Origin of the sequence: Hyphomicrobium nitrativorans NL23 (assembly GCF_000503895.1) — a bacterium.
Lineage (GTDB): Bacteria > Pseudomonadota > Alphaproteobacteria > Rhizobiales > Hyphomicrobiaceae > Hyphomicrobium_C > Hyphomicrobium_C nitrativorans.
Genome location: NC_022997.1, coordinates 3,087,807 through 3,203,149, shown reverse-complemented (window position 1 = coordinate 3,203,149; position 115,343 = coordinate 3,087,807). Strand labels below are relative to the sequence as shown.

The following is a 115,343-nucleotide window of genomic DNA, read 5'->3' as shown; positions in this document are numbered from 1 at the left end:
TCCGCGATCGGTCTCTTAGATCTGCGCTTGCACGTCGTTCGCCGCTGTCCGCGCCTTGGCGAGTTCCGCGAGCGCGCGCGCATACTCCGTCGGCATCACCTTGCGGAACTTCGGCACATAGGCGGCCCAGTCGGCCAGGATCGCCTGCGCCTTGACCGAGTTGGTGTAGTGCGCGTGCCGCACGATCAGCGCATGAAGCCGTTCGAGATCCTGCTCGCGCATGTCGCCCATGACATCCGCGAGCGCGCGGCTGGCGCTCGCACCGTTGCCCTTCGCGAGCTCGGCGATCAGCGCCGCGTCCTCCGCGATGGCTTCGAGCTGCACCATTTCCTTGTTGAGGCGCGTGTCGAAATCGCCCGCTTCGTCGAGCACATACGCGACGCCGCCCGACATGCCCGCCGCGAAGTTGCGCCCTGTCGGTCCAAGCACGACGACAACGCCGCCGGTCATGTATTCGCAGCCGTGGTCGCCCGTGCCCTCGACGACGGCATAGGCCCCCGAGTTGCGCACCGCGAACCGTTCTCCCGCCACGCCGCGGAAATAGCACTCGCCCGTGATCGCGCCGTACATCACGGTGTTGCCGACGATGATGCTCTCCTCGGGCACGATCCCCGACTTAGGATCGGGCCGCACGATGATCTTGGCGCCCGACAGCCCCTTGCCGACATAGTCGTTGCCTTCGCCCACGAGATCGAGCGTGAGCCCATGCGCAGCCCACGCGCCGAAGCTCTGCCCGGCGGTTCCCTTGAAGGTGAGCCAGATCGTGTCTTCGGGCAGTCCCGCGTGGCCGTAGAGCTTTGCGATCCGGCCCGAGAGCATCGTGCCCGCCGTGCGGTCCGTGTTCTTGATTCCGAACTCGGCCTTGACGGGCTTCTTCGCGTCGAGCGCCGGCTTCGCCACTTCGATCAGTGCGTTGTCGAGAACCTTTTCGAGACCGTGATCCTGCGTTTCGCAATGATGGATCGCGACGCCCTTCGGCGGGCGCGGCTTATGAAACATCTTGGAGAAGTCGAGCCCGCGCGCCTTCCAGTGGCTGATGGCGCGTTCCTTGTCGAGCCAATCGCTCTGTCCGACCATGTCTTGGAACGAGCGATAGCCCATGGCGGCCATGTACTCGCGTACTTCCTCAGCGATGAAGAAGAAGTAGTTGATGACGTGCTCGGGCTGGCCGGTGAAGCGCGCGCGCAAAACCGGGTCCTGCGTCGCGACGCCGACGGGGCAGGTGTTGAGGTGGCACTTGCGCATCATGATGCAGCCGGCCGCGATCAACGGTGCCGTCGAGAAGCCGAACTCGTCCGCGCCGAGCAGCGCGCCGATGATCACGTCGCGACCCGTCCTGAGCCCGCCGTCGACCTGCACCGCGATGCGCCCGCGCAGCCGGTTTCCGACCAGCGTCTGGTGCGTTTCCGCAAGCCCCATCTCCCACGGTGCGCCCGCGTGCTTGAGCGAGGTGAGGGGAGACGCGCCCGTGCCGCCCTCGTAGCCCGAGATCGTCACGTGGTCGGCGCGCGCCTTGGCGACGCCCGCCGCAACCGTGCCGACGCCCACTTCCGAGACCAGCTTCACCGACACCTGACCCTCGGGGTTGGTGTTCTTGAGGTCGAAGATGAGCTGCGCCAGGTCTTCGATGGAATAGATGTCGTGATGCGGCGGCGGCGAGATCAGGCCGACGCCGGGCGTCGAATGGCGCACTTTGGCAATCGTCGCGTCCACCTTGTGGCCCGGCAACTGTCCGCCCTCGCCGGGCTTCGCGCCCTGCGCCATCTTGATCTGCATCATGTCCGAGTTGACGAGATACTCGGTGGTGACGCCGAACCGGCCCGACGCGATCTGCTTGATCGCCGAGCGCATGGTGTCGCCGTTCGCCATCGGCTTGAAGCGGTCGACTTCCTCGCCGCCCTCGCCGGTGTTCGACTTGCCGCCGATCCGGTTCATGGCGATGGCGAGCGTCGTGTGCGCTTCGCGGCTGATGGAGCCGAAGCTCATCGCGCCGGTCGCGAAACGCTTCACGATTGCGGACGCAGGCTCAACCTCGTCGATGGGCACGGGCGCGCGGCCCATGCTGTCGGCCGAGCGGATGCGGAACAGCCCCCGGATCGTGAGAAGTTGCTCGGATTGCGCGTCGATGGCCTTCGCGAACGCGCGATACTTTTCGGGGATGCGCCCGGCCTGCGCGTCGGCAGGATCGGTTGAGCGCACGGCATGCTGCAGATCTGCAACGACGTTCGGCCGCCAGACATGCGCTTCGCCCCGCACGCGGAACGCATAGTCGCCGCCGACGTCGAGTGCGTTGGCCAGCACCGGCGCGTTGCCGAAGGCGGCCGCGTGGCGGTCGAATGTCTCCCGCGCGATCTCGCGCAAACCGACGCCCTCGATCTGCGTGTGCGTGCCCGTGAAATACTTGCGCACGAACGTGGTCCGAAGCCCCACCGCGTCGAAGATCTGCGCGCCGCAGTAGGACTGATAGGTCGAGATGCCCATCTTGGCCATGACCTTGAGCAGCGCCTTGCCCACGGCCTTGATATACTTCTTCGTGACGTCGTCGGCCTTGAGGTCCGAGCCGAGGCTCGGTGCCATTCCGGCCAGCGTGTCGAACGCGAGATAGGGGTTGATCGCCTCCGCGCCGTAGCCCGCAAGCGTGCAGAACTGGTGCACCTCGTGCGCTTCCCCCGTCTCGACGACGAGGCCCACGGACGTGCGCAATCCCTGCCGGATCAGGTGATGATGCACGGCCGATGTCGCGAGCAGAGATGGGATCGGCACGCGGTCCGGTCCCGTCAGGCGGTCGGAGAGAATGATGATGTTGTAGCGGTTGGAGCGCACGGCCTCCTCGGCTTCGGCGCAGATCACGTCGACCGCCGGTCCCATGCCGTCCGGACCGCCGTCCACCGAGTAGGTGATGTCGATGGTGATAGACGCGAAGTGGTTGTCGCGCACTTCACCGATCTGGCGAATGCGTTCGAGGTCCTCGTTCGTGAGGATCGGCTGCGCGACTTCGAGCCGCTTCGTCTTCGACGTCCCTTCGAGATCGAGAATGTTCGGCCTCGGCCCGATGAACGAAACCAGGCTCATCACCAGCTCCTCGCGGATGCTGTCGATGGGCGGGTTCGTCACCTGCGCGAAGTTCTGCTTGAAGTAGGTGTGGAGCAGCTTCGACTTCGAACTCATCGCCGAGATCGGCGAATCGTTGCCCATCGAGCCGATGGCCTCCTGCCCCGTCGCGCCCATCGGCGTCATCAGGAACTTGAGGCTCTCCTGCGTGTACCCGAACGTCTGCTGCAGATCGAGCAGCGCAACGTTGCGCGACTTCGGCGCCGCCGTGCCCTTCGCGAGCGGAAGGTCGGAGACCAGGATCTGGTTCTGCTTCACCCAGGCTTCGTAGGGATGGTTCGAGGCAAGCTCGGCCTTGAGTTCCTCGTCCGAGACGATGGCGCCCTTTTCGAGATCGATGAGCAGCATCTTTCCGGGCTGGAGCCGCCACTTCCTGACGATCTTCTCCTCCGGCACGACGATCACGCCCGCTTCCGACGCCATGATCACCATGTCGTCGTCGGTCACGATGTAGCGCGCCGGACGAAGCCCGTTACGGTCGAGCGTCGCGCCGATCTGCCGGCCGTCGGTGAAGGCCATCGCGGCGGGGCCGTCCCACGGCTCCATCAGCGCGGCGTGGTACTCGTAGAAGGCGCGCCGATTGCCATCCATCATCGGGTTGCCGGCCCACGCTTCGGGGATCAGCACCATGGCGGCGTGCGCGAGGCTGTAGCCGCCCATCACCAGGAATTCGAGCGCGTTGTCGAAGCAGGCCGTGTCGGACTGGCCTTCGTACGAGATCGGCCACAGCTTCGCGATGTCGTCCCCGTAGAGCGGCGAGGAGACGGACGCCTGCCGCGCCGCCATCCAGTTTACGTTGCCGCGCAGCGTGTTGATCTCGCCGTTGTGCGCGACCATCCGGTAGGGATGCGAAAGCTTCCACGAGGGGAACGTGTTGGTCGAGAAGCGCTGATGCACGAGCGCCATCGCCGAGACGACGCGCGGGTCCGAAAGGTCCGTGTAGTACGCACCCACCTGATAGGAGAGGAACATCCCCTTGTAGACCACGGTGCGCGACGAGAGGCTCACCGGGTAATGTCCGATGTCGCGCCCGCGATAGGAGTTATGCAGCGCGTTCGAAACGACCTTGCGCGTGAGGTAGAGACGCCGCTCGAACTCGTTCTCGCTGAGGCCGATCGGGCGGGCGATGAAGACCTGCCGGTGGACGGGTTCGGTGGCCTTGACGAGGTCGGAGAGGCAGGAGTTATCGACGGGCACATCGCGCCAGCCGAGCACGTTGAGACCTTGCTCGCCGCAGATCCGCTCCCACGCGACTTGGCAATGGGCCACAAGGCGCGCATCGCGCGGCATGAAGATCTGCCCCACGGCATATTGCAGCGCCTCGGGCAGGGAGAAGCCGAGCTTCGCGCACTCGTCCTTGAAGAAGGCGTGCGGGATCTGGATCAGCATCCCCGCGCCGTCGCCCGCGAGCGGGTCGGCGCCGACTGCGCCGCGGTGTTCGAGGTTGCACAGCATGGCCAGCGCGTCTGCAATCACGCGGTGCGATTTGGCGCCCTTGAGGTTCGCAATGAACCCCACGCCGCAGGCGTCGCGCTCCATCGCGGGATCGAACAGACCCTCGGCTTGGGGACGCTCGGTGAGGCCGGGAGAAGGCGTGGCGCGAGTCATGACTGTAGTCCTCGGGTGGTCAAGGCAGACCGGCGGTAGCGTCGGGTCTGCGGGCATCCCATCGATCCGTCGGTCGGAGTGGGTGCGCTCGTGGTCGTGAAATTGGTGCTGTCTTTCGTCACGGCCGAATGGGCGGCACGGGACAAAAGCCTGATTTGATCAGGCTTTGGCGCCGTCCGGGGGGCAACCGCTCACGAGTCGTGACAGCTTTCCAACCACCGAAGTCCATCTCCGAAAACACAGGCGAAGCGGCAATTCGTGCAACGCTTCGTTCGCATCAAGAGCCGCCCACACAGTGACCGTCTGGGGCGGGTCTGCACATAAAGGACAGCAATGCTGACCTTTCATTTCGAATGTTGCAGATTTTATCCTGCAACACAAGCATGTTTCGAACGCTTAAAAACAGCGGCTCAGTTGTGATCAAAAAATAGGCGGCGCCCAAAAGAGCCAGCGCGGACTTATCCGAAGCCTCCCGCCACTTGCGTCCGCACACAAAAACAGCGCGGCAGCGCTCGGGGCGCGACCGCGCCCCCGGCGCAAGTGCGCCGGCTCTCAACGGCCACAACGTTTATTGAGCGAAGCCTCCCGCCACTTGCGTCCGCAAACAAAAAAGAGGCGGCGACATTGCTGTCGCCGCCAGGAGAGGAGAAGGAAAACGCTAGGCTTGGGAAAGGTTAGGATTGAGCTTCGAGCTGTTTGGCCGCGTCCGCGTGACCGATGGCAATCGACCGGGGGCGCATCCGCTCGGGGAGGTTCCGCACCAGATCCACATGCAGCAGGCCGTCCTTAAGGTCGGCCGCTTTCACCTCCACGTGGTCGGCAAGCTGAAACCGGCGCTCGAAAGAGCGCGCCGCAATCCCGCGATGCAGGTAACGGCGCTGTGTCTCGGCGTCGGCCGCTTCGGCCTTCTTCTCGCCGCGCACGAGAAGCGTGCTCTCCTTCACGTCCACCTTCAGTTCATCGGGCGTGAAGCCGGCCACCGCCATCGTAATGCGGTAGTCGTTCTCGCCGAGACGCTCGATGTTGTAGGGCGGGTAGGGCGCGTCGAAATCGCCGCCGCCCACGCTGTCGAGAAGTTGGGCGAGCCGGTCGAAGCCGACGGTGGATCGATAAAGCGGAGAGAGATCGAAATGTCGCATGACAATAGTCCTCCAATGTGAAGCGACTGATCGGGGCCCGCCTCGAAGAGGCCGGGCCGCGGGATGGATACGCACCCGTCGTGTGGCGTGCGTACCAAGGGATTTAGGAGCCCTCCGCCGGGCTTCAAGAGGGTGGGCGATCGCGAGTTGGATGAGGTGTTGCAATCCTGCCAGCTTTAACCGGACGGGAGCAAAACCTGCGCCCTTCATGTGCCGTTCATGTTGCTGGAACGACGTTCGAAAACGGCACTGCGCGCTGAACCGAACGCTGCGGGCCCAACCAGAGTTAAGCGCTCAGCAACGGGTAAGACACGGGAGTAAGCCATGAGAGCGTCCACCGTTACGGCCGGCGTCGTCGCCGCGCTTGTTCTTGCAGCGAACCCACTCGTTACGGGGAGCGCCGTCGCGGGCGACCCCTTCTTCGCCGACGAAGGCGCGCCCTACAACGATCGGCCCTACGCCGAGGAATACGTTTACGAGAGCGAGACCTACGAGCGGACGTCTCCGCCGCAATACCAGTCCTACAAAGACGACCCCGCCGACGTGAAGGGCGCGATCAAGGATGGCTATCCCGTTCCCATGCCGCCGCCCGTATACGGAGAGGCCGCGCCTCCGCCGCTCCCGCCGAAGCGCGTCGATCGCTTTGCATGTCTCGAAAGCTGGCAGCTTGAGGAGCGCTTGAGGGACGACGGCTGGACCGACATCGACGCCCGGAGCACGCGCCGCGGCGTCACCCGCATCAAGGCGCGGCGCGACGACACGGGGCGTCCGTTTACGCTTCGGGTGGACCGTTGCTCCGGCGAGCTGATTTCCGCGCGCCCGAGCTACAAGGTGTTCGGTGAGCATCGCCCGCGTTATCGCGATCACCGCTGGGTCCGCGATTATTGAGGGACGCGCTCGGCGGTCTACGTTCTCTAGGTCACGACGTGGTAGTCTTTCGCGCCGGGTGATTTGCACGTTGCACCCGGCGCGAGGAAACACGGGGTGAGACCGGCCATGAAGCTCGTTGCGTTGGCCAAGAATCCGGTGCCGGGCGGCGCCGTTCCGGGCGAGTTGAAAACGCCGGACGGCGCGCGTTTGCGGTTCGTGCGCTGGGAAGCCACGCGCGGCCCCCGCCGCGGCACGGTGTGCCTCCTCGGCGGTCGCGGCGAGTTTGCCGAGAAATATTTCGAGGTCGTGGCAGATTTGCGCCGGCGCGGTTTTGCCGTGGCCACGATGGATTGGCGCGGCCAGGGCGGCTCGTCGCGCCCACTCGCCAATCCTCGCAAAGGTCATATCCGCTCGTTCGCCGAGTACGACGCCGACCTCACGCTGTTCATGCGCGAGATCGTGTTGCCCGATTGCCCGCCGCCGTTCATCGCGCTCGGGCATTCCATGGGGGGCAACATCCTCTTGCACAACGCGGCTCGGCCCGGCTCGTGGTTCGACCGCATGATCCTCACCGCGCCCATGATCGCGCTCGCGGATGAGAAGGTGGGCTATCCGCAGTCCGTCGCGCGCGCCTATGCCGAAGTGGGCTGCCTTCTCGGACTTTCGCGCAACTACGTGCGGGGCGGCTCGGATGTGGCCATCGAGCAGGGGCCCTTCGAAGGCAACATCCTCACCTCGGATCGCGAACGTTGGTACCGCAACAAGGCCGTGCTCGACACCGAGCCGGCCCTCGCCCTCGGCTCTCCCACGGTGGGCTGGCTTCGCGCGGCATACCGTTCCATGGGGATTGTTTCGGCGGAGGGCTTCGCGGCCTCTGTCCGCGTGCCGATGATGGTGTTCGTCGCGGGCAAGGACGAAGTGGTCTCGTCCGGTGCCGCCGAGGATTTCGCCGTGGGGCTCAAGGTCGGGACCCACGTCCTGCTGCCGTCGGCGCGCCACGAGATCCTGCAGGAGGCCGACCCCATCCGCCTGCGCTTCTGGGCGGCCTTCGACGCCTACATGGGTCTCAGCGAAGCGGCTGCCTGACCAGAGCGCGCCTCGCTCACGCCCCCTTATCGATTGAGCAGCTTCATCACCTTTTCATGTAACGCCGGGTCGCCGACGGCGACGATCCGGCCGCCTTCGGTGGCGGGCCGCCCGTCCCACGTCGTCATGCGCCCGCCCGCGCGCTCCACGATGGGAATGAGCGCGGCGATATCGTAGCTCTTGAGCCCAGCCTCGACCACGACGTCGACGAAACCCGCAGCCAACATGCAATAGGCGTAGCAGTCGCCGCCGAAGCGGGTCATACGCGCATCCTTTTTCACGCGGAGGAACGCCTCTGTCTCGGCGCCCGGCTCCAGCAGGTCGGGGCTCGTGGTCATCAGCACGGCATCCTTGACGCGCGGGCAAGCGCGGGTGCGGATCCGCCTCGCCCGCCCGCCGGCCTCCTGGAGATGAGAGCCCCGCTTGCCCGACCAGAACCGCTCTCCGGTAAAGGGCTGGTCCATCACGCCGAGCACCGGCTCGCCCTCGTGCAGGAGACCGATCAGCGTGCCCCACATCGGAACGCCGGTGATGAACGAGCGCGTCCCGTCGATGGGATCGACCACCCATTGGTAGGCCGCGTCCGGACGCTGCGCCCCGTACTCCTCGCCGATGACGCCATGGTCGGGCGCCCGCTCGCGGATCAGCCGGGTAATGGCCCGTTCCGCCGCCTGATCCGCCTTGGTGACGGGATCGAAGCCCTTGGGCCCGCCTTTGTCGGCCACATCCAGCCGTTTGCGGAAGTAAGGGCGGATCACGGCCCGCGAACGGTCCGCCAGATCGTGGGCGAGGACGAGGAGATCTTCGAAGCGGGCGTTGGTGCGCGAACTCACGATTGTTATCCGGGACTTAAGTTGAACGGGGACGAGAGCAAAAGTAGGACGAAGTACACTTCACCAAAACACATATGCTCAGAGTAGAACAAGAAAGGTCTGAGCATTGTGTTGCGGGCGCGCACCATATTCACCATAAACACGGCCTGTAACTATGCCGTAAGTTGCCGCTTGTCGCGAACAGAGGCATACAAATTCTGCGGTTTCGGGAGCGACTGCTTCTCCACCGCAGCCCATTACGGGCGTTTCCTCCCTGGACTTGGGCCGTTCGCTCGCACGAACGGCCTCTTTTTGACAGGGATCGCGTTCCACGCGCCGGCCGCACAGCGGCACCCGACCTCACGCCTTCTGCCCCTCGCCGCCGTAATGGCAGCTCTGCATTTTTTGCACTTCCATTTCGGGTCGCAGGTCGCGATATTTTTGCAGTGCGACATGGTTGAGCTTCGCTCGCCGTGTCGTTGCCCTCCTTGGGCGTTTCCTCCCTAGACTTGGGCCGTCCATACCCTGGACGGCCCTTTTTTTGTCGGGTTCCCGTTGCGGCGCTGTAGCGCACGGAAACATCAGCAAAAATAGGGTATAACGGCCGCACTCGATGCTGCCGCGGCGGGCAGTGTTGCGCGACAACCTCGGTTGGCGCATCGCAGCACGGATCGTCGCCCCTGGGGCTTGTAGATTGCCGCGCTGCAGCATAGATTGATGATGTGAGAACGCGGCTTGCCGCGTGATCACTGCCCTCCTTGGGCGTTTCCTCCCTAGACTTGGGCCGTCCATACCCTGGACGGCCCTTTTTTCTTGCTCGGCCGCAGGTGAATTTGTCCGCGCCGTCTACTCGGCCGCCGCTCGCTGTTCGAGGGCGGCGGGAAGCGTCGAAAACAGCGTCCCGGCAATCCGCGTCAGGTCTGCCTTGAGGCGTTGGAAGCCCCGCCCAGGCGTGAAACGCGCTTCGTTGAGATACAGCGCCCGGTTAATCTCGATTTGCACGGCGTGCACGCCCTCCAACGGGCGTCCGTAGTGTTCGGTGATGTAGCCGCCGGCGTAAGGCCGGTTGAGATGCACGTCGTAGCCGCTGCCTGTGAGCGCCTCCTTGAGCGTGCGCGTGAGTTTTGGATCGCACGCAACGCCAAACCTGTCGCCGATCACGAAGTCCGGGCGCGGCCCACTGCTTTGGGCCATCTGCGCCGACGGCATTGAATGGCAGTCGATGAGGACGGCATAACCGAACAGGGCTTTCGTTTCGGCGATGAGTTCTGCGAGTGCGCCGTGGAATGGAAAGTAGAGGTGATCGATCCGCGCCAGTGCCTGCTCCACGCTGAGGCGCGACGCGTAGATTTCCTCGCCGTCGGCCACGATGCGCGCGATCGTGCCGAGCCCGCCGATCACCCGCACCGATTGTGAGTTGGCATAATCCGGCAGCGGATCCGCAAACAGCTCCGGATCGAGTTCATAGGGTTCCCGGTTCACGTCGAGATAGGCGCGCGGAAACTGTGCCGAAATCAACGGCACGCCGAGCGCGGCCGCGCCTTCGAAAAGCTCGTCGACGAAACAATCCTCGGACTTCCTGAGCGTCATCGGATCGAGCCGTGACTGTTCGAGGAACGCGCGCGGGTAAATTCGACCGGAATGCGGCGAGCAGAGGACGAACGGTGCGCTCTGAACCTTGGGCTTGAGCACCGAGAACGGCGGCTCGAAATCGGTAATGAAGGAGGAATACGCGGTCATAGGGTCCTGATAACGAAGAGGGTCCGCTTGACGCGTCGCAACCGGCGAGGGCACCCGCTTATGGCCGGAGGCGAGGATTGCGTGTCCAGCATCGGCGCAAAGCGCCAGCGTCTGGACTGTAGGTTTGGGACAGTGTGCCAACGTCGCAGCACTCTGTCCACGCTGCAAAGGCCGTGAAAGGCGCGCCAGCCGCAGAAAAATTTAAGCGTTTCGCGCATCTCCGCAAGCACGGCCCGCCGCTTGCTGTACATAATCGGTGCAACTGCCACGAGGGGGGCTCCGTGCCAATTCGGTTCACGCTCCGTTTACCAAACTCGCGTCAGATTCGCGTCAGATTCATGTGTCTCTTGAGACCGATCCCGATAAATCGACCCACGGTAGCCACTCCCCATGACCGTCAATCCCTCGCGTGTTCCGATGTGTAGAATTCTTCTGGCGGAGGACGACGATTCGATGCGCGGCTTCCTGGAGCGCGCGCTCGGCAAGGCGGGCTACGAGGTCACCTCGTTCGCCAACGGCGAGGAAGCCTACGAGCGCCTCCGCGAGGAGCCCTTCACGCTGCTGCTGACCGATATCGTCATGCCGCGCATGGACGGCATCGAGCTGGCCCGCCGCGCGGCAGAGATCGATCCTGATCTCAAGATCATGTTCATCACCGGCTTCGCGGCCGTGATCCTCAACAGCGAGAACGCCACGCCCAAGGAGGCCCGCGTCCTCTCGAAGCCCTTCCATCTCAAGGATCTGGTGCGCGAGGTGGAGCGCCTTTTAGCGGCGTGAAAGAATGCGGCGGTCGGACCTGCGCTTCGTCCTTGCCACCCCGCTTCAATGCCAGTATACGAGGCGCTTCCGCATGACAATCCGGGCTCGGATGGGCACTTAGCTCAGCGGTAGAGCACTACCTTGACATGGTAGGGGTCACAGGTTCGATCCCTGTAGTGCCCACCATCCGCCGGCCTCGACTCTATGGATTTGGTACGATGAAGGTCAGAAATTCGCTGAAGTCCCTGCGCGCGCGCCATCGCGACAATCGCCTCGTTCGGCGCAAGGGGCGTCTCTACATCATCAACAAGACGCAGCGCCGCTTCAAGGCCCGTCAGGGTTGATCGGTGGGCGCGCCGATGTGCGCAGCCCCCTTTGTTCAGTAATGCTTCCGCCCGGCACCCCTGGTGTGCGGGCGGTTTCGCTTGGGCGCCTGCCCCTTCGAGGATGAGAGCGCCCCTTTGACGGCAGGCACCGTCCTCCCTATCTTGACGGGATGAAGCAGATCAAGCCCGGCCGCAAGGTCCTCAGCGCCGCAATCCTGGCCCTCGCATTCGCGCCTGCCGCCGCTCAGGTCGAACTTCCTTTGCCGGGATCGCCGGGTCCTAAATCCGGTCCTGCGTTTCCGGGCGCGCCAGAGCCGCGCATAGCGCCGGTTCCTCCCAGAGTGCCACCTGCACCCGATCCCCAGTCTAAGGCGCCCCAAGCCGGGACGGAGAAGGAGGCCGCAGCTTCCCCCGCGACAGGGCCCGAGCAGCGCGCGCAACTCCTCGAAGAACTCTACGGACGGCTCGCCACCGCTCCCGACGAGGAAACGGGTACGCAGATCTCAACCGCTATCGAGCAGCTCTGGCAGCATTCCGGCAGCCCGACAGCGGATTTGTTGATGGCCCGCGCCGCCGCCGCGACCGAAGCCGAGCGGCGCGATCTGGCGATGAAACTGCTCAACGCGGCCGTGGAGCTGCAACCGGATTACGCCGAGGCCTGGAACCGCCGCGCGTACCTCTTCTATCTCGAAAACGACTACACCCGCGCGCTCGGTGACATCCGCCGCGTGCTCGCGCTTGAGCCGCAGCACTTCAAGGCCATCGAAGGCCTCGCCAACATTCTCCATCATCTCGACGAGAAGAAAGCAGCCCTCGAAGCCTACGAGAGCCTGCTCAAGGTGCACCCCATGGCGCCCGGCGCGAAAAAGATCGCCGACGATCTGCGCGTGGAAGTCGAGGGGCGCGGTATTTAGCGTCCGTCCTTTTTATGGAAACGGGGCATCCGCCTCACCGGCGCCCGTTATCCGAAGCTTCTCTCAGCTTGTGTCCGAAAACAAAAATGGCGCGTGAGCGCCCGGGAGCAAGGCGACCCGGCGGTCATGGCGGAGCCATGCTTCGCATGGACTGCGCCGGCCATCCACCGGCGCCATGCCCCTTATCCGAAGCTTCTCGCAACTTGCGTACGAAACAAAAAAACCGGAGAGCGTTACGGCGCGAGCTTCGGCGGCGGACGCTTGTCCACCGGCACCTTGCCACCGACGGGCACATATTCGGGAACGTGGCCGTCCGGCAAACCGTGCTCGTCCACGAAGGCGAGGCGGATCATGTTCGTGGCACCCGGAGAGCCGAGCGGCACGCCGCACGTGATCACCACACCCTGGCCGGGCTTCACGAAGTTGCCTTCGTAAGCGATGCGGGTTGCCTTGCGCACCATGTCGGCAAGGTCTTCCGGATCGCCCGTCAGCACGGTTTCGATGCCCCACACGAGGGTCAGCCGCTGCGCCGTTCGCGCAATCGGCGTGAGCCCGATGACAGGCAGGTTCGGCCGTTCGCGTGCAACGCGCAGCGCCGTGGACCCGGTCGCCGTGTAGCAAAGGATCGCCGCCACTTTCACGGTGTCGGAGATGGCGTGCGCGGCCACCGCGATTGCGTCTGCGCCCGTCGGCACAGGCGGAAGATCGATGGCGTGAACCAGAGTGTCGTAGCTCGGATCGTGTTCGACCTCGCGCGCGATGCGGTTCATCATCTGAATGGTCTCGACCGGGTATTGCCCGACCGCGGATTCGCCCGAAAGCATGATGGCGTCCGCGCCGTCGAACACGGCGGTCGCCACGTCCGAGACTTCCGCGCGCGTCGGCATCGGCGACGTGGTCATGCTTTCCAGCATCTGCGTCGCGACGACGATCGGCTTGCCGGCGCTGCGCGCCTTGCGCGTGATCTTCTTCTGCAGACCGGGCACGCGCTCGACCGGCATCTCGACGCCAAGATCGCCGCGCGCCACCATGAAGCCGTCGCCGGCTGCGATGATGTCGTCGATTTCATCGATCGCGGAGGGCTTTTCGATCTTGGCGAGCACGGCGGCCCGCCCGTCGATGATGCGCTTCGCCTCGATGACGTCCTCGGCACGCTGCACGAACGAAAGCGCGATCCAGTCGGCCCCGACCTTGAGCGCGAGGTCGAGGTCTTCACGGTCTTTTTCGGTGAGCGGGCTCACGGCGAGAACGGTGTCGGGGAGCGAGAGACCCTTTCGGTTCGACATGATGCCGCCGGTCACCACCTCGGCCACGATGTCGCCCTTGCCGCTTTCGATCACGCGCATCCGGAGCTTGCCGTCGTCGATGAGCAGCGCATCGCCCGGTTTCACCGCATCGAAAATCGGCGCGTGAGGCAGGCTGACACGCTGAGACGTGCCGGGCTCTCCGCTCTGGTCGAAACGGAAAAGCTCGCCCGCCTTGACGAGCGTGCGTCCGTCGACGAACTCGCCGAGCCGGAACTTGGGCCCCTGGAGGTCGCAGAGGACGCCGATCGAGCAGCGGTGCTTGTCGGAGACATCGCGAATGGTCCGCACCAGGCCGCGGGCCGCGTCGTGTCCCGTGTGGCTCATGTTGACGCGGAAAACGTCCACGCCCGCAACGAACAGGCGCTCGATCACGTCCGGAGCGGACGACGCGGGCCCGAGCGTCGCTACGATTTTGACCCGCCTATCACGCCTCATTGCCCGCTTTGTCCTTTATCTTCAGGATCGGTGAGGCGAACCGTCCATTCGGTCGCCTCGCCCGTATCGACTTCGTAAAAACCCGTGCGCTTATAGCCGCGTTTGGGGCAATCCAGAACACCGCGGATGGCAAACGATTTGTCGTCGGTGCACATGAAGTTGGTGCCGGCCCATTCGCCGCCGCGATCGTAGTCGACCGCGTGGACGTAGATAAACCGGCTCGGCACGGCACCTTTCAAGAGCGTTTCGCATGTCTGCGACGCGATGTTCCACCACCCTTCCGTCGCCCATCCGTCCGCGTCCTGATAGCCGATCGAAACGCCGATGCGGCTTTGGGTGGCGTTGCAGAACTTGAGATCTGCGAGCGCGGCATCGGGGACGAGGGCGATAAGGAGGGTCGCCCCGAGCGGAAAGAATCGGAATTTCGGGCTCATGGTTGCACGGGAAGTGTAACGGCCTGACGTAACGGAAACCTGAACGCGGCCGGGTTTTTGCGGGAAGCATGGCGAGGCTGGCAGGCAAAGCGGGCAGCTTTGAGGTGCGACGAGAGCGGAGCACCGCAGGGGATGAGGTGCATTGAAAGCCTTGGGATTGGAATGCGCAAGGCCGCGGCGCGTCGCAACCGCGACAAACTGGGCGGATGTCGCGTCCTAAGCCGATGATCCACAGGGAAATTACCTCTGGATAGACGCAGCCCCTCCTTGCGGGGGGCTAAGTCGAAGCCTAGCGTCCGGGCAAGGTCGGGGCCGGATAAGGGGTCCGGCGCGCGAACATCGCAGTAAACGAACGGATGCAGGGGGTGCCATGACGACGCTTCAAGCCTCGGCGCAGAAGCAGCTTCGCCAGATGATCGAAAGCATCGAGCGGCTGGAAGAAGAGAAGAAGGCCCTCGCGGATGACATCCGCGACAAATACAACGAAGCCAAGGGGCTGGGCTTCGATGTGAAGACCCTTCGGCAGATCGTCCGTCTGCGCAAAAAGAGCCAGACGGAGCGCCAGGAGGAAGAGAGCCTCCTCGAAGTCTACATGCACGCCTTGGGTATGCTGGACGGCCCCCTGTCCGCGGACGCCGAGGCGGCCGTCGATCACATGATCGCCGCCGAATAGGCCGCACGCCGCCGGTTGTGGCGCGAGCCGCACGGCCGACGGCGAAAAACAATAATGACGCGGCAGGCACGCGAGCGTCTTGGCGGAGTCAAGCTCCGCTTGGACGCGACCCGGCGGTCATGGCGGAGCCATGCAAGTAAAAGAGTGGCGGAGCCATGCTACGCATGGACTGCGCCGGCCATCCCTCCCCCGCCGCGCGTTGAGCGAAGTTTCTCTCAGCTTGTGTTCGAAAACGAAAAACGTCCCGGGCCGCTTCGGCGTACGGCCCGGGACGTTAACGACAGGCTAGACCGAAGCCCCACCAGCCGTGTTCGGGAAATCGTCCCATCAGGTTGACCAGATGATCACGATGGTTTGTTCACTGTGACCATAGACCGCGCCAAAGATCAGGGCTAATCGTTATTTGTTTCGCCTCTGATCAGGCTGCCTTATGACGCACGTCACGCTCAAGCAGCTCCGCTACTTCGACGCCTTGGCACGCGAGCTCCATTTCGGGCGCGCGGCGGAGGCGTGCTCTGTGACGCAGCCCGCACTCTCCATGCAGATCCACGAACTCGAACAGAGCCTGGGGCTCGTGCTTGTGGAGCGGACCCGCGCAGGCGTTCGGCTCACCGGCAAAGGGGCCGAGATTGCCGCTCGCTGCGCGCGTGTCCTGGGCGACGTGCGCGACCTCGTCGCTTACGCGCAGCACTCCAACCGGCTGCTGGCGGGCACGTTGCGGCTCGGCGTCATCCCGTCCGTTGCGCCCTATCTGCTGCCGCCTCTCTTGCCGCTGTTGCGCGATGCGTACCCCGATCTCGAACTGCATGTACGCGAAACCCAGACCCAGCCGCTCACCGACGAGCTTCTGGAGGGCAAGCTCGACGTCTTGCTGCTCGCGCTGCCGCTCAAGAATCCGGACCTGACGAACCTCCCGCTGTTTGAGGACAGGTTTCTTCTCGCCCTGCCCAAGGAGCGCAAACTCTCGGGCCGCGTGCGCGCAACGAAGGAATTGATCGAGCACGAGCGGCTCTTGCTGCTCGAAGAGGGGCACTGCCTGCGCGACCAGGCGCTGACGTATTGCAGTCTCAAGCAGGTCGACGCGGTGAACACGTTCGGCGCGTCGAGCCTCGCGACCATCGTCGAGATGGTGTCCGCCGGCTTCGGCATCACGCTTTTGCCGGAGATGTCGATCGGTATCGAAGAACGCGGCCGCGACATCACGCTCGTCCGCTTCGTGGAGCCCGAGCCGTTTCGCACCATCGGTCTCGTGTGGCGGTCGACGTCGCCGCGTACGAACGACTTCGAAGAACTCGGCCGTCTCGTGACGAAGGCGTGGAACGACGGTCCGCTGGCGACCGCGCGTGCGGGTGGCCGCGCGGGTGTGAGGAAGGCGGCTACCTCGGCTGAGTCTTGACGGCGCGTGCGAGAAGCTGAGGACCGGACGGCGCGCTGGGCTCGGACGCCGTCGCAAATGCATCGAAATTGACTGCGTCCCCGCTGAACGCCTGCGCCCAGGCCATCGCCGTGTGCGACGTCTCCGGCCCGAACCGCATCGGCAGCGCGGAGCCTTCGTCGTCGAGCATCGCGAGGGCTTCGTTCGCGTCGGGGTGCACGAGGGTCACGAGCGCGGGATCGTCGAAGGAAGGCGTTTCCGTCAACAGCGGTCCGAGCGCGAAGGGCCGATAGGCAAGCTCATCTGGATGATCGTCGTCATAAGCGGGCGCGACATGCCAGCCGCTGCGCCAATCGGAACTGCCCGCGCTGAGCGGATTGTGAGCAAGATCCGCGCCGGATGCGAGATCTTCGGTGACGGGGGCCGCCTTACGCAGCGACGGCCAGGACGGCGTCAACGATGCAGTGCGCAGCGGAGCCGTTCCCGTAATCAGAGAAGACGTCCCAGTTTCGGCAGGCAGGCTCGACGGCTCTTCGAGGGAGGCCAGCTTGACCAGCATGTCGAGGCGCGAGCGCTCGGCGTCGGGAAGCCGGTTGACGAACTCAGAGGGCCGATCGATGGGACGCGGCGCAGCGACGAGTTTCGGCTTCGGCGCGGATGGGCGCGAAGACGGCGTGTCTACGGAAAGCGAGGCGAGGGAGGTCATCGCCTCGGGCCGGGTCGCGTCGCGCGGCGGCACTGGCGCGCCGGCGGCCATGCGGCGATCCGGAGCCGGCGTTGGGCGGACGGCACGCGCCGGCATCGGAACCGGGGCGGACGCGACGGAAGCCTGCCATGCCTCGGCCACCTGCACCGGCGCCGGCTGTACCTTTCCGTCCCGGATGGCGAAGTACTGCGCCACTTCCTGCGCGAGATCCTTGCGCTTTGCGCGAGCAGCCGTTGCATCCCCGCGTGTGATGGGTTTGCCGTCGGCCGGCCTATGCTGCGTGCGGCCGGATGGGAACAACAGCGCAAGCTCGTCGCGCACCATGCGCGGCCAATGGCGCACGCGCGCGGAATCGACATGCACGAACGGGATGCCCGATGTCGGATAGTAGCCGACGCCGCCGCGTTCTCGGATCATCGCCGAATAGCGCATGCGCCGTATGGGGACGTCGGGGAAGGAGATGTCGATAGCCTTGCCCGTCATGTGATGGCTGCGCTGCGCCTGTCCGCCGCGTGTCTTGCGCAGCATGGTGTTGGTGGCGGGCGAGCGGTATCCGGAAATGATGCTGACGGGCTTCTGCGAACCGAGCTCGCGGTGCATTTCCCAGATAATGTCGATGGTCTTGGGGTCCATCTTGATGGACTCGTCCCGCCGCCAGTCGCGCATGATCCAGTCGATCTTTTTCATCGCATCGGGGATGTAGCTGCCGTTCCTCTTGTAGAGGACGGTGATCGTTTCCTTGGTGTGGATGTGGAAGAAGGAAATCGTGCGGTCTTCGCGCGCATGCGCGAGCCCGGCTTGCAGCACGACGGCAATGAGTGCCGTCACGCCCAGACCGAGGACCTGAAGACCGGGCATCCGGGCTTTGGCTCGGTGCCGGCAGGCAGACTGTCCCGCCTCTACGCTCAAACGCTTTCCCCCGTCGAGACTGCTAAGGTTAAGGCTTACGCACTCGTGCTTAACGGTCGGTAACCCTGGAATGCGCGACAAAAGGGGCTTGCCTGCGGCAACAACGGGGCAAGCGGCGCCTTGATGCGAAACGCGGTTAAGTTTTGGCTAACGGCGCGTCCGGCCTGAGACAGAACAATGCCGCCGCTGCTTTTGCCGAGCTGTGACAAAAGTAAAGATGCCCCCGCTCGCAGGGGCGAACGGAGGCATCGGGATCGCCCATTGGGACGCGGACGATCGGAGGGTCGAGGACGGCTGGAATTCAGTTGACGCGCGTTTCGAGGCCGTACTCCTGCATCTTCCGATACAGCGTGGAACGGCCGATCTTGAGCCGGCGAGCGACTTCCGTCATGTGCCCGCGATAGCGCCCGAGCGCGAGGCGGATCATGTCGGCTTCGATATCTTCCAGCGCGCGGATCTCGCCGTGTTCCGTCACCGCTGGGATGCCGAGCGCGGAAGTGCCCGATCCGGGCCGCACTTCGACGGTCTGCGGGACGGTGTCTTCCGCGCCGATGAGAGCCGGTCCGGTATAGGCGGCAGGCTTCTCCACGCCCGCCGGGGCCGGTGGAATTTCGGCAGAGAACCCCTCGACGTGGCTCGCAATCTGCGGGAATTCCGCAACCGACAGCGTGGTCCCGTCTGCAAGCACTACGGCGCGGAAGATGGCGTTTTCGAGCTGGCGCACGTTGCCGGGCCAGTCGTAGGTCATGAGAAGTTTCATGGCGTCTTCGCTGAAGCCCGAGAGACGCTTGCCTTCCTCGGCGGCAAAGCGGGCAAGGAAATGCCGTGCGAGGTCGGCGATATCTTCCGAGCGGTTGCGCAGCGGCGGCACCCAGATTGGGAACACGTTGAGGCGGTAGTAAAGATCCTCACGGAAACGGCCGTCCTTCACGAGCTGGATCATGTCGCGGTTGGTCGCCGAGACGAGCCGGAAGTTGACCTTCACGGGTTTCTTCGCGCCGACAGGATCGATCTCGCCTTCCTGAAGCGCGCGCAGGAGCTTCACCTGCGCTTCGAGCGGAAGCTCGCCCACCTCGTCGAGGAAGAGCGTGCCGCCGTCGGCCTCCTGGAACTTGCCGACGCGCCTTTCGACGGCACCCGTGAACGCACCCTTCTCATGGCCGAACAGGATGCTTTCGACGAGGTTTTCCGGGATCGCGCCGCAGTTGACGGTGACGAACGGCCGACCCGCCCGCTCGCTTTCGCCCTGGATGGCGCGCGCGATCAACTCTTTGCCGACACCGCTCTCGCCTTCGATCAAGACCGGGATAGTGGACGAAGCCGCCCGCTTTCCAAGTCCGATCACGCGCTGCATCCCTTCGCCGCGAATGATCAGGTCGTCGAAGGTCAGTGTGCCTTCGCTCTTCTTCTTGATGCGGGTGATTTCGTCCGAAAGCGCTTCGATCTTGAGCGCGCTCTGGATCGTGACTTCGAGACGCTCGGGCGAAGCCGGCTTGATCACGAAATCGACGGCGCCGAGCCGGATCGCAGCGATGGCTGCATCGACCGAGCCGTTGGCCGTGAGCACGATGATGGGTGCGCCTGCCTGGCCCTTCATGCGTTCGAGCACACCCATGCCGCCCATGCCGGGCATCACGAGGTCGAGAAGCACGAGAGAGATGGAGCCGCGGTCGGGACCCTCAAGGATTTCGACGGCCTGCTCGCCGGAATGGGTGGAGCGGGTGTCGAACCCGAAACGTTTGACCGTCTCTTCGAGAATGCGACGCTGGGCGGGATCGTCGTCGACGATAAGGATACGCTTGGCCATGGTCACTCGTACTCAACACGAACTGAAACGCGGCCGGTCTTTCGGAGAGCTTACGCTCGGGACATTGCGAAGGACCGGCAACTCACATGACCAGAGATTGCCCCACAACGGTAAACAACCTCTTTCGCAGAGACTCACCTTGAAACTTTTTTGAGACGGCGGCTTCCGCGAAGGAAAGAGGGCCTGATCCGCTGCGGCTTCCCTCCGCGGGGGCAAAAGCACGCATTGATGGCCGTCGCGATCGGTCATATCTGAAGGTGCGAGGCCACGTCCTCCCCCAAAAAATCTGGGATCAAGCCCGGGACGGCCCGGCGGCTCGCTTTAAAGGGAGGCTGTCGTGGCGTGGTTAATGTTGATCGTCGCTGGGGTTTTTGAGGTTGGCTGGGCGTTCTCGATGAAGCAGTCGGACGGCTTCACGCGTCTTTGGCCCTCCGTGATCACTGTTGTTCTGATGGCGATAAGTATCGTCCTGCTGGCCGCGGCGATGCGCTCGCTGCCGCTAGGCACCGCCTACACCGTATGGACGGGAATTGGCGCCATCGGCGCTTTTCTTGTCGGGATCGTGGTGTTGAGTGAACCGGCGACCGCGTTGCGCATGCTGGCCGCCGTTTTGATCGTGAGCGGCATCGTGCTCATGAAAGTGTCGAGCACGAACTAGCGAAGCCTGCGGCCGTTTGGCTCGTTTCGAGGACGCCGCCATTTGCCGAAACGCAGATGGCGGCTTTCTTATGGGCCGTGGTGCTTGAACTCCGGTGGGCGAGCCCGCAGATTAGGCAGTGCATTCCCATTCAAAACCGGAGTTTCCGATGTCGCCGATCTCGCGCGCCCCCGCTTTTGCCGCCTCTGCCGTGTTTCAGGCTTGTCACGCTGCGTCGGGTGTGGGCGGGACAGCGCCGGCCGGAGGGGCGAGCCTGGGGATCGTGCCGGAATGGGATCTGTCGGATCTCTATACCGGCATGGACGATCCGGCCGTCGCACAGGATCTCGACCGTGCCGCGGCGGAAGCGCGGCGCATCAAGGAAAGCTATCAGGGCAAGCTAGCCGCTATGGCCAGCGACGGCGCGGGCCTTGCGGACGCCATCGCCGCCTATGAGCAACTCTCCGACCTCATGGGCAAGCTGGGGTCGTTTGCAGGGTTGCTCTATGCGGCCAACCAGGCGGACCCCACGCGCGCCAAGTTCTACGGCGATATTTCCGAGCGCCTGACGCGGATTGCGACAGACCTCATCTTCGCCGAACTCGAACTCAACCAGATCGACGAAGCGGCCCTCGAAGGCGCGATGACCGTACCCGCCCTTCAGCGCTTCAAACCGTGGCTTGAGGATTTGCGGAAGGAAAAGCCGTACCAGCTCGACGAGAAGCTGGAACAGCTCTTCACCGAAAAGGGCCAGACGGGGCGCGGCGCCTTCACGCGCCTTTTCAGCGAAACCATGACAGGCTTGCGCTTCGACGTGGAGGGCGAGCCCGGCCCGATGGCGCTCGAAGCGACACTGAACCTCCTGTCCGATCCGGCCGAGCCGCGCCGCCGTGCGGCGGCCGAGGCGTTGTCGAAGGTTTTTGGCGCCAACATTCGGCTCTTCACGCTGATCACGAACACGCTTGCGAAGGATAAGGAGATTTCCGATCGCTGGCGCGGCTTCAAGGACGTCGCCGACAGCCGTCATCTGGCGAACCGCGTGGAAGCGCCCGTCGTCGAAGCGCTCGTCGAAAGCGTGCGCGCCGCCTATCCGCGGCTTTCGCACCGCTATTACGCGATGAAGGCCCGCTGGCTCGGCATGGAAAAGCTCTCGCACTGGGACCGCAACGCGCCGCTGCCCGATAAGCCTGAGCAGATCTTCACGTGGCCCGAGGCTGAGCGGATCGTGCTCGAAGCCTACGGCGCCTTCGCGCCGGACATGGCGAGCGTCGCCAAGGAATTCTTCGATAAACGCTGGATTGATGCGCCACTGCGCGAGGGCAAGACGCAGGGCGCGTTCTCGGCCGCGACCGTGCCGTCCGTGCACCCCTACGTTCTGATGAACTTCCAGGGCAAACCCCGCGATGTGATGACGCTCGCCCACGAGTTGGGCCACGGCGTGCATCAGATGCTCGCCCGCGCCCAGGGCCCGTTGCTCGCGCCCACGCCGCTGACGCTCGCCGAGACGGCCTCCGTCTTCGGCGAGATGCTGACCTTCCGCGCACTTCTCGACCGGACCAAGAGCCCGCGCGAGAGGAAGGCGATGATGGCCGGCAAGGTCGAGGACATGCTGAACACGGTGGTCCGCCAGATCGCGTTCTACCAGTTCGAGCGCAAGGTGCACGAGGCGCGCCGCGAGGGCGAATTGACGAGCGAGCAGCTCAATGGGTTCTGGCTCGACGTACAGCGCGAGAGCCTCGGCCCGGCCATCGACCTGAAGCCGGGCTACGAGGTCTATTGGACCTACATCCCCCACTTCATCAACTCGCCGTTCTACGTTTACGCCTACGCGTTCGGCGATTGCCTCGTGAATTCGCTCTACGGCCTCTACCAGGAGGCCCACCCCGGCTTTGTTACGAAGTACTTCGATCTCTTGAAGGCCGGCGGCTCCAAGCACCACTCGGAGCTGCTCGCGCCATTCGGCCTCGACGCCACCGACCCCTCGTTCTGGTCCAAGGGCCTCAAGGTCATCGAGGGCATGATCGACGAGTTGGAAGAGATGGATAAGGCCGTGGCCTGATCGGCGCGCTGGTGCGTTATACATTCTGTACAACATCGCTCGCCGATGTTATACAATCTGTACAACGCGCCACGGAGCCACGGTTATGAAGCTTGAGATCAAGAAGATCGGCAACTCGACGGGCCTGATCCTGCCGAAGGAGCTGCTCGCCCGCATGGGCCTCTCCCAGGGCGACGAAGTTCTCGTCACCGAAGGGCCGGACAAAACGATTTCGATCGCCCCTCACGTCGACGATGACGAAGAGACGATGCGGATAGCGCGTGATGTGATGAAAGAATATCGGAGCACGCTTAAAGCGCTCGCCAAATGACCGAGCCCCGCTGGATCACTAAGGCACAGGTCGTCCGCATTCACGCGGAGCAATTGGCGACCTTCGGAGGTCCCGATGGCCTCCGCGACGAAGGCATGTTGGAATCGGCGCTAGGCCGGCCACGAAACAAATGGGCTTTTGGAGAGCGTGATCTAGCGGTTCTTGCGGCCGCTTATGCGTTCGGGCTGGCTCGCAATCATCCATTTGTGGACGGAAACAAGCGCGCGGCCTTCATGGCGATGATGACGTTTCTGAGGAAGAATGCCATCGCGTTTGTGCCGGACCCGGCCGAGGCCACAGTCGCGATTGTCGACCTCGCCGCAGGCGAGATCGACGAGGACGGGCTCGCCCGCTGGATCCGCGACAACTGGCCGGCGGACTGATCAGCGCTACGCATTAACGCACCTTGTCCCCGAAATTGATCGGTAGCGGCCCTCACGGAACGGGCGTATAAGCGGCCGCGTTTTGCTGCGCGAGCGGCAGCAGCGGCAGGAATAACATCGTGGCGCACCCCAGGGCCGCCGAGGCCGGAAAGGACCCCGAAGACGCGAGGCTGGACAAGCGGTTCTGGCTTCTCGTCGTTGGCGCAATCGGCGTCGTCTACGGCGACATCGGAACAAGTCCTCTTTACGCGTTTCGCGAAGCCGTGCGCGCCGCAAGCGGCGGCAGCCCGGCCAACACCGAAGCCGTATTCGGCGTTCTCTCGCTCATCTTCTGGGCGCTCGTGCTCATCGTCACGCTGAAATACGTGATCGTGCTGCTGCGCGCCGACAACAAAGGCGAGGGCGGCACGTTCGCGCTCATGGCGTTGGGGCTTACAGTCTCGAAACGCAGTTCCCCCCTCTTGCTCGCGCTCGGCGTTGCGGGCGCGTCGTTCTTCTACGGCGACGCCGTCCTCACGCCGGCAATCTCGGTTCTGTCCGCCGTCGAGGGGCTTGCGCTCGTGTCGCCGGTGTTCGAGCGCTGGATCGTTCCGCTGGCGCTTGTCGTCATCGTTGCGCTGTTCGCCGTGCAAAGCCGCGGCACCGCGCGCGTGGCCCAGTTCTTCGGCCCGCTCACCGTCTTTTGGTTTCTCATGCTCGGTGGCGGCGGCCTTTGGCATGTCGTGGACAATCCGTCTGTCCTCGCCGCGCTCAATCCCTGGTACGGGCTGCAATTCCTGGTCAGTCATGGCTTACTCGGGCTCACCGTTTTCGGCTTCGTGTTCCTGGCCGTCACGGGTGCGGAGGCGCTTTACGCCGATCTCGGTCACTTCGGACGCAAGCCGATCCAGGTCGCCTGGGTTGGCTTCGTGTTTCCCGCGCTGATGTTGAACTACATGGGGCAGGGCGCGCTGGTCCTCGCAGACGCGAGCACGATCCAAAACCCATTTTACCGCCTCTATCCGGAATGGGCCTTGGTGCCGATGGTCGTTCTCGCGACCGCTGCAACTGTGGTCGCGAGCCAGGCCGTAATAACCGGCGCGTTCTCTCTTGCACGTCAGGCGATCCAGCTCGGTCTGCTGCCGCGCTTTGCGGTCCGGCACACATCGGAGGAGATGGCGGGCCAGATCTACCTGCCGCGCGTCAACTGGCTGCTGCTGATCGGTGTCGTGTTCACGGTCGTGACGTTCAAGTCTTCGTCGAACCTCGCAAGCGCCTACGGTGTCTCGGTGACGGCAACCCTCGTCATCAACTCGCTCGTCGCCTTCTTCGTGCTGTGGAAGTACTGGCGCTGGCCGCTGTGGAAGGTTGCGGCTCTCATGTTGCCGTTGCTCGTCGTCGAGCTGACGTTCTTCGCCGCCAACGCCATGAAGTTCTTCGAAGGCGCGTGGTTCCCCGTCCTCGTGGCCGCCGTCTTGAGCTTGATCATGTTCACCTGGATGCGCGGCTACCGCATTCTCTCGCGCATCACGCGCCGCGACGAGACGGAGCTCGATTGGCTCGTGCGCAGGCTCGAAGCCAAGCCCCCGGCGCGCGTGCCCGGCACCGCCGTGTTCCTTTCCGCGGATGTCAACGCCGCGCCGACGGCTCTGATGCACAACCTGAAACACAACCGGGTACTGCATGAGCGCAACGTCGTGCTCTCGATTTCCACGGACACGTCGAAGCCGCGCGTCCCCCGTCACGAGCGCGTGCACATCGACCGCTCGAACGAGATGTTCACGCGCGTGGTCGCGACCTACGGCTTCATGGAATCGCCGAACATCCCGAAGATCCTGGAAGGCTGTCGCCGCAAGGATCTCAACATCGATATCGGAGCGACATCGTTCTTCCTGTCGCGCCGGTCGTTGCGGCCCAGTTCGAAGTCTGAAATGCCGCGTTGGCAGACGCGTCTCTTCATCTGGCTTGCGCGCACATCGGAAGACGCGACGACGTATTTCCGGATACCGACCGACCGCGTGGTGGAAGTCGGTACGCAGGTCGCGATCTGACGAGCAGGTGTAATGGGGAGGGGTGCTACTCGGCCGCTTCGCCCGCGTCCTCGTGGGCCGGCACGAGGTTCACGCTCTCGCCGCAGCCGCACGCGCTCTGCTGGTTCGGATTGTTGAACACGAACGTCGAGGATAGCTTGTCCGTCTTGTAGTCCATCTCGGTGCCGAGCAGATAAAGCACGGCCTGCGGATCGACGATCACGCGCGCGCCGTCCTGCTCCACCACCTCGTCGAATTTGTCGACGCTCTCCGCCCACGTCATGGTGTACTCCATGCCCGCGCACCCGCCCTTCTTGACGCCGATCTTGAGGCCCGCGATGTCGGGCCCCTTCGACGCCATGATCGAACGCACGCGCGCCGCCGCCGCGGGCGTCAGCGTCATGACCTTGGGCCGGGGGCGGCGGGTCGGCGTTGCGATGGTCGTCTTTTCGGTCATCAGTGTTGCTGTCCTGGTCTCAAGGCCGGAAACACCGGAGCTTGAGGAAAATATAGCGCGAGCGGCCCCTCATTGCGAGATGCGCGGCGGCAACGCTTTGGCCGTTCGCAGGCTTCCGCGATCGACCCCTGCGGACGCAAGCCCTCAGAACATGTTGAGCGCAAGCCGCGCCTCGTCCGACATACGGCTCTGCTCCCACGGTGGATCAAACGTGAGTGTGACCGTCACGCCCGAAACGCCCGGAACGGCGCTGACGGCGTTCTCCACCCAAACCGGCATCTCGCCGGCCACAGGACATCCCGGCGCGGTCAGCGTCATCTCGACCGCGATCTCCCGGTTGTCGTTGATGTCGATCTTGTAGATCAGGCCAAGCTCGTAGATGTCGGCCGGGATCTCGGGATCGTAGACGGTTTTGAGCGCGGCGACGATGTCGGCCGTGAGTTGGTCGAGTTCGTCCTGCGACAGGCCCGACGCCCCGCCGGACGGCGCGTCCGCGGCGGCAGGCTGCGGCTCGGCTGCCTTCGCTTCAAGAGCGCGTTCGCTCTCGGTGAGTTCTTTTTCCGTCTCGACGTGTTCGGTCATGGCTAGCCTCTAGGGCTCCTCAAGCAAAGAAGTCTCGGGCGCGAATGAGCGCGGCGACGAGCGCGTCCGCTTCCGCCTTGGTGTTGTACATTGCGAACGACGCCCGGCAGGTGGCCGACACGCCAAGCCGCTCCATCAAGGGCTGCGCGCAATGGTGGCCTGCGCGGATCGCAACGCCGCCCCGGTCGATGATGGTCGCAACGTCGTGCGGATGCAGCCCGTCGATCGAGAACGCGTGGATCGCGCCCTTGCCCGGCGCGGTGCCGTGGATCGTGAGCCCCGGCACCTCCTGGAGACGCTCGAAGGCATAGGCGCCGATCTCGGCCTCATGCTCCGCGATCCGGTCGCGCCCCACCTGCATCATGTAGGAAAGGGCTGCTCCCAAACCAACGGCCTCCACGATGGCCGGCGTTCCGGCCTCGAAGCGGTGCGGAGCTTTTCCGTAGGTGATGCGGTCCACTTCCACCAGCTCGATCATCTCGCCGCCGCCCTGGTAGGGCGGCATGATGTCGAGATATTTCTGCTTGGCGTAAAGCACGCCGATGCCCGAGGGCCCGTACGTCTTGTGGCCGGTGAAGACGTAGAAGTCGGCGTCGAGATCCTGCACGTCCACGGGAAGATGCACGGCCGCCTGGCTGCCGTCCACGAGCACCGGCACGCCCTTCGCGTGCGCGATCTCGATCACCTCCTTGATGGGGACGACCGTGCCGAGCACGTTCGACATGTGCGTGATGGCGACGATCTTCGTGCGCGGCGTGATGAGCTGATCCAGTTCGTCGAGCAGCAGCTCGCCCTCGTTGGAGATCGGTGCCCACTTGAGCACGGCACCTTTGCGCTCGCGATGGAAATGCCACGGCACGATGTTCGAATGGTGCTCCATGATGGAGAGCACGATCTCGTCGCCTTCGCCGATTTCGAGCGCGCCGAACGAGGACGCCACGAGATTGATCGCCTCCGTCGCGTTGCGCGTGAAGATGATCTGATCGGTCTTCGGCGCGTTGAGGAAGCGGCGCGTGACCTCGCGGGCTTCCTCGAAGCGCTGCGTGGCCGTGTTCGAGAGGTAATGCAGCCCGCGGTGCACGTTCGCGTACTCGAAGCGGTAGGCGTGGTCCATCGCCTCGATCACGGACAGCGGCTTCTGCGCCGAGGCCCCGTTGTCGAGATAGACGAGCGGCTTGCCGTAGATCTCCCGGTAGAGGATCGGGAAATCGGTGCGGATGCGCTCCACATCGAAGGGGCCGGGCGCCACCGGGGCCGGTGCCTTCTTCTTCGACGTCTTCTGTGTCGCCGCCGTCATGGGGTCGTCCTTGTTCGAGCGAGCAGAGGTCTCAGCGCTGAGGACAAATCGGGGCGCCTCTCAGCGCCCCGCATTTTTTCAAGCTTGGCTCTGAAGCCACCCGCGCGCAAGCGCGCGAAGCGCGTCTTGCACCGCTTCCGGCTCCGCCTTGTCGATGGCTTCGCCGACGAAGCTTTCGACCAGCATGGCCTGAGCTTCCTCTAGCGGAATGCCGCGCGACTGAAGATAGAACACGAGGTCCGGATCGATCTCTGCCGACGTGCTGCCGTGTCCGCAGACCACGTCGTCGGCGTAGATTTCGAGTTCCGGCTTGCTGTTGAACTCCGTGTCCGGCGAGAGCATCAGCGCCTGCGCCATCTGTTTGCCGTCGGTCTTTTGCGCGTCGGGGCGCACGATCACCTTGCCCTGGAACACCGCCCGCGAGCGATCCCGCAGCACGGTCTTCACGAGTTCGCGGCTCGTGCAGTTCGGCACGGCGTGATCGACCACCATCGTGATGTCGTGGTGCGAGCCGGCGTTCCCAAGCAGCGCGCAACCGAGGTCGAACGTGGTGTGTTCGCCGCGGAACGCGATGGCGAGATCGTTGCGCACGACGCCGTCGCCCAGCACCATCTGGAACGGCCGGTAGTTCGCGTCCGCCCCAAGGCGCGCAATCGTGCGGCCGAGATGGATCGAACCCTCGCGCGAGGCGACGAGCTTCACGTGCACCACCTCGGCGCCGTCGCCGACGATGAGCTGGGTCAGCGTGTTGACCTGCCGCGGCGCGTCCGGTGCGGCATGCACTTCGACAATCGTCACCTTTGCGTTCTTGCCGACGCGGATGACGTTGCGCGTCGCGACCGAGCCTGCGGCGTCGCTGCCGGACGCGAAGATGAGCGCAATCGGCGTCGCGATCTCGCGGTCTTCCGCGATGTCGAGCACCGCGCCATCGGTGAACAGCGCCGTGTTGAGCGCCCGCGTCGCCTCGTTCACATGCCCGCTGACCTCGGCAACGTCTTCCTGCAGCCAGGCAGGCGGATGATCGATGATGCGGGCAAGGAACGCGCTCTCGATCTCGGACACGGCGGAGATCCCGGCTTCCGACACGGCCGAGCCGTCGAAGAACAGCGCGTGCGTGCCGGAAAGATCGGCGCCCGGGAGCGCGGCTTCGATGAGCGCCTTGGCCGACTGGGCATCCGGCACCACGTCGGGCGTCAGCGGAAAGGCCTCGCGCATGAACGCGCGCACGTCCGTGTATTTCCACTCCTCGACGCGCCGATGCGGCAGGCCGCGGCCTGTAAAGGCGCCGATAGCGTCCTTCCGCAGCGCGCGCAGCCAAGTCCCGCCCGGGAGAGAGGGTTCTGCGTTCGTGAATGCTTCGACGAGGGCCGTTTCGGCCTTCGTCTTGAGGGCTTGCACGGAGGCGCCGCCGCGCCCCGTGGCTCCCGTTTCGATTTTCTGGGCGATGCTCATATTATGCCGCCTTGCCTTGGTAAGCCGCATAGCCGGACTTTTCGAGTTCGAGCGCGAGTTCCTTGCCGCCCGTCGCCTGGATCTGTCCGTTCGACAGCACGTGAACCTTGTCCGGCACGATGTAGTTCAGAAGCCGCTGATAGTGCGTGATGACAAGCATCGCGCGATCCGGGCTGCGGAGCGCATTGACGCCGTCCGCCACGATCTTGAGCGCGTCGATGTCGAGGCCGCTGTCGGTTTCGTCGAGCACGCAGAGCGTGGGTTCCAGCACCGCCATCTGCAGGATCTCGGCGCGCTTCTTCTCGCCGCCCGAGAAGCCGACGTTCACCGGCCGCTTCAACATCTCCATGTCGATGTTGAGATCGGCGGCTTTGCCGCGCACGAGCTTCATGAAGTCGGGCGTGGAAAGCTCGGCCTCGCCCCTCTTCTTGCGCACGGAGTTGAGCGCCGTGCGCAGGAACGTGAGGCCCGCGACGCCCGGGATCTCCATAGGATACTGGAAGGCGAGGAACACGCCCTTGGCGGCGCGCTCGTCGGGTTCGAGTTCCGCAAGGTCTTCGCCGTTCCACAGGATCTCGCCGCCCGTCACCTCATAGCCGTCGCGGCCTGCGAGTACGTGCGCGAGCGTGGACTTGCCCGAGCCGTTCGGGCCCATGATGGCGTGCACTTCGCCCTTCGGCACGGTGAGCGAGAGCCCCTTGAGGATTTCCTTGTCCTCGTCTTCGAGCTTCACCTGAAGGTTCTTGATCTCAAGCATGTCGTCTTACCTCAGTCGTCTTCGGTTCGGCCTGCCGTCGGCCGTGATTCTGGATCTCGATCCGTCTCCGCCGTGTGGGCCGGAGGTTGCGTGCGAGTGAAAGGCCCGGTTTATCCGACAGAGCCTTCCAGGCTCACGCCGATCAGCTTCTGCGTCTCGGCCATGAACTCCATCGGGAGCTGCTGCAGCACGTCGCGCACAAAGCCGTTGACGACAAGCGCCACCGCCTCTTCCTCGGAAAGCCCGCGCTGGCGGCAATAGAACAGCGTGTCGTCCGAGATCTTCGACGTCGTCGCCTCGTGCTCGAAGTGCGCCGACGAGGTCTTCGCCTCGATGTAGGGCACCGTGTGCGCGCCGCACTTGTCGCCGATAAGAAGCGAGTCGCAGCAGGTGAAGTTGCGCGCGCCCGTCGCCTTGCGATGCGCCGAGACGAGCCCGCGGTAGGTGTTCTCCGAGAACCCGGCCGCGATGCCCTTCGAGATGATGCGGCTCGACGAGTTCTTGCCGAGGTGGATCATCTTGGTGCCGCTGTCGACCTGCTGATACCCGTTCGAGATCGCGATCGAGTAGAACTCGCCGCGGCTGTTGTCGCCGCGCAGGATGCAGGACGGATACTTCCACGTGATCGCAGAACCCGTCTCGACCTGCGTCCACGAGATCTTCGAGCTGTGCCCGCGGCAGTCGCCGCGCTTGGTCACGAAGTTATAGACGCCGCCTTTGCCGTCCTTGTCGCCGGGATACCAGTTCTGCACCGTCGAATACTTGATCTCGGCGTCGTCGAGCGCGATCAGTTCCACCACCGCAGCGTGCAGCTGGTTCTCGTCGCGCGAGGGCGCCGTGCAGCCTTCGAGGTACGAGACGTAAGACCCCTTGTCCGCGATGATGAGCGTGCGCTCGAACTGGCCGGTGTTCTTCTCGTTGATGCGGAAGTACGTCGAAAGCTCCATCGGGCAGCGCACGCCTTCGGGCACGTAGACGAACGAGCCGTCGGAGAACACCGCCGAGTTGAGGGCCGCATAGAAGTTGTCGCCCTGCGGCACGACAGAGCCGAGGTACTTCTTCACGAGTTCCGGGTGCTCGCGCACCGCTTCAGACATCGAGCAGAAGATGACGCCGGCCTTCGCCAGCTCTTCCTTGAAGGTCGTGACGACGGAGACGCTGTCGAACACCGCGTCCACCGCGACGCGCGCGCCCTGCACGCCCGCGAGCACCGCCTGCTCCTTGAGCGGAATGCCGAGCTTTTCGTACGTGGCGAGCAACTCCGGATCGACCTCGTCGAGGCTCTTCGGCCCCTCCGCACCTTTCGGCGCCGCGTAATAGTAGAGGTTCTCGAAATCGATCTTGGGATAGCTGACCTTCGCCCAGGTCGGCTCCGTCATGTTGCGCCAGCGCGCATAGGCTTCGAGACGCCAGTCGAGCATCCACTGCGGCTCGCCCTTCTTCTCCGAGATGAAGCGGACGATGTCCTCGTTGAGGCCTTTGGGCGCCTTCACGGTCTCGATGTTGGTCTCGAAACCGTATTTGTATTGATCGACGTCGATCTTCTTGACCGTGTCGATCGTCTCCTGAACTGCTGCCATTCAACCCACCTCTTGTGTGCGGCCCGCCGAGGCCGCGTCGTTCGTTTCGTTGCCTAGGCGGCGAGCGATGCGCCGCCGTGAATATCCCGCCATGCGGCGACGAACGCCGCGATGTCCTGTTCCGTCGTGTCCGCCCCGAGGCTCACGCGGATTGCGGATCGCGCGACCTCGGAAGAAAGCCCCATCGCGCTGAGCACATGGCTCTCGCCCACCTTGCCTGACGAGCAGGCCGATCCCGCGCTGACCGCAATGCCCTTGAGATCGAGCTTGATCACGGCCGTCTCCGCCGGCGAGCCCGGAAGCGCGATCATCGACGTATTGCAGAGCCGCGGCGCGTCGCGCCCGATCACGAGCGCTTGCGGAGTGACCGCAATCACAGCGGCTTCGAGCGAATCTCGCAGTGCCGCCACGCGCGGCGCATTCTTGAGATCGTCGAGGGCGGCGCCGGCCGCAGCGCCGAAGCCTGCAATCGCCGCGACGTTTTCGGTCCCCGCCCGCCGGCGCTGTTCCTGCCCGCCGCCCGCAAAAATCGGGTCGAGCGCGACGCCCGCGCCGATCACAAGCGCGCCGACGCCCTTCGGCCCGCCGATTTTGTGCGCCGAAAGGCTCATCGTGTGTGCGCCGAGTTGGGCGAAATCGATTGCGATCCGGCCCGGCGCCTGTACGGCGTCCGTATGCACCCGCGCGCCGTTCTCGGTTGCCCAGCGTCCGGCCGCGGCCACGTCCTGCAGCGCGCCGGTCTCGTTGTTGGCCATCTGCAGCACGAGAAGCGTGTTGGGCGCAGGTGCAACGCTTCCGATATCCGCCGCTCCGTCTGGCGAAACCGGCAAGCGGATGATCTCCGCGCCACGCTTCGCGGCGAGCTGAGCGAGAGGCGCGCGGATCGAATCGTGTTCGACATCCGCGAACGCGATCCGCTCCCACGGCGCCGAGAGCGCCCACGTGTTGGACTCGGTCGCCCCGCTCGTAAATATCACTTCGGACGCGCGCGCATTGACGAGCGCGGCAACCGCATCGCGGGCGTCATCCACGATTGCCCGCGCCCGCCGCCCCTCGGCATGAACCGACGACGCGTTGCCGGCGGCATCGAGCGCCGCAAGCATAGCCTCGCGCGCCTCGGGCCGAAGCGGCGCCGAAGCGTTATAGTCAAGGTATGTGCGCGGCTGCGTCACTGCGGCGACCTCTCCAGGGCGACGACGGCTGGATCGTGATCGTGTTCGTGCGGGTGTTCGCGAACGGCGCACTCCGAAGACGCAGCGGCCGGAATGCCTTCCAGCACGTCTTTCAGACTGACGCGCGAGAGAAAGTTCTCGATCTGCGCGCCGAGCGCGGTCCAGAGATCGTGGGTCAGGCAACGCGTATCGCCGAGGCACGGCCCCGTGTCGTCGCCGAAGCAGCGCGTCATCCGCGTGCCCTCGTCGACGGCCGACATGATCTCCGCAACGAAGATCTCGCGGGCGGGACGGATGAGCTTGTAACCGCCGTGGCGTCCGCGCTGGCTTTCCACCAGCCCCGCGCGTCGAAGCTTCAAAAACAGCTGTTCGAGATAGTCGAGCGAGATCCGCTGACGCTGTGCGACCGCGGAAAGCGCGACCGCCCCCCCGTCGCTGTGCTTCGCGAGGTCGGCCATTGCCATGACCGCATAACGGCCGCGTGTGTTGAGCTCCATGCTCCACCACTCCTGACGCGCACGCTGTTCTAGCGGCGCATAGCGCTTGCGCTTCACCACCCCTCGTGTGCTAAGAGACGCCACACACGTCGGGTGCAGCCCAAAAAAGAGACCCAACAGGCCCTCTCTTTCGAACCGTTCTAAACTTGCACCGAATATGAAAATTCCGAGCGGGGAAATCAAGCATTCTTTGAGGCACGTTTTTGTGAATTGCGGAACTTCGGCTGCGACAGCCTGTCGCCCGTTGTGAGCCCAGGCAATTTCCCCGGCCGACCCGAACCCCAAACCGAGCAGAGACCGATGCCTGAGCTGATTATCAATGGGCCTGCGGGCCGCATCGAAGCCCGCTACCATCACGAGCCGGCGAACGACAGCCCCATCGCCCTCATCCTCCACCCCCATCCGCAGTTCGGGGGGACGATGAACAATCAGGTCGTCTACAGCCTCTATTACACGTTCGCGCAGCGGGGCTTTTCGGTGCTCCGCTTCAACTTCCGCGGCGTCGGGCGTTCCCAGGGCTTCTGGGATGGTGGCCCGGGCGAACTGGCGGACGCGGCGTCGGCCCTCGACTGGCTGCAGATGGTGAAGCCCGATGCCAAGTATTGCTGGATCGCGGGCGTCTCGTTCGGCACCTGGATCGCGATGCAGCTTCTGATGCGTCGCCCCGAGATCGACGGTTTCATCTGCGTGGCGCCGCCGTCGAACCTCTATGACTTCTCGTTCCTCGCCCCGTGTCCTTCGTCGGGCCTGATGGTCAACGGCGACAAGGATCGCGTCGTGCCGTCGGCTTCCGTCGCGGAGCTGACCGCAAAGCTCAAGACGCAGCGCGGCATCAAGATCGACCACGAGGTCATCCCCGGCGCCAACCACTTCTTCGAGGACAAGACGGAGGATCTGGAAAAGGTCGTCGGCGGCTACCTCGACATGCGCCTCGCCAAGGCCATTCAGGACCGCGAGAACCAGAAAGAGCGCGAGAAGGAGCGCGAGGCGGCGCGTGAGCGCGAGCGGCAGCGCGAGCGCGAGGAGGCCGCGAGCGGCCCCGCCGCCGATGCGGATGATGGCGACGACGAGTAAAGGCCAAGCTAGAGCTTAAGAATTGAAACGGCCCGGCAAAGCGCCCGGGCCGTTTCCTTTTCGAGATCGACTGGCTGCGCGATCAAACCTTGGGCGTCTGTCCGGTGGTGAAACGCGCTCCGACAATGTGAATGACGGCAAGCACGGCAGCGCCGGCCGCAAGTCCCACAAGCGCCGCGCCGAAGGCTCCGGCGATCCACGCCAATACGCCGCCGGCAAATGGAACCGCCGCGCCCACGGCCTCCGACACCGCGCGGATCGTTTCGTCCGGCCAGTGAATGCCGAATTCGTGCAGGCCATGGATCAGAATGCCGCCGCCGACCCACAGCATCGCGATGGTTCCAACCAGACTGAGCGCTTTAAGAAAGGGCGGCATCCCGTAGACGAGCGCGCGGCCCACGGGGCCCGAAATCGCACCGTTTCTCTGCGCAAGCGCGAGGCCCACATCGTCCGCCTTCACGATGATCGCAACCGCGCCGTAGACCGCAACCGTCACCGCGATGCCGACGAACGCAAGCACGAGCGCCTTGGTCAGGAGATCGGGCGTCGTCGTATTGGCGAGCGCGATGGCCATGATCTCCGCCGACAGAATGAAGTCGGTGCGGATGGCGCCCGAAACCCGCTGATCTTCGAGAGCTTGCGGATCGATCCCTGCGGCGGCCGCGGCCGCGAACATATCCTTTTCGCCTTCGCCGCTCAGAAGGTGATGCACCTTCTCGGTGCCCTCGAAAGCGAGGTAGAGACCGCCGAGCATCAGGATCGGAATGATCGCGGCGGGCAGAAAGACCGTCAGCAACATCGCCGCCGGCAGGAGATAGAGCAATTTGTTCTTGAGCGATCCCCAAGCGATGCGCCCGACGATGGGCAACTCGCGTTTGGCTGCAAGGCCCGTCACGTAGCGTGGTGTCACGGCCGCATCGTCGATCACGACACCTGCCGTCTTGGCCCCCACCTTCGCGGCCTGCGCCGCCGTATCGTCGAGTGTCGCGGCCGCGACTTTCGTCAGCGCCACCACGTCGTCAAGCAGTGCCAGAAGCCCGCTCATCAAGTCCCCCAAAAGTGCCTATTCCTGAACGCGGGCAGATTGGGGCAAGCCGTGCCAGTCGCGCAAGTGGGGGAAAGAGATAGAGCCGCGTTGCAAGGCGCCAGAGCGTGAGACGACCGCGCGCTAAGCCACGCGTGGGCCGGCGACCCTAGGCGCCTCGGGCGGATGCGTTGCGGGCTGCCATCGGCGGAAGCCGATCGAGAAGTTCTCGATCAAGCTGAGCGCGGAGACCGGCGGCGAGAACAGGTAGCCCTGGAGCGTGTCGCAATCGACGCTGACGAGGAAATCCCGTTGCTCGGGCTTTTCCACGCCCTCCGCCGTGATCGAGACGCCCACCGCGTGCGCCATCGCGATGACGGAGCGGACGATGGACGAGGAACGCGGGCACGTGCCCAGCTCCTGCACGAACGAGCGATCGAGCTTGATGCGATCCACTTCGAGCTTGATGAGATAGCTGAGCGAAGAGTAGCCCGTCCCGAAGTCGTCGAGCGCAATGCGGACGCCTCGCGCGCGCAGCAAGCGAAGCGCCTTGGCAGAGGTCCCCGAGCTATCGAGCAGCGCGCTTTCCGTGATTTCGAGTTCGAGCCGCTCCGGGGCCATGCCCGCACGCGCGAGGATGGCAAAAAGACGCGAGGCGAAGTCTGCGCTCCGGAACTGGATCGGCGAGACATTGACCGCGATCGTCCCGAGATTTAAGGGGCCGGCCGTCCGGCACGCTTCGCGCAGGACGTATTCGCCGAGGCGTCCGATCAACCCGCATTCCTCGGCAATGGGAACGAACACGGGCGGCGGGATGGAGCCGAGCCGCGGGTGGTTCCACCGCACCAGAGCCTCGACTCCGCTGACGGTGAGATCTTTGGCGGAAATGAGTGGCTGGTAGGCGACGTCGAGTTCGCCTTCGGTATCGAGCGCGCGCCTGAGATCGGCTTCGAGCGCTTCTCGCTCCTTGAGCGTCTTCCCCATTTCCTCGGTGTAGAATGCGAAGCCGAGCCGGCGGTTCTTCGCCTGATAGAGCGCGATGTCGGCTTTCCGCGAAAGCTCGCTGCGATCCGTGCCGCATTCCGGCGCTATGGCGACGCCGATGCTGATGCCGACCGCGGCGCGCTGTCCGAGCACGTCGAAGGGCTCGGACACGATGGCGACGACGTCGCGGCAGAAGGCTTCGACGTCCTCTCGCGCAACGTCGTCGCACTTGATGATGGCGAATTCGTCGCCGCCCATCCGGGCAACGACGTCGCGTGGTTTGGCGAGCGTCTTTATGCGCCGCGCGACCTCCTGGATCAGAGCATCGCCGACCGGATGACCGAGTGTATCGTTGACCTGCTTGAAGCGGTCGAGATCGAGAAACATCAGCGCGAGGGCCTGCCCGCTGACGCGGCGTTCGCTCAGCAGGACGCCGACGCGTTCGTTGAAAAAGGCGCGGTTGGCGAGCCCCGTCAGAGAATCGTGCACCGCCCGATGTTTGGATACGGCTTCGCTACGAACGAGGTCGCGATAGGTCCTGCGCAATCCGGCGATCAGGAGAACGATGGCGACGCTGATTGCAGCGAGACCGGCGGTCAGCACGGGAAGCACGTCGGTGAGAATGGCCCAGCCGGGCATCTCCGGCACCCATACGATATGCCCGACGGTATCCCCCTTTCGATTCGTCAGAGGATGCGAGGCCTCGTTCGGCGCAATGCCGTCGGTGCGCGAAAAGCGAATGCCCTTGAGGAAGTGGGCCGATGCGAGATCGGAAAGGAAGCTTGCATCGAGAAAGCGCTGGCTGACGAGGACGAATTCGCTACCCCGTTCCTGTGCGGCGGTCTTGGATTCGAGCACGATCGGAACGGCGCTGATGAGCACCGGACGGTCGCCCTGGAATGAAAAATCCACGACGTGAGGCAGACGCCGCTTGGTGAGTTCGTAGTCGTCGAGGGCGCCGGCAGAGATCTTTTTACGCAGCGCCGTGACGACCTCGAAGACGGATTCGTCAGGACGGAATTTCGGGTTGGTGACTGTCGTCCCGTCGACCATGCTGTAGACGAGCGCTCCGTCGGGACCGACGATGTAGGTGCGGTCGTGCTTGAAGTAGTCGTGCATCCAGACGCCGAGATTCGTTTCCACCCACTTGAGGTCGAAGCTGTCTTTGGCATAGCGGACGGCGTCGTCCCAGATTGCGACGCTTTCCTGATCGTAGGGAATCTTTTCCACGCTGTTGACGAGCGCGGATGAGATCGTGCGGAACTGGCGCTCTTGCGAGAGCTGGTCGATGCGCGAGGCCGACCAGAGCACGACACCGAAGACGAGCAGCGCGGTCGCCACCACCGTGTAAACGCTCGCGACGGCAAGTCTCCGCAATGGCCGATCGGTGCGCGCGTCCTTCGTGCCAGGGTGCGACGGCCTCATGGGAAGATCAGGGTCGAGGCGAGTTTCCACAGTTCGGGCCAGCCAAAAAACCTAATACATCGCTTAGATTTACTGGCAATTCGTAACCGAACGGTGGGGGGATGTGGTTAGGAACGCATTAATTCGACGTTCGCTCAACGACCGGCGTAGCCCTGCAAATCTCCGGCTTCCGCCGGGAAAATGCGGGGCGCCTTCATGTCTCCGCGTCTATGCGTTGGGTTCCGCCGTGACGCCCCCCGAGAGCGGTTCGGCAATACCCGTCGTTCCTGGAAATGTGATCGGCAAACCGAGCCGCGAGCGCACGGCGAGAAACGCCCACGCCTCCGCTTCGAGCCCGTCGCCGTCGAAATCGAACGCTTCGGCCACCTGCACCGGCGCGCCGACGCGCTCGCGGATCTGCGCGACGAGCGTATCGTTGCGCCGGCCGCCGCCCGACACGATCCAAAGCCGAGGCGGGACGGGGAGGTGCGCGATCGCGGCCGCGACGGCTGCGGCCGTAAACGCCGTCAGCGTGGCGGCGCCATCCAGGCCCGGGAGATCGGCCACCGGCGCAAGACTGAAGGCGTTGCGGTCGAGCGATTTCGGCGGCGCCTCGGCGAAGTAGGGGAGCGCGAGCCAGTCCGCGACGATGGTCTCGTGCACGCGGCCCGCCGCTGCCAGCCGTCCGCCCGCATCGAACGGCTGCCCAAGCTTGGCCGAGACCCAGTCGTCGATCATCGCGGACGCAGGGCCGGTGTCGAATGCGATCAACTCGCCGCTCTCCCCGATCCAAGTGACGTTGGCGACGCCGCCGAGGTTGAGGACTGCGAGGGGGCGCTCGGAGATGTCGGCTGCGAGCGCCCTGTGATAGGCCGGAGCCAGCGGCGCGCCTTGCCCGCCCGCTGCCATGTCGGCGGCCCTGAGGTCGTAGACCACCGGGACGCCAAGCCGCCGCGCGAGCAGGCCGCCGTCGCCCAGTTGGACGGTGAGCCCGGCTTCGGGCCGATGCAACACGGTCTGGCCGTGATAGCCCACCACGTCGAGGCTTGCGGCGTCGATTTCGTGATCCGCAAGATAGTGCGCGGCGGCTTCGGCGTTGAGTTCGGTGAGATACTGTTCGAGCAGCCCGAGCCGGCCCGGCCGCGCGCTGCGCTCGCCGATTTCCGAGGCCTCGCTGAGGCTCGCGCGGAGTTTGTCGCGCACGGCGTCGGAATAGGGGTAGGTTGCGGAGAAGCCCCGCCTCAGCACCCGCTCCCCGTCGGTTTCGATGACTGCGACATCGATGCCGTCGAGCGAAGTGCCGCTCATCAGCCCCAAAGCGCGCCAGACGCCGTCCTCTCGCTTGCTCATAGGGGGCTCCTCATGCATGGTCCTGCCGAATTCGCCGATCCGGCGCCTCCCGGCTCTTCGGCCAAGAACCGCAATCCTCCGAGCACATCATGACTGAATTCCGATCCGATTTTCTTTCCGTCCTGACCGAGCGCGGCTTTATCCACCAATGCTCCGATGCGCAAGGCGTCGATGCGCTGGCAGCCGAAGGCAAGCTCGTGGCCTACGTGGGCTACGACTGCACGGCCCCCTCGCTGCACATCGGCCATCTGCTCTCCATCATGATGCTGCACTGGCTGCAGAAGACGGGCGCCGGCCGGCCGATCGCGCTCATGGGTGGCGGCACGACGCGCGTCGGCGATCCGTCCGGCCGCGACGAGACCCGCAAGATCCTCACCCTTGAGCAGATCGAGGACAACAAGAACCAGATCAAAACGGTCTTCTCGAAGTTTCTCTCGTTCGGCGATGGCAAGGGCGAGGCGCTCATGCTCGACAACGCCGAATGGCTGACCACCATCAACTACATCGCCTTCCTGCGCGATGTCGGGCGGCACATGTCGGTGAACCGCATGCTGTCGATGGATTCGGTGCGCATGCGCCTCGAACGCGAGCAGGAGCTCTCGTTCATCGAGTTCAACTACATGCTGTTGCAGGCCTACGATTACGCGGAACTCGCAAACCGCTACGACTGCAATCTGCAGATGGGCGGCTCCGACCAGTGGGGCAACATCGTCACCGGGATTGATCTCGGCCGGCGCATGGGCGTTGGCCATCAGCTCTACGCGCTCACGTGTCCGCTGCTGACGACAGCATCCGGCGCAAAGATGGGCAAGACGGCGTCGGGCGCGGTGTGGCTCAACGAAGCGCAGTTGTCCGCGTACGACTACTGGCAGTACTGGCGCAACACGGAGGATGCGGATGTCGCCCGTTTCCTCAAGCTCTTCACGACGCTTCCGCTCGACGAGGTCGCGAAGCTTGCCGCACTCGAAGGCGCTGAGATCAACGAGGCGAAGAAGGTGCTCGCGACCGAAGCCACCGCACTGGTGCATGGACGCGAGAAAGCGGAAGCCGCCGCAGAAACCGCGCGCACGACCTTCGAGGAAGGCCGCCTCGCGCAATCGCTGCCGACCGTCGAGATCGCCCGTGCCGCGCTCGATGCCGGTCTCGGCGTGCTGGCCGCATACGTGCAGGCCGGCCTCGTGGCTTCGACCAGCGAGGCCCGCCGTCAGATCAAGGGTGGCGGCCTGCGCGTCAACGATGTCGTGGTGACGGACGACAAAATGGCTCTGACGCCGGGGGATCTCACGGGTGAAGGGGTCATCAAGCTGTCGTTCGGCAAGAAGAAGCACGTGCTACTGAAGCCGGTGTAAGCCGCGTCACGGCCTACATGCGTGGTTCGTCCACCACACTTCGCCGCCCGTAGCGCTTCCCGTCGTTCCAACCCTTGGCGCGCTCCCCGATCGTCGGGCAATATCCCGAGCGACACAGGACGCGCGGGGGCAGGGGCTTTGAGCGAAAGGCGTGATAACGGTTCGGTCGTGAGGATCGGCCTGGCGCAATCCGATGCGCCCAACCCTGATGCCCCGCGCGCTGCGCCGTCCCGCACGGCGCGGCAGGCGGTCGTCATCGTGCACGGAATGGGCGAGCAGCGCCCGATGGACACCGTGCGCGACTTCGCGCGCGCTGTTCTCAAATCGCAAACGGGTGCGGGAAACGGCAACGGTCAGGAACCCGAATTCTGGAGCCGCCCCGACGGCCGCACCGGCTCGCTTGAGCTGCGCCGTCTTACGACGCGAAAAAGCCAGCGGAGCGAAGCGTTCCCCAACGGCACGCGCACCGATTTCTACGAGCTCTATTGGGCGGACCTGACCGGCGGCTCCACGTGGACGCAGTTCGGCGGATGGATCCGCACTCTTCTGTTTCGGCCGTGGAGCCAGGTGCCGCGCGACGTTCGCGGGGCGTGGCTCGCGCTGTGGATCGCGACGGCACTTGTGTGCGCCGTCGGTCTCGCGAGCCTTCTCCCCGACGACGTGTTCCCGACCTGGGCCCGTATCGCGCTTGCTCTCTCGGCCGCCGGCCTCGGCGCGCTCGTCCACAAGATGGCGACCGCGAGCTTCGGCCGCGTTGTGCGCTATACGCGCGCCGATCCAGCCAACATTTCCGCCCGCGCCGCGGTGCGCGAGCGCGGGCTGAGATTGCTCAACGAGCTGCACGCGGGCGGCGAGTACGATCGTGTCGTCCTTGTCGGCCACAGCCTCGGATCGATCCTCGCTTACGATCTCATCAACTACCTTTGGACGCAGCGGGAAGATGCGCGAACGTTGAAAGGCGGTGGCGAGGAACTCGCAGCCGTGCGCGACGTGCACGACGCGGCCGCCAGATTGGCCGATGGCGACGGGCTATCCATCGAGCGCTTTCGCCAATGCCAGGCGAGATTACGCCGATTGCTGGCCGCGCGGGAGGATCGCGACGATGGCGCGAACCGCTGGCTGATCAGCGATTTCGTGACCATCGGCAGTCCCTTGACCCACGCCGAGTTCCTGTTGGCCACGAATGCTTCCGATCTCGGCCAGCGCATCGAGACGCGCGAGTATCCCGCTTCACCGCCCGTGCGCGAGCCGCTGAACCGCCTCGGCGTGTGGCTCGCCAAAAAGCACGGGTTTCTCGACAGAGAGACGAAGGAGGGAGAGCTGTTCGTTTTCCCGAAGCAGGGCGGCGGCTGGTGCCTTCATCACGCGAGCCCGTTCGCGGCCGTGCGCTGGACCAACATCCACGATCCGGCGCGGTGGATCTATCGAGGCGATCTTGTTTCTGGCGCACTCAGCGGAAAATTCGGTCTCGGTGTGAAGGATGTGGACCTGAGCGTACTGCGCGGCAGATCCCGTTCCTTCAGCCATACCCGCTATTGGGCGTTGGACGCGCCGCCAGAGCAGCTCGACGCGCTTCGCGACGCGATCAATTTGCTCGACAACGATTGAGATCGCGCCCGCCTGTCTTTCGGCTGTCCGTCATCTCTTCTTGCGGTCGCTCGGCAACGTCGTCTCCGACGACCATCCGTCGACAGTGCTCGCAGGCGCGCTGGACGAAGCGCGGACGCGCGAAGACGCGGGCCCTTTCGTCTTCTGCTCGCGCAGCGGCTGCACCTGCGGGTTCGGGCTCGTCATTTCCATGATGCCGCGGAAGATGCCGGGCGTGAGCATCGAAAGCGGGTTCACGAGCACCTGGGGCCGCGCCATCGGCCCTTGGATGGCGTAGGTGATGCCGAACACGCCCTGGCAATCGAGGCCCGACACGATCGGCCCGAACAGCGGAATATCGCAGAACGCCGAGTTGATGCCCTGCAGCGGAACATATGTGCCGCCGAGGTTCAGCCGTTGCGTATTGTAATCCACCCTGCCGCGGATCGAGGCGCCGAGCAGCGGCCCGCGAATTTGCGAATCGCCGAGCACGAACTGCCCGTGCCCGACCGAGAACGGCACCCGCAGCAACTGGAACTCGAACACCTCGCGTTCGCCTTTGCGCTGCCGCCCCTCGGATCGGCCCCCCGAGCTGCCGTCGATGCTCGAATAAACTTCCGAGACGATGGGATCGCCCAGCACGCGGAAATCCTCGACCCAGAGCGTTCCGCTCTTCTCGGCGTCTCCGCGCGCTTCGAGGTCCACTTCGAGCCGCATCCGCCCGCCCTGGATGTTGGGATAGAAGCCGACCAGCTTGAAGGTCTGCCCTGCGTCCGTCGATTCGGCGTAGAAACGGCGAGGCCCGTCGGACGTCATCACGACCGCGAACGGTTCGCCGCCGTCGAGCGTGCCGCGGCCGTCGAGTGATACGATCTGGCCGTTGCGCTGGGAAAGCTTGACCGAATAGTTCCGAAGCGAAACGTCGGAGTGTCCGAGCACGGTGTCGACCTGGGCGGTCAGGTCTACGCCGACCGCGGGCTCGGCGGGCGCGATAGTGTGATCGACCGTTTTTCCGAGCGCGAGAAGCGACCGGAACAGGTCCTTCGCATCGAAGGTCGAGCCTTTCGCCGTGACCTTCCAGATCTTGTTCTTGTCGACTTTGCCGCGCACGTCGAGGCGCGAGACCACGTTGAGCGAAAAATTCGGAAACGCGTATTCGACGAGATCGCGTTTCTCGTTCGCAACGATCCACCCGTCGAGCGCGATCATGTCGCCGACCACTTTGAAGTTGTTGAGCTCGGTGCGGTTCGGGCCCGCGACATCGAGATCGAACTGAGCGTTGGCTTGCCGGCCGGGCAGCTTGCGCCACGCCAGCTCCTCGATGATAAGTTCGGCATTCGTCAGGTCCACCTGCACATGGACGGCATTTTCGCCAGCTTCCGTGTGCGAGACGGTTACTTCGGCTGCGATCTCGCCCTGCACCAGGTGGTTCACGTCGAGCCCGAGCTGACGCCGGTCTGCATTGTCGAGGGTGCTGGAAATACGGATCGGCGGTTGCAGGTGGGATGGCGCATCCAGGATGCGATGCATGTGAAGCCGTGCCATCACGCCGTTCACGCTGAGATCGCCCTTGGCGATGACGCCGATGTCGGAGACTTCGATGTCGACTGTGCCGCCCTGGATCGTGAGCTGATAGTCCTCGTTTCTGCCCCGGATGTCGGAAATCCGCGCATTGCCTTCGATCTTTGAGACCTTGGCATCCGCGATGAGCGGCATCGCGATTTTGATCTCGCCCTCGACCTTTCCGTCCACGCCCGCGATCGGCAACGGCCCCTGGCCGGTGAGATTGAGCTCGCTGCGGTTGAGGGTCTCGATCAGGTCTTCGAGCGAGGTTTCGGATGTGAGGGCGAGTTCCGCGAGAGGCGCATCGTGCGTCACGTCCACCGCCGTCAACCGCACGTCGCTAAGTGGCATTCGGCGCGTCTCGTCCACGATGATGCGCGCTTCCGGCACGCTGACTTCGAGCGCGCTGTTCTCAAGACGGATCGCTGCGTTCTCCGCTTCGATGGGCAGGCTGTTCGGCAGCGGCACCATGCGAATGTCGCCCAGTTCGAGATGGGCCGAAAGCCGCTCGGGTTCGCGAGCGCCGGCATCGTTCGATGTCGAGCCTTCGGATTCGATGAACCGGCCGGAGAGGAGCTTGAACGACGCCGATTTCAGGTTCGCCCTTTCGACTTGCGCACCCATCCAGTCGCGGGCTGCGGGTGCGACGGCGCGGGGCCACATCGCTTTGAGGGTTTCGATCGGCATCGGCGAGACGGTGGCCTCGACGCGCGTGCTGGGAGCATCCGGGCCGCCGATGATGTCGCCGTTCACGTTGACGACGCCGCCGCCGACGGAGAGCGCCAGACCGGACAGTTGGACGAGATCCTCGCCCGGGATGATGCGCCCCATGGCTTCCAGGCTTTCCACGGGAATGGGCGCCACGCCGAAGTCTTTCGCCGAGATCGATCCGTCGATCGAGCGCAGCGCAAAATGCCATTGCGGCTGGCCTGTCTCTTCCGGATCGTTCTGCATTGCGCCGTGCAGCGTGATGTGGCTGCCGTCCCAATCGAGCGTGGAGGGCATCAGATCCAGCCGGCGCGTCTCGGCGTTGTACTTGAGCGCGATCTTGCCCTTGTCGAGCATGAACGGCGTGCTCGACACTGCGGGCAGACGGATGAAACCGTCCGCCACGTCGATGGACAGATCGGCCGATCGGAGGTCGCCGGCATTGGACAGATCGAGATTGAGAACGCCGTTGACGGGCGTGTCGAACATGCTGAGCAGCGCGAGGTCGGCGGAGATGGGGGCCAGCGTGCTCGGCACCAGATTTTCGACGGTTGCCGCAACTTTTACGAGGTCGTGCTGCTCGGAATCTTCGGTTCTGAACTTGAGCGACCACGGACCCTTCGCCGACTCGACCGTGGCCGCGCCCGAGATCACGCTGTCGCGCTTCGTATGATCGACATCGAACGACGCTTCGGGCACGAACACTTCGCTCGTGACGTCGTCGCACGTGACGGACACACGCGCGTTGCGGATGCCGAAGGCCTTGAGGCGCGATGTTGCCGCCTCGCCTCGCCGCGCACGCGCGGAACTCTCCGCCAGCAGCCGGGCGAGATCGACGCGGTGGAAGGCGGGAGACGAGCCATCCTGTGCGAACGAGGGGAGAGGACGCTCCGCGGCAACCGGCGCTGGCGGTACGATGGCGCTCTCTTCTTCGCCGCTGTTCGCGGTCTCTATGGCGATAGGCGGTGCGTTGTTGATGGACAGCGAAATGCCGTGTTCGGAACTATAGGTGACCGCAAGCCTCGGCTCGATAAGATCGACCCGCTTGGGCGAAACCTCGAAGCGCCAGAACGCGGTGCGGTTGAGTTCGAGCGCGGCGCTCGGCGCCGAGGCGACGAGATCGCCGTCGTCTTCTTTGATGCGAAGATTGGTGAGACGCAATTCCACCCGGAAGTCGTCGGCGAGCGTGATCAGCGCATCGTCGATATGCACGGTGAACCCGTTGAGGTCCGCGTTGATGCGCTCCTCGATTTGCTCGCTGAACGCCTTGAGCGAAATCGGCCCATGCAAAAGCCGGACGTAACCGATGCCGACCGCAAGCAGCACCAGCAGGAGCACGGGAAGGATCGTAAAGCCGGCGACCTTGAAAACACGCCCGAACCGGCGTGGCGCAGGCTGTGGGGAGGGCGCCCTTCTCCCTCCGGTGGGAGGTCCCGCCGGCCCGCCGGGGGATGAAAACACTCTGGGGGCGTGCCTGCCGGAGGTCTGTGTCGTCATTCCGAACGGTCTCCGGCCGGCGTGTGCGTGGTGTGCCGCCGCGCGCCGTCGTTAAAGAGCCGGACAGAGCCGCGATCCAGGGATCGTCTCGGCACTCTCGACCCGACACTCGGCAGGCGCTGCGGCGCAGGGCTTGGCCTTGTCAGGATCTCTGCACGCACCGGCCAACAATGGCGGAGTGCGGCTGCACCAAGTGACAAAACCATGCCATTAAGAACGGCGCGTGATGCGCACGGAACGCCCGATCCCCAAACCCGACGAATCCTGAGGCCCCACCGCCGTTAAGCGTGCGATGTGCCTCATTAAAAGCGACAAAAGAAAGGCACGAGAAGGATGCTCCAAGAGGGTGATGTTGCACCGGCTTTTGCGCTGCCGACGGATGGTGGAGAGACGTTCGATCTCCAAGACGTCCGAGGACGGTCGGTGGTCGTTTATTTCTACCCGCGCGACGATACGCCGGGATGCACCCTGGAAGCACAGGAGTTCACGGCCCTGGCCAAGGATTTCGCCCGCGCGCGTGCCGTCGTCGTCGGCGTTTCGCCGGACAACCCGGCGTGCCATGCCCGGTTCAAGACGAAACACGGTCTCGATCTTTACCTTGCCTCCGACGAGGAGAAGACGGTCGTGACGGCCTACGGCGTCTGGGTCGAGAAATCGATGTACGGCCGCAAGTATATGGGTGTCGAGCGCGCGACGTTTCTCATTTCGCCCGAGGGGCGCATTGCGCACATTTGGAGAAAGGTTAAGCCGAGGGGGCACGCGGCTGAGGTGCTCGCCCTGATAAAGTGTGGAAAACCTGGGACAAGCGCCCGCTGATTCGCCAGTTTGCGCAGGATGCGGTCAAGCGAAAATGATGACCACCCTGTGAAAACATGCTAGTCGAGACGCTACGGGAGGAAGCTGATCGGCGGTTGCTCCGGCACGCGCCGATCGGGGGTTTACCACCAGCAAACCACAAAAAAATAGCCGAACGGCGATCAGGAATACTCGCGCAAGTTGACGCGTAACCGCGGAGGTTCAACGGATGCTGCCCCAATTCCGGAAGCAGGAGACTGACAGCTTGAGGTCCCAGCCGCTCACGCCGAACTTCTCCGCCTCGATGGGCCCTTCACCTTCTTCGCTCGGAGCGCGGCCCACCCCGGCATTCCGGCCCGGCGGACCGTCGACGGCATCCGTGATCGGCCCCGACCTCGTCATCCAGGGCAACCTCTCGTCGAAGGGCGAGGTCCAGATCGACGGCGAGGTGCAGGGCGACATTCACGGCACCCATATCATCATCGGCGAGAACGCCCGCGTGACGGGCGGCATTGTGGCTGAGGAATGCGTCATTCGCGGCCACCTGCTCGGCACGGTGCGCGGACGTCGCGTGTTGCTCCAAAGCACGAGCCACGTCGAGGGCGACATTTACCATCAGACCATGGCGATTGAGCAGGGCGCCTTCTTCGAGGGCAAGTCTCGCCGCACCGATGACCCGCTCGCGGGCATCGCGCTGCCCGAGGCGACACGCGAGACCGCCCCGCCTGCTGCTGCGGCTCAAGCGCCGGAAGAGCCGGTCCAGGCGCCCGCAGCGACCGTCTCGTCGCTGCCGACCTCTCCGCCGCCGATTGCACCCGTCGCCTGAGCGCCCGAGCGGCGTCCGGACAGCACGTTACGAACGCACGGCGCCTGTTTGCGGGAGAGATCCCCGCGCAGGCGCCGTTTTCATGTGCTTTCTCGGTCGCCTTGCCTCGCAGGGATCGATGTTTCCGTCTTGTTCTCCAGCAGGTCGAGGCGAATCGCAAGCCTGTGGATAACTTGTGGGAAGATACTCAGCAAAGCTCTGAGAAATAAGGATGTTCTCCGAAATATTCGGCCATGAGAACATTGTGGATAACCCGGTGAAGAGGCCCAGATGGCACCGGACATTGAGACCGTCGTTATCGGCGCGGGCGTTGTCGGCCTCGCCGTCGCCCGCGCGCTCGTGGCGAGGGGGCATGAGGTGCTCGTCCTCGAACGCCACGGCGGCATCGGGCAGGAGACGTCGAGCCGTTCGAGCGAAGTGATCCATGCCGGGCTCTATTATGCGCCCGGCAGCCTCAAAGCACGCTTCTGCGTCGAGGGACGCGACCTTCTCTATGCGTTCGCGCGCGAGAACGGCGTCCCCCACATGCGCTATGGAAAGCTGCTCGTCGCCACGCGCGAGAGCGAGATCCCGCGCCTCGACGCGCTGGCGGGGATTGCGCGCGCCAACGGCGTGACCGACATCGCCCGCCTGAGCGCGGAAGACGTCAAGGCGCGCGAGCCTGATGTATCCGCCGTGGCCGCTCTCTACTCGCCCTCGACCGGCGTCATCGACAGCCACGCACTGATGGTTGCGCTCGAAGGCCATGTCCGCGCGGGCTCGGGCAGCGTCGTGCTCGAAACGCGCGTGACGGCGCTGGGCGTGAGAAGCGATGGCGCCTACGAGATCGTGACTGACAGCGGCGAGGCGAGCGAACGCGCAGTGCTGACGTCCCGCAACCTCGTCATCGCCGCCGGGCTCGGTGCAACAATGTTGGGCGAAAGCCTCGGGGGGCAGCCGGGCTATGCTGTGCCGCGAACCTACCCCGCGCGCGGGCACTACTACGCGCTTGAAGGCCCCGCGCCGTTCCGCCATCTCGTTTATCCGATGCCCAGCGAGGGTTGGCTCGGCATTCACCTGACGCTCGATGTCACGGGCCGTGCGAAATTCGGCCCCGACCTCGAATGGCAGGCCGAGTCCAGCTATGTCTTCGACGATGCGGAAGGCGTGCGCCGCGCGCGTTTCGTGGAGGAAATTCGGCGCTATTGGCCGGGCCTGGCGGGAGAACGCCTCGTGCCCGCCTACGTCGGCGTGCGCCCAAAAATCTACGCTGAAGGAGAGGCGGCGCCGGACTTCACGATCCACACCGAGCGCGAGCATGGGCGCGAACGCCTCGTTGCGCTCTACGGTATCGAAAGCCCGGGATTGACGTCCGCGCTCGCGATCGGCGCGTTCGTCGCAGAGCTATTTGGTCGTTAAACCGCACAGCCGGGGGAGGAAGCTCCTCCCCCGGCAGACGTGCCGGTGGCACGCAAATAGAAGCAGAACCGCGCCGGCGTTATGGGGTCGCCGGCGAAGGCGCAGCAGGCTGCTCGGGTGCTGCCGAAGGTGTCGTAAGCTCCGGTGCGATCTCCTGCACGGTCGGGATCTCCACGCCTTCGCGGTCGGCCACATACGTCAGGCCGCCGAAGATCGCAGCGAAGACGATTGCCGTGACCAGCGCGTTGATGAAGCGGCTGGAGAACGACAGCGCATTACCGATGAGATCGACGACGAAGACAATCGCCGCGCCGAACAGCACGTATTCGAGCCAGGCGTGCTCAGCGGGCAGGAACTGCGGCTGCGGAGCGCGGACGTCTGCCTGCGTGGTGTAGAAAAGCGCGCCGAAAATGATGGCGAACAGGATCGCCGTAATGAGCGCGTTTCCGAACCGGCTGGAGAACGACAGGATGTTGCCGATGAGTCCGATGACGAACACAACGGCGGCCGCAAGCAGGACGGGTTCGTAAATGGCGTATTCAGTAGGCAAAAACATCGGATAACCCCCAGATTTTGCGCCACCGGATTCTGTTCTGTGATGGCGGCTAAATCCTTATACGAGCGGGGTGTCGTTGTCATGGCATTCCAAGTCTATCCCCGGGCTCGGGCATCCAGCCTGTCCTCGACGGCGGCGGAATATCGCGACATTCCAAAGCAGAAGATCCAGAACACGGCGCCTGCGAAAAAGTAACCGGTGGCGGCCGTCTGCGGGGAAAACCACTGGGCGTCGGCCTGGGCCGACTGTTGAACGATTCCAACAAGATCGAAGAGGCCGATGATCAGGACGAGGCTCGTGTCCTTGAAGAGCGCGATGGCCGAATTGACGAGGCCGGGTATGACGAGCCGGATGGCCTGGGGCAGCACCACGAGCCCCATTTTCCGCCAGTAGCCGAGGCCGAGCGCGTCGGCGGCTTCGTATTGGCCGCGCGGAATGGCCTGAAGCCCTCCGCGCACGACCTCCGCCAGGTACGCGGCCGAGAACAGCGCGACGCCGACAAGGGCGCGGACGAGCTTGTCGATGGTGACTTCGGGCGGCAGAAAGAGCGGTAACATGACGGACGACATGAAGAGCACCGTGACGAGCGGCACACCGCGCACCAGTTCGATGTAGGCGATGGAGGCCCAGCGGACGAACGGCATCTCCGAGCGCCGCCCGAGCGCCAGCAGGATGCCGAGCGGGAACGAGGCTGCGATCCCCACGCTCGCGATCACGAGCGTGAGCAGGAGCCCGCCCCATAGCTCTGTCCCGACGACGGGAAGCCCGAACGCGCCGCCGTACAGCAGGAAGAACGCGATCACCGGAAACACGGCGAGCAGATAGAGCGCGAGCGGCAGCTTGTAGGGCACGCGCGGCATCATGAGCGGCACGAGCCCGGCGAGTGCCAGCGCATACGTGAGCTTCACGCGCCAAAGCTCGGCTTCGGGATAACGGCCGTAGAGAAAGAGATCGATCTTGTGGGTGACGAACGGCCAGCATGCGCCCGCATTCGGCACCCGGCACGCTGAACCGTCGGAGCCGGTAAAGACGGCGCGCAGGATCGCCCAGTCGATGAATGCGTAGGCGACGAAGCCGATGAGCGCGAGCGCCGCAACGCTGGCGACCGATTGGCCGACGGTCGGAAACAGCGCCTCCTGCGTGCGTTCGAGCGCGCTCCGTCGTCCCGCTGTGCGGCCGCTCTCCATGCCGCGCCTCACCGCTCCGCCCAAGAGGTTCGCTTATTGAACCAGTTCATGAAGGCGGCTGTCGCGAGGCTGATCGCGAGATAGACGGCCATGGTGATAAGAATGACTTCGACCGCCTGCCCGGTCTGGTTCAGCACGGTCCCGGAGAAGACGGAGACGAGATCGGGATAGCCGATGGCGACGGCGAGCGACGAGTTCTTGGTCAGGTTGAGATATTGGTTGGTGAGCGGCGGGATGATGATCCGGAGCGACTGCGGCAGGATCACGAGACGCAGTGCTTGCCGCCGGCTGAGGCCGAGAGCCGCCGCCGCTTCCCGCTGGCCGCGCGGAACACCTTGCAGTCCCGCGCGCACGATCTCGGCGATGAACGCCGCGGTGTAGGTCGAGAGTCCGATCACGAGTGCCAGAAATTCGGGCTCGATGGATAATCCGCCCTCGTGATTGAAGCGCCCGAGCACGGGGTAGCTCACGCTGGACGCGGCGAAGGCGATCGCGACGGCGATGGTAGGCACGGCGATAACGAGCCCCCAGCCCACGCGTTGCGCGCGTGTCGGAACGGTCTGGCCCGCCTCACGGTCGATCCCCGCCTGCCTTTTGAGCCACCACGCGCCGGCGAGCGCGAGCGCCAGCACGGCGAGGAGAATGCCTCCGCCGGAGTCGAGCGAGAAGCGCGGCAAATGCAACCCGCGCACATCGAGAAAGCCGCCACCCGGCAGCGCCAACGCGTCCTGCGGAAACGGCAGAGTGCGCAACACCGCAACGTACCAAACGAGAAGCTGCAACAGGAGCGGCATGTTGCGGATCAGCTCGACGTAGGAAAGCGCGAGCTTCGCCACGAGCCAGTTGGGCGAGAGCCGCGCAATGCCGATGGTGAAGCCAAGCACCGTCGCGATTGCGATCCCGATGAACGCGACGATCAGCGTGTTCGCGAGCCCCACAAGAAACGCCGCGCCGTAGGTGCTCTTGCTGGAATAGGGGATCGGCGTCTGCGAGATGTCGAAACCCGCCGTTTCCGAAAGGAAACCGAAGCCGGATGCGATGTTCTGCTTGCGCAGGTTTTCAATCGTGTTGGAGACGATCTCGTAGGCGAGGAATGCAATCGCGAGCGCGAGCAGCACCTGGAAGACGGCCGCGCGCACGCCCGGATCGTAGGCCGCTTCTTTCCAGGTAGCCGGTTCGCGCCAGCGCTTGAGATCGGGAGAGCGCATCTCGTCTCGCCCCCCTCAGCGGATCGGCGGAGCGTACATCAGCCCGCCTTTCGTCCACAGAGCGTTGCGCCCGCGCTCGATTTTGAGGGGCGAACCTTGGCCGAGGTTCCGCTCGAAGGCCTCTCCGTAGTTGCCGACGGTCTTGATCACCGACACGGCCCAATCGTCGCGGAGGCCGAGCGCGCGGCCGAACGTGCTGCCTTCGCCGAAGATGCGGCGAATCCCCGGATTCGGCGACGTTCGCATCTCGCCGGCGTTCTCTTGCGTGATGCCCAGTTCCTCCGCGTTGATGAGGAGAAATAGCGTCCACCGCGCGATGTTGGACCACACCGCATCGCCCTGGCGCACCAGCGGCCCAAGCGGCTCCTTGGAAATGAGGTCGGGCAGGATTTCGTGATTCTCCGGATCTGCGAGGCGTGTGCGTTCTGCGACGAGCTGCGAGCTGTCGGTGGTGAAGGCATCGCAGCGGTTGCTCTGGTATGCGGCAAGAACCTCGATCAGGCGTTCGAACACGACAGGCTTGTAGCGTAAGCCGCGCGTATCGAAATAGTCGGCGAGGTTGAGCTCGTTCGTCGTGCCCGTTTGCACGCAGATGCTCGCGCCCGCAAGTTCGTCCACGGATTTGAGACCTTGCGACTTGCGCACCATGAACGCCTGCCCGTCGTAGAACAGCACGCCCGCGAAGTTGAGCCCCAGCGAGGTGTCGCGGCTCATGGTCCAGGTCGTGTTGCGCGAGAGCAGGTCCACTTCGCCCGATTGAAGCGCGGTGAAGCGCTCCTTGGCGTTGAGCGGCACGAAGCGCACCTTGTCGCCGTCGCCGAACACGGCCGCCGCAACGGCGCGGCAGAAGTCGGCGTCGATCCCGGTCCAGCGTCCACGTGCGTCCGGCGCGGCGAAGCCTGCAAGACCCGTGTTGACCCCGCAGTTGAGAATCCCGCGCTTGCGGACGGTGTCGAGCGTTTGTGAAGACGCTTGAGCCAAGGCCGCCTCGGAGCCGACGAGAGCGAGGAGTAAGATCCACATCGCTCCACGGATCCACGGCCTCGCGCGAAACAGCGGGCGTCTCACCCCCTCACCCCGGCGGGAGCTGTTGCGCAATGCGGAGACGCGTCTGGGCCCCGACCTCCGTCGGGGTGACGTTACGGGTGTGGCTATCGATTTTTCCTTTAATTCCGTCATCCCGGCGAAGGCCGGGATCCAGCCACGCACGTTGAATGAGGCGCACAATAGGTTTCGCAACAGCTCCCACCGGGGAGAGGTCGGAAGCGAGCGGCGCGAGCCTCCGGGTGAGGGGGGCGGAACGGTCCCCTCGTTTGAAAAGGTGCCCGCTCTTGCCCCCACCCGTCATGCCGAAGAGCTTCACCATCCCCACTCCCTCAATGCGCAAGGATCTGGGAAAGGAACGCGCGCGTGCGCTCGTGCTTCGGCGCGCTGAAAATCGTGTCCGGCGGCCCGGCTTCCACGATCTCGCCGCGATCCATGAACACGACGCGATCCGCGACCGCGCGCGCGAATCCCATTTCGTGCGTGACAACGAGCATGGTCATGCCCTGCCGGGCCAGTTCGACCATGACGTCGAGCACCTCCTTCACCATCTCGGGATCGAGCGCCGACGTCGGCTCGTCGAACAGCATGATGCGCGGGTTCATCGCGAGTGCGCGCGCAATCGCCACGCGCTGCTGCTGTCCGCCCGAGAGCTGGCCTGGGAACTTGTGCGCCTGATCCGCGATATGAACGCGTTCGAGAAGCTGGAGGGCTGCGGCCTCTGCATCCGCCCGCTTGGCCTTTCGCACCCACTTGGGAGCCAGCGTCAGGTTGTCGAGCACCGAAAGATGCGGAAACAGATTGAAGCTTTGAAACACCATGCCGACTTCGGAGCGAATCTTTTCGAGCGTCCGGATGTCCTTCGTCAGCGTCGTCCCGTCCACGACGATGCGTCCGCCGTCGTGCGCTTCGAGACCGTTGATGCAGCGGATCAGCGTGGACTTGCCGGACCCTGATGGCCCGCAGATGACGATTTTTTCGCCCTCTGCAACTTGAAGCGAGATGTCGCGCAGCACCTGGAAGTCGCCGAACCACTTCTGGACGTCTTCAAGCACCACGGCGCCGTTGCCGTTGGAGGATCCATGTTCGGAGATGTGGGAAGGGGCGCTGCTCATCGCTCCTGCATCGGGCTCGATCGAATTTTTCCGAAGCAGCAGGGAGAGTTGCACGATGAAGGCGGGGACTCAAGTGCGCCCGGCGAGATCGCGGCCCAGATCGCGCCCAAGAAACACGAGTTCGGTTTCCCCTAAGGACACCGCAGCCCGCTCCTGAAATCCGTTCGCGTTATAGAAGCGCACATTGCGTGCACCCCGCTGCGTCACGACATGCACGCCGTTCGCGCCTGCATCCCGCGCCGCAAGGGCGAAGGTGTCGATCAGGCGCGCGCCTATCGCCTGCCCGCGGTACGCCTCGACGACATTGACGTGGAGATGCGCCGGATAGCGCGCCGATGCGTCGGCAAAAGCAGAGAGAAACGGCAGGTCCGAAAAGATCGGATCGCGTGCAGGATCGGCCACGTTGCCCACGATATAGCCGATAGCGCGGCCAGCCCCGTCGCGCGCAAGGAAAGCATATTGGGGGAAATGCAGAAGATAGCGGCCGAGCCAGCGCGCGCGGAATGCGGCTTTCGCGGCCTCGGTCTCGAACGATTGCGTGTTGCTCGACGAGAAGAAGACGTGATCGATGTCGGCCACAAGCCACCGCTGCTCGGCGTCGTCGAGCCCATCCCAGCGGCAGATCTCGAAATCCGTCATGATCGCGTGGGTCGAACCGTGTCTTGAGGCGGCGAAAGCGCGTGCGGTCCTCGCCCTTGGGAGCTATTCGGCCGCGGCGCGTACGACGTGAGCGGTCACCGTCGAGAGAGAGGCCGCCGCCGCTGACCAATATCGCGCCTCTGCCTCGGCCGCGAGTTTTTCTTTGCGGAAGGCGTCGATCCACTCCCACACGAGCAGCGGATTGGTCTCGGCCAGGGCCGCAAGATCTTCCGGCGATTTCGAGAGCACCGTTGCAGCGAGACGCTGGAGTTGAGCAGTCTCGATGAGAGCGGATGGCGTCGCTTCGCCTGCATCTTGAATGGAATGAACGGGCGGTGTTCGCGTGGGCGTGTGCCGATGATGACGCATGGGTTTCGCCTCCCAACTCCGGGGGAAGCTACCGCGCGCACCGCCTTGAAATTGGGCAACCGGCACGTCTATCCACAGCTACCTGATGTTGCGGCGCGATATTCGCTTGACAGATTTGTTGTGCGTCGCCGAGCGCGAGGTCGAAAAGGACCCACGAAAAACTGCGCCGCGCCCCTGAACCCAGAGCGCGGCGCAGCGCAACAGATCGCGCGGAAAACTTACTCGCTGGCGGCTTTGGCCGGCCGGGCCGGGCGGCACAGAAACGCTGGCACGTTGCCTGCAAAAGCGGCAACGGCTGTTTTCGACGAGGCATCGACGGGAGCGGAGCGCGGACGCGCCCGCTGCGGAGCAGGAGCGGGTTGAGGCGCAGCGGCCCGTTCCTCGCGCCGTCCTTCGGTCTCTGTAGAACGCCGGGGTGCGTCACGGCGCGGCGCTTCGGCTTGCGGCTTGGCACGTCCGTTCTCGCGGCGGGCATCGGTGCGGGCCGTCTCGGCGCGCGCGGTCTCGTCAGCGGGTTTGCGGTTGCCCTTTTCGGCGGGCTTCACAGCCTTCGGCTCTTCCCGGCCGCTGGCCCCCGACGCGCGCCGCCGGTCTGCCGGACGTGCGTCCTTCTTTGCGCTGTCGCTCCGCCCGCCTCGACCGCCACGGCCCCGGCGACGCTTGCCGGCGTCCTGGAAGTCCTGCTCGGTCGGGCCGTCGCCGATCCACGCCGCGGGCTCTCCGAGGATTTTCTCGATGTCCTTGAGCGACTTCAGTTCCTCGGGTGTGACGATCGACTGAGCGATCCCTTCCTTGCCCGCGCGTCCCGTGCGCCCGATGCGATGCACGTAGTCGTCCGACTGCCATGGCAAGTCGTAGTTGAACACGTGCGACACGTCCGGAATGTCGAGCCCGCGCGCCGCCACATCGCTTGCGGCCAGCAGCGTGATCTCGCCCGAGCGGAACTTGTCGAGGGTCTCCATGCGGCTCTTCTGATCCATGTCGCCGTGCAGCGCTCCGGCGTTGAAGCCGTGCTTCAGGAGCGACTTGAGCAGGATCGCCACGTCCCGCTTGCGATTACAGAAGATGATGGCGTTCCGGACGTTGTCGGCGCGGATCAGGTCGCGGAGCATTTCCCGCTTCGCCCAATCTTCGCCGTCGGGCAGGTAGCGGAAGCTCTGCGTGATGGTCTTTGCGGTGGTGGCGGGTCGCGCCACTTCCACGCGCTCGGGATCGCGCAGGAACTGATTGACGAGCCGTGTGATCTCGGGCGGCATCGTGGCCGAGAAGAACAGCGTCTGCCGCCGCGGAGGCAGCAGCTTGCAGATCTTTTCGATGTCGGGGATGAAGCCCATGTCGAGCATCCGGTCGGCCTCGTCGATGACGAGGATCTCGACGCCCATCAGCATGATGCGGCCGCGGCCGAAGTGATCCAGAAGGCGCCCGGGCGTTGCGATGAGGACATCCACGCCGCGATCGAGCTTCTTGACCTGGTCGTCCATCGACATGCCGCCGATCAACAGCGCCACGTCGAGTTTGTGGTTGATGCCATACTTCTCGAAGCTCTGCGCCACCTGGGCGGCAAGCTCGCGCGTCGGCGCCAGAATGAGAGAGCGCGGCATCCGTGCCCGCGCCCGGCCCGTTTCGAGCCGCGTGATCATCGGCAGCACGAACGAGGCGGTCTTGCCCGTTCCCGTCTGGGCGATGCCGAGCACGTCGCGCCCGGTAACGGCCACAGGGATAGCTGCGGATTGAATGGGTGTCGGTGAGTCATAGCCGGCGGCCGTGATGGCAGCCTGAACTTTCTGGCTGAGCCCGAGCTCAGCGAACGTCTTCGTTTCCAAAAAACCAAGTCTCCATAAGCGATCTCAATGTTCCAAGCGCGCTCGACCGGCATGCGGCCTTTCAAGGCCTCCGGGCGCAGCTTCAGAACGACGTGAGCGCAGGGGAATGGCGATTGCCGCAAACGGGCAAATACAAAAATTGGGGCTCGAAAAGGGACAAACAGGTCGAATGAGATCGAAGCCCCTGCGCCCGAGCCAACGCGTAGGTGGCATACGCCCCTTAAAAAATCAAGAAAATACAGGGGCTTTAATGCAGCGGAAAAGTCGCAGTTCAAGAAAAAACGGCCGCCGGAAACCGGGCGGCCGTCAATATTGTGCGTAATTTCAAAGCGTTTCGGGTACGCCTCCCGATCGCGCGAAGACGGCCTATTCGTCGAGCCAGCGATAGATGATGGCGCCGATAACGGCTCCGACGATGGGTGCCACGAAGAACAGCCAGAGCTGCGAGAGCGCCTCTCCGCCCGCGAACAGCGCCGGCCCCAGGCTGCGTGCCGGGTTGACGGAGGTGTTCGAGACCGGGATCGACATCAGGTGGATGGCGGTAAGCGCCAGGCCGATCGAGAGTGGCGCGAAGCCGGCCGGGGCGCTCGCCCGCGTCGAACCCATGATGACGATCAGGAAGAACGCCGTCAGCACGACCTCGATGATCAGCACGCTCGTGAGGCTCGCGTTGATCATCGACAGGCTGCCGTAGCCGTTGGCGGCATACGTCGCCGGCGCGTTGCCGATGGTGGCGAACACAGCTGTCACCGCGATGGCGCCGAGGCACTGCGCCACGATGTAGGGCACGGCGTCACCGAGGCTGAAACGCCCGCCGGCAACGAGACCGAGCGTGACGGCGGGATTGTAATGACCGCCCGAGATGTGCCCGATCGCGCGCGCGGTCGCAAACACCGTGATGCCAATCGAGAGGGCGACGCCGACGATGCCGGCGGCGCCCGCTGGTGCTCCGAAGGAGTAGAAGGCCGCGCCGAGCACGGCGCCGGTCAACATGAAGGTGCCAATGAACTCGGCGACGAGAGCTTTGACGTTCATTGCGATTGTCTCCCAACATTTCCCCTATGCCGGTGACACGTCGATGCGTCGCCGTCGAACGGCAAGGTTGGCGATGTGGCGGCGTTTCAATCGCGAATCGCATGGCCCCGGCGCGCATTCATATCATGTTGTCTGTCCGCCACCGTACGGAACTTCGGCCTTGCCCTCTTCTGCCGTGAGGCCGCCAAGTCCCGACCAGTCGATGTGAAGCGTCGCGAACATCAATCCGGTCAACGCGGTAAAGCCGAGGAGGGCGCCAGCCAGCAGCGCATAGTCTTCGAGCCGCAGGATCAGATAGAGGAGCCCGTAGAGCGCTGAGAAGAGCGCCGCCATCAGAACGCCGCTCCGCAAGCTGTGAAGCGCTTTTCCGACGTAGAGCGAGAGCATGCCGCCCGTTGCGAGCGAGGCGATGGCGTAGGCGCGCGTAAAGCCGAGGTGCTCTGCAAGAGACAGCAGCAGCACGTAGAAGAACACCATCGCGAGGCCGACGAAGATGTATTGCACCGGATGCACGCGCCCCTTCGAAATCAGTTCGAGAACGAACACGCCCATGAAGCCCGCGGCCAGGAACAGAATGCCGTATTTCACCGCGCGCGTGACGAGGCCGTAGAAGTCCACCGGCTGGTAGAACGTCACGCCGAACTGAGCGTTGAGGAAGCGGTCGAGCCCGTGCTCCGTGAGCGACCACGAATGCGGAACGCTACGGGCAAGATGGGGGATGCGCCACTTGGCGGAAAAGCCCTCCGCACGCACGTCCCGTTCCACCGGCAGGAACGCGCCGCCAAAGCTCGGATGCGGCCAATCGGACGTGATCTCGACACGCGTCTCGCGCGCGGCAGGGGCGAAGTTGAGCGATAGCGAGCCCGTGAAGTGCAGTTCCGCCTCGAAGCTGAACGCTTGCAGCGTCCCGTCCGGAGAAACGACCGAAGGCGCCGTACCGATTTTGGAGTGGATGCCGTTCATATTCGAGACGGGGACGCCGATGCTGGGCTGAAACGGCAGCCTATCCCGCCTGTTGAGGGCGAGCGTCGCGGCCTCCTTGAGGCCTGCAACATCGTTGAGCGCCAGCGCGAACGTCGCATCCTTCCAGCGAACCGCAATCGCATTCGGGTCCACGTCGGACACGTCTGGCACCGAGAATCGCCCTGTGATGGAGAGCGCCGCGGTGTAGACATTCACGTCGAAGATCGAGCGATGAAGCAGGCCAGACTTCGCGTCACCGCTGACGAGCAACTCGTCGGGAAGAAAGACGGCGCGGCGCTCGACGACACGCTGCACGACCTTGTCGCCCTCCTGCGTTTCGATCCGCACGCTGTATGGCACGACGAGATAGGGCCCCGTGATCTGCTGCATGCCGCCCCACGTGCGCCCGACCTCCCGGATGACGTCGCGCGAGCGCCCTTCGCGCTCCATCACGAGGCCGACCACCATGAAGAGCGGCACGAGGAGCAAGACGATCAGGAAGGCGATAAGGAAAAACTTGAAGGCAGGGCTTCTTGTAACGCGCGCTGCTGATTGACCGATGTCCGACATGTGCGAGCCTTTCTCGGGTGCTCCTGCGGGGACGGGGCGCGGGCATGACAGAGCCATGCGATGGCCGGTCGCGAGGACGCACGACAACACTCAGGGCTGGCGTCGATGCGCGTTTCCCCGAACGCGGAAAGTCACCAAGGGAACAGGTTGTGTCGTCGGAAGAGGAGCGGGCCGATTTGTGGCGGAAACCCCGCGGCGTACGGAGAGTTGCGCCAAGACCGGATAGTTTTGGCGAGCTATCCCTTGCCGAAACTTAGCGGCGCTTTCCGGATGCGATTTCGGTGCCCGCGATAGCGTGATATGCTGGTGTCCGTCAGCCGGTGCGCTGGCCAGTCCGTGGGGAGGCTCGCACATGACCAGGCGCGCAGTTCGGATCGCTTGGATAGGCGTCGGCATCTGCCTCGTGATCGCTGTGATTGCGAGCGTTCTCACCCTTCTCGGACCGCCCGACCAGCCCTGGAACCGCAGCCTGCGTGAGCTGTCCACCCTGATGGACGTGGCCGCCCTGCTGTTCTGGATCGCCATCTTCGCGATTTACTGGTCGAGGAAACGCCGCCGCGGGGATTAGGGTCTCTATCATCTGTCCGCCGAAGCGGCTTCGACGGCCTCTGCGAGATCGCTGTAGATGCGGTGCAGACGTGCTGCGTTCGGCGCATCCTCGCAGCGCCGCGCCACGGTGGCATCCGCATAATGGCGCGGATCGAGATTGGGCCAGTTCGCGCGCTGCTGGTCGATTTGCGCGACCGCGCCCTTTGCATCCCCGAGCTGAACGAGAATGGCCGCAAGTTGGTAGAAGGAGTCCGGCGAGCGGAAAATTTGCTCCGCGCGGCGCGCTGCATCGTGAGCCTTGTCGAGGTCTCCGTTGTTGAGATGAAGCCGGCTGAGCCAATAGAGCGTCAGCCAGCGCACGGGGTTGTCGGGCGACATCTCAGCGTCGAACGCGGTGAGCTCGTCGAGAACCTCCTTCGGCGCGCGCCTGCAGGTATAGGGAACCGCTGTCACGAGAAAGCGTGCGAGCACATGGTTGGGGTCGAGTTCGAGCGTCCGCTTCGTCGCCTCGATCGCCTCCGTCATGCGCCCGGCATGCCAGGAGTAGACGGAGATGTTGAAGATGACGTCGGCGTCGCCCGGTGCGAGTTCGAGCGCGTGGCGCGCATGTTGGGCCGCAGCCCGGCGGGCTTCGTCCGTGTCCGATGCCGGGTCGACGTTGGCGAGATAGGCAAGTTTGTCGGCCAGAACGGAGCTTGCTTGGCCCAGGTCCGGGTCGAGCGCGAGGGCGCGTGTCGCGAGTGCGATCCGCTCTTTCTCCCACGCCAGGCTGTTGCGCGCTTCGCCGGGCATCCAGGTCGATTGCAGATAGAGTTGCCACGCCGTGGCACTTTCCGGGTGCGCTGCTTCGATGGCCCGCTTCGCGGCCCCATAGAGCTGAGGCCGGATCTCGGCGGCGAGCATGGTCACCAGTTCGCGTTGCACGGCCAGCTCGTCCGAAATATCGCGGTCGTAATCTTGCGCCCAGATATGCGCGCCCGTGAGGGTGTCGATGAGCTGTGCGGTGACCCGGATGCGCCGGCCGTCCCGCTGCACCCCGCCTTCGATAAGGTAGCGCACGCCCAGTGCCTCGCCGACGCGGCGCAGGTCGGCGGCGTCGCGATATTGAAACGCAGAGGTGCGCGATGCGAGCGAGATGGACTTGACGCGCGAGAGCGCGGTCATGAGCGCATCGGCCAGCCCATCCGCGAAGGGGCCGAGGGACTCGTCTCGCGACATGTTCGTAAAGGGCAGCACCGCGAGCGTGATGGCCCCCTCCTGGCTCTGCAACGATGCACGGCCGGCAGGTTCCGTCAGGGGAGGTTGACCGCTGCCTCGCTCGCCGAGCAGGCCAACACCGAGTGCCCCGAGAACGAGAAGGAGCGCCAACGCGGCCAACTGCGCCCGGGGCGAGCGAGCGGCCTGCCGCCAGCGGAGCGAAGACTGAGACGGCGCTGCGGCAGCCGGATGAGCAGACGGTTCCGGGACAGCGTTCGGCTCGTCGTCGCCAGCGCTGGAGAGTGGCGCATCGCCCCGGGGCAGGAACGTGACGGCATAGCCGCCTCGCGGAATGTCGATCCGGATCGGATCGGCGCCCCCCGCGGAGCTGTAATAGGCGTCGAGCAGTTTCCGCAGCCGGCCGGCCTGCACGCGCACGATCGGATCGATTGCGGGGTCGAAGTCGGGGCCGCGCTCGAAAACGTCGACCCCGATCGCATATCCCTTGAGGCGTTGCGCGTCGCCGGCAAGGGTCGCATCGACGACATAGCGCAACAGAGCCCGCATTTTCGGTGCCGCAGCGAAGTCTCTCGAAGCGAGAATCGCTTCGATGTGACGTTCGATGGCTGCGGGCTCAAGGGTCATGGCTCCTGTCGGCGCGATGGATTTTCCGCGGGTGGAGTGCGAGGGCTCGGGCGGCGGGTCATCCGGTAAGGATCTGACACCGAACGATTTTCTTGAGCATGATGCGGGGCATGTAACCGTAAATTACGGTGTCATACTACCGCCGGCCGGGCCTTCCGCCTAGCGTCCCGATCCGGGCCAGGCAGCGGGGTGCCGAGCGAAGGGCGTAGCGGGTGTCTCCTCCCTGCCCGTCGGCCCTTCGCGAGCCCGACGGATGTGTGGCCGGGCTCTGTACGAGCGCCAATTCCAGCGCATCCGAAATGCTCCGTTTGAGCGGTGTGCGCCGTCGCGCTGAACATTTGAAAACTAGATTTGAAGCAGGCACGGGATCGAGCTGGGACCATGCGCTACTATTTTCACCTGGAAAGCGGGACGAACATCCACATCGACCCGCGCGGCGTGGATTTCGAGCGCCGCACGGACGTCATCAATCATGCATCGGCGATGGCGCGCGATCTGGGCGATGACGAGAGGTGGGTGGGCTGGTCGTTGCGCGTGATCGACGAGGGCAACGCGGAAGTGTTTTGCGTGCCGATCCGCGCATCGGTGCTGTCGACGAAATAGCCGGGCGACGGCGCGCTCTAGGTGTCGAGCGTGTTTTCTAGAGCGTTTTCCGATCCGATGGAATCGGATCGGACGCTCTAGATCTTTGATGAGACCGATGATTCACGCTTCGGACTTTCTCCGCGCTGCCGATTCACGCCGCGCCGGGTAGGCGGCGCGCCGATCGGAGCGGCTAGGGTCCGAAGCGATCATGGTCTAGATATCGAGATCCGTCGCGAACGCGGCGCGGTCCTGGATGAAGCGGAAGCGCGCTTCCGGCTTCGACCCCATAAGCGCATTCACCGCATCCGCAATCTCACCCTTGTCGCCGTCGCCAATCTCGACGCGCAGCAGCGTCCGCCGCGTGGGATCCATTGTCGTCTCTTTGAGCTGCGAGGCGTTCATCTCGCCAAGGCCCTTGAAGCGGCTGATCTCCACCTTGGCGTTGGCCGCGAACTCGCTCTTGATCAGGGCATCGCGCTGGGCCTCTGTCGTGGCGTAAAACGACTTGGCGCCATGCGTGAGCTTGTAGAGCGGCGGAACGGCGAGGAAGAGGTGCCCGTTCTCGATCAGCTCCGGCATCTCCTGATAGAAGAACGTGATCAGAAGCGAGGCGATGTGCGCGCCGTCCACGTCCGCGTCCGTCATCACGATCACGCGCTCGTAGCGGAGATCGTCATCGCGATAGCGGCTGCCCGTCCCCACGCCGAGCGCCTGGATGAGGTCCGAGAGAAGCTGGTTCTGCGCGAGCTTGGCTGACGAGGCGTTCGCCACGTTCAGGATCTTGCCGCGCAGCGGCAGAACAGCCTGCGTCTCGCGCACGCGCGCGCTTTTGGCCGAGCCACCGGCCGAGTCGCCCTCGACGATAAAGATTTCCGTGCCCGCGGCCTGTTGAACGGAGCAGTCCGCAAGTTTGCCGGGGAGGCGCAGCCTGCGCGTCGCCGACTGGCGTCCGATCTCCTTTTCGCGGCGGCGGCGCAGACGCGTTTCCGCCTGCTCGATGACCCATTCGAGAAGCTTCGTCGCCTGCTGCGGGTTGTCGGCAAGCCAATGGTCGAACGCATCCTTCACCGCTTGCTCTACGATGCGCGAAGCTTCGACGGTTGCGAGTTTGTCCTTGGTCTGGCCCTGGAATTCCGGCTCGCGGATGAAAACGGAGAGCATCGCCGCGGCGGTCCCCATGACGTCGTCGGCTGTGATCTGCGCCGCCCGCCGGTTTCCGACTCGGTCGCCGAACTCCCGCAAGCTCTTCGAGAGTGCCGAGCGCAGGCCGTTCTCGTGCGTGCCGCCTTCGCCGGTCGGGATCGTATTGCAGTAGGAGCGCGAGAAGCCGTCGGCATCCGCGATCCACGCGATAGCCCATTCGACCGAGCCATGCTTGCCCTCGCGCTGGATATTTCCGGCAAAGATATCGCCCGCCACGCGCGTCTGCGCGCCGATCTCGGAGGCGAGAAAATCCTTGAGGCCGCCTGGGAAGCGAAACACGGCTTCGGCGGGCGTATCGTCCTTGATCAGCGACGGATCGCAGCTCCAGCGGATCTCGACGCCGCCGAAGAGATAAGCCTTCGAGCGCGCCATCTTGAACAGCCGCGCGGGCTTGAAGTGCGCCCCCTTGCCGAAAATGGTCTCGTCCGGGTGGAAGCGCACGCGCGTGCCGCGCCGGTTCATCACCGGCCCGAGCTTTTCGAGCTTTGTCTGCGGTACGCCGCGCGAGAACACCATGCGGTAGAGCTGCTGGCCGCGCGCGACCTCGACCTCGCACGTATCGGAGAGCGCGTTGACGACCGAGACACCGACGCCATGCAGGCCGCCCGACGTGTTGTACGCTTTACCGTCGAACTTGCCGCCCGCGTGCAGCGTGCACATGATGACTTCGAGCGCGCTCTTGTTCTTGAACTTGGGATGCGGGTCGACGGGAATGCCGCGGCCGTTATCGGCGACGGAAAGATAGCCGTCCGCGTCGAAGCGCACGTCGATCCAGTCGGCGTGACCCGCCACCGCTTCGTCCATCGAGTTATCGATCACCTCGGCGAAGAGGTGGTGCAGCGCCTTCTCGTCGGTGCCGCCGATGTACATGCCGGGACGGCGCCGCACGGGTTCGAGCCCTTCCAGGACTTCGATATCTGCGGCCGTGTAAGTCTCGGCACCGTCGCTGATTTTGCGGGCGCGGGCTGTCTTTTCGGTCATGCTCTGTGTCAGGTTCGAGAAGAGATCACGGATCGAGTGGCTCATGCGCCGTCTTCCCTCGCCAATGAAAGCGTGGCCCGGCGACGCGACGCGGAACGATTGCGAGCGGAGCCCGAATCCCGAATGGTCATGCGTGGCCGCACAGGTGGCACGCCGCCCTGTGGATTGGCAAGCCGGACGTGCCAAGCAGCCACAGCGGAACGATTTTTGGCGGCGATCCCGGCACAAGGCGAGGCCAAAACGTCGCGGAGAACGGCCGCGTGGTGGCCCCTTCCGCTGATCCTGGTATCAAGGATGTGGCCGCAGGGCCGGCTATCGAGAAGATCGAACCATGCAAGACAAGCAACACCCCGCCGGGGCGCCGCGCGCCTCTGGCTTCGCCGCCTTGGGCGACAATCCGTGGGTCTTGATGCTCTTGCCGGGCCTGTTCTGGGCCGGCAACGCCATCGTCGCGCGCAGCGTCACGGCCGACGTGCCTCCGATCGGGCTCGCCTTTTGGCGCTGGACGTTGGCCGCGCTTGTGGTCCTGCCGATTGCCTGGCCGCACCTCGCCCGCGATCTTCCCAAAATGCGCGAGCGCTGGCCGATCATGCTGTTGCTGACCACGCTCGGCATCAGCATCTTCAATACGTTCCTGTACATTGCCGCCCACACGACGACGGCCATCAACATCGTGATGCTGCAGACGGCGATGCCCATCGTCGTGGTGCTGGCGACGTTTCTGATCTTCCGCGAGGCGGTGACGGGCCGCCAAGCCGCGGGCATCGTCGCCTCGTTTGCGGGCACGCTGATCCTCATCTCCCACGGCGATCCGGACGTGCTTCTGAACCTGGATTTCAAGCGCGGCGATCTGTGGATGCTCGCAGCCGTCGTTTGCTACGCCGTCTATACGGCGCTTCTTCGCGTGCGCCCGCCGGTGCACGGGTTCAGCTTTGCGTTCGCGAGCTTCGCGCTCGGCGCGCTGCTGCTGCTGCCGTTTTACGTCGCCGAAACGATCCTTGTCGGCTCGTTCCCGGTCACGACGAATGCGCTGGCCGCGCTCGGGTATGTGGCGGTTTTTGCGTCCGTGTTCGCGTACATGGCCTTCAACCGCACGGTCGCGCTCCTCGGGGCGAACTTGGCCGGTCTCACCGTGCATCTGATCCCCGTGTTCGGGATCGTGCTCGCGGTGCTTCTGCTCGGCGAGCGCGTGCACCTCTACCACGGCGCAGGCATCGCGCTCATCGCCTTCGGCCTCTGGCTCGCAACGCGCAAGCCGACAACCGATTGAGCGGCACGCGACGCCGCCCGTCTAACACGCCACGTTGTCGATGAGCCGCGTCTTGCCGAGCCACGCGGCGGCCAGCACGCGCCCGGGCCGTCCGCTGCCGGGCACGAATGGCGCAAGCGTCTCCGCGTCCCGCACCTCGATGTAATCGACCTTCGCAAAGCCCGCCGCGAGAAGGGCACTCGCCGCATCGCGTGGATCGCGCCCGCGCGCCACGTCGGAGATCGCCTTGTAGAGCATCGGCGCGATATAGCGCTCGTCTTCGGTGAGATAAGCGTTGCGCGAGGAGAGGGCGAGGCCGTCGTGCTCGCGCACGGTCGGCACGCTGCGGATCGAGACCGGAAGCACCAGGTCGCGCGCCATCTGCCGGATCACGGCGAGTTGCTGGAAATCTTTCTCTCCGAACAGGGCCATGTCGGGCATCGCCGACATCAGAAGCTTGCACACCACCGTCGCCACGCCGCCGAAGTGATGCGGCCGGAACGCGCCTTCGAGCGGCAGCGCCGCCCCGCCGACTTCGAGCCGTGTCGCAAAGCCCTCCGGGTAGATTTCGGCAACAGGGGGAGCCCACACGAGATGCGCCCCTGCCCCTGCGAGCTTCGCGAGGTCGCCCGCTTCGTCGCGCGGATAGCGGGCGAGGTCCTCGTGCGGCGCGAACTGGGTCGGATTGACGAAAATCGACACCACGGCTCGATCCGCGAGCGCCAGCGCCGCCGCCACCAGCGCGATGTGCCCGGCATGCAACGCGCCCATGGTCGGCACCAGGGCAATGGTGTCTCCGCCCGCACGCCATTGCGCCACCTGGGCCCTCAAGTCGCTGATCGTCCGGACGGTCTTCAAGGGCAATACCTCTGTGCTGGCTCAGCGGCGAGTTTGGCTCATCTCTGCGCGCGAAGTGAGGCCGCCCGGCGCCCGCCGTCAAGGGGCCGATAACGGGGAGAACGCCTGCCGCCCCGCGGCGCCGTTGTAGAACCCACAGCGAACAGCCATGTCCACAGTGCAAAGCCCCGGAGAATCAGGTGTGCTCTCGGCGAGAAGAGGGGACCCTATGGTTGCGTTGAGACATTCCGAGGTCGCGGGCTCGGCCGCCGACGCGGCCGAGGTTCCGCCGCGCGACGAAATCGCAGCTCACCACCTGACCGACGAGACGCGTCTCGTCGGCGGCCTGATCGAGCGCGCCGTCTTCACCGGCGACGAGCGCCGCCGCGCGTCCGAACTTGCGCGCGCCCTCGTCGGGGCCGCCCGCGACGGCCGCGCCAATCACGGTGGCATCGACGCCTTCATGCGCGAGTACGGCCTGTCGAGCGAGGAGGGCGTCATCCTGATGTGCCTCGCGGAAGCGCTGCTCCGCATCCCCGACGCCGACACGGCGGACCGCTTCATCGCCGAAAAAATCGCAGGCGGCCATTGGGAACGCCACCGCGGCCATTCCGAAAGCCTGCTCGTCAACGCGTCGACCTGGGGGCTGATGCTCACGGGCCGCCTCGTCAAGCTTGGCGATACGCAGGGCGCGAACCCGTGGGAAGCCCTGAAGCGGCTCGTCGCCCGCTCGGGTGAGCCCTTCATCCGCCAGGCCGTCCGCCAGGCCGTGAAGCTCTTGGGCGACCAGTTCGTCCTCGGCCGCTCGATCCACGATGCGATCGGCCGTTCCGCGCCTTACGAGGCACGCGGCTTCCGCTTCTCCTACGACATGCTGGGCGAGGCCGCGATGACGGCCAAGGACGCCGAGCGCTACTTCGACCGCTACATGGCCGCCATCGAGGCGGTGGGCGAAGCCGCAGGCCCAAACCCGCTTTCGCACCCGGATGCGTTACTCGCGCGCCCCGGCCTGTCCGTGAAGCTTTCGGCGCTCCATCCCCGTTACGAGGCCGGCAAGGAAGCCCGCCTTGCGGACGAGCTTTATCCGCGCCTCATCGCGCTCCTGAAGGCCGCCGAATCGCACGGCCTCGCCATCACGCTCGATGCCGAAGAGCAGGATCGCCTGGAAGTCATGCTCGACCTCTTCCAGCGCGCCTATCTCGATCCTTCGCTCGCGCGCTGGACCGGCCTCGGCATCGCCGTCCAGGCGTACGGAAAGCGCGCCATTCCCGTCATTCGCTGGCTGCGCCGCCTTGCCGACATGGGCGGCAAGCGCATTCCGGTCCGCCTCGTCAAGGGCGCGTACTGGGACAGCGAGATCAAATGGGCGCAGGAGCGCGGCCTCTCGGATTACCCGGTGCTGACGCGCAAGCTCCACACGGATGTCTCGTATCTCGCGTGCATGCGCCTCGTGCTCTCGGATCCGAAGTCGTTCTATCCGCAGTTTGCGACCCACAACGCGCACACCATCGCATCCGCCATCGTCGCCGCGAGCGAGACGCCATTCGAGTTCCAGCGCCTGCATGGCATGGGCGAGGCGATCTACGAGGAAGTCTCGGCCCCCGGAAAGCTCATCCATCCGTGCCGCATCTACGCGCCCGTGGGCGAGCATGAGGATTTGCTGTCTTATCTCGTGCGCCGCCTGCTGGAGAACGGCGCCAACACCTCGTTCGTGAACCGCCTGGCCGACGACGAGGCGCCCATCGCGCAGATCGTGTACGATCCCGTCGAAACGGCCGAACGCGAGCGCGCCGGTCCCACGGCCGTTAAGCCGCTTGTCCGCCCCCGCGACATCTTTTGGCCGGAGCGCAAGAATTCCGCAGGCGTCGCGCTCACCGACCGCACGGCGCGCGCGGGGCTCGTAGCCGACATGGAGCGCGCGCTCGCCGCGCCCTTCGATGCCGGTCCCATCGTCGACGGGCTGGAATCCGTTGGCGGCCCTCAAGCGGCGCTGTTGACCTCTCCGCACGACCGCCGCGAACGCCTGGGGTCCGTGCGTATCGCGACGCCCCGCGAGGTGGAGGCCGCGCTTGCAAGCGCCGAGCGCGCGGCGCACGGCTGGGATCGTCAAGGCGGCCCCGCACGCGCACGCATCCTCGACTACGCGGCCGACCTCGTGGAGCGCGACAGGGCCCGCCTGATGGCGGTGCTCGCGCGCGAAGCCGGGAAGACTCTGCCGGCGGCTCTCGCCGAGGTGCGCGAGACCGTCGACCTTCTCCGCTACTACGCGGTGGAAGCGCGCCGCCTCATGAGCGCGCCGCTCATCCTCAAGGGTCCCACGGGCGAAACCAACGAGCTTGAGTTGCGCGGGCGCGGCCCCTTCGCCTGCATCGCGCCGTGGAACTTCCCGCTCGCGATCTTCGTGGGCCAGATCGCAGCGGCCCTCGCCGCCGGGAACCCGGTGCTCGCCAAACCCGCCGAGCAGTCGCCGGTCGCCGCCATGCTCGCGGTCCAGTTGCTTCACTCGGCTGGCGTGCCGAAGGACGTGCTGCATCTGTTGACCGGCACCGGCGCTGTCGGCGCAGCCCTCGTCAAGTCGCCGAAGGTGAAGGGCGTGGCGTTCACCGGCGGCAACGAAGCCGCGTGGGCCATTCAAAAGGCGCTCGCCGACCGCAAGGCCGAGATCGTGCCGCTGATTGCGGAGACCGGCGGCCTCAACGCGATGATCGCAGACAGCAGCGCGCTGCCCGAGCAGGTGGTGCGCGACGCGGTGCGCTCGGCCTTCGACAGCGCGGGCCAACGCTGCTCGGCGCTGCGCGTTCTCTTCGTCCAGGAGGAGATTGCCTCCCACACGATCCGCATGTTGACGGGCGCGGCGGAGGCGCTCGATGTCGGCGACCCGTTCGACTATGCGACCGACGTCGGCCCCGTGATCGACGAGGCGGCCCAGGACGCACTCGAAGCGCACAAGGTTCGGATGCAGCGCGAGGGCCGCGAATTGATCGACGTGCGCCTGCCGAACCACTGCCGCGCGGGAACCTACGTTACGCCCGCCGTCTACGAGATGGATCGCATGAGCGTTCTCGACCGCGAGGTGTTCGGCCCGATTCTCCACGTGGTGCGCTTCGCAGGCGGACACCTGCCGAAGGTGATCGAGGAGGTGAACGCCACGGGCTACGGCCTGACGCTCGGCCTGCACAGCCGCATCGAAAGCACCGCGAAATTCGTGGCCGAGCGCGCGCGCGTCGGCAATCTCTACGTCAACCGCAACCAGATCGGCGCGGTGCCGGGCGTCCAGCCGTTCGGGGGTGAGGGATTGTCGGGCACGGGCCCCAAGGCGGGCGGTCCGAACTATCTCGCGCGCTTCGCGACCGAGCGCGTCCGCTCCACCGACGTAACCGCAACCGGCGGCAACGTTCGCCTCCTGACGGACACTGCCGAGGGCGAAAGCTGACGGTGAAACATTGTGGCCGGGCGCGTTCCTCGCCATGTTAGGGCGGAATGAAACCCCTGACGGAGCCCGCATGGTCCGAGAGACGAAAACGCCCGGCAAGGTGGCCGACAAGATCGCGGCCGATCAGACCACGGCGCGCGCCCCGGCCCCACCCCGGCCGGCTCTTCGAGGAGCGACGTTGCGGACTTCATCGCCAAGGTGAAGGCGATGGCGCCCGCCCAGACCACGGGACGTCGCGGCCGCCTCCTCTTCGCCATGGACGCCACGATGAGCCGCGCGCCGACGTGGGATATGGCGCTGGCGCTCCAGTCGGAGATGTTCCAGGCCGTGAAAGAGATCGGCTCGCTCGAAGTCCAACTCATGTACTTCCGTGGCGCGGGCGAGGCGCGCGCGTCGAAATGGGTGACGAACGCCGACGCGCTCACCAGCCTCATGCGGCAGGTGTCCTGCCACGGCGGCTATACCCAGATCGGCAAAGTGCTCACCCACGCCCGGCGCGAATCCGAGAAGGCGAAGATCGGCGCATTGGTCTATGTGGGCGATGCGGTGGAAGAACCCATCGACGACTTGGCCGGGCGCGCAGGCGAGCTCGCGCTGCTTGGCGTGCCGGCCTTCATGTTTCAGGAAGGCCACGACGAGAACGCGGCCCGCGCCTTCGCCGAGATCGCGCGCCTCACCAAAGGCGCGCACTGCCGTTTCGGCCCCGGCTCGGCCGCCGAGCTGCGTGAGCTGCTGAAAGCCGTCGCTGTCTATGCGGCAGGCGGCGAGAAGGCGCTCGATGCGCTGCTCGCCAAACCCGGGGGCGCGGGCGCCCGCCGCCTCCTTAGACAAATGCGCCGTTGACGGTCATGATCCGCCCACCTGACCTGCGTCGTCGTCCTGCCCTGATCCGCAGGACAGACCAACGACGCCCCGACGTGAGAATTTGATGACGTTTCTACTGCTCGGCCTTGCGGCGCTCGTTGTGGTGCTGCTTTCGATCTCGGGGTTCACGCGTGCAAATCCCGCAGTCCTCGCCCGCCAGCTCAAGCTTGTAGGCGGGGCGTTGGCGCTCGCGGCGGCAGCGATCCTGCTGCTCCGGGGGGCTGCAGGCGCGGCAAGCGTGCTCGGCATGTTGGGTGCCTGGCTGCTCGGCTGGGGCGGCGGCGTGCTCGGCCCGTCCGGCCCGACGCGCAAGTCGCCTGGCCAAAGCTCCGAAGTCCGCACCGAATATCTGGCGATGGAGCTGGACCATGACACCGGCGCCATGAGCGGCCGCGTCCTCAAGGGCATGTTCGCCGGTCGCGATCTGGAAAGCCTGAAGCCGGCCGAGGCCGCCTTGCTCTGGCAGGACTGCCGGATGGCCGATCCGCAGTCGGCCCAGCTCATCGAGGCCTATCTGGATCGCATTCATCCGACGTGGCGGGAGGACGTGCAGCGCGGCGAGCGCGAAATGCGCGGCGGGGACGGGCGCATGACGCCGGAGGAAGCCTGCGACATCCTCGGCTTGTCGCCCGGCGCTACGGAAGAAGACATCCGCCGGGCCCACCGCGAGCTGATGCTCAAGCTGCATCCCGATCGGGGAGGCTCGACCTACCTCGCGGCGCAGGTGAACGAAGCCAAGGATGTGTTGCTGGACCGCGTGTAGGCGAGCACCCGCGAGATCGGGCTATTCAGCCCGCATGACGAGACAATCGATAGCCATGCGGCGCAATTCGAGACACGCCGAGGTCGCGCTCCGCTCGTCGAAATTCACGAACCGCGCGCGGAATATCTGCTGGTCTGCCGTCTGTACCGGGATCGTAGCCCCGGCATAGCTGCTGAGAAGATTGCCCGTCCGCCCGCGCACCTGCTCGATCCGCCGCTGAGCTTCCTCCGCGCTGACATACGCCCCGATCTGGACATCGAAGCCACCCGCGGCGGAGCGGCGCGCGGCGAACTGCTGATCGGGGAGCGCGGCCACTTCCATGCCGAGCTGGCGCGCCTGGGAATCGAGCGTTGACGGCGGCCGCGCGACATCGGCAGCAGCCGCCTGTTGTTGCGGCGGCGCGGGGCGGGGTTGAGGTGCACCCTCCACCAGTGAATTCCGGATGAGCCCCGCGATGTCCCGCGCGCTCGGAGACGCGGCAGCATGCGCGACAGGCGGCGGAGCCGGTTGCCCGTGGTGTGCGCCATCCGTCGTATCCGACATGGCTTCACGAAGCGCGAAGAGATCGAACTCAGGTGCGCCGTAATGGCCGTCGGGGCTGTTGTTGTCGTGTGCGTCGCCTTGTTCGAGAACTTGCGCGATCCGATCGGGCGGCGGTGGCTGAGCGGGTCGCGACGCGGCTTTCTTCGGAGGCGCCTTCGCGGCCGCTTTCACCGGCGGTGGCGTCGCGCGGGCGGCAGGCGGCGGAGGCGGGGCGGCGCGCGATTCTGTCGCCCACGCCATTTCGACCTCTTGCGGCGCGGCCGGTTGAGGCGCGGGGCGCTTGCGCGCGATCAGCGGCTGCGAGCCTTTCCGCGTGCGCTGGGTCGATGCGCGTTCGAGTGCGCGAAACAAAAGCCCCTGCATGTGTGCGTTGCGCGCAGCCGCCGTCTGTCCGCCGAATACGACGCCCACGATATGCTTGTTCCCCGTGCGCACCGACGATACGAGATTGAAGCCCGACGCGCGGATATAGCCCGTCTTCATGCCGTCCATGCCGGGGAAAGAGCGCATCAGCGTATTGTGCGAGCGCCAGGTCTTCTCGCCGAACGTGAACGTGGACGTCGAGAAGTAGTGATAGTGCTTCGGGAAGTCGTCCTGAATGCGCAACGCCAGAGTGAGCATATCGCGCGCCGTCGTGATCTGACGCGGTTCGGGCAGGCCGGATGCGTTGTGGAACACGGTCTGCGTCATGCCGATCTGGCGCGCGCGTTGCGTCATCGCGCGCGCGAAGGCCGGCTCGCTTCCGCCGATGTGTTCGGCGACCGCCACCGCCACGTCGTTGGCCGAGCGCACGACCAGCGCCTTGACGGCGTCCGCGACCGTGATCGTGTCTCCGGGCTTCAGATCGAGTTTCGATGGCGGTGCGGCGGCAGCGCGCGCACTCGCCGTAATACGGGATGAGAAACTGAGACGGCCCTGCTCGATCTCGCTGAAGAGCATGTAGAGCGTCATCACCTTGGTGAGCGATGCCGGAAAGCGTGGTTCGTCGGCCGCGTCGTCGTGCAGCACGGCGCCGGTATTGCCATCGATGATCATCGACGACTGCTTGGGCGGCGGTGCCTTCTTGGCCGGCTGCTTTTTTGCCTGCTTGGCTTTTTTTTCGTGGACGCCTGTTTGGAGGTCGAGGCCTGCTGAGCGTGCACCGCTTGAACGGCGGGCAGCGCAAAAAGCACGGCCGCCATCAGGGCGATCACCCAACGTGTTACGGCATCCGCCAAGGATCCCCCCTTCGTTCGCGTCCGTCGCCGAAAAGCCGGAACCGGATGCCGGCCCGGCTCTATCCCGCCCGCTCCCGCGCCGTAAACCATAGCTGAACCGCGCTGTAATGCCGACACTTCTGGGCCACTTTGGGGCCGCGACGCTGTCGGGATGGGCGTCGGCAACCCTCTTGTGGGCAACCTAGCCTCCGGGTCCTGCAATTGCGTTAACGAATGACTGACGGCAGATTATGCTGCGACGCAATAATACGCTTGAAAAAATGCTGCAGTGCGCCTAGGTTTTGTTCAGGCATTTCGGTGCCGGACCAGTGCGGGTTCATCTCTCGATCAAGCAGCAGGCATCCCAAATGATCAACAATTTCCAGGAATTTCAGAAGCTCGGCCAGACCAACGTCGACACCGCGGTGAAGTTGCTCGGCGATTGGAGCAAGGGGTGGCAGGCCATCGCCGCCGAGTTCAACGACTATTCGAAGCGCGCCTTTGAAGATGGCACGGCAACTTTCGAGAAGCTGCTGTCGGCCAAATCGGTCGAGCAGGCATTCGAGATTCAGTCCGGCTACGCCAAGCGTGCCTACGAGGACTACATCCATCAGCTCAACAAGGTCGGTGCCCTCTATTCCGATCTCGCGAAGGATGCGTACAAGCCCGTCGAGAAAGCGTTCCAGAACGCGGGCAGATAGCCGCAGGGGCGTCTCGCGCCGCACCGATACACGAGGGAAGAAAGGTCCGAGGCGAAAGCCCGGGCCTTTTTCGTTCCGCCCTTTTCTCGGGCCCCTTTTTCTCGGGCTAAGACACCCCACTTAACATTCTGCCCGAATGGTCTGATCAACTCGCACTGCCTCCGCTCTGGACGGCTGCGCCGTCCGAAAGGTGGGCATTGCTGGCGCAAGCCAGGTGCGTAACAGTAGACGGGAGTGGCGCCGCTTCGGCGGCGCAGACGCGATTGACAACGGGCATGATGACACGACAACTGAGATTTGCGGCGTTTGGGTCTGCCGGGCCTGAAATGGCGGGCAAGAACGGCGCCGGACGGGATCAGGGCGGGGACGAGGGCAAAACAGGCCTCGTGACCAAGACACGCCCTAAGACGAAGAAGCCTTCTCTCTACAAGGTGCTTCTTCTCAACGACGATTACACCCCGATGGAATTCGTGGTCCTCGTGCTGGAAAAATACTTCAGCAAGGGCCGCGAGGAGGCGACGCGGATCATGCTGCACGTGCACCACAAAGGCGTGGGCATCTGTGGCGTGTACACCTACGAGGTCGCCGAGACGAAGGTCACGCAGGTTATGGACTTCTCCCGCCAGCACGGCCATCCTCTGCAATGCACCATGGAGAAAGAGTAGGTCGAACGTGCCATCCTTCTCGAAGTCACTTGAAGCCTCGCTCCACCGCGCGCTTGAGTTCGCCAACGAGCGCAATCACGAGTTCGCAACGCTGGAGCATCTGCTTGCGGCGCTGATCGACGACCGCGATGCGGCCGCCGTGATGCGGGCCTGCAATGTGGATCTCGATCAATTGCGCGCGCGTGTCGGTGAGTATCTCGATACCGAACTCGGCAGCCTCGTGCACAAAGGCGCGGCGGAAGCGCAGCCTACCACGGGCTTCCAGCGCGTCATCCACCGCGCGGTCGTCCACGTGCAGTCGTCGGGCCGCGAAGAGGTGACGGGCGCCAACGTGCTCGTCGCGATCTTTGCCGAGCGCGAAAGCCACGCCGCATTCTTCCTGCAGGAGCAGGATATGACGCGCTTCGACGCCGTGCAGTACATCAGCCACGGCATCGCGAAGCGTGCAGGTCTCTCCGAGCCGCGCGGTGTTCGTGGCTCTGACGACGAGCAGGCGAGCGAGGCGGGCGAGGAGAAGAAGCCCGGCCAGGATGCGCTCAACACCTATTGCGTCAACCTCAACAAAAAGGCGCGCGACGGCCGCATCGATCCCTTGATCGGACGCGAGCAGGAGGTGCTGCGCACCATCCAGGTGCTCTGCCGCCGGCAGAAGAACAATCCGCTGCTCGTCGGCGATCCCGGCGTCGGCAAAACCGCCATCGCCGAGGGCCTCGCGCGCAAGATCTTGCGCAACGAAGTGCCCGAGGTACTCAAGGACGCCACCATCTTCGCGCTCGACATGGGCGCGCTTCTCGCAGGCACGCGCTACCGCGGCGACTTCGAGGAGCGGCTCAAGGCGGTGATGAAGGAGGTGGAGAACTATCCTGGCGCCATCCTCTTCATCGACGAGATCCACACCGTGATCGGCGCGGGCGCAACGTCTGGCGGGGCGATGGACGCATCGAACCTTCTGAAGCCCGCGCTTCAGTCGGGCCTCGTGCGCTGCATCGGCTCGACCACCTACAAGGAGTACCGCCAGCACTTCGAGAAGGATCGCGCGCTCGTCCGCCGCTTCCAGAAGATCGACGTGAAGGAGCCGACGGTCGAGGATTCGATTGCGATCCTGAAGGGCCTCAAGCCCTACTTCGAGGAGTTCCACAAGCTCAAGTACACGGGCGAAGCCATCAAGGCGGCGGTGGAGCTTTCGGCGAAGTACATCCACGACCGCAAGCTGCCGGACAAGGCGATCGACGTGATCGACGAGACTGGCGCCTCGCAGATGCTGGTGCCGGAAGGCAAGCGCAAGAAGAAGATCACCGTGAAAGAGGTGGAAGCGACCGTCGCCACGATGGCCCGCATCCCGCCGAAGACGGTGACGAAATCCGACGCCGAGGTTCTCGTGAACCTCGAAAAGGATCTGAAGCGCCTCGTGTTCGGCCAGGACAAGGCGATCGTCGCCCTCTCGGCTGCGATCAAGCTCGCGCGTGCGGGTCTGCGCGAGCCGGAGAAGCCGATTGGCAGCTACCTGTTCTCGGGCCCCACCGGCGTCGGCAAGACCGAGGTCGCCAAACAACTTGCGTCTCTCATGGGCGTGGAGCTGTTGCGCTTCGACATGTCCGAATACATGGAGAAGCACACCGTCTCGCGTCTCATCGGCGCGCCTCCGGGCTACGTCGGCTTCGACCAGGGCGGTCTCCTGACGGACGGCGTGGATCAGCATCCCCACTGCGTGCTTTTGCTCGACGAGATCGAGAAGGCGCACCCGGATCTGTTCAACATCCTCCTGCAGGTGATGGACCACGGCAAGCTCACCGATCACAACGGCAAGTCGGTCGATTTCCGCAACGTCATCCTCATCATGACGACGAACGCGGGCGCGAGCGACATGGCGCGCCCGCCTATGGGCTTCAACCGCGAGAAGCGCGAGGGCGAGGATACGGAGGCCGTGAACCGGCTGTTCACCCCCGAGTTCCGCAACCGCCTCGACGCGGTAATCCCGTTCTCGGGACTTCCGCCGGAAGTCATCTCGATGGTGGTCGAGAAGTTCATCTTCCAGCTCGAAGCCCAGCTTGCAGACCGCGGTGTGATGATCGAGCTGTCGGAAGGCGCGCAGAAGTGGATCGTCGAGAAGGGCTACGACGACAAGTTCGGCGCCCGGCCGCTCGCACGCGTCATCCAGGAGCACATCAAGAAACCGCTGGCCGACGAGCTGCTGTTCGGCAGGCTCGAAAACGGCGGCACGGTCAAGGTGCTGGTGCAGGGCAAGGGCGAGGAGAGCGGTCTCACGTTCGAGATCGTCCCGGCCGATCCTTCGAAGAAGACGCGCTCGCGCGAAGAGGACGAGGACGACGACGAGGGCACCGAGGAGGCGGCCCTTGTGGAGGCGACGCCGCCGCGCAAGGCGCTTCCCGGCCCGAAGGAGAAGAAGGAGCGCAGCCCGCGCTCCGGCGGCGCCGTGCCGAGCGTGCCGCGCAAGAAAGACGACTGAGGCGCCGCCTCTCCATCACAAGTAAAAATAACGCCGCGAAGCCCTGCTTCGCGGCGTTTCTTGTGCGGACTACTTGATATCCGTGACGCGCTGCAGGCTCCCCAGCATGGGCGATGCGAACTCGCGCCGATACAGCACGAACGTCACGATCAGCGTCACGGCGAGCAGCACCAGCGGATCGATAAACCACGCGAAAAGCGCGATCGCGAAGTAGTAGGCGCGGATGCCGTTGTTGTAGCTGTCGCCCGCCATGGTGGCGATGTGCGCGGCGTTATCGACGTAGCGTGTGAAGTCCGCTGTATTTGTTTCCACCGCAGTCGGCGCCGCGCCCACGATGATCGAGAGAACATTGTACTGCCACGCCGACCACGTGAACTTGAAGAATGCGTAGACGAACGCGGCGATCAGCACGAGCGCCTTGAGTTCCAGCACCCAGGGATCGGCCGACGACGAATAGGGAAGATGCGAGACGACGTGTCCCAACGCGGGCAGAAGCGCGATGAGACCGCCGAGGATGAACACCGTGGTGGAGGCGAAGAACAACGCCCCCCGCAGCAGGTTTCCGAGCAACGCGGCATCCGCGATGTGCGAATCGCGCTCGAAGATGCGCCGCATCCAGCGCGCGCGGAACACGTTGACCGACGAGATGAGGCTCGGCCTGCGCCGGCCAAGCCACCGCGCGGTCACGCCGTAGCCCAGCCAGCAGAAAAGAAAGCTCGCAAGCGCAATCGCGTCGATGAGCGGCAGCGACAGAAGTTTCATGGGCCGCCTTACATCTCGATGCAGATCTTGCCGAAGTGCTGTCCGGTTTCCTCGTAGCGGAAGGCATCCGCAAGGTTCGCGAGCGGGAACGTCCTGTCGATCACGGGGCGGATGCCCGTCGCTTCCAGCCCGCGGATCATCTCGGCCTGATGTGCGCGGCTCCCGACGATGATGCCCTTGAGCTTGATCTGCTTGGCCATCATGGCGAGCGTCGGCACCTCGCCCTTGATGCCGGTCAGGATGCCGATCAGCGAGATGTGCCCGCCGATCCGCGCCGCCGTGATCGACTGCGCAAGCGTGCCCGGCCCGCCGATTTCGAGCACATGATCGACGCCGCGTTTGCCGGTCCACGTCCGCACCGTATCGCCCCAGTCGGGATCGGTCTTGTAATTGACGGTGAAGTCCGCGCCCATCTCTCGGGCGCGTTCGAGTTTCGCATCCGACGACGAGGTGACGATGGCGATTGCGCCCATCGCTTTCGCCATCTGCAACGCGAAGATCGCGACGCCGCCCGTGCCGAGGATCAGCACGCTATCGCCGGCTTTGAGCCCGCCTTCCACGACAAGCGCGCGCCACGCCGTCAGCGCCGCGCACGGAAGCGTGGCGGCTTCGACGTGGCTCCAGCCCTTCGGTGCGCGTGTGAACCACGTCTGCGGGGTCACGATAGCTTCCCGGGCATAGCCGTCGAGGCCGTCGCCCGGCACGTGAGAGAAGTTGCCGTGCGGAGGCTCCCCATTCTGCCAGTAGGGAAAAAACACCGACACGACGTTGTCGCCTTCCGCGAACTCGGCCACGCCGTCGCCGACCGCCTCGACCACGCCCGCGCCATCCGACATCGGGATGCGCCCGCCTTCGGTCGGGATCGCGCCGACTGCGACCGCGTAGTCGTGATAGTTCAGCGAATTCGCATGAAGCCGAACGCGGATCTGCCCCGGCCCCGGCGCGCCCGGATCGCCGATCTCCGCCACCTCGAACGTATCGAGGCTCGCCGGCCGCGCAAGTTTGATGGCTTTCATGTGCGTGTCTCCCCGTTCGGCTGTCTTCTGCCTACCCCGGAGTTAATCGCCACGCCAGGAGATTGCTACCCGCACGAAAGACCCAGGCCCCAGCATCGCGGATTTGCAGCATCGCGGATTTCAAGTGTCATGCTCCCGTCATGACATCGTCGTGGCGAAGGGATGCTCCGGATTGGCAACGACGCAGGCGGGCGAAATGCGGCAGGCAACTACTCCGCAGCCGCCTTCGTGTACCCGTACTTCTGATTGAGCTTGTCGATCAGGTCGGCGGCCGCCTTCGGAATGTTCGTGCCGGGGCCGAAGATCGCTTCCGCGCCCGCCGAATAGAGCGCCTCGTAGTCATGCGGCGGGATCACGCCGCCGACGACGACCATGATGTCCTCGCGGCCGTCCTTGGCGAGCGACGCCTTGAGGTCCGGCACCAGCGTGAGATGGCCCGCCGTCATCGTCGAGACGCCGATCACGTGCACGTCGTTCTCGACTGCCTGGCGTGCGGCCTCGTCCGGCGTTGCGAACAGCGGCCCGATGTCGACGTCGAAGCCGAGGTCGGCAAACGCCGATGCGATCACCTTCTGCCCGCGGTCGTGCCCGTCCTGGCCCATCTTCGCGATCAGGATGCGCGGACGCCGCCCGTCCGTCTTCTCGAACTCGGCCGCCATCTGAATCACGGTTCCGACGTCGTCGTTCATGGCGCCCGCCTCCGATCTGTAAACGCCCGAGATCGCGCGGACCTCGGCGCGGTGCCGCGTGAAGACTTTTTCCATCGCTTCCGACATCTCGCCGACGGTCGCCATCGCGCGCGCGGCCTTCACGCAGAGGTCGAGCAGGTTGGCGTCGCCCTTGGCGCCTTCGGTGAGCGCGTTGAGGGCGGCCTGCGTCTGCTCCTCGTTGCGTTCGGCGCGCAGCCGCTTGAGCTTGGCGATCTGCTGCTCGCGCACGGCCGCGTTGTCGACCTTGAGGAAGTTGATTTCGAGATCGTCCTTCACCCGCAGTTTGTTGATGCCCACGATGGTCTGCCGCCCGCTGTCGATGCGCGCCTGCGTGCGGGCCGCCGCTTCCTCGATGCGGATCTTCGGAATGCCCGCCGCGATGGCCTTCGCCATGCCGCCGAGCTTCTCGACTTCGTCGATGTGCGCTTTCGCCTTGAGCGCAAGCTCGTACGTGAGGCGCTCGATGAAGTGGCTGCCGCCCCACGGGTCGATGGGCCGCGTCGTGCCGCTTTCCTGCTGCAAGAGAAGCTGCGTGTTGCGCGCGATGCGCGCCGAGAAGTCGGTCGGCAGCGCGATGGCTTCGTCGATGCCGTTAGTGTGAAGGCTCTGCGTATGCCCCTGCGTCGCCGCCATGGCCTCGATGCAGGTGCGTGTCGCGTTGTTGAAGATGTCCTGCGCCGTGAGGCTCCAGCCCGAGGTCTGGCTGTGCGTGCGCAGCGACAGCGAGCGCACGTCCTTCGGCGCGAATTCGCGCTTGATGAGATCCGCCCAGAGAAGACGCGCCGCGCGCATCTTCGCGATCTCCATGAAGTAGTTCATGCCGATCGCCCAGAAGAACGAGAGGCGCGGCGCGAACTTGTCGATGTCGAGGCCGCCAGCCACGCCCGCGCGCGCATACTCGATGCCGTCCGCGATGGTGTAGCCGAGTTCGAGGTCCGCCGTCGCGCCCGCTTCCTGCATGTGATAGCCGGAGATCGAGATCGAGTTGAACTTCGGCATGTTGGCCGAGGTGTAGGCGAAGATGTCCGACACGATCCGCATCGAAGGTTCGGGCGGATAGATGTAGGTGTTGCGCACCATGAATTCTTTGAGGATGTCGTTCTGGATGGTGCCCGCGAGCTTCGCGGCCGGCACGCCCTGCTCCTCGCCCGCCACGATGAAGAGCGCGAGAATGGGCAGCACCGCGCCGTTCATCGTCATCGACACGGTCATTTCTTGCAGCGGGATGCTGTCGAAGAGCGTGCGCATGTCGTAGATGGAATCGATGGCGACCCCGGCCATGCCGACGTCGCCCCGCACGCGCGGATGATCGGAATCGTAGCCGCGGTGCGTCGCGAGATCGAACGCGACCGAAAGGCCCTTCTGGCCGGCCGCGATGTTGCGCCGGTAGAACGCGTTGGAATCTTCCGCCGTCGAGAAGCCCGCATACTGGCGGATGGTCCACGGCTGCGCGACGTACATCGTGGGGTAGGGGCCGCGAAGGTAAGGCGCGATGCCGGGCCACGTGTCGAGGAAGTCGAGCCCCGCCGTGTCGGCATCCGTGTAGACCGGCTTCACGGGAATGCCTTCCGGCGTCGTGAAGACGTCGTCGGCGGTGGCCGGAGCGGCGCTCGCGCCGACGCCGTTCGCCGTCCGCGTATCCTCGAACGAGATCTTGGTGAAATCCGGGATCGTGGTCATGCCTAACGCCCAAGCCCTGAATTGAGTGCCTTGCGGGTCTGCCATCGTAGACCCGCTTGAATGGATGAGATCCGGCCGACGCCGGACAAGCTTACGAAATTCCGAGTCTTTCCTGAAGCCCCTTAAGGGCGGCCACCGCATCGGCGCCCGCGAACAGGAACTGGTCGACGCCGGCCTCCCGCAGCGCGGCTTCCCGGTCGCCAGGCCGCCCTGCCATCAGCACGAAGCCCGCGCCAGCCTGCTTGAGCGCAGTGGCCGTTGCCGCGGCGTGAAGCTCGTTGAGCGCGTCCGAGGAACAGATGCACGCGAGCGCCGCGCCGGATGCCTTGAAGGCGTCTGCCGCGGCGTCCGGCGTCGCGTAGCCGTCGCTCGTCAACGCCTTGATGCCGCCTGCCGCCAGGTAATTCTTGACCCACGTCGAGCGCGCGGTGTGGTCGATCACGGCGCCGATGCTGGCCAAAAACACGACGGGTTCGTTGCCTGTCCGCGCGATGAAGGCGTCGGCCGCATCGCGCAGCGCCTCGAACGGCTCGGCGAGCCGGTGCGGCGTCAGCGGGCGCACGATCTGAGCGCCCGCGAGCGGCGGAACCGGCGCGTGCGGTTGATATTTCACGCCGTCGTCGCCGAGCAGCGGGAACGCCGAGACGCCCGTCAGATCCTCGCGGCCGGTGGCGATGGCCTTGGCGCGCAGGCCCGCGTCCGCCGTCGTCTTGTCCTGCACGAAGCCTTGATCGAGCGCCGCGATCACGCCGCCCATGGCTTCGATGTCCTGCAGGAAGCCCCAGGCCACCTTCGCCACTTCGTCGGTGAGGTTTTCGATGTACCAGGCCCCGCCCATCGGATCGACCACGCGGCCGAGCCAGGATTCTTCCTGCAACACGATCTGGATGTTGCGGGCCGCGCGGCGCGAGAAATCGTCCGGTGCGCCAAGGGCCGCCGTGAACGGCAGCACCGTGATCGCGTCGGCGCCGCCGAGCGCCGCCCCCGCGCAGCACAGCGTCGAGCGCAGCATGTTGGTCCACGGGTCGCGCTTGGCGAGCACGCGCATGGAGGCGCGCGCTGAGATATGCAGATTGCGCGCATCGTCGCCCGCACCTGCGGCGTCCGCGATGCGCCAGATGATGCGGCGTGCCGCGCGCACTTTCGCGAGCGTCTGGAACTGATTGGTGTCGGCCGCGACCACGAACGAGATCTGGGCAAGAGCCTCGGACGGCGCGACGCCTGCCGCTTCGAACGTGCGCAGATACGCGATCAGCGTTGCGCCGAGCAGCGCAAGCTCGAACGCGTCCGTCGCACCGGCTTCGTGATAGAGGGCCGCATCCACGCGCACCGTCCGTGCCAGAGGGATCGCCGTCCGCGCGTCGCCCGCGAGGGCCATCGTCTCGGCAAGCGCCTTCTCGATGGGGAGCGGGAGCTGGCCGAAGCGCGCCATCGCGCCGATCGGATCGAGCCCGAGGAACACGCGCGTCTCGGCGGCAGGAATGCCGAGCGTCGGCAGCGCGGCGAGGAAGTGCCGGGCGGCGTCGGAGGCTCCAAGACCGGCGTTGAGTTCGACGGGCGCCATGTCGAGCCGCATGCCCCGGAGCGCCGCGGCCATGTCGGCGGCGCTCGCGATACGCACACCGGCCTGACCCGGCGCTTCGATTTCGAGCAGGATTCCGTTGGTGCCGCCGTCGAGTTCCGTCATGATCTCGGTGTTGGCGCGAGCGGGCTCCGTGGCCGCGATGCGTTGGCGGATCTCCCAGCCGAGCCCGTCCACGCTGGAGCGTGCGCCCCGCGTGAAGGGAGCCTGCCCGGGAACCGCGTCCTGAAGCGCGGGCGATGCGCCCTCGCGCGTGTAGAGCGGCTCGACGCGGATGCCGTCGGCGGTGCGCGTGACGAGACGTTTCTCGAAATCCGCGCCCTTGATCGCTTTGTCGACGAGCGTGAGCCACTGCTCGCGCGTCGCACGCTCGAAATCCGAGGCGAGCGGCGTGAGAGCACCGTCACGGGAGCTTCCGGCGGCCGTCATCGTTACTTCCAACCCCTTTGCATGGATCACATTATTATTTGGCGCGCCTGCGCCCGCACTTGAGCTTGCTCTATAGGGAAAATAGGCGGGGTGCGCACGTGGAAATCGCTCCATGCGACAGTTGGGCGACACTGTGTGGACACAGGCCCGTAAGCGACTCCCAGGCCCTTCATCTTGCGGTGAAATCAATGTTTCCCCAGCTTCACGGAGGGGCGCATGCAACTGAATTTGCAATGGGGGCTGACCCATGCAAAGACCGGCTGGAGGCCCCGATTGACCGAGTCGCGTGAATTGAGCGGGCCCGTCGGATTTCTGCGGGTTGGAAGGACGGCGTCCCTCCGTGCCCATCAGGACGTCCTGGGACGAATGCTAAGTCGGAGAGCGGAATGACCCAGTCGGTTTTGGCGGACGATAGGATCTTCCTCGGAAAAAGCACGAAGCCCGAATACCTCGAACTTCGCTTCGCGAACCGGCACGGGCTCGTCACGGGCGCGACGGGTACCGGCAAGACGGTCACTTTGCAGGGGCTGGCAGAGGGCTTTTCGAACGCTGGTGTCCCCGTCTTCGCAGCCGACATCAAGGGCGATCTTTCGGGTATCGCCGCGGTCGGCGAACCGAAGGACTTCCTGACCAAGCGCGCGACCGAGGTCGATCTCGGCGCCGACTATCGGCAGCGCGCCTTCCCGACCATCTTCTGGGACGTGTTCGGTGAGCAGGGCCATCCTGTGCGCGCGACCGTGCTCGACATGGGCCCGCTTCTGCTTGCGCGTATGCTGGAGCTTAACGAGGTGCAGGAAGGCGTGCTCAACATCGCCTTCCGCGTCGCCGCCGACGAGCAGATCCCGATCCTCGATCTCAAGGATCTGCGCGCGATGATCGCCAACATCGCCGAGCGCTCGAAAGAGCTTTCGATGCAGTATGGCAACGTGGCGACGGCGTCGGTGGGCGCGATCCAGCGCCGCCTTCTGGTGCTGGAAGAACAGGGCGCCGACCAGTTCTTCGGCGAGCCCTCGCTCGACATCGCCGACCTCATGCGCGTCGCCCCAGACGGCCGCGGCGTGATCTCGATCCTCGCCGCCGACAAGCTGATGGAACGGCCGCGCCTCTACACCACGTTCCTGCTTTGGATGCTGACCCGCCTCTGGCTGACGTTGCCCGAAGTCGGCGACGTGCCGAAGCCGAAGCTCGTGTTCTTCTTCGACGAAGCTCATCTTCTCTTCGACGAAGCGCCGAAGGCGCTGATGGAGCGCATCGAGCAGATCGCGCGCCTGATCCGCTCGAAGGGCGTCGGCGTCTATTTCATCACGCAGAGCCCGCTCGACGTGCCCGATACCGTCTCCGCGCAGCTCGGCAACCGCGTGCAGCACGCGCTCCGCGCGTTCACGCCGCGCGAGCAGCGGGCCGTGAGAGCGGCCGCCACCACATTCCGCAAGAACCCCGACCTCGACACCGAGCGGGTCATTCTGGAACTCAAGGTCGGCGAAGCGCTCGTCTCGATGCTGGAGAACAAGGGCGAGCCATCCATCGTCCAGCGGACGCTGATCCGCCCGCCTGAAGGCCGTCTCGGTCCGGTGTCCGAGAACGAGCGCCTGAGCGTGATCGAATACAGCCCCGTCTACGGGAAATACGAGCAAGTGATCGACAGCGACAGCGCCCACGAGATCCTTGCCCGGCGCGCGGCGAAAACCACCGAGGAAGCCGGAGCGGACAGCGGCGGCGGATGGAGCGACGTCGTATTCGGCGGGGGCAGCACCCCGCAAAAGGGCGGACGTCGCCGACAGGGCATGGGCGAAATGATCGGCAAGGATCTGCAGCGTTCCATTTCGCGGACCATTGCCACCACGATCAAGAACATCATCGTCAAATCGGTAACGGGACGACGCTGAGCGAATTACCCTAGGGCAGGTCATGGCGCGCATCCTCATCTGTCATGTGCCGAAAGACGGGAGCACGGCGCGCGAACTCGGTGCGGCGCTGATGGGGCGCGGCCATTTTGTCTCCTTCGACGGCGAGCCCGACACGCCGCGTGCCGACCGTTCTCAGCGCCTGCGCCAGTTCGAAGCCGTCGTCGTCATATGGACAGAAGTCTCGGCCCAGAGCGCGGGCCTGGAAGCCGTCGCCCGCGAAGCGCTGCCATTGAACCTGCTCGCGCCCGTGCGCGCCGAGGAGGTCGACAAGACCCGTGTCCCGTTGCAGTTCCGCAAGCTCAACATGTTCGCCCCGCGCGACGTGGATGGCATCGCGCGCCTGGTCGCGCGTCTGAGCACGGCGGCGACCTCGCGCCGCGAAATGGCGGCCTCGCCTCCCGTGCATTTCGAGCGCAAGGAAAAGCCGAAGCCGCCCCAGCCGGCAGCGGCAACGGTGCCCGCTCCGGTCCCGCAGCGCGCGGTGGAGCTTCCGCCGAAAGAGACACCGGCGGTGTTTCAGACTGCGGCCGTGATCCAGGCCAGCGAGCCGAAGCTTGCACCGGCGACGGAGCTGTCTGGCCCTCACGAGCGAACGCAACCGTCGCGGCCCGTCTCGTCGCCTCAAGTCCCGTCGTTCCAAGCCTCGTCGGCCCCCGCGCCGACGTACCCCGCAGCGTCATCCCATGCGCACGCGGCAATCCCGCCCGTGTTCGAATCCCATGCCGCCGTGAAGGCGCGCCCGCTCTTCGATCTGCCCGAGGTCGCGCCGACGTTTCCCGAACCGGAAGTTTCGGCACCATCGCTGGAGGAGCCCGCAAAGCCATCGCGCGCCGCCGAGCTTCACAACGCGCTCAACCCGCAGCGCGATCAGCGACCGGCCGTAACGGCTGCCGACCTCTCGCGTGCCGTCGACGATGGGCTCCTCGTTTGGCGCATCCCGGAGGCGATGTGGCTGGGCGAGCCGATCACGGTCGAGATCGCGCTGAACCGCCCGCATCTGGCGGGGCTGTTTCCTGCGGACGCGGCAACCACCGGACATCAGGCCCTGCGCCGCCAAAGCATCGAAACGCTTTCGGTCAGCCTCTACGGCCACACGGATGTGTTCGAGATCGAGCGCCAGTCGGAGCGGACGCAGTTCGTCATCGCAAAGCACGCGCAGGCGGGACGAGATCCGGCAACCGTTGGCCGGTGGACGTGGCTCGTGACGCCTCAGGCGGCGGGCGTTCAGGATCTCGTGGTGCGGATCTCGGTGCTGCTACGCGATCGCAATGGCGTGCCGGAGCCGGTGGCGCTGCCTGACCGCCGTTTCGAGATCGCCATCGACGTGCCGGAAGGCGCCGATCTCGTATCCGGCCTGGCCGGCTGGCATCGCGCCTGAATTCATCCCCTCAAAAAAAGAAGCGCGGGACCGTGAAGTCCCGCGCTTCTATGATTTCCGAGAGGTTACTGACAGCCTTTAGGCCGCCAGTTCCTCGACGTGCTCCCAGTTGATGAGATTGTCGAACCAGGCTTCGAGATACTTCGGCCGCGCGTTGCGATAGTCGATGTAGTAGCTGTGCTCCCACACATCGACGCCGAGAATCGGCTGCGCGCCGTGCATCAACGGATTCTCGCCGTTCGGCGTCTTGGAGACTTCGAGCTTGCCGTCGCGAACGGCGAGCCACGCCCAGCCGGAGCCGAACTGCGTCGTGCCCGCATCGATGAAATCGGCGCGGACCTTGTCGAAACCGCCGTAGCCGTCGACAAGCTTCTGCACGTTGCCGGGCAGCTTGTTTCCGCCGCCATCCTTCTTCATCCACTGCCAGAAGTGGATATGATTGTAGTGCTGGCCGACGTTGTTGATGATCGGCTGGTTCTTGCCCGAATAGGCCGCCTTGCAGATCTCCTCGATCGACTTGCCCTCAAGCCCCGAGCCGACGATCAGCTTGTTGCCGTTGTCGACGTAGGTCTTGTGATGCTTGTCGTGATGGAATTCGAGCGTCTCGGCCGACATATAGGGCGTGAGCGCGTCGTAGGCATACGGAAGTTCAGGGAGCTTGAAAGTGGTCACGGGGGCCTCTCCGTGTTGGGCGGATGGAATTGAGTGCCCAATGCCTACCGGCTCGGGAGGTTCCATTCAAGCCTTGACGGGAGGGAGCGGCGTGGAGCGGACTTCGGGGAAGGGGTGGGAGGTGCACCGACCCTGAGCGGTGCACCTCCCGTGGATCACGCCGGGGAAGATAGGATCTCAGGGTGATATGACCCTATCGCCCGGGCTCTGAACGCGTCCTGAATGGTGTATTCATCCCCCGTTCATGCGGCCGACCGCTTTGCGCCGCAAAGATCGATCGGGCCTCCACGCTTGCCGCGACGGATGTTGCGTTGCAAATCCGTTGTCTCTCTCGATTTAATACGCCCACAGGCGATGTGAGGCGGTCTCAACGCCGAGTGACCGGGTCGGACCCCATGAAAAGACGTATGAGTTCGTTGTTTACGCTGGCGCTTCCCGTTGCGGCCGCGGGTTTTGCGCTCGCGTGGATGTTCGCCCCCGGTGCCCAGAGCGGCGGAGGCATCGTCTACGACACGACCTCCGCCTCGAAAGGGCCGCTGCGCAAGATCGTCTCCACCTCGGGCCCCGTTCGCGCGCTGGTGACGGTCAGCGTCGGCTCGGAGCTCTCCGGCCAGGTGAATGAGGTCCGGGTCGACTTCAACAGCGAGGTTTCGCCCGGCGACGTCCTCGCCACCATCGACGACAAGACGTTCGCTTCCCGCGTCGCGCAGGCGGAAGCCGATCTTGCCGTGGCAAAGGCCGCGCTTCTCAACCAGCAGGCTGGCCTCCAAAAGGCGCACGCCGTGGACGAGTTGGCCGTGCGCAACGTCGAGCGTCAGACGGATCTCGCCGCGAAGGGGCACTCGTCACAGGCGGCGTTGGACTCGGCCATACGCGACGCGGCCGTCGCCAAGGCCGACATCGCCGTTGCCGAGGCCCAGATCGAAAGTGCGCGCGCCACCATCAAGCAGCGCGAGGCCGCGCTCGATCAGGCGCGGATCGATCTCGATCGCACGAAGATCCGTTCTCGCATCGAGGGCACGGTGATCTCGCGCATGGTGGATCCCGGCCAGACGGTGGCCGCAAGCCTGCAGGCGCCGGAGCTGTTCAAGATCGCGCAGGATCTCTCGCGCATCCGCATCGAAGCGGAGGTGAACGAAGCCGATGTCGGCATGGTAGCGGAAGGCAACTCCGCGACATTCACCGTCGATGCCTATCCCGACCGCCAATTCGAGGGGCGCGTCACGCAGGTGCGCCTCTCCGCGACCGAGATATCGAGCGTGGTCACCTACACCGTGATCATCGAGGCCGAGAACGAGGGCCGCCGCCTTTTCCCCGGCATGACGGCAAACGTCGTTATCCTCTCCGCCGAGCGCGACGGCGTGCTGCGTGTTGCCAACGATGCGTTCCGCTTCCGCCCGCGCCCCGGCACGGTTCCGGAGCCTGCGGCGGGCGGAAGCCCGCGAGGCGGTCCGGGCGGCGGGGATCGGATGGGCCGAATGGTCGAGCGGCTCAAGGCCGACCTGTCGCTCACCGAAGCGCAGGAATCTCAAGTTCGGGAGGCGATGGAGGCGCTGGGGCGCGAGATGCGGGCCGCGGGTCCCCAGGGTGGGATCGCGATCGGCCCGCCGGGCCCCGGCGGCGGAGGCGCGTTCCGTCAGCGCGCGACGTCGCGCATCGAGCAGGTGCTCGCGCCGACGCTTTCGGACGAGCAGCGCATCGCGTTTCAACGCTGGAAGGATGGCCGCGAGAATTCGCGTTTTGCCACCGTGTGGGTGCTGGGCCGCAATGGCCAGCCCGAGCAGCGCACGATCCGGACCGGCATGGCCGACGACCAGTTCACGGAAATTTTGGGTGGCGACATCGGTGAGGGCGATGCCGTGATCGTGCGCGCCCGGAATGCCCGGTCATGACCGTGATCGAGCGTCCATCCGGGGCCGATGCGGCCGCCGCCCCCGAGCCGGGGCGGGATGCAACCGCACGCCCCCTGATTTCCGCGCGCGACCTCACCAAGATCTATCGGCTGGGCGGCGAGGATCTCGCAGCGCTCGACCACGTCTCGCTCGACATCGCCGACGGTGACTTCGTCGCCATCATGGGGCCGTCCGGCTCAGGCAAATCGACGATGATGAACATGATCGGCGCGCTCGACGTGCCGACGTCGGGCGAGCTTCTGATCGACGGACGCGACATCGGCCGCCTGTCGGTCGACGAGCTTGCCGACCTTAGAAACCGCACCATCGGCTTCGTCTTTCAGCAGTTCAACCTTCTGCCGCGGACATCGGCCTTGAAACAGGTCATGCTGCCCCTTCTCTACGCGAATCCGAGGCCGGAGAACGGCGAGGAGATGGCGCGCCGCCGCCTCGCGCAGGTCGGGCTTGAGAACCGCATTAGCCATACGCCGCGCCAGCTATCGGGCGGCCAGCAACAGCGCGTGGCCATTGCCCGCGCCATCGTCAACAATCCGAAGATCCTGCTGGCCGACGAGCCGACCGGCGCCCTCGACAGCAAGACGTCGGAAGAGATCATGCAGCTCTTCACCGATCTCAACCGCGAAGGGATCACGGTGGTGATCGTGACCCACGAGCCTGAGATCGCGCTTTGGGCCGGACGGCGGATCACGTTCCGCGACGGGCATATCGTCGACGACGTGCGCCAGAAACCGATTCCGCTTCCAGCCGGAAAAAGGGCTCCGCAATGAGCTTCTTGGATTCCATCCTGATCGCGATCAACGCGCTGCGCGTCAACCTGTTGCGATCGGTTCTGACGACGCTCGGCATCGTCATCGGCGTCGCGTCCGTCATCATTCTGGTGGCCGTCGGCACAGGTGCGTCGAGCGAGGTGGACCGCCAGATCAAGGCGCTGGGCACCAACATGCTGGTCGTATTCCCCGGCTCCATGCGCTCTATGGGCCGCGCGCAGGGCGCCGGCACCGACCTGCCGCTGTCCGAGGTCGACGTGGTGGCGATCCGCGACAAGATCCAGGGCGTCGTGGGCGTTTCCGGCCAGCTCAACGAAACGGCCCCCATGGTTCGCGGGAACACCAACTGGTCCACGACTGTGAGCGGCATCCACGCCGACTATCTGTTCGTCCGGGATTGGCCGCTCGAAAGCGGGCGCGATCTCACGGTGGGAGACGTTCGCTCGGGCGCTCGGGTTGCTGTCATTGGGAAAACGGTGGCGAAAGAGATTTTCCCGGACGAAGATCCGATCGGCGCCACGGTGCGCATCACCAACGTGCCATTCGAAATCGTGGGAGTTCTGGCCTCGAAAGGGCAATCTGCGATGGGCCGCGACCAGGACGACGTCGTCCTCGTCCCGATCACGACGGCGCGCGCGCGCATATCGGGGCGCACGCAGGTCCAGAACGACCGTGTGGGCATTCTTCACGTCAAAATCGATGCCGGGGCCGATATGGCCGAGGCGCAGGAGGAAATCGAAAGCCTGCTGCGGCAGCGCCGCGCCAATACGCGGGGCAATCAGGATACGTTTTCGGTCCGAAATCTCGCGGAAACGATGAAAGCGCGCACCGAGGTTCTCACCACGATGAGTTACCTTCTGGCCGCCACCTCTGTCATTTCTCTGATCGTCGGCGGCATCGGCATCATGAACATTATGCTGGTTTCGGTGACTGAGCGGACGCGCGAGATCGGCCTGCGCATGGCGGTCGGAGGCCGCCGCCGGGACATTCTCCAGCAGTTTCTCGTCGAAGCCGTTTCTCTTTGCCTTCTTGGCGGCCTGATCGGAATAATTATCGGAGTTCTCGCATCGGCCGCGATCGCTTTCGTTGCGGATTGGCCTATTCTGGTGTCGCCGAGCGTTCTCGCAGGAGCGCTTGCAGCCGCGGCCGCGACCGGAATTTGTTTCGGCCTGTTTCCGGCGCGCCGCGCGGCATATCTTAATCCTATTGATGCGCTTCGAAGCGAATAGCCGCAAAGGCATTCTTTCTCAGGCTTGACGATACCCTTCAAAACTTTTACTGAACAACCCTCCCTCGGGGGTGTTCATTTGAAGAGCGTTTTGCTGTTTTGCCCGCCAAATAGGCGGTGCACGGATTTCCGCTCTTGTGAGAATGAAATCTTTTACCGCAATCGAGAAGAGTTATGCGGATCAGGGGATAGAGATATTAAGACGTCACGGTCTATCGAATTGATATGCGGTGGCGCATCAACGGGAGTAGGGAATGGCAGCGGTGAACTACGACAAGATGTCGGTCAAGGAGCTTAATGATCACATCGCGCGTGCGCAGAAGGCTTTGAACGCCGCAAAGGAGCGCGAGAGGGCAGATCTCAAGCACAAGATCGCATCGCTTGCCGAAAATGCGGGGTTCTCGGTTGGAGAGCTGTTCGGATCGCGGGGTCGCGGAAAGACCGCAGCGATTAAGTATCAAAACCCCGATAATCGCTCCGAAACCTGGACCGGCCGCGGCAGAAAGCCGAATTGGCTTGTCGCCAAGCTGAGCAAGGGTGCAAAAATCCAGGATTTCGCTGTCTAATTCGCGACAACGAACGCATCTCGATCGTCTGCGCCGTGGGCTGTTCCTCTGGAATGCCCGCGGCGCAGTCGTTTTTGGCTCAAGAGCTGCCAACGTTTCGCTTGAGCGGGTGCTTTAGCGGCAAGAATAGAAATGGCGATGCGTTTGATTGGGTGTCCGCCGAGATAAGGCGGCGAGGCGAAATTTCCCTTCCAATCTGGGTGCGACAAGTCGTCCAATTCTAGCGGCCCCAACCTGAAATGCCGTGTCCGAGGGCGTAACCAGGATGGGTGCGTAACGCGCTAAACCGCCTTTAAAAAACGCTGCCATCGACGGGCGAGGGGGCGGCGTTGGCACTCAGATCTTGACAGTGCTACCAGCCGTTCGCATATAGGCCCTGCGTCGACCGGAACCCGAAGTTTGGCGGCGCATGCAACCATGGGCGCGGCCTGCCGCATCGTCGGCGCGGCCCGTTCCGTGGACCCCTTTTACAGACATCGATCAACCATTCGTATCATGAGGGTTACCCATGACATTCCGTCCCTTGCATGACCGCGTTGTCGTGAAGCGCGTCGAAGAGGACACGAAGACCGCTGGCGGCATCATCATCCCCGACACGGCCAAGGAAAAGCCCCAGCAGGGCGAAGTCGTCGCCGTTGGCCCTGGCGCCCGCGACGAGCAGGGCAAGCTCGTTGCTCTCGAAGTGAAGGCCGGCGACCGCGTGCTGTTCGGCAAGTGGTCCGGCACCGAGGTGAAGATCGATGGTGAGGACGTCCTCATCATGAAGGAAAGCGACATCCTCGGCATCCTCGAAGGCAAGTCGTCGGCCAAGAAGGCCGCCTAAGACATCCCCCTGATATCGAACGGAGTGCCAAACGATGGCAGCTAAAGACGTAAAGTTTTCTCAGGACGCACGCGAGCGGATGCTGCGCGGCGTCGACATCCTCGCCAACGCCGTCAAGGTGACGCTGGGCCCCAAGGGCCGCAACGTCGTGATCGAGAAGAGCTTCGGCGCCCCGCGCATCACCAAGGACGGTGTGACGGTCGCCAAGGAGATCGAGCTCGAAGATAAGTTCGAGAATATGGGCGCGCAGATGCTGCGTGAAGTTGCCTCGAAGACGGCCGACCTCGCCGGCGACGGCACCACCACCGCAACGGTGCTCGCCCAGGCGATCGTCAAGGAAGGCGCGAAGTCCGTCGCCGCCGGCGCCAACCCGATGGACCTGAAGCGCGGCATCGACCTCGCCGTTCAGGCCGTCATCGACCAGCTCACGGCGAAGTCGAAGAAGGTCACCTCCAACGACGAGATCGCCCAGGTCGGCACCATCTCGGCCAACGGCGATGTCGAGATCGGCGCCAAGATCGCCGAGGCCATGAAGAAGGTCGGCAACGAGGGCGTCATCACGGTTGAAGAGAGCAAGAGCCTCGAAACCGAGCTCGACGTCGTCGAGGGCATGCAGTTCGACCGCGGCTACCTCTCGCCCTACTTCATCACCAACGCCGACAAGATGATCGCGGAGCTGGAAAGCCCCTACATCCTCATCCACGAGAAGAAGGTGTCCGGCCTGCAGTCGATGCTGCCGGTTCTCGAAGCCGTCGTGCAGACGGGCAAGCCGCTTCTCATCATCGCCGAGGACGTCGAGGGCGAAGCGCTCGCGACGCTCGTCGTCAACAAGCTGCGCGGCGGCCTCAAGGTCGCGGCCGTAAAGGCTCCGGGCTTCGGCGATCGCCGCAAGGCCATGCTTGAGGACATCGCTGTTCTCACGGGCGGCACCGTCATCAGCGAAGACGTCGGCATCAAGCTTGAGAGCGTCACGCTCGACATGCTGGGCACGGCGAAGCGCATCACGATCGACAAGGAAAACACCACCGTTGTCGACGGTTCGGGCAAGAAGGCCGACATCGAAGCGCGCGTGAAGCAGATCAAGGCGCAGATCGAGGAAACCACCTCGGACTACGACCGCGAGAAGCTGCAGGAACGTCTTGCGAAGCTCGCCGGCGGCGTTGCCGTGATCAAGGTCGGCGGTGCCACCGAGGTCGAGGTGAAGGAGAAGAAGGATCGCGTCGACGACGCGCTGCACGCAACCCGCGCAGCCGTTGAAGAGGGCATCGTCCCCGGCGGCGGTGTTGCGCTTCTCCGCGCCATCAGCGCACTCGAAAAGGTGACGGGCGTCAACGACGACCAGCGTGTCGGCGTGAACATCGTGCGCCGCGCGCTGCAGGCACCGGCACGCCAGATCTTCCAGAACGCAGGTGAGGACGGCTCCGTCGTCGCCGGCAAGATCCTGGAGAACGACAAGTACGCCTACGGCTTCAACGCCCAGTCCGGCAAGTACGGCGATCTCTTGGCCGAGGGCGTGATCGACCCGGCTAAGGTCGTGCGCTGTGCGCTTCAGGACGCGGCTTCCGTCGCCGGCCTCCTGATCACGACCGAGGCAATGGTTGCCGAGAAGCCCAAGAAGGACGCCCCCGCGATGCCGATGGGCGGCGGAATGGGCGGCATGGGTGGCATGGACTTCTAGTTCGCTCCATCCACGTATCGAACGAGACGAGAAAGGCCGGAGCGAACGCTCCGGCCTTTTTTCGCATTGCAAAAGCTCTTGCGATCTTCGACCCCTGCCCCACATGCCCAGTGTTGGACCTAATCGAAACGAGCAAAGGAGGTCACGCCATGCTCGCCATCGAGATTGAGGAACACGCTCGCAAGCTCATGGAAGTCCAGGGCCCCAAGGCCATTGCCGAAGCCGCCCACAAAGCCCGCGCCTTCGAAGAGCAGGGGGCCGACGAGCAAGCCGCGACATGGCGCCGGATCGAGGCCGCGATGAAACGCCTTCAAGGCCCGCGCGCGAAATAAACGCATTCCAACGCGATGCCCGACATTGCGCTCTTCGCTTATTGCGCGGAGCGGCGGCCACGCACGCGCCCTCAGCTCAATTCCGGTTCGCTTTGACGAGATCGGACAGCGCTTTCGCGAGTTCAAGTTTGTCGCTAGGAAAATCGTGCGTGATCCACCAGTCTTCGAACGCGCGCACGACGCGCCCGATGGCCGGCCCTTCCGCGAGGCCGCGCTTGAGCAGGTCCGAACCGCGCACCGGCAATTCCGGTGCCGTCCAACGCTCGGCAAGGTGAAAACGTTGCCGCCATTCCGGATCGTCCGCAGGCGCGCCGCTTGCGGTCCAGGCCATGAGAACGCCGTCGCGAAAAGCGTCGGCACCGAACCGATAGATGTAGGCACGGGCCTCGCGCGCGTCCGTCTCGGGGCGGAACGCGCGGTCGGGCAATCCGATGCGCGCCAGCCGCTCGGCCTCGGCGTTGGAGAGCCGAAGCCTGCCGGCAATGGCGTCGCGCGCATCCCCCGGTTTCGGACCGGCAAGCGCCGCGAGGCGCAGGAGCGGATCGGGAGAAAGGCCGAGCGCTGTCTCGATGGCCGCGAGGCGTGCGAGCAGGCGCACGTCGCACTGGTCCCCTATCAGCCGGTCGACGATGCCGACGGCGGCCATGACGGATACGACTTCGGCCGCACGCGGCGCAGCAAGCAAGCGCAGTATCTCAGCGCGGATCCGCTCACCGGAAAGCTGCGCCAACCCATCGGCCAGGGCGACCGAGGCATCCAGCCCGGCGGCGTCCGGCGGGCCGTCCGCGTACTCGGCGGTAAAGCGGAAGAAGCGCAGAATTCGCAGATAGTCTTCGCGGATGCGCTCCTCCGCGCTGCCGATGAAGCGCACGCGCCGCGCCGCAAGGTCCGGATACCCGCCGAGCGGATCGTGCACCGTGCCGGCCGCGTCGCAATAAAGCGCATTGAGCGTGAAATCCCGGCGAGCGGCATCTTCCGCCCAGTCGGTCGTGAAGGTGACGCGCGCGTGCCGGCCGAACGTCTCGATGTCGCGCCGCAGCGTCGTCACCTCGAAGGGCTGGCGGCCCGATATGACGGTGACCGTGCCGTGCGTCAGGCCGGTCGGAACGGCCCGTAAACCGGCGGCTTCCGTCAACCGCACCACGTCGTCCGGAAGCGCCGTCGTCGCGATGTCGAGATCCTTGACGGGCGCATCCATCAGCGCATTGCGGACTGCGCCGCCCACGACGCGGGCGTCGAACCCGCCCGCGCGAATGGCGTCGAGAACCGCGCGGGTTTCTGAAGACGTGAGCCACATGGCGCCCGCCAGGCTCGGAAGCGTCGCTTCGCCGTGCTCGCTCGTCATGGTCTGCCTTATCGGATCTGCCCGGGTTCGATCTTGCCGTCGCGCAACACGCCCGGCGTGTAGTGCTGTCCCGGCTTGCCGCCCGTATAGGTTCCGAACGTGACGAGAGTGGCGATGACGAGAGCGGCGCCTGCAACGAACAGCCAAAGCAGCGGGGCGTCGTCGACGAGCACGCGGACGGGCGGCTTGTTGCCATCCTCGTCGCGCGCTTCGTCCTTGGATCGCATGTAGAGCATCCAGGCTGCGTAGATGAGCGTCGGCAGCAGGAACAGCAGAAAGTTCTCGATGACGACGCGGATCATGATGAAAAGAGCCTCTCGTGCATGTTGCGGAGAATACCGGCTGTCGCCCCCCAGATGAAGCGGCCCTCGAACGGCATCGCATGAAAATGCCGCTCCTGGCCACCGATGATCCGCGAATGGCGTTGGTGGTTCGCCGGATCCATGAGGAAACCGAGCGGCACCTCGAAGGCATCGGCCACCTCGCGCGGATCGAGCGTGAGCGGCGCGCCTGGGTCCACCAGCGCAACGACGGGCGTGATCCGATAGCCGGTCCCGGTGAGATAGAGGTCGAGTGTGCCGAGCGGCTCGACATGAGACGGATCGAGACCGATTTCCTCCTGCGCCTCGCGGAGCGCGGTCGCGAGCGGGTCCGCATCGAACGGCTCGGCTTTTCCGCCAGGGAAGGCGATCTGTCCGGCGTGCGCGGGAAGGTCGTTGGTGCGGAGCGTAAAAAGCAGCGTCAACTCGGGCCGTGCGATGACCGGCACGAGAACCGCGGCCGGCTTGATCGGCGTCCGTGCAGCCTGTGCCGCGTCGGCAGCCCGAGCGAAATCGCGAGAAAGTTCGGGGTTGAGATCGAAATCGCTCGGGCCCCGGTGGTCCGAGAGAGACCGCCCCGTGGGGGCAACGCGCATGTCCGCGCGTGGCGCGGCTAGCGTGTGCCGCACCAGGTCCCGGAATCTAGCAGGGCTGAGGACGAGCCGTTCGGTCGAGGTGGGAGAAGTCATTTCGATTTCCTAGGCCAGATGGGACCCTTTTGGAATAAGCCGGTGGGCCCGCGAGTGTCGGCCGTGGTCCGGCGCGACAAGCAACTCGGGCGTCATGGCGAGCACGAAGGGTCAGCGCGCGTGTCCAAAAATTAATCTCGGACAGGCGATGCGGCCGGGAACCGGCAGGCTGGCATATCGTTATCGACACCGTGCAAATACGCACGTAAAAATACGGTAACATCATAGGAGCAGAAAAGATGCGTTTAGCGATCTTGCTTGCAGGCGCGCTCGCGCTGAGCGGTGCTGCCCTTGCGGCCAACGCCCCCACGAAGCAGCAGTGCTCGGACGGCTGGAAGGCCGAGTACTCGAAGATGTGGACGCAGGCTCAATTCGATAAAGCCTGTCATCCCGCCAAGAAATGACCTGAGCGTACGGTCGTGTTGCGGTCCCGGACTTCACGGTTCGGGACCGCTTTGCATTGGGTCTAAGAGCTTGCTGACGCGGGGATCGCGCGCGGCGTCTTGCAACGGACGGCGCATCCCCTCCGGGCCGGCCCCGCGTAGAAGCGCGCGCCGAAATGGTGCAATCCCGTGGAAACGCCCCATTCTAGAGGCAAACACGCTTGATTCGTTTCGCTCTGACGCAAAGGACGCCTCTTGATGATCTTTTCCCCAACGATGCGATCCGAAAGGTTGACCGGCCGGTTGCTGCCGGTCGCGGTGCTCGCACTCGTGGGCCTTTGGCTCGCCGCCCTGTCGGCTCCTGTTGTGGCGTCGTCCGGCGCGGAGCGGTTTTCGCGCACGCTTACAGGCGCCGATCGTCGTGCGTTCGAGGACTATTTATCTGCCCAGGCCGTGCACGATTTCAAGATGGACGCCTATTGGCGCGAAGTGACGGACAAGCGCGCTCTGCGCCGGGGGAAGCGATCCAGGAAGGAACCGTTCACGGCGAAGGACTATGTGCGCACGCTTCCGCCGAAATACGCGGGGCCCACGCTCTCGGCGGGCCTCGAAAAACGCTGGAAAGCGTTCCAGGCGCGGGAAAGCGAGCAGAAAAAAGCGCCGCCGCGCCGCACGTTGCCGGGCGTGGACGACTTCCTCGCGATGGCGAAATCGGAATACGGCTTCACACCCGAGCGGATCCCCGAGCGCGAGTTCAAGCGCCGCTATGCCCGCGAGGCGCTGGCCGCGGGGCTCACGGCCGATCAGGTGCTGCGCGTCTATGCGCTGGAAACGGGTGGCCTTGGCACCGCAGACATGGTGGCGGGCATCCATCCGATCCGGAAGACCGGGTCGCCGATCTCATCCGCCATCGGCTACGCCCAGCTTCTCACTGCCAACACGACGGACGAACTGGTCAAGCACGGCCCCGCCTTCCTGGAACGGTTGAAGCGTATGTCGAACCAGTCCGGCATCTCGGATGCGCGCCGCCGCGCGCTCGTCGACAAACACAAGAAGCTCTCCACCATGTTGAGGGCTGCGCGCTCGGTCCCGCATCGCTGGAGCGAGCACATGGCGCTTGCGCGGACGCGCAAGGGACAGGCGATCCACGCCATCAACATCGACGGCGATATCGGCCCCTGGCTTCAAGTGAAGAAGCTTCAGGACATCAAGAAGATGGCGGACAACGCCGGACGCACCAATCTGTCGGGTGCCGAGATCGAGCTCATGAACCTCGCAGGCCCGGGCACGGGGCTTGAGATGATGCGCCCGGCCGGTCTCAAGGTGCCGACGTCGAACTTCTTTGCGCGTGACGCCTACTATCGCAACACGATCGTGCGCGGAAAGACGAGTGCCGAGCTTCTGGTGGCGCTCAACGAGCGGATGGACAAGAACTTGCAGAATTCGGGCGCCATCGAGTTCGCCGAGGTCTTTCGCGAGGTGCGTCGCGAGATGGCGTCGCGGAGATAGTTTTCGAATCGAAAGGTTTTGTCAGTTTTCTCTTGATAGTCCCTCCGGAAAGAGCCGGATGGTGAAATGCTGAAAAGATGAAAATTGGGTTCGTTGCGAAATATAAATCAAATTTATTTCTGACCGGCATCAAGGAACCTAGGATTGCAGAGCGGCAAAATAGCGGAATCTGCGGTGGCAGGATCAAACGTTCTGGCTGGTGTCTGGCATGAGATGTTGCGCGCGGCCGTGATCCTGTAAAGGGAAACGCAATCTCGATTAAAGAGAGATTGCGTTTTAGGATTCATCCACAACTATATAATTTAGCTTACATTTACCTAGCCGAACATGCCGTCGCTCGAGAACAGTTGGCATGCGGATCGTTTGCATGCCGCTCGGTGCGGGGGATGAGAAATGTCAGCTGAGAGGCAAGCCTTCCGAAGGTCTGCGGCGAAGGTTTGCGCCGGCCGCCTCGACAGCGCGCGCTTTGCCCGTGCCGCCAAGCGAAGAGGAAAGGCGTGCGCCGAGGCCCGTCGGCTTGTCGCGCCATTCCCCTGACGACGCGCGTCCCGTTTCTCCGGAAAAACCGGAAAGCCCCCTCAGCATAAATCATCGACATAATTCGCCGAAAAGGTTTTGAGCATGGAATACCTTGCGTCCAAATTCAACAATACGAAAGTCGCGGTGAAGATTGCGGTCGGCTTTGCCGCCGTGCTCGCCATCATGGTCGGCATCAGCATCACGAGCTATGTCGGCATCGAGCATGTCAGCCACGACTTCGACGAATACGCGCAGCGCGTCTCCGTCGTCGACGCGGTGAGCGAAATCGACCGTGAGTTCCTGCACTACCGCCGCCTCGTGCGGGAGTCGGAGCAGAACCAGGATCATGCCAAGGCCGTCGAGGCGGTCGCGGAGGAGGAGAAGCGCGTCAAGGCCGCCATCGAGCTCGGCATGGAGCGCATCCTCAATCCCGAGCGCAAAGCCATGGTCGTGGACATCAAGGACAAGTTCGAGAAGTACGCCGAGCTTGCCCACCGCGTCGAGGCGCTGCGTGAGGAAAAGGACCGGATCGGAAGCACGATCCTCGATCCCGACGGCGTCAAGCTGCGGCAGGATCTGGAGGCAATCCAGAAGTTCGCGGTGCGCGAGGGCGATGCCACTGCGCTCGCACTCGCCGCGGATGCGATGAGGGAGGTGATGCAGATCCGCTTGAGCGCCAACATGATGCTGGGCCGCCACGATGCCGAAGCAAAGGCGACCGCCGACCAGGCGTTCGACGAGGTCAACCGGGTTCTGGCGTCTCTCGATCGGCTGATCACCGCGCCGGCCGCCCGCAAGGATTTCGACGAGGTCAAGGAGCTGTTGGCCGAGTATCGCCAGGGCTTCGAGCGCGCCGCGACCATAGATCAGGAGTACGCCAGGATCATGGGGACCGACCTGCCGGCACTTGCCGAGATCGTGGCCAAGGACACGCGCATCATTCGGGAAACGGCGACCGCCGACGAGCATGAACTCGCACGCGATGCCAAGGCCTACATTCTTCGTACCGAGATGATGATCCTGTGGTCCGGCGTCGGCGGCGTGGCCCTGGGGGCGCTCTTGGCCTGGCTCATCGGCCGCGGGATCTCGAACCCGATCCGGGCCATCTCGGGCGTGTTGCTCGAACTTGCGAACGGCAACAAGTCGGTCGAGGTTCCGTACGCGGACCGCACCGACGAGGTGGGCGAGAACGCCCGCGCCGCGCGCATCTTCAAGGATAATCTCCTGCGGATCGAGAAGATGGAGGCGGAGCAGAAAGAGGCCGACCTCCGCGCCGCGGAGGCCCGCAAGGCCGAGTTGCGGCGCATGGCCGACGAGTTCCAGCAGTCCGTCGGCGGCATCGTCGATACGGTTTCGGCAGCTTCGAGCCAGCTGGAGACCGCAGCCGGATCTCTGACGAAGACGGCCGAGACGACGGAGCATCTTTCGGGCGTCGTCGCGGCCTCGTCCGAGCAGACCTCGGTCAACGTCCAGGGTGTTGCGGCGGCCTCCGAGCAGCTCGCGTCCACCGTGACGGAGATCAGCCGCCAGGTCCAGGAGAGCAGCTCGATCGCCGGACAGGCGGTGGTTCAAGCGTCGACGACCAACGACCGCGTGACGGAGCTCTCGCAGTCCGCCGAGCGCATCGGCGACGTTATCGGCCTGATCAACACCATCGCCGGCCAGACGAACCTCCTCGCGCTCAACGCCACCATCGAGGCGGCGCGTGCTGGAGATGCGGGCAAGGGTTTTGCGGTCGTCGCCCAGGAGGTCAAGGCGCTCGCCGCCCAGACAGCCAAGGCCACCAACGAGATCGGCTCGCAGATCGCGGGGATGCAGGCCGCGACCGTCGAGGCGGTGGGCGCGATCAAGGAGATCACGGCGACCATCAACAGGATGTCGGAGATCTCTGGAACCATCGCGGCCGCCGTCGAGGAGCAGGGCGCGACGACGCAGGAGATCAGCCGCAACGTGATGGAGGCCGCCAAGGGAACGTCCGAGGTCGCGTGTTCGATCACGGACGTGAGCAAGGGCGCGTCGGAAACCGGCTCGGCGTCGTCTCAGGTGCTGTCGTCCGCCAAGCAGCTCTCGACGGAGAGCGGTGCGCTGCGCCGTGAGGTCGAGCGCTTCCTCTCCACCGTTCGCGCGGCTTAGCTCGAACGTCGTGTCAGGGCGGCAGCGCGAACGGTGATCCGTTTCCGCTGCCGCCCATTTAGCGTGGTGTTTACGAAGTCCGTACCATGATCGCTTTACCTGAGTGTCGGAGGGCGAAATGGCGATCGAGCGGCGGGCTTTTCTGAGGTTGGCGGCGGCCGGATGCGCGTGTTGCGCTGTGCCTGGGCTCATGAGCGCGCAGGGCGAAGGTCACGCGTGGACCTACGAAGGCGCAAGCGGCCCGGACCACTGGGGAACGTTGTCGCCCGATTTCAAGACTTGCTCGCTCGGCCTGCAGCAGACGCCCATCGATCTCTCGAACGCAGCGGCGGGGGATGCAGGAGCACTCGGCTTCGATTATCGCCCGCTTCCGCTGCGCATCGTCAACAACGGTCATACCATCCAGCTTAATGCGGATCGGGGCAGCGCGCTGACCATCGGCGAGACGCGCTACGAACTCGTCCAGATGCACTTCCATCATCCGAGCGAACACCTGGTCGACGGGCGCGCCTACGACATGGAAGCCCACCTCGTGCATCGGTCGGAGGCGGGCGATCTCGCTGTCGTCGGCGTCTTCATCGAGAAGGGTGCGCACAACGATGCGCTGGCGGCGATCTTCGATGCGATGCCTGCGAACGAGGGTCCGGAAATGAGCGTCGAAGGCGCATTCGATCCGCTCGCCGTTCTTCCTTCCGGTCGCGCCGCGTTCCGCTACAGCGGATCGCTCACCACGCCGCCGTGCTCGGAAGGTCTCGCGTGGACCGTCTTCCGCGAGCCCATCACGGCGTCGCCCGAGCAGATCCGTGCCTTCGCCGCGCTCTTTCCCAACAACGCGCGGCCCGTTCAGCCCATGAACGAGCGCGTCCTCATCGAGAGCGGCGGGCTCTGATCGCTGGAAGATGTTCAGATCAGGTGGCTCGCAGTGTTCCTCCCCCCTTGTGGGGGAGGTTAGGAGGGGGGATTCCAGACCGTCTGCTGTTCGGCTTCCCCACCCTAACCCCTCCCCACGTCCATGCGGAGCATGGCTTCGCCATGACGGGGAGGGGAACTGGAGCGATTCCATCCGACCAGAACGTCCGCTACGGCCATTTCACCACGGGCGGCATCGACGAGAGGATGCTGTCCACGTTGCCGCCCGTTTTGAGGCCGAACACCGTGCCGCGGTCGTAGAGCAGGTTGTATTCCACGTAGCGCCCGCGCCGCACGAGCTGCTCCTCGCGGTCCGCGTCCGTCCAGGGCATCGCATAGTTGCCGCGCACGATCATCGGATAGACGCGCTGGAAGGCGCGCCCTACGTCCTGCGTGAAGGCAAGCGCGCCATCCCATCCGCCCTTTTCCTCGTCGGGCGTGATGTAGTCGTAGAAGATGCCGCCGATCCCGCGCGCTTCCTTGCGGTGAGGTAGGTAGAAGTAGTCGTCGCACCACTTGCGGAAATGCGCGTAATCGGCCACGGCCTCGTGCGCCGCGCATGCGCCATACATCGCGGCGTGGAAGGCGAGGCTGTCGGTATCATCTTCCTTGCGCCGCCGGTCGAGCACGGGCGTGAGGTCCGCGCCGCCCCCGAACCACCACTTGGACGTCACAACCATGCGCGTGTTCATGTGCACGGCCGGAACGTTCGGGTTCTGCGGATGCGCGATGAGCGAGATCCCCGAGGCCCAGAAGCGCGGATCCTCGTCGGTGCCTGGAATCTGCTTGCGGAACTCGGGCGCGAATTCTCCGAACACGGTCGAGGTATGCACGCCGACTTTCTCGAACACGCGCCCCTTCATCATGCTCATGACGCCGCCGCCGCCGGGTGCGCCCGTGTGGTCCGTCCGCTCCCACGGGGTCTGCACGAAGCGACCGGGTGCCTCGCCGCCAAGGGGAGCAGTGTCAGGCAGATCCGCTTCCAGGCGCTCGAAGGCCGCGCAGATCTCGTCGCGCAGGGTCTGGAACCAGGCCTCGGCTGCGGATTTGCGGGTTTCGAGGTCGGCTGCCGTTTCGGCCATGGTTGCATTCTCCCTGTCGGTGCCCATCTCTGGGGCTTGCGGATGTCATCGTTTCGGCACGATGGCGGGGTAGCGCATACCGCGATCCAGCAAAAACGAGAAGGGGTTGACGCCATCGGGGAAGATGGCGGGCTCGCGACGGACGTTTGAACGACAAGAAAAAGCGAAAGAGCCCGATGTTCCGGTGGTTCGAAACTCGAATTGATCCCTTCGCAGGCGGCGGCGACGTCCGCCCGCCCGACGGTCTGTGGGCGTTCTACTGGTACTTCGTGCGCCAGGCCTGGCCTGCGTTTGCGCTCCTTATCGTCGTGGGCTTCTGCGGCGCCCTGGTCGAGGCGTCTCTGTTTGCCTTCGTCGGCAATCTCGTCGACCGCATGCGGGAAGCCGCGAGCCCCGAGACGTTCCTGGCCGACAACTGGTACGTGCTCGTACTCATGGCTCTGGTCGCGGTGCTGCTGCGCCCCGTGTTCACGACGCTCTCCGATCTCATCAAGTACCAGATCATCGCCGGGAACTTCACCACGCGCATCCGCTGGCAGTCGCACGCTTACACGCTGCGTCAGTCGCTTTCGTTCTTCCAGAACGACTTTGCGGGCCGCGTCGCGAGCAAGGTGATGCAGACGGCCCCGGCGCTACGCGAATCCGTGACGGAAGCCATCGATGCGCTCTGGTTCGTCGGCGTCTACTGGATGGCGGCCATCGTGCTGTTCGCGGATGCGGACGTACGCCTCATCGCACCCTTGATCGGCTGGCTCGTCTTCTATGTCGCAGCGCTCTGGTACTTCGTCCCGCGTCTCAAGGATATGGCCGTTCAGACGAGCGAGGCGCGCTCGATGCTGACGGGTCGCATCGTCGACAGCTACACGAACATCCTGACCGTCAAGCTCTTCGCCCACACCGAGCGCGAGGACGGCTACGCGCAGTCGGCAATGCAGGAGCATCTCGACAAGATGCGCCTTCAGTTCCGGCTGACGACGCTGATGGAAATGTCCATCGTCACGCTGAACGGCGCGCTCATCGTGTCGATGATCGGCTTGTCGCTGGCATTGTGGAGCCAGGGCGCGGTGACGCTCGGCGCCATCGCGCTCATCAGCGGCCTCACCATACGCATCGTCAACATGTCGACGTGGGTGATGTGGACCGTCGCCGGCCTGTTCGAGAACCTCGGCACCGTGCACGAGGGCATGGAAACCATTTCCGAGCCCCATCAGGTGCTGGACAAGCCGGATGCGTCCCCGATCGCCATCGAGAAGGGTGAGATCGTCTTCGACAACGTGACGTTCCACTACGGTCAGGAAAAGCCGCGCCGGAGAAAGCTACGCGCGGGCCGCGAGGAAGAAGACGGCCGGGAAGCGGATGAGCCCTCATGGGCCCTGCACCCGGGCAGCGTCATCGAGAATTTTTCGCTGCGCATTGCGCCGGGCGAGAAGGTGGGGCTTGTCGGCCGGTCGGGCGCGGGCAAATCCACGCTGATCAACATCCTGCTGCGCTTCTACGATCTCGAATCCGGCCGCATCCTGATCGACGGCCGGGACATCGCGGCCGTAACCCAGGACAGCCTGCGCGCGGGCATCGGTCTCGTGACGCAGGACACCTCGCTGCTGCATCGCTCGGTGATGGAGAATATTCTCTACGGCAAGCCGGAGGCGAGCGAGACGGCGGCCATCGCGGCCGCCAGGCAGGCGCACGCGCACGAGTTCATCGAGCGCCTTGAGGACTTGCGCGGGCGTCGCGGTTATGCGGCCCACGTGGGAGAACGTGGGGTGAAGTTGTCCGGCGGGCAACGCCAGCGCATCGCCATCGCGCGCGTGCTGCTCAAGAACGCACCGATTCTGATCCTGGACGAAGCGACGAGCGCGCTCGACAGCGAGGTGGAAGCCGCCATCCAGGAAAGCCTGGAAACGCTGATGACCGGCAAGACCGTGATTGCCATCGCGCATCGGCTGTCGACCATTGCCGCCATGGACCGCCTCGTCGTGGTGGACGGCGGGCGCATCGTGGAGCAGGGCAGCCACGCCGAATTGCTGCGCAAGGGCGGGCTTTATGCGCGTCTTTGGGCACGCCAGTCCGGCGGCTTCCTGTCGAAGGATGCGGCGGAGTAAGAGCGGCCTGGAGCGCTTGCAAGAAAATAGGGCGGTGTTCGATCTGAACGCCGCCCTGATTTTTTTGCGTCGACCTGTGCGATCAGGCTGCGAGATCGAAACGGTCGGCGTTCATCACCTTAGTCCACGCCGCCACGAAGTCCTGCACGAACTTCTCCTTCGCGTCGGAGCTGGCGTAAACCTCGGCGAGAGAGCGCAGGATCGAGTTCGACCCGAACACGAGATCGACGCGCGTCCCCGTCCACTTGACCTCGCCCGTCGCGCGGTCACGACCCTCGAACACGTCTTTCGCGTCCGAGATCGGCTTCCACTCCGTGCACATGTCGAGCAGGTTGACGAAGAAATCGTTGGTCAGCGCACCGGGTTTGTCGGTGAGCACGCCGTGCTTGGAACTGCCGGTGTTGATGTTGATCGCGCGCAGGCCACCGATCAACACCGTGAGCTCGGGCGCGGTCAGCGTCAGCAGTTGTGCTTTGTCGATCAGCAATGCCTCGGCCGGGACCGCGTAGCGGGTCTTCTGGTAATTCCGGAAACCGTCGGCAACGGGCTCCAGGTACGAGAAAGACTCGACGTCCGTCTGCTTTTGCGAGGCGTCCCCGCGGCCCGGCGCGAACGGAACGGTCACATCGTGCCCGGCTGCTTTTGCCGCCTGTTCGACACCCGCATTGCCCGCGAGCACGATCAGATCCGCGAGCGACACCTTTTTCTCGGTGCTCTGCGCCTGATTGAACTCGAATTGAATGCGTTCGAGCGCCTTCAGAACTTTGGCCAGTTGCTCGGGCTGGTTGACCTCCCAATCCTTCTGGGGGCTGAGGCGGATGCGTGCGCCGTTGGCGCCTCCGCGCTTGTCGCCGCCACGGAACGTGGAGGCCGCGGCCCAGGCCGTACCGACAAGTTCGGACACGGTGAGCCCGGCTGCGAGCACGCTGGCCTTGAGCGCAGCGGCGTCCGCGTCGTCGATCGGCGGGTGGTCAACGGAAGGAATCGGATCTTCCCAGATCAGCTCTTCCTTCGGCACTTCAGGGCCGATATAGCGGGAACGCGGACCGAGATCGCGATGGGTCAGCTTGAACCACGCGCGGGCAAACGCCTCTGCAAACGCCTGCGGATCTTCCAGGAAGCGCCGAGAGATCTTCTCGTATTCGGGATCGAACCTCAGCGAGAGATCCGTCGTCAGCATGGTCGGCTTGCGCTTCTTCGAAGGATCGTGCGCATCGGGGATGATGTCACCGGCGTCCTTCGCCACCCACTGGTTGGCGCCGGCCGGAGATTTCTCAAGCTCCCATTCGAACTTGAACAGGTTCTCGAAGAAGAAGTTGCTCCACTGTGCGGGCGTCTGCGTCCAGGTGACGTCGAGGCCGCTGCCGATGGCGTCGGCGCCATGTCCCGTGCCGAAGCTGCTGGTCCAGCCCAAGCCCTGCGCTTCGAGATCGCCCGCTTCCGGATCCGCGCCTTTGTAGGATTCGGCAGCCGCGCCGTGCGTCTTGCCGAACGTGTGCCCGCCCCCGATGAGCGCAACGGTTTCCTCGTCGTTCATCGCCATGCGCTTGAACGTCTCTCGGATGTCCTTCGCGGCTGCGATCGGGTCGGGGTTGCCGTCGGGACCTTCCGGGTTGACGTAGATGAGGCCCATCTGCACCGCCGCGAGCGGGTTTTCGAGGTCACGCTCGCCGGAATACCGGCTGCTCTTGTTGCTGGGGTCGTTGCTGAGCGCGAGCCATGTGGTCTCGCGGCCCCAGTAGACGTCCTGGTCGGGCTCCCAGGTATCCTCGCGCCCGGCGGCGAAACCGAACGTGCGGAAGCCCATGGTTTCGAGCGCGACGTTGCCCGTGAGGATGATGAGGTCCGCCCAGGAAATCTTCTGTCCGTACTTCTGCTTGATCGGCCACAGGAGGCGGCGCGACTTGTCGATGTTGACGTTGTCCGGCCAGCTGTTGAGCGGCGCGAAGCGCTGCTGTCCGCGACCGCCGCCGCCCCGGCCGTCGCCGACGCGATAGGTGCCCGCGCTGTGCCACGCCATGCGGACGAACTGCGGACCGTAATGGCCGAAGTCGGCCGGCCACCAGCTCTGCGAATCCGTCATCAGCTTACGCAGGTCGTTTTTCAGCGCGGCGTAATCGAGCTTCTCGAACTCCTTACGGTAGTCGAAGGCCTGGCCGAGCGGGTCGGATTTGGACGAGTGCTGGCTGAGCAGGTCGATGGGGAGCTGGTTGGGCCACCAGTGCTTGTTGCCCGTGCCGCCTGCCGAGGCGTGCCCGAACGGGCATTGACCCGTGCTCGTTTCTTCCGTTTTCGCGTCCATACATCCCTCCGATGGTGACTTGGAAATCTGTTCGATGGGGCTTGGCAGCCGCGCCGTCGATGACCGCGGAGAGCAGGTGAGAGGCGATCCCGCGCTCTCCCGTGTCCGCCTTAAGGCGCGCCACCGGCCGAAGCTGTCGCCGTCAGCGTTTGGGCGCGTGTTCGACGCGCCGTGTGGCGATCATGGTGTGCTGCCCTTGTTTAGAGAGTTTCCAGAATAGGTATCGGAGGCGATCAATAAGCGCAAGTGCGTTTGCCATATGGAAGCGATAGGTTTTTCTGATCGGCGCGCCCTGCGGAAATCCGCAACAAAAACGCCCGCAGGATCGACTCCTGCGGGCGCATTCCAAAGATGCTGAAGGGCGTGCGGGCTTACATGCCCATGCCACCCATTCCGCCCATACCACCCATGCCGGCCGGGCCGTGCGAATGGCCGTCGTCCTTGCGCGGGGCTTCCGCGATGGCGGCTTCGGTCGTGATCAGGAGGCCAGCGATCGAAGCGGCGTCCTGGAGTGCCGTGCGCACCACCTTGGCCGGATCGATGATGCCCTTTTCGATCAGGTCGCCGTAGGTGTCGGTCTGCGCGTCGTAGCCGAAGGTGGACCCCTTGGATTCGAGCACGCGGCCGACCACGATCGAGCCCTCGGTGCCGGCGTTCTCGGCGATCTGGCGGATCGGAGCCTGCAGGGCGCGCCGCACGATGGCGATACCGGCCGCCTGGTCGTCGTTGTCGCCCTTGGCGGTGATCGCCGTCGTTGCCTTCAGCAGCGCCACGCCGCCGCCCGGCACCACGCCTTCCTCGACGGCGGCCCGCGTCGCGTTGAGCGCGTCGTCGACGCGATCCTTACGCTCCTTCACTTCCACCTCGGTGACGCCGCCGACCTTGATCACGGCAACGCCGCCGGCGAGCTTCGCAAGGCGCTCCTGCAACTTCTCGCGGTCGTAGTCCGAGGTGGTTTCCTCGATCTGCGCCTTGATCTGGCTGACGCGCGACTCGATCTCCTTCTTCTTGCCGGCGCCGTCGACGATGGTCGTGTTGTCCTTGCTGATGGACACGCGCTTGGCGCGGCCCAGCATGTCGATGGTGACGTTCTCAAGCTTGATGCCGAGGTCTTCGCTCACCGTCTGGCCGCGCGTGAGAACGGCGATGTCCTCAAGCATGGCCTTGCGGCGGTCGCCGAAGCCCGGCGCCTTGACGGCAGCGATCTTGAGGCCGCCGCGCAGCTTGTTGACGACGAGCGTCGCGAGCGCTTCGCCCTCGACCTCTTCGGCGATGATGAGAAGCGGCTTGCCTGTCTGCACGACGGCTTCGAGCAGCGGCAGCAGCGGCTGCAGGCTCGACAGCTTCTTCTCGTGAATCAGGATGTAGGGATCGTCCAGCTCCGCAATCATCTTGTCGGCATTGGTGATGAAATAGGGCGAGAGATAACCGCGGTCGAACTGCATGCCCTCGACGACGTCGAGTTCGGTCTCCAGGCTCTTCGCCTCCTCGACCGTGATGACGCCCTCGTTACCGACCTTCTGCATGGCCTCGGCAATCATGTCGCCGATTGCCTTTTCGCCGTTGGCCGAGATGGTCCCGACCTGGGCGATCTCGCCCGAGTTCTTGACCTTCTTTGCCTTGGACTCGATCTCTTCGACGACCTGCGCCACGGCCTTCTCGATGCCGCGCTTGAGGTCCATCGGGTTCATGCCCGCGGCGACGGCCTTGAGGCCTTCGCGCACGATGGCCTGCGTGAGCACGCACGCCGTTGTGGTGCCGTCACCGGCGATATCGTTGGTTTTCTGGGCGGCTTCGCGCACCATCTGCGCGCCCATGTTCTCAAGCTTGTCCTCAAGCTCGATTTCCTTGGCGACAGAGACGCCGTCCTTGGTCGTGCGCGGAGCACCGAAGCTCCTCTCGATCACGACGTTGCGGCCCTTGGGGCCGAGCGTCACTTTGACGGCATTGGCGAGCGTATCGACGCCGCGAAGAATCTTGTCGCGGGCCTCGGTGGAAAAGCGAACGTCTTTGGCAGCCATAAGGGCAACCTCCAGATTGGGGGACTGATTGGAATGTCAGGGTCGAAACGACGAGCGGGCGTACGCGCCGGAGCCCGGTGCGATTGAGAGGGGCGCGCCCTTACTTCTCGATGACGCCCAGGATGTCGCTCTCCTTCATGATGAGGAGGTCGACGCCGTCGATCTTCACTTCCGTGCCGCTCCACTTGCCGAACAGCACCTTGTCGCCGGCTTTGACGTCGAGCGCCGTGAGCTTGCCGGCATCGTCGCGCGTACCGGGACCGACAGCCACGACCTCGCCCTGCTGAGGCTTTTCGGCAGCCGTGTCGGGAATGATGATGCCACCGGCGGTCTTGGTCTCGCTGTCCACGCGCTTGACGACGACGCGATCATGCAGGGGGCGGAATGACATGAGGCTCTGAACTCCACTGAGAATGGGAAGGGGCGGGCGCTTTTTGCGCGGCCCGACACGCGTGGCACTTTCACCAGGGGAGTGCCAGCGAGTGTGGCCGTTCTAGAAGCCTGCCCGCTCCAGTGTCAAGCAAGGGAAGGCTCGGAGCATGCGACTTTGTCACAATCAAAGGATGCATAAAATAAAATTGCAACTTCTGATTTGCAGGGTTAATGTAATGTGTGCAGCTGGACGAACGGCTGATGCAACGAGGGAGCTGCGAAAGTGCCAAAAGGAAACGGAGACGGGGCTCGCGCGCAAAGTGCGTCCCTCAAAGAGCAACTTGAGTATATTGCCGATCTCATTCTTCAATTGAAGGCTATGGCGCGCAGCCAGCGGCTCACCACGTTGGCCGGAATTCTAGACGTGGCCCATTCGGAAGCAAGGCTTCGTTCGCGCGATAACGTTTAATCTGGCGCACCTAGCGGATCGTCCGGGACACGAGTTGCGAGCCGTGGCGGGCGATCTCTCCTGCGAGATCGAGATCGAGTAGAAGCACGCGCACCTCCCGCGCCCCGAGGCCGATCGCACGCGCAAGTGTGTCGATGTCCACGGGATGAGGCCCAAGCGCAGCGAGAACCCGCGCCCGCTCGCTGTCGGTGGGCTCGCCTCGCGCGTCGAGAGCGCCGACGTCTTGGGCCGCGAACGCCGGGGCGAAGACGGGGGCGGATGTCTCCTCGGTCATTCCGGCCGGACGCAGATGAAGCTGCGGTCCCAACGCGTCGATGACGTCCTCGGGCTGGGTGACGAGCGTTGCTCCGGACTTGAGGAGCTGATTGGTGCCCTCCGCGCGGGGATCCAGCGGGTGGCCCGGGACGGCGAAAATCTCGCGTCCTTGCTCGCCGGCCAGGCGGGCGGTGACGAGCGAGCCCGAGCGCCGCGCCGCCTCGATGACGACGACGCCGCGCGAAAGACCTGAGACCAGCCGGTTGCGGCGAGGGAAGTCACGTCCGCGCGGAACGAACCCCGGCGGCAGTTCCGTCACGAGGCAGCCCTCTTCGCCGATCCGGGCCTGCAAGCTCGCGTGTTCGGGCGGATAAACGATGTCGATGCCGCCCGCCAGCACCGCGACCGTCCCATGCATCAGGCTCGCCTCGTGCGCGGCCGCGTCCACGCCGCGCGCGAGCCCCGAGACGATCGAGAAACCGGCCTCCGCAAGCCTCCTTGCGAACAGCCGGGCGAGCTTGAGGCCGGCGGCTGAGGCCTGACGCGAACCGACGACTGCAATGGCGGAGAGCCCCAGCAACTCGCTCCGCCCCTTCAGGTAGACCATAGGCGGCGGCGTATCAAGCGCGGCCAGCGTCTGTGGATAGCCGGGCTCGATCGTGAAGACCGGCCGGGCGCCCGCTTTCTCCGCCGCCTTGAGCTCGGCTTCGGCGTCCGCTTCGGAGCAGACGCGTGCGGGCCGCCCGGCGCGGCGCGACAACTGGGGGAGGGCAGCCAGTGCCTGGCGGGCTCCGCCGCAATGATTGATCAATTCGCGGAACGTGACGGGGCCGACCTGGCTCGAACGGATCAGCCGGAGACAGGCGAGGCGTTCGTCCGCGTCGAGTGGCGCGACGGGGAGCGGTGCGGGCGTGAACAGATCCTCGGGATCACGATTTGGCACCGATCCTGGGCTCCTCGCCTTTCAACAACCGGCTGATGTTGGCCGAATGCTTCCCGAAGAGGAAGATCGACATGACGAGCGCGGCCAGCCCTTCGTTGGTCCACCCGAGCGCGACCAGTGCAACGGGCGTCGCAGCACTCGCGATAAGCGCCGCCAGCGACGAGTAGCGCAGCGCAACCGCAACCGCGAGCCAGAGCCCGACGAAAACGAGCGCGCCGGGCCAGGCGAGGGCGGCCACGACGCCGATGTAGGTCGCAACGCCCTTTCCGCCCTTGAAACCGAGCCAGACGGGAAAGATGTGCCCGAGGAACGCCGCGAGACCGGCAATCAGTCCCGCTTCCGTGCTCTGCGCACCGGCGACGAGCGAGCCGAGCACAACGGCGAGCGTACCTTTGAGGCCGTCCAGCAGTAGCGTGAGCGCGGCAAGACCCTTATGGCCAGTTCTGAGGACGTTCGTCGCCCCGATGTTGCCGGATCCGATGGTGCGGATGTCGCCGAGCCCGGCGAAGCGCGTGAGCAGAAGGCCGAAGGGAATGGAGCCGAGGCCGTAGCCGATGAGCGCGGGCAGGCTGTAAGCCGCGAGCGTGTCGAGCATGATGTGTGGCGGCCCTGATCCTGGATGAACCGGGCAAAGCTAACGGCCAGCGCGGCGTCCGGCAACCGGGATCGGGAAAGAGACCTCGCGAAACGCCCGGCAATGGCCGTGGCCCGTCCGGGTCCGCCCCCGCACTGCCTCCGGGACGCCCGTCGAAGATGCCCAGAATGCGAAAAGGGCTACGCACAGGCGCATGTGCGTAGCCCTCGGATATGAAACAGGGCGCAGGCGGAGCGTCAGCCTCGCCCGTTCCGGCCGGTGTCGTCCGGCTCGACCGCGGACACGATCTTCGACAGCGACCGCAGGAACGCGTCCCGCTGCGTGGGCGCGAGCGCGGACAGAATGCGCTCGTCTGTGGAACGGGCCGCAGGCTCCGCCTGTCTCAAGGCGCCTTCGCCCTTGTCGGTGAGGCGAACCGCATAGCGGCGCGCGTCGCGTCGGGTACGCCGGCGCTGAACGAGGCCGCGCGCCGTGAGGCGGCGGACGATGTCGGCCATCGTGGAGCGGTCGATGCCGGTGCGCTCGACGAGCGTCGTCTGGCTCGGTTCTTCGCTGTTGGCGATGGCCGTCATCACGGCGTACTGCCGCGGTGTCAGGCCGGCTTCTCCCACCCTCAACGCGAACAGTTCGTCTGCGCATTGCCCGGCCCGATGCAACAGATGCAGAGCCGAGGAGATGCGGTCGCTTGAGGTGTCATGTTTCATGATTGCGCCTAATCCTCTTGCTGGGTTTGCAAATATGCGACGCCGACGGAGTGGACCCCTCCCCTTTGAGTGGTCATATGCTCCCCGTTAGAGATAGTCCTGCGCTCGTCAGGATCAATCGTGCACGTCGTACGATGTTTGAAAGTCTCTAGCCTGAAATTGTTCCCGGAACGCGGAACGATTTTCTACAACGAATGTCAGAACACGTTGGTTGCATCATGGCATGAATAAACATGGCGTAACCGGGGCGTGCAGATGAACGTTGTCGCGCTCTCCAATCGGGTGCCGATCGTGTCCGCTTGCAGGAGCGCTGCGGGGACCCATATGACACAAGTCGCATGCGCGGATTCACACAGGCGACAACTGTTCGCAGGCTCTGCGGCGCGACGTGACGTCACGTGTGCGCATGACCTAACGTCGGCCTTTCGTGGACGCTTATGTAAACAGCCAGGACGTGATCCCCGCCCGGCGTGCAAGTTCGCCGATCCCGTTTTCGACGGACGTGAGCGTCTCCTTGCTGGCGTGTTCGGGAAGCCACGGCGCGCCGTTCTTCCGTGATCGGTAGTCGGCGAGTAGACGTTTCCAGACGTCGGTATCGAGCGGCCGGTCCGGCCTCGCGCCGATGGTGGCGCGTTTGAGATCTTTCTGTGTGCCGAGCCACGTGTGCGCGGCTTGCCACACTTCGGCCGTCGCCGGGAGGTTGTGGCGCGCCTTGAGCTGGGCGATCGCGAGCACGCCGGCTTCTCTCGGATGAGGCCCGATCTCAAGCGTCGCGATCCTTACGCCGCGGCGGCGGATGGAGAACAAGCGGCACTTGTCGCGCGCTAAGCGGTCCGCGTATTGGTCGGCGCAGTTCTGCATCGCGGACGCCTCGGCCAGAATGGTGCTTTCGTCGAGCAGTGGAACGAAGTCATACCCCCGCGCATCCCCCGCCGCGAGCCAGGGATCGGTGAGCGCGCCGTCCGGAAGCTGGATGACGAGCCGCATCCGGTTGAACCAGCTCTTTGCCGCGCAGACGGCGGTGTCGAGCGCCATTTCCGGACGCCACGGCACGACGATCAGGCTCTTTGCGCGCGACGGCGGACCGGCCGAGATCGCGGCATAAGCAGCGATGAGGCCGAAAAGCTCCTCCGGGTTGCCGGGATCCAGGAACACGCGTTGCTGCGCAAGCCACAATGCGAACGTCTCGTCGGCGGCGCGCGTGCCGAAAAGGACGGATTGGAGCCAGAAGGCGCTATGCTCCGATCCCGTCGGCAGGTGGTTGGCAATCCTGCGCCCGAAAATGTCGGACCGGGGGAACGCGCCGAGTTTGCCCGTGAACGCTTCGGGCGGCAGACGCCGGAGCCAAAGCGGCAGATCGAGCGCGGCAGCCACGTCGCGCAGTTGTGCTCCGGCTTCGATCAGGCCGAGAGCCTGTGCGCGCCGCTTGGGCGAGCCATGCCGGCTTGCGAGCGCATAGAGCGCGGCCGGATATGTGACGGCGAGATCCGCAACCCGGTGCGAGGTCTGTGCGAGCCGCCGGATGGCAGGGCGTCTAGAGGATTGGAACCGCGCGAGGATGCCTTCGAGGGCCTGCGCCTCCGGTACGGAAAGGGCATCGTGCGCGGGGGCGATGGCTTTGGCTTTGGTCCGCATCGAGAACGCATCCACCCGTAGGCGGCCGGCGAAGGCCCGCCCTCGGTCTGAGCTGAAGCTCCGCAATCTTTACGGCGCGCGTGCGACCCCAGTTTGACCAAGCTGCGATGTGCGGTGACGAACCTATCCTCGGTCGGTCACGAGGGGTCGGAAAGCCTGCGCAGCCGGTCCAGCGCACCTTGCAGAATGAGCGTGGCCGCAAGCTTGTCGATCACGTCCGCGCGCCGCTTCCGGCTTGCATCCGCCGCGATCAGCATCCGCTCGGCTTCGAGCGTTGTAAGCCGCTCGTCCCACAGCAGAATGGGGAGCGGCGACAATCCGTTCATGTTGCGCGCGAACGCGCGCGAAGCCTGGGCACGCGGCCCTTCGCTGCCGTCCATGTTGGCGGGCAGCCCGAGCACGAAGCCGACCACGCCATGCTCTTGCGTGAGATCGAGAAGACGCTTCGCGTCGGCCGTGAATTT

At 64.7% G+C, this 115,343-nt stretch carries 92 protein-coding genes, 1 tRNA gene and 1 pseudogene (1 of these 94 only partly in view); 43 read left to right on the top strand and 51 right to left on the bottom strand.

Annotation, left to right across the window (positions count from 1 at the left end; genetic code table 11):
* Positions 1-15: 15 nt before the first annotated feature.
* The gene (gene gltB / locus W911_RS14960) at positions 16-4,719 is read right to left on the bottom strand and encodes a glutamate synthase large subunit (RefSeq protein ID WP_023788379.1); all 4,704 of its coding nucleotides are present in this window, start codon (positions 4,717-4,719) and stop codon (positions 16-18) included.
* Between the two features lie 674 nt (positions 4,720-5,393).
* The gene (locus W911_RS14955) at positions 5,394-5,858 is read right to left on the bottom strand and encodes an Hsp20 family protein (protein ID WP_023788378.1); all 465 of its coding nucleotides are present in this window, start codon (positions 5,856-5,858) and stop codon (positions 5,394-5,396) included.
* 324 nt (positions 5,859-6,182) lie between these two features.
* Between W911_RS14955 and W911_RS14950 the strand changes: the two genes are divergently transcribed.
* Together W911_RS14950 and W911_RS14945 are read left to right on the top strand one after the other, a co-directional pair.
* The gene (locus tag W911_RS14950) at positions 6,183-6,746 is read left to right on the top strand and encodes a hypothetical protein (RefSeq protein WP_023788377.1); all 564 of its coding nucleotides are present in this window, start codon (positions 6,183-6,185) and stop codon (positions 6,744-6,746) included.
* 108 nt (positions 6,747-6,854) lie between these two features.
* The gene (locus tag W911_RS14945; protein ID WP_023788376.1) at positions 6,855-7,814 is read left to right on the top strand and encodes an alpha/beta fold hydrolase; all 960 of its coding nucleotides are present in this window, start codon (positions 6,855-6,857) and stop codon (positions 7,812-7,814) included.
* Between the two features lie 26 nt (positions 7,815-7,840).
* On the opposite strand, the gene hisN is transcribed toward W911_RS14945, so the two are convergent.
* Positions 7,841-8,647, bottom strand: coding sequence for a histidinol-phosphatase (gene hisN, locus W911_RS14940; RefSeq protein WP_023788375.1), 807 nt, complete (start codon positions 8,645-8,647; stop codon positions 7,841-7,843).
* An 825-nt stretch (positions 8,648-9,472) separates the two neighbouring features.
* Entirely contained in the window at positions 9,473-10,366 is an 894-nt protein-coding gene (locus tag W911_RS14935; protein ID WP_023788374.1) for an N-formylglutamate amidohydrolase, read from the bottom strand.
* A 417-nt stretch (positions 10,367-10,783) separates the two neighbouring features.
* Between W911_RS14935 and cpdR the strand changes: the two genes are divergently transcribed.
* From cpdR to W911_RS14915, 4 genes are all read left to right on the top strand, one after another.
* Positions 10,784-11,143, top strand: coding sequence for a cell cycle two-component system response regulator CpdR (gene cpdR / locus W911_RS14930; protein ID WP_041318986.1), 360 nt, complete (start codon positions 10,784-10,786; stop codon positions 11,141-11,143).
* 93 nt (positions 11,144-11,236) lie between these two features.
* Positions 11,237-11,311: transfer RNA gene (locus W911_RS14925), tRNA-Val, on the top strand.
* Between the two features lie 32 nt (positions 11,312-11,343).
* The gene (gene ykgO, locus W911_RS14920) at positions 11,344-11,469 is read left to right on the top strand and encodes a type B 50S ribosomal protein L36 (RefSeq protein ID WP_023788372.1); all 126 of its coding nucleotides are present in this window, start codon (positions 11,344-11,346) and stop codon (positions 11,467-11,469) included.
* 152 nt (positions 11,470-11,621) lie between these two features.
* Positions 11,622-12,365 (top strand): tetratricopeptide repeat protein, encoded by a 744-nt coding sequence (locus tag W911_RS14915; protein ID WP_023788371.1) that lies wholly within the window; start codon positions 11,622-11,624, stop codon positions 12,363-12,365.
* A 233-nt stretch (positions 12,366-12,598) separates the two neighbouring features.
* Here W911_RS14915 and pyk read toward each other — a convergent pair whose 3' ends face one another.
* Together pyk and W911_RS14905 are read right to left on the bottom strand one after the other, a co-directional pair.
* Positions 12,599-14,107, bottom strand: a complete 1,509-nt coding sequence (gene pyk / locus W911_RS14910; RefSeq protein WP_023788370.1) for a pyruvate kinase — start codon at positions 14,105-14,107, stop codon at positions 12,599-12,601.
* Positions 14,104-14,541 carry a DUF1036 domain-containing protein gene (locus W911_RS14905; RefSeq protein WP_023788369.1) on the bottom strand — a complete coding sequence of 146 codons (438 nt, stop codon included), beginning with the start codon at positions 14,539-14,541 and terminating at the stop codon, positions 14,104-14,106. Before W911_RS14905 ends, pyk begins: the two co-directional genes overlap by 4 nt.
* A 370-nt stretch (positions 14,542-14,911) precedes the next feature.
* Here W911_RS14905 and W911_RS14900 point away from each other — a divergent pair, with 370 nt between their 5' ends.
* A complete protein-coding gene (locus W911_RS14900) occupies positions 14,912-15,214 on the top strand; it encodes a DUF2312 domain-containing protein (protein WP_023788368.1) in 303 nt (100 codons plus the stop codon).
* A 430-nt stretch (positions 15,215-15,644) separates the two neighbouring features.
* Complete coding sequence (locus W911_RS14895) at positions 15,645-16,610, top strand: LysR substrate-binding domain-containing protein (RefSeq protein ID WP_023788367.1); 966 nt, start codon at positions 15,645-15,647, stop codon at positions 16,608-16,610.
* Here the strand turns inward: W911_RS14895 and W911_RS17525 are convergent.
* Both W911_RS17525 and W911_RS14885 read right to left on the bottom strand, forming a co-directional pair.
* On the bottom strand, positions 16,591-18,153 hold the full coding sequence (locus W911_RS17525; protein WP_023788366.1) for a peptidoglycan L,D-endopeptidase MepK: 1,563 nt from the start codon (positions 18,151-18,153) through the stop codon (positions 16,591-16,593). The genes W911_RS14895 and W911_RS17525 overlap by 20 nt on opposite strands.
* A gap of 352 nt (positions 18,154-18,505) precedes the next feature.
* On the bottom strand, positions 18,506-20,011 hold the full coding sequence (locus tag W911_RS14885) for a sigma-54-dependent transcriptional regulator (protein ID WP_041316639.1): 1,506 nt from the start codon (positions 20,009-20,011) through the stop codon (positions 18,506-18,508).
* A 337-nt stretch (positions 20,012-20,348) separates the two neighbouring features.
* On the opposite strand from W911_RS14885, the gene W911_RS14880 reads away from it, so the two are divergent.
* From W911_RS14880 to W911_RS14860, 5 genes are all read left to right on the top strand, one after another.
* Positions 20,349-20,669: a DMT family transporter gene (locus W911_RS14880; RefSeq protein ID WP_023788364.1), complete on the top strand. Its 321-nt coding sequence runs from the start codon at positions 20,349-20,351 to the stop codon at positions 20,667-20,669.
* A gap of 148 nt (positions 20,670-20,817) precedes the next feature.
* Complete coding sequence (locus W911_RS14875) at positions 20,818-22,707, top strand: M3 family oligoendopeptidase (RefSeq protein ID WP_023788363.1); 1,890 nt, start codon at positions 20,818-20,820, stop codon at positions 22,705-22,707.
* A gap of 85 nt (positions 22,708-22,792) precedes the next feature.
* Complete coding sequence (locus W911_RS14870) at positions 22,793-23,017, top strand: AbrB/MazE/SpoVT family DNA-binding domain-containing protein (protein WP_023788362.1); 225 nt, start codon at positions 22,793-22,795, stop codon at positions 23,015-23,017.
* Positions 23,014-23,400 carry a type II toxin-antitoxin system death-on-curing family toxin gene (locus W911_RS14865; protein WP_023788361.1) on the top strand — a complete coding sequence of 129 codons (387 nt, stop codon included), beginning with the start codon at positions 23,014-23,016 and terminating at the stop codon, positions 23,398-23,400. The genes W911_RS14870 and W911_RS14865 overlap by 4 nt, the downstream gene beginning before the upstream one ends.
* Positions 23,401-23,519: 119 nt before the next feature.
* The gene (locus tag W911_RS14860; RefSeq protein ID WP_023788360.1) at positions 23,520-25,430 is read left to right on the top strand and encodes a potassium transporter Kup; all 1,911 of its coding nucleotides are present in this window, start codon (positions 23,520-23,522) and stop codon (positions 25,428-25,430) included.
* Between the two features lie 25 nt (positions 25,431-25,455).
* On the opposite strand, the gene sufA is transcribed toward W911_RS14860, so the two are convergent.
* The 8 genes from sufA to W911_RS14820 all read right to left on the bottom strand — a co-directional run bounded on the left by sufA (position 25,456) and on the right by W911_RS14820 (position 33,203).
* Positions 25,456-25,866 carry a Fe-S cluster assembly scaffold SufA gene (gene sufA / locus W911_RS14855; protein WP_023788359.1) on the bottom strand — a complete coding sequence of 137 codons (411 nt, stop codon included), beginning with the start codon at positions 25,864-25,866 and terminating at the stop codon, positions 25,456-25,458.
* Positions 25,867-26,010: 144 nt separating this feature from the next.
* A complete protein-coding gene (locus W911_RS14850; RefSeq protein WP_023788358.1) occupies positions 26,011-26,448 on the bottom strand; it encodes an SUF system Fe-S cluster assembly protein in 438 nt (145 codons plus the stop codon).
* A 19-nt stretch (positions 26,449-26,467) separates the two neighbouring features.
* Positions 26,468-27,745, bottom strand: coding sequence for a cysteine desulfurase (locus W911_RS14845; protein WP_023788357.1), 1,278 nt, complete (start codon positions 27,743-27,745; stop codon positions 26,468-26,470).
* A 78-nt stretch (positions 27,746-27,823) separates the two neighbouring features.
* Positions 27,824-29,197: a Fe-S cluster assembly protein SufD gene (gene sufD, locus W911_RS14840; protein WP_023788356.1), complete on the bottom strand. Its 1,374-nt coding sequence runs from the start codon at positions 29,195-29,197 to the stop codon at positions 27,824-27,826.
* A 1-nt stretch (position 29,198) separates the two neighbouring features.
* Positions 29,199-29,954, bottom strand: coding sequence for a Fe-S cluster assembly ATPase SufC (sufC, locus tag W911_RS14835; RefSeq protein WP_023788355.1), 756 nt, complete (start codon positions 29,952-29,954; stop codon positions 29,199-29,201).
* A gap of 110 nt (positions 29,955-30,064) precedes the next feature.
* Positions 30,065-31,534: a Fe-S cluster assembly protein SufB gene (sufB, locus tag W911_RS14830; protein WP_023788354.1), complete on the bottom strand. Its 1,470-nt coding sequence runs from the start codon at positions 31,532-31,534 to the stop codon at positions 30,065-30,067.
* Positions 31,535-31,587: 53 nt separating this feature from the next.
* The gene (locus tag W911_RS14825) at positions 31,588-32,706 is read right to left on the bottom strand and encodes a cysteine desulfurase family protein (RefSeq protein WP_041316636.1); all 1,119 of its coding nucleotides are present in this window, start codon (positions 32,704-32,706) and stop codon (positions 31,588-31,590) included.
* Positions 32,703-33,203 carry an Rrf2 family transcriptional regulator gene (locus W911_RS14820; RefSeq protein ID WP_081717867.1) on the bottom strand — a complete coding sequence of 167 codons (501 nt, stop codon included), beginning with the start codon at positions 33,201-33,203 and terminating at the stop codon, positions 32,703-32,705. Before W911_RS14820 ends, W911_RS14825 begins: the two co-directional genes overlap by 4 nt.
* Before the next feature lie 300 nt (positions 33,204-33,503).
* On the opposite strand from W911_RS14820, the gene W911_RS14815 reads away from it, so the two are divergent.
* The gene (locus W911_RS14815) at positions 33,504-34,277 is read left to right on the top strand and encodes an alpha/beta hydrolase (RefSeq protein WP_023788353.1); all 774 of its coding nucleotides are present in this window, start codon (positions 33,504-33,506) and stop codon (positions 34,275-34,277) included.
* An 82-nt stretch (positions 34,278-34,359) separates the two neighbouring features.
* On the opposite strand, the gene W911_RS14810 is transcribed toward W911_RS14815, so the two are convergent.
* From W911_RS14810 to W911_RS14800, 3 genes are all read right to left on the bottom strand, one after another.
* Complete coding sequence (locus tag W911_RS14810) at positions 34,360-35,322, bottom strand: DUF808 domain-containing protein (protein ID WP_023788352.1); 963 nt, start codon at positions 35,320-35,322, stop codon at positions 34,360-34,362.
* 123 nt (positions 35,323-35,445) lie between these two features.
* Positions 35,446-37,710, bottom strand: a complete 2,265-nt coding sequence (locus tag W911_RS14805) for a bifunctional diguanylate cyclase/phosphodiesterase (protein ID WP_023788351.1) — start codon at positions 37,708-37,710, stop codon at positions 35,446-35,448.
* Between the two features lie 207 nt (positions 37,711-37,917).
* Positions 37,918-39,039: an anhydro-N-acetylmuramic acid kinase gene (locus tag W911_RS14800; RefSeq protein ID WP_023788350.1), complete on the bottom strand. Its 1,122-nt coding sequence runs from the start codon at positions 39,037-39,039 to the stop codon at positions 37,918-37,920.
* Between the two features lie 89 nt (positions 39,040-39,128).
* On the opposite strand from W911_RS14800, the gene tyrS reads away from it, so the two are divergent.
* Together tyrS and W911_RS14790 are read left to right on the top strand one after the other, a co-directional pair.
* A complete protein-coding gene (gene tyrS / locus W911_RS14795) occupies positions 39,129-40,388 on the top strand; it encodes a tyrosine--tRNA ligase (protein ID WP_023788349.1) in 1,260 nt (419 codons plus the stop codon).
* Between the two features lie 138 nt (positions 40,389-40,526).
* Positions 40,527-41,996, top strand: a complete 1,470-nt coding sequence (locus tag W911_RS14790; protein WP_144083625.1) for a hypothetical protein — start codon at positions 40,527-40,529, stop codon at positions 41,994-41,996.
* Positions 41,997-42,026: 30 nt separating this feature from the next.
* On the opposite strand, the gene W911_RS14785 is transcribed toward W911_RS14790, so the two are convergent.
* Complete coding sequence (locus tag W911_RS14785) at positions 42,027-45,584, bottom strand: YhdP family protein (protein ID WP_051388568.1); 3,558 nt, start codon at positions 45,582-45,584, stop codon at positions 42,027-42,029.
* Positions 45,585-46,076: 492 nt separating this feature from the next.
* Here W911_RS14785 and W911_RS14780 point away from each other — a divergent pair, with 492 nt between their 5' ends.
* From W911_RS14780 to W911_RS14770, 3 genes are all read left to right on the top strand, one after another.
* A complete protein-coding gene (locus tag W911_RS14780) occupies positions 46,077-46,559 on the top strand; it encodes a peroxiredoxin (protein ID WP_023788346.1) in 483 nt (160 codons plus the stop codon).
* A gap of 208 nt (positions 46,560-46,767) precedes the next feature.
* Entirely contained in the window at positions 46,768-47,364 is a 597-nt protein-coding gene (locus W911_RS14775; RefSeq protein ID WP_023788345.1) for a bactofilin family protein, read from the top strand.
* A gap of 270 nt (positions 47,365-47,634) precedes the next feature.
* Complete coding sequence (locus tag W911_RS14770) at positions 47,635-48,762, top strand: NAD(P)/FAD-dependent oxidoreductase (protein WP_023788344.1); 1,128 nt, start codon at positions 47,635-47,637, stop codon at positions 48,760-48,762.
* Positions 48,763-48,841: 79 nt separating this feature from the next.
* On the opposite strand, the gene W911_RS18820 is transcribed toward W911_RS14770, so the two are convergent.
* From W911_RS18820 to W911_RS14730, 7 genes are all read right to left on the bottom strand, one after another.
* Positions 48,842-49,318, bottom strand: coding sequence for a hypothetical protein (locus W911_RS18820; protein ID WP_023788343.1), 477 nt, complete (start codon positions 49,316-49,318; stop codon positions 48,842-48,844).
* Between the two features lie 95 nt (positions 49,319-49,413).
* Positions 49,414-50,505: an amino acid ABC transporter permease gene (locus tag W911_RS14760; RefSeq protein WP_023788342.1), complete on the bottom strand. Its 1,092-nt coding sequence runs from the start codon at positions 50,503-50,505 to the stop codon at positions 49,414-49,416.
* An 8-nt stretch (positions 50,506-50,513) separates the two neighbouring features.
* Entirely contained in the window at positions 50,514-51,713 is a 1,200-nt protein-coding gene (locus W911_RS14755; RefSeq protein WP_023788341.1) for an amino acid ABC transporter permease, read from the bottom strand.
* 15 nt (positions 51,714-51,728) lie between these two features.
* A complete protein-coding gene (locus tag W911_RS14750) occupies positions 51,729-52,736 on the bottom strand; it encodes an amino acid ABC transporter substrate-binding protein (RefSeq protein ID WP_023788340.1) in 1,008 nt (335 codons plus the stop codon).
* A gap of 353 nt (positions 52,737-53,089) precedes the next feature.
* Entirely contained in the window at positions 53,090-53,872 is a 783-nt protein-coding gene (locus tag W911_RS14740; RefSeq protein WP_023788338.1) for an amino acid ABC transporter ATP-binding protein, read from the bottom strand.
* A gap of 69 nt (positions 53,873-53,941) precedes the next feature.
* Positions 53,942-54,511, bottom strand: coding sequence for a GNAT family N-acetyltransferase (locus tag W911_RS14735; protein ID WP_023788337.1), 570 nt, complete (start codon positions 54,509-54,511; stop codon positions 53,942-53,944).
* Between the two features lie 63 nt (positions 54,512-54,574).
* Positions 54,575-54,880 (bottom strand): hypothetical protein, encoded by a 306-nt coding sequence (locus W911_RS14730; protein WP_023788336.1) that lies wholly within the window; start codon positions 54,878-54,880, stop codon positions 54,575-54,577.
* Here W911_RS14730 and W911_RS19085 point away from each other — a divergent pair.
* Positions 54,836-55,078: pseudogene (locus W911_RS19085) on the top strand (hypothetical protein); the annotation flags it as partial. The gene W911_RS14730 and the pseudogene W911_RS19085 overlap by 45 nt on opposite strands.
* Before the next feature lie 20 nt (positions 55,079-55,098).
* Here the strand turns inward: W911_RS19085 and W911_RS14725 are convergent.
* The 3 genes from W911_RS14725 to creD form a co-directional block, all read right to left on the bottom strand.
* Positions 55,099-56,703, bottom strand: a complete 1,605-nt coding sequence (locus W911_RS14725) for a DEAD/DEAH box helicase (protein WP_023788335.1) — start codon at positions 56,701-56,703, stop codon at positions 55,099-55,101.
* Between the two features lie 366 nt (positions 56,704-57,069).
* Complete coding sequence (locus tag W911_RS14720; protein ID WP_023788334.1) at positions 57,070-57,738, bottom strand: aquaporin; 669 nt, start codon at positions 57,736-57,738, stop codon at positions 57,070-57,072.
* A gap of 123 nt (positions 57,739-57,861) precedes the next feature.
* On the bottom strand, positions 57,862-59,271 hold the full coding sequence (gene creD / locus W911_RS14715) for a cell envelope integrity protein CreD (protein ID WP_023788333.1): 1,410 nt from the start codon (positions 59,269-59,271) through the stop codon (positions 57,862-57,864).
* Positions 59,272-59,623: 352 nt separating this feature from the next.
* Here creD and W911_RS14710 point away from each other — a divergent pair, with 352 nt between their 5' ends.
* Positions 59,624-59,839 (top strand): hypothetical protein, encoded by a 216-nt coding sequence (locus W911_RS14710; protein WP_023788332.1) that lies wholly within the window; start codon positions 59,624-59,626, stop codon positions 59,837-59,839.
* An 8-nt stretch (positions 59,840-59,847) separates the two neighbouring features.
* On the opposite strand, the gene W911_RS14705 is transcribed toward W911_RS14710, so the two are convergent.
* The gene (locus W911_RS14705; protein WP_023788331.1) at positions 59,848-61,662 is read right to left on the bottom strand and encodes a hypothetical protein; all 1,815 of its coding nucleotides are present in this window, start codon (positions 61,660-61,662) and stop codon (positions 59,848-59,850) included.
* Positions 61,663-62,043: 381 nt separating this feature from the next.
* On the opposite strand from W911_RS14705, the gene W911_RS14700 reads away from it, so the two are divergent.
* Entirely contained in the window at positions 62,044-62,265 is a 222-nt protein-coding gene (locus W911_RS14700; RefSeq protein ID WP_023788330.1) for a DUF6894 family protein, read from the top strand.
* Positions 62,266-62,460: 195 nt separating this feature from the next.
* Here the strand turns inward: W911_RS14700 and parE are convergent, their stop codons facing one another.
* Positions 62,461-64,476: a DNA topoisomerase IV subunit B gene (gene parE / locus W911_RS14695; protein ID WP_023788329.1), complete on the bottom strand. Its 2,016-nt coding sequence runs from the start codon at positions 64,474-64,476 to the stop codon at positions 62,461-62,463.
* A gap of 286 nt (positions 64,477-64,762) precedes the next feature.
* Between parE and W911_RS14690 the strand changes: the two genes are divergently transcribed.
* The gene (locus W911_RS14690) at positions 64,763-65,701 is read left to right on the top strand and encodes a DMT family transporter (RefSeq protein ID WP_023788328.1); all 939 of its coding nucleotides are present in this window, start codon (positions 64,763-64,765) and stop codon (positions 65,699-65,701) included.
* A 21-nt stretch (positions 65,702-65,722) separates the two neighbouring features.
* Here W911_RS14690 and panC read toward each other — a convergent pair whose 3' ends face one another.
* Positions 65,723-66,538, bottom strand: coding sequence for a pantoate--beta-alanine ligase (gene panC, locus W911_RS14685; protein ID WP_425277570.1), 816 nt, complete (start codon positions 66,536-66,538; stop codon positions 65,723-65,725).
* Between the two features lie 208 nt (positions 66,539-66,746).
* On the opposite strand from panC, the gene putA reads away from it, so the two are divergent.
* The 3 genes from putA to W911_RS14670 all read left to right on the top strand — a co-directional run bounded on the left by putA (position 66,747) and on the right by W911_RS14670 (position 71,577).
* The gene (gene putA / locus W911_RS14680; protein ID WP_023788326.1) at positions 66,747-69,950 is read left to right on the top strand and encodes a bifunctional proline dehydrogenase/L-glutamate gamma-semialdehyde dehydrogenase PutA; all 3,204 of its coding nucleotides are present in this window, start codon (positions 66,747-66,749) and stop codon (positions 69,948-69,950) included.
* 189 nt (positions 69,951-70,139) lie between these two features.
* A complete protein-coding gene (locus tag W911_RS14675) occupies positions 70,140-70,793 on the top strand; it encodes a hypothetical protein (RefSeq protein WP_051388566.1) in 654 nt (217 codons plus the stop codon).
* An 85-nt stretch (positions 70,794-70,878) separates the two neighbouring features.
* Positions 70,879-71,577 (top strand): DnaJ domain-containing protein, encoded by a 699-nt coding sequence (locus tag W911_RS14670; protein ID WP_023788324.1) that lies wholly within the window; start codon positions 70,879-70,881, stop codon positions 71,575-71,577.
* Positions 71,578-71,598: 21 nt separating this feature from the next.
* Here W911_RS14670 and W911_RS14665 read toward each other — a convergent pair whose 3' ends face one another.
* On the bottom strand, positions 71,599-73,155 hold the full coding sequence (locus W911_RS14665) for a D-alanyl-D-alanine carboxypeptidase (protein WP_144083623.1): 1,557 nt from the start codon (positions 73,153-73,155) through the stop codon (positions 71,599-71,601).
* 490 nt (positions 73,156-73,645) lie between these two features.
* On the opposite strand from W911_RS14665, the gene W911_RS14660 reads away from it, so the two are divergent.
* From W911_RS14660 to clpA, 3 genes are all read left to right on the top strand, one after another.
* Positions 73,646-74,017 (top strand): phasin family protein, encoded by a 372-nt coding sequence (locus tag W911_RS14660; protein ID WP_341872096.1) that lies wholly within the window; start codon positions 73,646-73,648, stop codon positions 74,015-74,017.
* A gap of 326 nt (positions 74,018-74,343) precedes the next feature.
* A complete protein-coding gene (gene clpS, locus W911_RS14655; RefSeq protein WP_023788321.1) occupies positions 74,344-74,682 on the top strand; it encodes an ATP-dependent Clp protease adapter ClpS in 339 nt (112 codons plus the stop codon).
* 7 nt (positions 74,683-74,689) lie between these two features.
* The gene (gene clpA / locus W911_RS14650; RefSeq protein WP_023788320.1) at positions 74,690-77,149 is read left to right on the top strand and encodes an ATP-dependent Clp protease ATP-binding subunit ClpA; all 2,460 of its coding nucleotides are present in this window, start codon (positions 74,690-74,692) and stop codon (positions 77,147-77,149) included.
* Between the two features lie 69 nt (positions 77,150-77,218).
* Here the strand turns inward: clpA and W911_RS14645 are convergent, their stop codons facing one another.
* The 4 genes from W911_RS14645 to W911_RS14630 form a co-directional block, all read right to left on the bottom strand.
* Positions 77,219-77,911: a DUF599 domain-containing protein gene (locus tag W911_RS14645; RefSeq protein ID WP_023788319.1), complete on the bottom strand. Its 693-nt coding sequence runs from the start codon at positions 77,909-77,911 to the stop codon at positions 77,219-77,221.
* Between the two features lie 8 nt (positions 77,912-77,919).
* Complete coding sequence (locus tag W911_RS14640) at positions 77,920-78,927, bottom strand: zinc-dependent alcohol dehydrogenase family protein (RefSeq protein WP_023788318.1); 1,008 nt, start codon at positions 78,925-78,927, stop codon at positions 77,920-77,922.
* A 209-nt stretch (positions 78,928-79,136) separates the two neighbouring features.
* On the bottom strand, positions 79,137-81,317 hold the full coding sequence (scpA, locus tag W911_RS14635; RefSeq protein ID WP_023788317.1) for a methylmalonyl-CoA mutase: 2,181 nt from the start codon (positions 81,315-81,317) through the stop codon (positions 79,137-79,139).
* Between the two features lie 91 nt (positions 81,318-81,408).
* Positions 81,409-83,328, bottom strand: coding sequence for a methylmalonyl-CoA mutase family protein (locus W911_RS14630; RefSeq protein ID WP_023788316.1), 1,920 nt, complete (start codon positions 83,326-83,328; stop codon positions 81,409-81,411).
* A 386-nt stretch (positions 83,329-83,714) separates the two neighbouring features.
* Here W911_RS14630 and W911_RS14625 point away from each other — a divergent pair, with 386 nt between their 5' ends.
* Both W911_RS14625 and W911_RS14620 read left to right on the top strand, forming a co-directional pair.
* Complete coding sequence (locus W911_RS14625; RefSeq protein ID WP_023788315.1) at positions 83,715-85,214, top strand: helicase HerA-like domain-containing protein; 1,500 nt, start codon at positions 83,715-83,717, stop codon at positions 85,212-85,214.
* Between the two features lie 22 nt (positions 85,215-85,236).
* On the top strand, positions 85,237-86,613 hold the full coding sequence (locus W911_RS14620; protein ID WP_023788314.1) for a hypothetical protein: 1,377 nt from the start codon (positions 85,237-85,239) through the stop codon (positions 86,611-86,613).
* 78 nt (positions 86,614-86,691) lie between these two features.
* On the opposite strand, the gene W911_RS14615 is transcribed toward W911_RS14620, so the two are convergent.
* Positions 86,692-87,285: a superoxide dismutase gene (locus W911_RS14615; RefSeq protein WP_023788313.1), complete on the bottom strand. Its 594-nt coding sequence runs from the start codon at positions 87,283-87,285 to the stop codon at positions 86,692-86,694.
* A gap of 407 nt (positions 87,286-87,692) precedes the next feature.
* Here W911_RS14615 and W911_RS14610 point away from each other — a divergent pair, with 407 nt between their 5' ends.
* The 7 genes from W911_RS14610 to W911_RS14580 all read left to right on the top strand — a co-directional run bounded on the left by W911_RS14610 (position 87,693) and on the right by W911_RS14580 (position 94,592).
* Complete coding sequence (locus W911_RS14610; protein WP_023788312.1) at positions 87,693-89,177, top strand: efflux RND transporter periplasmic adaptor subunit; 1,485 nt, start codon at positions 87,693-87,695, stop codon at positions 89,175-89,177.
* On the top strand, positions 89,174-89,965 hold the full coding sequence (locus W911_RS14605; RefSeq protein ID WP_023788311.1) for an ABC transporter ATP-binding protein: 792 nt from the start codon (positions 89,174-89,176) through the stop codon (positions 89,963-89,965). Before W911_RS14610 ends, W911_RS14605 begins: the two co-directional genes overlap by 4 nt.
* Positions 89,962-91,194, top strand: a complete 1,233-nt coding sequence (locus tag W911_RS14600; RefSeq protein WP_023788310.1) for an ABC transporter permease — start codon at positions 89,962-89,964, stop codon at positions 91,192-91,194. Before W911_RS14605 ends, W911_RS14600 begins: the two co-directional genes overlap by 4 nt.
* Before the next feature lie 253 nt (positions 91,195-91,447).
* Complete coding sequence (locus W911_RS14595; RefSeq protein WP_041316627.1) at positions 91,448-91,759, top strand: H-NS histone family protein; 312 nt, start codon at positions 91,448-91,450, stop codon at positions 91,757-91,759.
* Between the two features lie 508 nt (positions 91,760-92,267).
* Positions 92,268-92,582, top strand: a complete 315-nt coding sequence (gene groES, locus W911_RS14590; RefSeq protein ID WP_023788309.1) for a co-chaperone GroES — start codon at positions 92,268-92,270, stop codon at positions 92,580-92,582.
* Between the two features lie 34 nt (positions 92,583-92,616).
* The gene (gene groL / locus W911_RS14585; protein ID WP_023788308.1) at positions 92,617-94,260 is read left to right on the top strand and encodes a chaperonin GroEL; all 1,644 of its coding nucleotides are present in this window, start codon (positions 92,617-92,619) and stop codon (positions 94,258-94,260) included.
* 149 nt (positions 94,261-94,409) lie between these two features.
* On the top strand, positions 94,410-94,592 hold the full coding sequence (locus W911_RS14580; protein WP_023788307.1) for a hypothetical protein: 183 nt from the start codon (positions 94,410-94,412) through the stop codon (positions 94,590-94,592).
* Positions 94,593-94,668: 76 nt separating this feature from the next.
* Here the strand turns inward: W911_RS14580 and W911_RS14575 are convergent, their stop codons facing one another.
* The 3 genes from W911_RS14575 to W911_RS14565 are packed head-to-tail and all read right to left on the bottom strand — an operon-like array spanning position 94,669 to position 96,946.
* Positions 94,669-95,937 carry a CCA tRNA nucleotidyltransferase gene (locus tag W911_RS14575; RefSeq protein WP_023788306.1) on the bottom strand — a complete coding sequence of 423 codons (1,269 nt, stop codon included), beginning with the start codon at positions 95,935-95,937 and terminating at the stop codon, positions 94,669-94,671.
* A gap of 8 nt (positions 95,938-95,945) precedes the next feature.
* Positions 95,946-96,239 (bottom strand): DUF6111 family protein, encoded by a 294-nt coding sequence (locus W911_RS14570; RefSeq protein WP_023788305.1) that lies wholly within the window; start codon positions 96,237-96,239, stop codon positions 95,946-95,948.
* The gene (locus tag W911_RS14565) at positions 96,236-96,946 is read right to left on the bottom strand and encodes a CoA pyrophosphatase (protein ID WP_041316622.1); all 711 of its coding nucleotides are present in this window, start codon (positions 96,944-96,946) and stop codon (positions 96,236-96,238) included. Before W911_RS14565 ends, W911_RS14570 begins: the two co-directional genes overlap by 4 nt.
* Before the next feature lie 239 nt (positions 96,947-97,185).
* Between W911_RS14565 and W911_RS18395 the strand changes: the two genes are divergently transcribed.
* The 4 genes from W911_RS18395 (at position 97,186) to W911_RS14545 (ending at position 102,379) form a co-directional block, all read left to right on the top strand.
* Positions 97,186-97,350 carry a hypothetical protein gene (locus W911_RS18395; RefSeq protein WP_023788303.1) on the top strand — a complete coding sequence of 55 codons (165 nt, stop codon included), beginning with the start codon at positions 97,186-97,188 and terminating at the stop codon, positions 97,348-97,350.
* A 237-nt stretch (positions 97,351-97,587) separates the two neighbouring features.
* Positions 97,588-98,838, top strand: coding sequence for a hypothetical protein (locus W911_RS14560; RefSeq protein ID WP_244438538.1), 1,251 nt, complete (start codon positions 97,588-97,590; stop codon positions 98,836-98,838).
* Between the two features lie 621 nt (positions 98,839-99,459).
* Positions 99,460-101,490, top strand: coding sequence for a HAMP domain-containing methyl-accepting chemotaxis protein (locus W911_RS14550; RefSeq protein WP_023788300.1), 2,031 nt, complete (start codon positions 99,460-99,462; stop codon positions 101,488-101,490).
* Positions 101,491-101,608: 118 nt separating this feature from the next.
* A complete protein-coding gene (locus tag W911_RS14545; protein ID WP_023788299.1) occupies positions 101,609-102,379 on the top strand; it encodes a carbonic anhydrase in 771 nt (256 codons plus the stop codon).
* Between the two features lie 190 nt (positions 102,380-102,569).
* On the opposite strand, the gene hemF is transcribed toward W911_RS14545, so the two are convergent.
* Positions 102,570-103,481, bottom strand: coding sequence for an oxygen-dependent coproporphyrinogen oxidase (hemF, locus tag W911_RS14540; protein ID WP_023788298.1), 912 nt, complete (start codon positions 103,479-103,481; stop codon positions 102,570-102,572).
* A 176-nt stretch (positions 103,482-103,657) separates the two neighbouring features.
* Between hemF and W911_RS14535 the strand changes: the two genes are divergently transcribed.
* The gene (locus W911_RS14535) at positions 103,658-105,583 is read left to right on the top strand and encodes an ABC transporter ATP-binding protein (protein ID WP_041318918.1); all 1,926 of its coding nucleotides are present in this window, start codon (positions 103,658-103,660) and stop codon (positions 105,581-105,583) included.
* An 82-nt stretch (positions 105,584-105,665) separates the two neighbouring features.
* Here W911_RS14535 and katG read toward each other — a convergent pair whose 3' ends face one another.
* The 8 genes from katG to ruvX form a co-directional block, all read right to left on the bottom strand.
* Positions 105,666-107,885, bottom strand: a complete 2,220-nt coding sequence (katG, locus tag W911_RS14530) for a catalase/peroxidase HPI (RefSeq protein WP_023788296.1) — start codon at positions 107,883-107,885, stop codon at positions 105,666-105,668.
* A 371-nt stretch (positions 107,886-108,256) separates the two neighbouring features.
* Complete coding sequence (groL, locus tag W911_RS14525; protein ID WP_023788295.1) at positions 108,257-109,906, bottom strand: chaperonin GroEL; 1,650 nt, start codon at positions 109,904-109,906, stop codon at positions 108,257-108,259.
* A 100-nt stretch (positions 109,907-110,006) separates the two neighbouring features.
* A complete protein-coding gene (groES, locus tag W911_RS14520; RefSeq protein ID WP_023788294.1) occupies positions 110,007-110,297 on the bottom strand; it encodes a co-chaperone GroES in 291 nt (96 codons plus the stop codon).
* Positions 110,298-110,757: 460 nt separating this feature from the next.
* Complete coding sequence (dprA, locus tag W911_RS14515) at positions 110,758-111,945, bottom strand: DNA-processing protein DprA (protein ID WP_023788293.1); 1,188 nt, start codon at positions 111,943-111,945, stop codon at positions 110,758-110,760.
* Positions 111,932-112,540 carry a glycerol-3-phosphate 1-O-acyltransferase PlsY gene (plsY, locus tag W911_RS14510; RefSeq protein ID WP_023788292.1) on the bottom strand — a complete coding sequence of 203 codons (609 nt, stop codon included), beginning with the start codon at positions 112,538-112,540 and terminating at the stop codon, positions 111,932-111,934. Before plsY ends, dprA begins: the two co-directional genes overlap by 14 nt.
* A 236-nt stretch (positions 112,541-112,776) precedes the next feature.
* Positions 112,777-113,244, bottom strand: a complete 468-nt coding sequence (locus W911_RS14505) for a MarR family winged helix-turn-helix transcriptional regulator (protein ID WP_023788291.1) — start codon at positions 113,242-113,244, stop codon at positions 112,777-112,779.
* Positions 113,245-113,679: 435 nt separating this feature from the next.
* Complete coding sequence (locus W911_RS14500) at positions 113,680-114,879, bottom strand: hypothetical protein (RefSeq protein WP_144083622.1); 1,200 nt, start codon at positions 114,877-114,879, stop codon at positions 113,680-113,682.
* Between the two features lie 137 nt (positions 114,880-115,016).
* On the bottom strand, positions 115,017-115,343 hold the 3' portion of the coding sequence (gene ruvX, locus W911_RS14495; protein WP_023788289.1) for a Holliday junction resolvase RuvX. Its footprint extends 180 nt past the window's final position; 327 of the gene's 507 nt are visible here — the last part of the coding sequence; its start codon lies off the right edge, out of view — the gene reads right to left on this strand; it ends in the stop codon at positions 115,017-115,019.

What these genes read in the sequence shown, in the direction of transcription:
- W911_RS14665 (WP_144083623.1), bottom strand. Translation starts at nt 73,155, where the DNA reads ATGATCATCGATGGCAATACCGGCGCCGTGCTGCACGACGACGCGGCC.
- W911_RS14550 (WP_023788300.1), top strand. Translation starts at nt 99,460, where the DNA reads ATGGAATACCTTGCGTCCAAATTCAACAATACGAAAGTCGCGGTGAAG.
- W911_RS14645 (WP_023788319.1), bottom strand. Translation starts at nt 77,911, where the DNA reads ATGAAACTTCTGTCGCTGCCGCTCATCGACGCGATTGCGCTTGCGAGC.
- W911_RS14605 (WP_023788311.1), top strand. Translation starts at nt 89,174, where the DNA reads ATGACCGTGATCGAGCGTCCATCCGGGGCCGATGCGGCCGCCGCCCCC.
- W911_RS14950 (WP_023788377.1), top strand. Translation starts at nt 6,183, where the DNA reads ATGAGAGCGTCCACCGTTACGGCCGGCGTCGTCGCCGCGCTTGTTCTT.
- W911_RS14735 (WP_023788337.1), bottom strand. Translation starts at nt 54,511, where the DNA reads ATGACGGATTTCGAGATCTGCCGCTGGGATGGGCTCGACGACGCCGAG.
- W911_RS14845 (WP_023788357.1), bottom strand. Translation starts at nt 27,745, where the DNA reads ATGACGGCGGCGACACAGAAGACGTCGAAGAAGAAGGCACCGGCCCCG.
- W911_RS14610 (WP_023788312.1), top strand. Translation starts at nt 87,693, where the DNA reads ATGAGTTCGTTGTTTACGCTGGCGCTTCCCGTTGCGGCCGCGGGTTTT.
- W911_RS14630 (WP_023788316.1), bottom strand. Translation starts at nt 83,328, where the DNA reads ATGACGGCCGCCGGAAGCTCCCGTGACGGTGCTCTCACGCCGCTCGCC.
- W911_RS14710 (WP_023788332.1), top strand. Translation starts at nt 59,624, where the DNA reads ATGACCAGGCGCGCAGTTCGGATCGCTTGGATAGGCGTCGGCATCTGC.
- W911_RS14805 (WP_023788351.1), bottom strand. Translation starts at nt 37,710, where the DNA reads ATGAGGCCGTCGCACCCTGGCACGAAGGACGCGCGCACCGATCGGCCA.
- putA (WP_023788326.1), top strand. Translation starts at nt 66,747, where the DNA reads ATGGTTGCGTTGAGACATTCCGAGGTCGCGGGCTCGGCCGCCGACGCG.
- W911_RS14895 (WP_023788367.1), top strand. Translation starts at nt 15,645, where the DNA reads ATGACGCACGTCACGCTCAAGCAGCTCCGCTACTTCGACGCCTTGGCA.
- W911_RS14955 (WP_023788378.1), bottom strand. Translation starts at nt 5,858, where the DNA reads ATGCGACATTTCGATCTCTCTCCGCTTTATCGATCCACCGTCGGCTTC.
- W911_RS14700 (WP_023788330.1), top strand. Translation starts at nt 62,044, where the DNA reads ATGCGCTACTATTTTCACCTGGAAAGCGGGACGAACATCCACATCGAC.
- ykgO (WP_023788372.1), top strand. Translation starts at nt 11,344, where the DNA reads ATGAAGGTCAGAAATTCGCTGAAGTCCCTGCGCGCGCGCCATCGCGAC.
- plsY (WP_023788292.1), bottom strand. Translation starts at nt 112,540, where the DNA reads ATGCTCGACACGCTCGCGGCTTACAGCCTGCCCGCGCTCATCGGCTAC.
- W911_RS18820 (WP_023788343.1), bottom strand. Translation starts at nt 49,318, where the DNA reads ATGTTTTTGCCTACTGAATACGCCATTTACGAACCCGTCCTGCTTGCG.
- W911_RS14705 (WP_023788331.1), bottom strand. Translation starts at nt 61,662, where the DNA reads ATGACCCTTGAGCCCGCAGCCATCGAACGTCACATCGAAGCGATTCTC.
- W911_RS14575 (WP_023788306.1), bottom strand. Translation starts at nt 95,937, where the DNA reads ATGACGAGCGAGCACGGCGAAGCGACGCTTCCGAGCCTGGCGGGCGCC.
- W911_RS18395 (WP_023788303.1), top strand. Translation starts at nt 97,186, where the DNA reads ATGCGTTTAGCGATCTTGCTTGCAGGCGCGCTCGCGCTGAGCGGTGCT.
- sufC (WP_023788355.1), bottom strand. Translation starts at nt 29,954, where the DNA reads ATGCTTGAGATCAAGAACCTTCAGGTGAAGCTCGAAGACGAGGACAAG.
- W911_RS14945 (WP_023788376.1), top strand. Translation starts at nt 6,855, where the DNA reads ATGAAGCTCGTTGCGTTGGCCAAGAATCCGGTGCCGGGCGGCGCCGTT.
- W911_RS14770 (WP_023788344.1), top strand. Translation starts at nt 47,635, where the DNA reads ATGGCACCGGACATTGAGACCGTCGTTATCGGCGCGGGCGTTGTCGGC.
- W911_RS14775 (WP_023788345.1), top strand. Translation starts at nt 46,768, where the DNA reads ATGCTGCCCCAATTCCGGAAGCAGGAGACTGACAGCTTGAGGTCCCAG.
- W911_RS14565 (WP_041316622.1), bottom strand. Translation starts at nt 96,946, where the DNA reads ATGACTTCTCCCACCTCGACCGAACGGCTCGTCCTCAGCCCTGCTAGA.
- W911_RS14740 (WP_023788338.1), bottom strand. Translation starts at nt 53,872, where the DNA reads ATGAGCAGCGCCCCTTCCCACATCTCCGAACATGGATCCTCCAACGGC.
- groES (WP_023788309.1), top strand. Translation starts at nt 92,268, where the DNA reads ATGACATTCCGTCCCTTGCATGACCGCGTTGTCGTGAAGCGCGTCGAA.
- sufA (WP_023788359.1), bottom strand. Translation starts at nt 25,866, where the DNA reads ATGACCGAAAAGACGACCATCGCAACGCCGACCCGCCGCCCCCGGCCC.
- W911_RS14570 (WP_023788305.1), bottom strand. Translation starts at nt 96,239, where the DNA reads ATGATCCGCGTCGTCATCGAGAACTTTCTGCTGTTCCTGCTGCCGACG.
- W911_RS14850 (WP_023788358.1), bottom strand. Translation starts at nt 26,448, where the DNA reads ATGACCGAACACGTCGAGACGGAAAAAGAACTCACCGAGAGCGAACGC.
- W911_RS14580 (WP_023788307.1), top strand. Translation starts at nt 94,410, where the DNA reads ATGCTCGCCATCGAGATTGAGGAACACGCTCGCAAGCTCATGGAAGTC.
- pyk (WP_023788370.1), bottom strand. Translation starts at nt 14,107, where the DNA reads ATGAGGCGTGATAGGCGGGTCAAAATCGTAGCGACGCTCGGGCCCGCG.
- W911_RS14755 (WP_023788341.1), bottom strand. Translation starts at nt 51,713, where the DNA reads ATGCGCTCTCCCGATCTCAAGCGCTGGCGCGAACCGGCTACCTGGAAA.
- W911_RS17525 (WP_023788366.1), bottom strand. Translation starts at nt 18,153, where the DNA reads ATGCCCGGTCTTCAGGTCCTCGGTCTGGGCGTGACGGCACTCATTGCC.
- W911_RS14505 (WP_023788291.1), bottom strand. Translation starts at nt 113,244, where the DNA reads ATGAAACATGACACCTCAAGCGACCGCATCTCCTCGGCTCTGCATCTG.
- W911_RS14690 (WP_023788328.1), top strand. Translation starts at nt 64,763, where the DNA reads ATGCAAGACAAGCAACACCCCGCCGGGGCGCCGCGCGCCTCTGGCTTC.
- katG (WP_023788296.1), bottom strand. Translation starts at nt 107,885, where the DNA reads ATGGACGCGAAAACGGAAGAAACGAGCACGGGTCAATGCCCGTTCGGG.
- W911_RS14640 (WP_023788318.1), bottom strand. Translation starts at nt 78,927, where the DNA reads ATGAAAGCCATCAAACTTGCGCGGCCGGCGAGCCTCGATACGTTCGAG.
- groL (WP_023788295.1), bottom strand. Translation starts at nt 109,906, where the DNA reads ATGGCTGCCAAAGACGTTCGCTTTTCCACCGAGGCCCGCGACAAGATT.
- sufB (WP_023788354.1), bottom strand. Translation starts at nt 31,534, where the DNA reads ATGGCAGCAGTTCAGGAGACGATCGACACGGTCAAGAAGATCGACGTC.
- W911_RS14875 (WP_023788363.1), top strand. Translation starts at nt 20,818, where the DNA reads ATGTCGCCGATCTCGCGCGCCCCCGCTTTTGCCGCCTCTGCCGTGTTT.
- W911_RS14935 (WP_023788374.1), bottom strand. Translation starts at nt 10,366, where the DNA reads ATGACCGCGTATTCCTCCTTCATTACCGATTTCGAGCCGCCGTTCTCG.
- W911_RS14595 (WP_041316627.1), top strand. Translation starts at nt 91,448, where the DNA reads ATGGCAGCGGTGAACTACGACAAGATGTCGGTCAAGGAGCTTAATGAT.
- W911_RS14900 (WP_023788368.1), top strand. Translation starts at nt 14,912, where the DNA reads ATGACGACGCTTCAAGCCTCGGCGCAGAAGCAGCTTCGCCAGATGATC.
- W911_RS14815 (WP_023788353.1), top strand. Translation starts at nt 33,504, where the DNA reads ATGCCTGAGCTGATTATCAATGGGCCTGCGGGCCGCATCGAAGCCCGC.
- parE (WP_023788329.1), bottom strand. Translation starts at nt 64,476, where the DNA reads ATGAGCCACTCGATCCGTGATCTCTTCTCGAACCTGACACAGAGCATG.
- clpS (WP_023788321.1), top strand. Translation starts at nt 74,344, where the DNA reads ATGGCGGGCAAGAACGGCGCCGGACGGGATCAGGGCGGGGACGAGGGC.
- creD (WP_023788333.1), bottom strand. Translation starts at nt 59,271, where the DNA reads ATGTCGGACATCGGTCAATCAGCAGCGCGCGTTACAAGAAGCCCTGCC.
- groL (WP_023788308.1), top strand. Translation starts at nt 92,617, where the DNA reads ATGGCAGCTAAAGACGTAAAGTTTTCTCAGGACGCACGCGAGCGGATG.
- W911_RS14750 (WP_023788340.1), bottom strand. Translation starts at nt 52,736, where the DNA reads ATGTGGATCTTACTCCTCGCTCTCGTCGGCTCCGAGGCGGCCTTGGCT.
- gltB (WP_023788379.1), bottom strand. Translation starts at nt 4,719, where the DNA reads ATGACTCGCGCCACGCCTTCTCCCGGCCTCACCGAGCGTCCCCAAGCC.
- W911_RS14600 (WP_023788310.1), top strand. Translation starts at nt 89,962, where the DNA reads ATGAGCTTCTTGGATTCCATCCTGATCGCGATCAACGCGCTGCGCGTC.
- scpA (WP_023788317.1), bottom strand. Translation starts at nt 81,317, where the DNA reads ATGACCACGATCCCGGATTTCACCAAGATCTCGTTCGAGGATACGCGG.
- W911_RS14670 (WP_023788324.1), top strand. Translation starts at nt 70,879, where the DNA reads ATGACGTTTCTACTGCTCGGCCTTGCGGCGCTCGTTGTGGTGCTGCTT.
- W911_RS14885 (WP_041316639.1), bottom strand. Translation starts at nt 20,011, where the DNA reads ATGGCCAAGCGTATCCTTATCGTCGACGACGATCCCGCCCAGCGTCGC.
- W911_RS14545 (WP_023788299.1), top strand. Translation starts at nt 101,609, where the DNA reads ATGGCGATCGAGCGGCGGGCTTTTCTGAGGTTGGCGGCGGCCGGATGC.
- W911_RS14820 (WP_081717867.1), bottom strand. Translation starts at nt 33,203, where the DNA reads ATGGAGCTCAACACACGCGGCCGTTATGCGGTCATGGCAATGGCCGAC.
- hemF (WP_023788298.1), bottom strand. Translation starts at nt 103,481, where the DNA reads ATGGCCGAAACGGCAGCCGACCTCGAAACCCGCAAATCCGCAGCCGAG.
- W911_RS14535 (WP_041318918.1), top strand. Translation starts at nt 103,658, where the DNA reads ATGTTCCGGTGGTTCGAAACTCGAATTGATCCCTTCGCAGGCGGCGGC.
- W911_RS14780 (WP_023788346.1), top strand. Translation starts at nt 46,077, where the DNA reads ATGCTCCAAGAGGGTGATGTTGCACCGGCTTTTGCGCTGCCGACGGAT.
- W911_RS14915 (WP_023788371.1), top strand. Translation starts at nt 11,622, where the DNA reads ATGAAGCAGATCAAGCCCGGCCGCAAGGTCCTCAGCGCCGCAATCCTG.
- W911_RS14620 (WP_023788314.1), top strand. Translation starts at nt 85,237, where the DNA reads ATGGCGCGCATCCTCATCTGTCATGTGCCGAAAGACGGGAGCACGGCG.
- W911_RS14500 (WP_144083622.1), bottom strand. Translation starts at nt 114,879, where the DNA reads ATGCGGACCAAAGCCAAAGCCATCGCCCCCGCGCACGATGCCCTTTCC.
- W911_RS14760 (WP_023788342.1), bottom strand. Translation starts at nt 50,505, where the DNA reads ATGGAGAGCGGCCGCACAGCGGGACGACGGAGCGCGCTCGAACGCACG.
- W911_RS14730 (WP_023788336.1), bottom strand. Translation starts at nt 54,880, where the DNA reads ATGCGTCATCATCGGCACACGCCCACGCGAACACCGCCCGTTCATTCC.
- cpdR (WP_041318986.1), top strand. Translation starts at nt 10,784, where the DNA reads ATGTGTAGAATTCTTCTGGCGGAGGACGACGATTCGATGCGCGGCTTC.
- W911_RS14870 (WP_023788362.1), top strand. Translation starts at nt 22,793, where the DNA reads ATGAAGCTTGAGATCAAGAAGATCGGCAACTCGACGGGCCTGATCCTG.
- W911_RS14810 (WP_023788352.1), bottom strand. Translation starts at nt 35,322, where the DNA reads ATGAGCGGGCTTCTGGCACTGCTTGACGACGTGGTGGCGCTGACGAAA.
- W911_RS14865 (WP_023788361.1), top strand. Translation starts at nt 23,014, where the DNA reads ATGACCGAGCCCCGCTGGATCACTAAGGCACAGGTCGTCCGCATTCAC.
- W911_RS14905 (WP_023788369.1), bottom strand. Translation starts at nt 14,541, where the DNA reads ATGAGCCCGAAATTCCGATTCTTTCCGCTCGGGGCGACCCTCCTTATC.
- W911_RS14800 (WP_023788350.1), bottom strand. Translation starts at nt 39,039, where the DNA reads ATGAGCAAGCGAGAGGACGGCGTCTGGCGCGCTTTGGGGCTGATGAGC.
- W911_RS14625 (WP_023788315.1), top strand. Translation starts at nt 83,715, where the DNA reads ATGACCCAGTCGGTTTTGGCGGACGATAGGATCTTCCTCGGAAAAAGC.
- tyrS (WP_023788349.1), top strand. Translation starts at nt 39,129, where the DNA reads ATGACTGAATTCCGATCCGATTTTCTTTCCGTCCTGACCGAGCGCGGC.
- groES (WP_023788294.1), bottom strand. Translation starts at nt 110,297, where the DNA reads ATGTCATTCCGCCCCCTGCATGATCGCGTCGTCGTCAAGCGCGTGGAC.
- W911_RS14560 (WP_244438538.1), top strand. Translation starts at nt 97,588, where the DNA reads ATGATCTTTTCCCCAACGATGCGATCCGAAAGGTTGACCGGCCGGTTG.
- W911_RS14720 (WP_023788334.1), bottom strand. Translation starts at nt 57,738, where the DNA reads ATGAACGTCAAAGCTCTCGTCGCCGAGTTCATTGGCACCTTCATGTTG.
- sufD (WP_023788356.1), bottom strand. Translation starts at nt 29,197, where the DNA reads ATGAGCATCGCCCAGAAAATCGAAACGGGAGCCACGGGGCGCGGCGGC.